Source organism: Microbispora sp. ZYX-F-249 (assembly GCF_039649665.1).
Classification (GTDB): Bacteria; Actinomycetota; Actinomycetes; order Streptosporangiales; family Streptosporangiaceae; genus Microbispora; species Microbispora maris.
The window spans coordinates 1-114,272 of sequence record NZ_JBDJAW010000014.1 but is presented as its reverse complement, the minus strand read 5'-3'; the positions used below and the strand labels follow the sequence as shown (position 1 = coordinate 114,272).

Annotated in this window: 107 protein-coding genes and 1 riboswitch (1 of these 108 running past the window's edge); of the genes, 72 read left to right on the top strand and 35 right to left on the bottom strand. The window is 72.5% G+C overall.

The window, feature by feature from the left end:
- Positions 1–1,350: the 5' portion of a glycoside hydrolase family 3 C-terminal domain-containing protein gene (locus AAH991_RS18650; protein ID WP_346227120.1), read on the bottom strand. 888 nt of this gene lie to the left of the window's left edge; only the first 1,350 of its 2,238 coding nucleotides appear in the window; its start codon is at positions 1,348–1,350; its stop codon lies off the left edge, out of view.
- A gap of 132 nt (positions 1,351–1,482) precedes the next feature.
- Positions 1,483–3,840: a beta-xylosidase/alpha-l-arabinosidase gene (locus tag AAH991_RS18645; RefSeq protein WP_346227119.1), complete on the bottom strand. Its 2,358-nt coding sequence runs from the start codon at positions 3,838–3,840 to the stop codon at positions 1,483–1,485.
- Positions 3,841–4,015: 175 nt separating this feature from the next.
- Between AAH991_RS18645 and AAH991_RS18640 the strand changes: the two genes are divergently transcribed.
- Together AAH991_RS18640 and AAH991_RS18635 are read left to right on the top strand one after the other, a co-directional pair.
- On the top strand, positions 4,016–5,059 hold the full coding sequence (locus AAH991_RS18640) for a LacI family DNA-binding transcriptional regulator (RefSeq protein WP_346227118.1): 1,044 nt from the start codon (positions 4,016–4,018) through the stop codon (positions 5,057–5,059).
- A gap of 270 nt (positions 5,060–5,329) precedes the next feature.
- Positions 5,330–6,589 (top strand): MFS transporter, encoded by a 1,260-nt coding sequence (locus AAH991_RS18635; protein WP_346227117.1) that lies wholly within the window; start codon positions 5,330–5,332, stop codon positions 6,587–6,589.
- Between the two features lie 6 nt (positions 6,590–6,595).
- Here AAH991_RS18635 and AAH991_RS18630 read toward each other — a convergent pair whose 3' ends face one another.
- Positions 6,596–7,231 carry a class I SAM-dependent methyltransferase gene (locus AAH991_RS18630; protein WP_346227116.1) on the bottom strand — a complete coding sequence of 212 codons (636 nt, stop codon included), beginning with the start codon at positions 7,229–7,231 and terminating at the stop codon, positions 6,596–6,598.
- A gap of 194 nt (positions 7,232–7,425) precedes the next feature.
- Between AAH991_RS18630 and AAH991_RS18625 the strand changes: the two genes are divergently transcribed.
- The 5 genes from AAH991_RS18625 (at position 7,426) to AAH991_RS18605 (ending at position 13,158) form a co-directional block, all read left to right on the top strand.
- Entirely contained in the window at positions 7,426–8,136 is a 711-nt protein-coding gene (locus tag AAH991_RS18625) for a peroxiredoxin (protein ID WP_346227115.1), read from the top strand.
- A gap of 83 nt (positions 8,137–8,219) precedes the next feature.
- Entirely contained in the window at positions 8,220–9,572 is a 1,353-nt protein-coding gene (locus AAH991_RS18620) for a D-arabinono-1,4-lactone oxidase (protein WP_346227114.1), read from the top strand.
- 63 nt (positions 9,573–9,635) lie between these two features.
- The gene (locus AAH991_RS18615; protein WP_346227113.1) at positions 9,636–11,411 is read left to right on the top strand and encodes a glycoside hydrolase family 15 protein; all 1,776 of its coding nucleotides are present in this window, start codon (positions 9,636–9,638) and stop codon (positions 11,409–11,411) included.
- A 138-nt stretch (positions 11,412–11,549) separates the two neighbouring features.
- Positions 11,550–12,020 carry an SPW repeat protein gene (locus AAH991_RS18610; RefSeq protein WP_346227112.1) on the top strand — a complete coding sequence of 157 codons (471 nt, stop codon included), beginning with the start codon at positions 11,550–11,552 and terminating at the stop codon, positions 12,018–12,020.
- 385 nt (positions 12,021–12,405) lie between these two features.
- Positions 12,406–13,158, top strand: coding sequence for a GNAT family N-acetyltransferase (locus tag AAH991_RS18605; protein ID WP_346227111.1), 753 nt, complete (start codon positions 12,406–12,408; stop codon positions 13,156–13,158).
- Positions 13,159–13,251: 93 nt separating this feature from the next.
- On the opposite strand, the gene AAH991_RS18600 is transcribed toward AAH991_RS18605, so the two are convergent.
- Positions 13,252–13,539, bottom strand: a complete 288-nt coding sequence (locus AAH991_RS18600; RefSeq protein ID WP_346227110.1) for a DUF6295 family protein — start codon at positions 13,537–13,539, stop codon at positions 13,252–13,254.
- 10 nt (positions 13,540–13,549) lie between these two features.
- Positions 13,550–14,293, bottom strand: coding sequence for a dienelactone hydrolase family protein (locus AAH991_RS18595; RefSeq protein WP_346227109.1), 744 nt, complete (start codon positions 14,291–14,293; stop codon positions 13,550–13,552).
- 354 nt (positions 14,294–14,647) lie between these two features.
- A riboswitch (cyclic di-AMP (ydaO/yuaA leader) is annotated at positions 14,648–14,790 on the top strand.
- 346 nt (positions 14,791–15,136) lie between these two features.
- Between AAH991_RS18595 and AAH991_RS18590 the strand changes: the two genes are divergently transcribed.
- Entirely contained in the window at positions 15,137–15,745 is a 609-nt protein-coding gene (locus AAH991_RS18590; protein WP_346227108.1) for a CHAP domain-containing protein, read from the top strand.
- Positions 15,746–15,781: 36 nt separating this feature from the next.
- Here the strand turns inward: AAH991_RS18590 and AAH991_RS18585 are convergent, their stop codons facing one another.
- Positions 15,782–16,384, bottom strand: a complete 603-nt coding sequence (locus AAH991_RS18585) for a DUF305 domain-containing protein (RefSeq protein ID WP_346227107.1) — start codon at positions 16,382–16,384, stop codon at positions 15,782–15,784.
- A gap of 200 nt (positions 16,385–16,584) precedes the next feature.
- On the bottom strand, positions 16,585–17,814 hold the full coding sequence (locus AAH991_RS18580) for an extracellular catalytic domain type 1 short-chain-length polyhydroxyalkanoate depolymerase (protein WP_346227106.1): 1,230 nt from the start codon (positions 17,812–17,814) through the stop codon (positions 16,585–16,587).
- 290 nt (positions 17,815–18,104) lie between these two features.
- Between AAH991_RS18580 and AAH991_RS18575 the strand changes: the two genes are divergently transcribed.
- The gene (locus AAH991_RS18575) at positions 18,105–18,902 is read left to right on the top strand and encodes an IclR family transcriptional regulator domain-containing protein (RefSeq protein WP_346227105.1); all 798 of its coding nucleotides are present in this window, start codon (positions 18,105–18,107) and stop codon (positions 18,900–18,902) included.
- A 38-nt stretch (positions 18,903–18,940) separates the two neighbouring features.
- Here the strand turns inward: AAH991_RS18575 and AAH991_RS18570 are convergent, their stop codons facing one another.
- The 6 genes from AAH991_RS18570 to AAH991_RS18545 all read right to left on the bottom strand — a co-directional run bounded on the left by AAH991_RS18570 (position 18,941) and on the right by AAH991_RS18545 (position 23,976).
- The gene (locus AAH991_RS18570; protein ID WP_346227200.1) at positions 18,941–19,585 is read right to left on the bottom strand and encodes a DNA alkylation repair protein; all 645 of its coding nucleotides are present in this window, start codon (positions 19,583–19,585) and stop codon (positions 18,941–18,943) included.
- 62 nt (positions 19,586–19,647) lie between these two features.
- Positions 19,648–20,613 carry a quinone oxidoreductase family protein gene (locus tag AAH991_RS18565; protein ID WP_346227104.1) on the bottom strand — a complete coding sequence of 322 codons (966 nt, stop codon included), beginning with the start codon at positions 20,611–20,613 and terminating at the stop codon, positions 19,648–19,650.
- A gap of 130 nt (positions 20,614–20,743) precedes the next feature.
- Positions 20,744–21,103 (bottom strand): hypothetical protein, encoded by a 360-nt coding sequence (locus AAH991_RS18560; RefSeq protein WP_346227103.1) that lies wholly within the window; start codon positions 21,101–21,103, stop codon positions 20,744–20,746.
- A complete protein-coding gene (locus AAH991_RS18555) occupies positions 21,100–21,963 on the bottom strand; it encodes a DODA-type extradiol aromatic ring-opening family dioxygenase (RefSeq protein WP_142562453.1) in 864 nt (287 codons plus the stop codon). Before AAH991_RS18555 ends, AAH991_RS18560 begins: the two co-directional genes overlap by 4 nt.
- Positions 21,964–21,980: 17 nt before the next feature.
- Positions 21,981–22,802, bottom strand: coding sequence for a citryl-CoA lyase (locus tag AAH991_RS18550; RefSeq protein WP_346227102.1), 822 nt, complete (start codon positions 22,800–22,802; stop codon positions 21,981–21,983).
- The gene (locus tag AAH991_RS18545; RefSeq protein ID WP_346227101.1) at positions 22,795–23,976 is read right to left on the bottom strand and encodes a CaiB/BaiF CoA transferase family protein; all 1,182 of its coding nucleotides are present in this window, start codon (positions 23,974–23,976) and stop codon (positions 22,795–22,797) included. Before AAH991_RS18545 ends, AAH991_RS18550 begins: the two co-directional genes overlap by 8 nt.
- A 419-nt stretch (positions 23,977–24,395) precedes the next feature.
- On the opposite strand from AAH991_RS18545, the gene AAH991_RS18540 reads away from it, so the two are divergent.
- Both AAH991_RS18540 and AAH991_RS18535 read left to right on the top strand, forming a co-directional pair.
- The gene (locus tag AAH991_RS18540; protein ID WP_346227100.1) at positions 24,396–25,844 is read left to right on the top strand and encodes an amidohydrolase family protein; all 1,449 of its coding nucleotides are present in this window, start codon (positions 24,396–24,398) and stop codon (positions 25,842–25,844) included.
- Between the two features lie 157 nt (positions 25,845–26,001).
- Positions 26,002–26,607: a hypothetical protein gene (locus AAH991_RS18535; protein WP_346227099.1), complete on the top strand. Its 606-nt coding sequence runs from the start codon at positions 26,002–26,004 to the stop codon at positions 26,605–26,607.
- Between the two features lie 85 nt (positions 26,608–26,692).
- Here the strand turns inward: AAH991_RS18535 and AAH991_RS18530 are convergent, their stop codons facing one another.
- Complete coding sequence (locus AAH991_RS18530; RefSeq protein WP_346227098.1) at positions 26,693–27,196, bottom strand: MarR family winged helix-turn-helix transcriptional regulator; 504 nt, start codon at positions 27,194–27,196, stop codon at positions 26,693–26,695.
- 179 nt (positions 27,197–27,375) lie between these two features.
- On the bottom strand, positions 27,376–27,783 hold the full coding sequence (locus AAH991_RS18525) for a four-helix bundle copper-binding protein (protein ID WP_346227097.1): 408 nt from the start codon (positions 27,781–27,783) through the stop codon (positions 27,376–27,378).
- Between the two features lie 240 nt (positions 27,784–28,023).
- Between AAH991_RS18525 and AAH991_RS18520 the strand changes: the two genes are divergently transcribed.
- Entirely contained in the window at positions 28,024–28,203 is a 180-nt protein-coding gene (locus tag AAH991_RS18520; RefSeq protein WP_193207189.1) for a DUF4236 domain-containing protein, read from the top strand.
- Between the two features lie 155 nt (positions 28,204–28,358).
- Here AAH991_RS18520 and AAH991_RS18515 read toward each other — a convergent pair whose 3' ends face one another.
- Positions 28,359–28,586, bottom strand: a complete 228-nt coding sequence (locus AAH991_RS18515) for a hypervirulence associated TUDOR domain-containing protein (RefSeq protein ID WP_346227096.1) — start codon at positions 28,584–28,586, stop codon at positions 28,359–28,361.
- Positions 28,587–28,762: 176 nt separating this feature from the next.
- Here AAH991_RS18515 and AAH991_RS18510 point away from each other — a divergent pair, with 176 nt between their 5' ends.
- The 4 genes from AAH991_RS18510 (at position 28,763) to AAH991_RS18495 (ending at position 31,779) form a co-directional block, all read left to right on the top strand.
- Positions 28,763–28,987 (top strand): type II toxin-antitoxin system HicB family antitoxin, encoded by a 225-nt coding sequence (locus AAH991_RS18510; RefSeq protein ID WP_346227095.1) that lies wholly within the window; start codon positions 28,763–28,765, stop codon positions 28,985–28,987.
- Between the two features lie 191 nt (positions 28,988–29,178).
- Positions 29,179–29,769 carry a hypothetical protein gene (locus AAH991_RS18505; protein WP_346227094.1) on the top strand — a complete coding sequence of 197 codons (591 nt, stop codon included), beginning with the start codon at positions 29,179–29,181 and terminating at the stop codon, positions 29,767–29,769.
- Between the two features lie 258 nt (positions 29,770–30,027).
- Positions 30,028–30,690 carry a fasciclin domain-containing protein gene (locus AAH991_RS18500; RefSeq protein ID WP_346227093.1) on the top strand — a complete coding sequence of 221 codons (663 nt, stop codon included), beginning with the start codon at positions 30,028–30,030 and terminating at the stop codon, positions 30,688–30,690.
- Between the two features lie 360 nt (positions 30,691–31,050).
- Positions 31,051–31,779 carry a hypothetical protein gene (locus tag AAH991_RS18495; protein WP_346227092.1) on the top strand — a complete coding sequence of 243 codons (729 nt, stop codon included), beginning with the start codon at positions 31,051–31,053 and terminating at the stop codon, positions 31,777–31,779.
- Between the two features lie 65 nt (positions 31,780–31,844).
- Here AAH991_RS18495 and AAH991_RS18490 read toward each other — a convergent pair whose 3' ends face one another.
- The gene (locus AAH991_RS18490; protein WP_346227091.1) at positions 31,845–32,045 is read right to left on the bottom strand and encodes a transposase; all 201 of its coding nucleotides are present in this window, start codon (positions 32,043–32,045) and stop codon (positions 31,845–31,847) included.
- 166 nt (positions 32,046–32,211) lie between these two features.
- On the opposite strand from AAH991_RS18490, the gene AAH991_RS18485 reads away from it, so the two are divergent.
- From AAH991_RS18485 to AAH991_RS18455, 7 genes are all read left to right on the top strand, one after another.
- Positions 32,212–34,368: an amylo-alpha-1,6-glucosidase gene (locus AAH991_RS18485; protein ID WP_346227090.1), complete on the top strand. Its 2,157-nt coding sequence runs from the start codon at positions 32,212–32,214 to the stop codon at positions 34,366–34,368.
- 50 nt (positions 34,369–34,418) lie between these two features.
- Entirely contained in the window at positions 34,419–34,928 is a 510-nt protein-coding gene (locus AAH991_RS18480; RefSeq protein ID WP_346227089.1) for a DUF6157 family protein, read from the top strand.
- A gap of 148 nt (positions 34,929–35,076) precedes the next feature.
- Positions 35,077–35,757, top strand: a complete 681-nt coding sequence (locus tag AAH991_RS18475) for a dienelactone hydrolase family protein (RefSeq protein WP_346227088.1) — start codon at positions 35,077–35,079, stop codon at positions 35,755–35,757.
- Between the two features lie 24 nt (positions 35,758–35,781).
- Entirely contained in the window at positions 35,782–36,759 is a 978-nt protein-coding gene (locus AAH991_RS18470) for an aldo/keto reductase (RefSeq protein WP_346227087.1), read from the top strand.
- Positions 36,760–36,848: 89 nt separating this feature from the next.
- A complete protein-coding gene (locus tag AAH991_RS18465; protein WP_346227086.1) occupies positions 36,849–37,844 on the top strand; it encodes a carotenoid biosynthesis protein in 996 nt (331 codons plus the stop codon).
- On the top strand, positions 37,832–39,376 hold the full coding sequence (locus AAH991_RS18460; RefSeq protein WP_346227085.1) for a phytoene desaturase family protein: 1,545 nt from the start codon (positions 37,832–37,834) through the stop codon (positions 39,374–39,376). Before AAH991_RS18465 ends, AAH991_RS18460 begins: the two co-directional genes overlap by 13 nt.
- Positions 39,373–40,686 carry a glycosyltransferase family 2 protein gene (locus AAH991_RS18455; RefSeq protein WP_346227084.1) on the top strand — a complete coding sequence of 438 codons (1,314 nt, stop codon included), beginning with the start codon at positions 39,373–39,375 and terminating at the stop codon, positions 40,684–40,686. The genes AAH991_RS18460 and AAH991_RS18455 overlap by 4 nt, the downstream gene beginning before the upstream one ends.
- Here AAH991_RS18455 and AAH991_RS18450 read toward each other — a convergent pair.
- Positions 40,637–41,251 carry a glycerol-3-phosphate acyltransferase gene (locus AAH991_RS18450; RefSeq protein WP_346227083.1) on the bottom strand — a complete coding sequence of 205 codons (615 nt, stop codon included), beginning with the start codon at positions 41,249–41,251 and terminating at the stop codon, positions 40,637–40,639. The genes AAH991_RS18455 and AAH991_RS18450 overlap by 50 nt on opposite strands.
- Between AAH991_RS18450 and AAH991_RS18445 the strand changes: the two genes are divergently transcribed.
- Positions 41,208–41,960, top strand: a complete 753-nt coding sequence (locus AAH991_RS18445; protein ID WP_346227082.1) for a spheroidene monooxygenase — start codon at positions 41,208–41,210, stop codon at positions 41,958–41,960. The two genes, AAH991_RS18450 and AAH991_RS18445, sit on opposite strands and share 44 nt — an antisense overlap.
- Positions 41,961–41,989: 29 nt before the next feature.
- Here the strand turns inward: AAH991_RS18445 and plsX are convergent, their stop codons facing one another.
- From plsX to AAH991_RS18425, 4 genes are read right to left on the bottom strand one after another with little or no spacing between them, the layout of a single operon-like run.
- Complete coding sequence (gene plsX / locus AAH991_RS18440; protein ID WP_346227081.1) at positions 41,990–42,961, bottom strand: phosphate acyltransferase PlsX; 972 nt, start codon at positions 42,959–42,961, stop codon at positions 41,990–41,992.
- Positions 42,961–43,881 carry a phytoene/squalene synthase family protein gene (locus AAH991_RS18435; protein ID WP_346227080.1) on the bottom strand — a complete coding sequence of 307 codons (921 nt, stop codon included), beginning with the start codon at positions 43,879–43,881 and terminating at the stop codon, positions 42,961–42,963. Before AAH991_RS18435 ends, plsX begins: the two co-directional genes overlap by 1 nt.
- Positions 43,878–45,434 carry a phytoene desaturase family protein gene (locus AAH991_RS18430; protein ID WP_346227079.1) on the bottom strand — a complete coding sequence of 519 codons (1,557 nt, stop codon included), beginning with the start codon at positions 45,432–45,434 and terminating at the stop codon, positions 43,878–43,880. The genes AAH991_RS18435 and AAH991_RS18430 overlap by 4 nt, the downstream gene beginning before the upstream one ends.
- Positions 45,431–46,708, bottom strand: a complete 1,278-nt coding sequence (locus tag AAH991_RS18425) for a polyprenyl synthetase family protein (protein WP_346227078.1) — start codon at positions 46,706–46,708, stop codon at positions 45,431–45,433. The genes AAH991_RS18430 and AAH991_RS18425 overlap by 4 nt, the downstream gene beginning before the upstream one ends.
- A gap of 310 nt (positions 46,709–47,018) precedes the next feature.
- On the opposite strand from AAH991_RS18425, the gene AAH991_RS18420 reads away from it, so the two are divergent.
- The 4 genes from AAH991_RS18420 (at position 47,019) to AAH991_RS18405 (ending at position 50,182) form a co-directional block, all read left to right on the top strand.
- Positions 47,019–48,056: a MerR family transcriptional regulator gene (locus AAH991_RS18420; protein WP_346227077.1), complete on the top strand. Its 1,038-nt coding sequence runs from the start codon at positions 47,019–47,021 to the stop codon at positions 48,054–48,056.
- Between the two features lie 113 nt (positions 48,057–48,169).
- Positions 48,170–48,691, top strand: coding sequence for an RNA polymerase sigma factor (locus tag AAH991_RS18415; RefSeq protein WP_346227076.1), 522 nt, complete (start codon positions 48,170–48,172; stop codon positions 48,689–48,691).
- Positions 48,692–48,693: 2 nt separating this feature from the next.
- The gene (locus tag AAH991_RS18410) at positions 48,694–49,674 is read left to right on the top strand and encodes a YbgA family protein (protein WP_346227075.1); all 981 of its coding nucleotides are present in this window, start codon (positions 48,694–48,696) and stop codon (positions 49,672–49,674) included.
- A 28-nt stretch (positions 49,675–49,702) separates the two neighbouring features.
- A complete protein-coding gene (locus AAH991_RS18405) occupies positions 49,703–50,182 on the top strand; it encodes a TspO/MBR family protein (protein WP_346227074.1) in 480 nt (159 codons plus the stop codon).
- Between the two features lie 3 nt (positions 50,183–50,185).
- On the opposite strand, the gene AAH991_RS18400 is transcribed toward AAH991_RS18405, so the two are convergent.
- On the bottom strand, positions 50,186–50,671 hold the full coding sequence (locus tag AAH991_RS18400) for a pyridoxal phosphate-dependent aminotransferase family protein (protein ID WP_346227073.1): 486 nt from the start codon (positions 50,669–50,671) through the stop codon (positions 50,186–50,188).
- Between the two features lie 163 nt (positions 50,672–50,834).
- On the opposite strand from AAH991_RS18400, the gene AAH991_RS18395 reads away from it, so the two are divergent.
- The gene (locus AAH991_RS18395) at positions 50,835–51,344 is read left to right on the top strand and encodes a hypothetical protein (RefSeq protein WP_346227072.1); all 510 of its coding nucleotides are present in this window, start codon (positions 50,835–50,837) and stop codon (positions 51,342–51,344) included.
- A gap of 162 nt (positions 51,345–51,506) precedes the next feature.
- Here the strand turns inward: AAH991_RS18395 and AAH991_RS18390 are convergent, their stop codons facing one another.
- Together AAH991_RS18390 and AAH991_RS18385 are read right to left on the bottom strand one after the other, a co-directional pair.
- Positions 51,507–51,698: a hypothetical protein gene (locus AAH991_RS18390; RefSeq protein WP_346227071.1), complete on the bottom strand. Its 192-nt coding sequence runs from the start codon at positions 51,696–51,698 to the stop codon at positions 51,507–51,509.
- Positions 51,699–52,010: 312 nt separating this feature from the next.
- Positions 52,011–52,514, bottom strand: coding sequence for a MarR family winged helix-turn-helix transcriptional regulator (locus tag AAH991_RS18385; protein ID WP_346227070.1), 504 nt, complete (start codon positions 52,512–52,514; stop codon positions 52,011–52,013).
- Positions 52,515–52,599: 85 nt separating this feature from the next.
- Between AAH991_RS18385 and AAH991_RS18380 the strand changes: the two genes are divergently transcribed.
- On the top strand, positions 52,600–54,900 hold the full coding sequence (locus tag AAH991_RS18380; protein ID WP_346227069.1) for a phosphoketolase family protein: 2,301 nt from the start codon (positions 52,600–52,602) through the stop codon (positions 54,898–54,900).
- 183 nt (positions 54,901–55,083) lie between these two features.
- A complete protein-coding gene (gene thrS / locus AAH991_RS18375) occupies positions 55,084–57,060 on the top strand; it encodes a threonine--tRNA ligase (RefSeq protein WP_346227068.1) in 1,977 nt (658 codons plus the stop codon).
- A 95-nt stretch (positions 57,061–57,155) separates the two neighbouring features.
- Here the strand turns inward: thrS and AAH991_RS18370 are convergent, their stop codons facing one another.
- Both AAH991_RS18370 and AAH991_RS18365 read right to left on the bottom strand, forming a co-directional pair.
- Positions 57,156–57,509, bottom strand: a complete 354-nt coding sequence (locus AAH991_RS18370; protein WP_346227067.1) for a VOC family protein — start codon at positions 57,507–57,509, stop codon at positions 57,156–57,158.
- A gap of 116 nt (positions 57,510–57,625) precedes the next feature.
- Positions 57,626–58,141, bottom strand: a complete 516-nt coding sequence (locus tag AAH991_RS18365) for an Asp23/Gls24 family envelope stress response protein (RefSeq protein WP_346227066.1) — start codon at positions 58,139–58,141, stop codon at positions 57,626–57,628.
- Between the two features lie 270 nt (positions 58,142–58,411).
- Between AAH991_RS18365 and AAH991_RS18360 the strand changes: the two genes are divergently transcribed.
- The gene (locus AAH991_RS18360; RefSeq protein ID WP_346227065.1) at positions 58,412–58,963 is read left to right on the top strand and encodes an HIT family protein; all 552 of its coding nucleotides are present in this window, start codon (positions 58,412–58,414) and stop codon (positions 58,961–58,963) included.
- Positions 58,964–59,020: 57 nt separating this feature from the next.
- Here the strand turns inward: AAH991_RS18360 and AAH991_RS18355 are convergent, their stop codons facing one another.
- Positions 59,021–61,123, bottom strand: coding sequence for a hypothetical protein (locus AAH991_RS18355; protein WP_346227064.1), 2,103 nt, complete (start codon positions 61,121–61,123; stop codon positions 59,021–59,023).
- Between the two features lie 91 nt (positions 61,124–61,214).
- On the opposite strand from AAH991_RS18355, the gene AAH991_RS18350 reads away from it, so the two are divergent.
- The gene (locus AAH991_RS18350) at positions 61,215–61,466 is read left to right on the top strand and encodes a TfoX/Sxy family protein (protein ID WP_346227063.1); all 252 of its coding nucleotides are present in this window, start codon (positions 61,215–61,217) and stop codon (positions 61,464–61,466) included.
- 18 nt (positions 61,467–61,484) lie between these two features.
- Here AAH991_RS18350 and AAH991_RS18345 read toward each other — a convergent pair whose 3' ends face one another.
- Positions 61,485–63,089 carry a glycoside hydrolase family 10-like protein gene (locus AAH991_RS18345; protein WP_346227062.1) on the bottom strand — a complete coding sequence of 535 codons (1,605 nt, stop codon included), beginning with the start codon at positions 63,087–63,089 and terminating at the stop codon, positions 61,485–61,487.
- A gap of 255 nt (positions 63,090–63,344) precedes the next feature.
- Positions 63,345–65,477 carry an elongation factor G-like protein EF-G2 gene (locus tag AAH991_RS18340; RefSeq protein ID WP_346227061.1) on the bottom strand — a complete coding sequence of 711 codons (2,133 nt, stop codon included), beginning with the start codon at positions 65,475–65,477 and terminating at the stop codon, positions 63,345–63,347.
- Positions 65,478–65,729: 252 nt separating this feature from the next.
- Here AAH991_RS18340 and pgsA point away from each other — a divergent pair, with 252 nt between their 5' ends.
- From pgsA to AAH991_RS18245, 19 genes are all read left to right on the top strand, one after another.
- Positions 65,730–66,335, top strand: coding sequence for a phosphatidylinositol phosphate synthase (pgsA, locus tag AAH991_RS18335; protein ID WP_346227199.1), 606 nt, complete (start codon positions 65,730–65,732; stop codon positions 66,333–66,335).
- A complete protein-coding gene (locus AAH991_RS18330; RefSeq protein WP_346227060.1) occupies positions 66,332–67,351 on the top strand; it encodes a phosphatidylinositol mannoside acyltransferase in 1,020 nt (339 codons plus the stop codon). Before pgsA ends, AAH991_RS18330 begins: the two co-directional genes overlap by 4 nt.
- Entirely contained in the window at positions 67,348–68,481 is a 1,134-nt protein-coding gene (locus tag AAH991_RS18325) for a glycosyltransferase family 4 protein (protein WP_346227059.1), read from the top strand. The genes AAH991_RS18330 and AAH991_RS18325 overlap by 4 nt, the downstream gene beginning before the upstream one ends.
- Entirely contained in the window at positions 68,478–69,017 is a 540-nt protein-coding gene (locus tag AAH991_RS18320; protein WP_346227058.1) for a hypothetical protein, read from the top strand. The genes AAH991_RS18325 and AAH991_RS18320 overlap by 4 nt, the downstream gene beginning before the upstream one ends.
- A 132-nt stretch (positions 69,018–69,149) precedes the next feature.
- Positions 69,150–70,151 (top strand): DUF3048 domain-containing protein, encoded by a 1,002-nt coding sequence (locus AAH991_RS18315; RefSeq protein WP_346227057.1) that lies wholly within the window; start codon positions 69,150–69,152, stop codon positions 70,149–70,151.
- A 107-nt stretch (positions 70,152–70,258) separates the two neighbouring features.
- A complete protein-coding gene (pdxS, locus tag AAH991_RS18310) occupies positions 70,259–71,173 on the top strand; it encodes a pyridoxal 5'-phosphate synthase lyase subunit PdxS (RefSeq protein WP_346227056.1) in 915 nt (304 codons plus the stop codon).
- 203 nt (positions 71,174–71,376) lie between these two features.
- A complete protein-coding gene (locus AAH991_RS18305; RefSeq protein WP_346227055.1) occupies positions 71,377–73,065 on the top strand; it encodes an alkaline phosphatase D family protein in 1,689 nt (562 codons plus the stop codon).
- A gap of 87 nt (positions 73,066–73,152) precedes the next feature.
- The gene (locus tag AAH991_RS18300) at positions 73,153–73,584 is read left to right on the top strand and encodes a MarR family winged helix-turn-helix transcriptional regulator (protein ID WP_346227054.1); all 432 of its coding nucleotides are present in this window, start codon (positions 73,153–73,155) and stop codon (positions 73,582–73,584) included.
- Positions 73,585–73,650: 66 nt separating this feature from the next.
- Entirely contained in the window at positions 73,651–74,241 is a 591-nt protein-coding gene (gene pdxT / locus AAH991_RS18295; RefSeq protein WP_346227053.1) for a pyridoxal 5'-phosphate synthase glutaminase subunit PdxT, read from the top strand.
- A gap of 3 nt (positions 74,242–74,244) precedes the next feature.
- Complete coding sequence (locus AAH991_RS18290; RefSeq protein ID WP_182905953.1) at positions 74,245–74,997, top strand: YebC/PmpR family DNA-binding transcriptional regulator; 753 nt, start codon at positions 74,245–74,247, stop codon at positions 74,995–74,997.
- 70 nt (positions 74,998–75,067) lie between these two features.
- The gene (locus tag AAH991_RS18285; protein ID WP_346227052.1) at positions 75,068–76,231 is read left to right on the top strand and encodes a GNAT family N-acetyltransferase; all 1,164 of its coding nucleotides are present in this window, start codon (positions 75,068–75,070) and stop codon (positions 76,229–76,231) included.
- A gap of 124 nt (positions 76,232–76,355) precedes the next feature.
- Complete coding sequence (gene ruvC, locus AAH991_RS18280) at positions 76,356–76,976, top strand: crossover junction endodeoxyribonuclease RuvC (RefSeq protein WP_346227198.1); 621 nt, start codon at positions 76,356–76,358, stop codon at positions 76,974–76,976.
- Complete coding sequence (ruvA, locus tag AAH991_RS18275; RefSeq protein WP_346227051.1) at positions 76,973–77,593, top strand: Holliday junction branch migration protein RuvA; 621 nt, start codon at positions 76,973–76,975, stop codon at positions 77,591–77,593. The genes ruvC and ruvA overlap by 4 nt, the downstream gene beginning before the upstream one ends.
- Positions 77,594–77,669: 76 nt before the next feature.
- Positions 77,670–78,719 carry a Holliday junction branch migration DNA helicase RuvB gene (gene ruvB, locus AAH991_RS18270; RefSeq protein WP_346227050.1) on the top strand — a complete coding sequence of 350 codons (1,050 nt, stop codon included), beginning with the start codon at positions 77,670–77,672 and terminating at the stop codon, positions 78,717–78,719.
- Between the two features lie 297 nt (positions 78,720–79,016).
- Complete coding sequence (yajC, locus tag AAH991_RS18265) at positions 79,017–79,373, top strand: preprotein translocase subunit YajC (RefSeq protein ID WP_346227049.1); 357 nt, start codon at positions 79,017–79,019, stop codon at positions 79,371–79,373.
- 98 nt (positions 79,374–79,471) lie between these two features.
- Entirely contained in the window at positions 79,472–81,202 is a 1,731-nt protein-coding gene (gene secD / locus AAH991_RS18260) for a protein translocase subunit SecD (RefSeq protein ID WP_346227048.1), read from the top strand.
- Positions 81,202–82,248, top strand: coding sequence for a protein translocase subunit SecF (secF, locus tag AAH991_RS18255; RefSeq protein WP_346227047.1), 1,047 nt, complete (start codon positions 81,202–81,204; stop codon positions 82,246–82,248). The genes secD and secF overlap by 1 nt, the downstream gene beginning before the upstream one ends.
- Positions 82,249–82,341: 93 nt before the next feature.
- Positions 82,342–82,848 (top strand): adenine phosphoribosyltransferase, encoded by a 507-nt coding sequence (locus tag AAH991_RS18250; protein WP_346227046.1) that lies wholly within the window; start codon positions 82,342–82,344, stop codon positions 82,846–82,848.
- Positions 82,849–83,122: 274 nt separating this feature from the next.
- Positions 83,123–85,303, top strand: coding sequence for a RelA/SpoT family protein (locus AAH991_RS18245; RefSeq protein ID WP_346227197.1), 2,181 nt, complete (start codon positions 83,123–83,125; stop codon positions 85,301–85,303).
- A 315-nt stretch (positions 85,304–85,618) separates the two neighbouring features.
- Here AAH991_RS18245 and AAH991_RS18240 read toward each other — a convergent pair whose 3' ends face one another.
- Both AAH991_RS18240 and AAH991_RS18235 read right to left on the bottom strand, forming a co-directional pair.
- Positions 85,619–86,848, bottom strand: a complete 1,230-nt coding sequence (locus tag AAH991_RS18240; RefSeq protein ID WP_346227045.1) for a DUF349 domain-containing protein — start codon at positions 86,846–86,848, stop codon at positions 85,619–85,621.
- 59 nt (positions 86,849–86,907) lie between these two features.
- A complete protein-coding gene (locus AAH991_RS18235) occupies positions 86,908–87,756 on the bottom strand; it encodes a peptidylprolyl isomerase (protein ID WP_346227044.1) in 849 nt (282 codons plus the stop codon).
- A 269-nt stretch (positions 87,757–88,025) separates the two neighbouring features.
- On the opposite strand from AAH991_RS18235, the gene AAH991_RS18230 reads away from it, so the two are divergent.
- The 3 genes from AAH991_RS18230 to aspS are packed head-to-tail and all read left to right on the top strand — an operon-like array spanning position 88,026 to position 91,734.
- Positions 88,026–88,709, top strand: a complete 684-nt coding sequence (locus tag AAH991_RS18230) for an MBL fold metallo-hydrolase (protein WP_346227043.1) — start codon at positions 88,026–88,028, stop codon at positions 88,707–88,709.
- Positions 88,709–89,965: a histidine--tRNA ligase gene (hisS, locus tag AAH991_RS18225; protein ID WP_346227042.1), complete on the top strand. Its 1,257-nt coding sequence runs from the start codon at positions 88,709–88,711 to the stop codon at positions 89,963–89,965. The genes AAH991_RS18230 and hisS overlap by 1 nt, the downstream gene beginning before the upstream one ends.
- Positions 89,962–91,734, top strand: coding sequence for an aspartate--tRNA ligase (aspS, locus tag AAH991_RS18220; RefSeq protein ID WP_346227041.1), 1,773 nt, complete (start codon positions 89,962–89,964; stop codon positions 91,732–91,734). Before hisS ends, aspS begins: the two co-directional genes overlap by 4 nt.
- Before the next feature lie 68 nt (positions 91,735–91,802).
- Here aspS and AAH991_RS18215 read toward each other — a convergent pair whose 3' ends face one another.
- The gene (locus tag AAH991_RS18215; protein ID WP_346227040.1) at positions 91,803–92,720 is read right to left on the bottom strand and encodes a peptidylprolyl isomerase; all 918 of its coding nucleotides are present in this window, start codon (positions 92,718–92,720) and stop codon (positions 91,803–91,805) included.
- Between the two features lie 224 nt (positions 92,721–92,944).
- Between AAH991_RS18215 and AAH991_RS18210 the strand changes: the two genes are divergently transcribed.
- The 17 genes from AAH991_RS18210 to AAH991_RS18130 all read left to right on the top strand — a co-directional run bounded on the left by AAH991_RS18210 (position 92,945) and on the right by AAH991_RS18130 (position 110,020).
- A complete protein-coding gene (locus AAH991_RS18210) occupies positions 92,945–93,412 on the top strand; it encodes a hypothetical protein (protein WP_346227039.1) in 468 nt (155 codons plus the stop codon).
- Positions 93,413–93,428: 16 nt separating this feature from the next.
- On the top strand, positions 93,429–94,757 hold the full coding sequence (locus AAH991_RS18205) for a replication-associated recombination protein A (RefSeq protein ID WP_346227038.1): 1,329 nt from the start codon (positions 93,429–93,431) through the stop codon (positions 94,755–94,757).
- A 254-nt stretch (positions 94,758–95,011) separates the two neighbouring features.
- On the top strand, positions 95,012–95,494 hold the full coding sequence (locus AAH991_RS18200) for a DUF948 domain-containing protein (RefSeq protein WP_346227037.1): 483 nt from the start codon (positions 95,012–95,014) through the stop codon (positions 95,492–95,494).
- Positions 95,491–95,760, top strand: a complete 270-nt coding sequence (locus AAH991_RS18195; RefSeq protein ID WP_346227036.1) for a hypothetical protein — start codon at positions 95,491–95,493, stop codon at positions 95,758–95,760. The genes AAH991_RS18200 and AAH991_RS18195 overlap by 4 nt, the downstream gene beginning before the upstream one ends.
- Before the next feature lies 1 nt (position 95,761).
- Complete coding sequence (alaS, locus tag AAH991_RS18190; protein WP_346227035.1) at positions 95,762–98,434, top strand: alanine--tRNA ligase; 2,673 nt, start codon at positions 95,762–95,764, stop codon at positions 98,432–98,434.
- 7 nt (positions 98,435–98,441) lie between these two features.
- Positions 98,442–98,945, top strand: coding sequence for a Holliday junction resolvase RuvX (ruvX, locus tag AAH991_RS18185; RefSeq protein WP_346227034.1), 504 nt, complete (start codon positions 98,442–98,444; stop codon positions 98,943–98,945).
- Positions 98,942–99,976 (top strand): endolytic transglycosylase MltG, encoded by a 1,035-nt coding sequence (mltG, locus tag AAH991_RS18180; protein ID WP_346227033.1) that lies wholly within the window; start codon positions 98,942–98,944, stop codon positions 99,974–99,976. The genes ruvX and mltG (AAH991_RS18180) overlap by 4 nt, the downstream gene beginning before the upstream one ends.
- Before the next feature lie 201 nt (positions 99,977–100,177).
- Positions 100,178–101,332: an endolytic transglycosylase MltG gene (mltG, locus tag AAH991_RS18175; RefSeq protein ID WP_346227032.1), complete on the top strand. Its 1,155-nt coding sequence runs from the start codon at positions 100,178–100,180 to the stop codon at positions 101,330–101,332.
- Entirely contained in the window at positions 101,329–102,183 is an 855-nt protein-coding gene (locus AAH991_RS18170) for a shikimate dehydrogenase (protein WP_346227031.1), read from the top strand. Before mltG (AAH991_RS18175) ends, AAH991_RS18170 begins: the two co-directional genes overlap by 4 nt.
- 203 nt (positions 102,184–102,386) lie before the next feature.
- Complete coding sequence (gene infC, locus AAH991_RS18165) at positions 102,387–103,043, top strand: translation initiation factor IF-3 (RefSeq protein WP_428833998.1); 657 nt, start codon at positions 102,387–102,389, stop codon at positions 103,041–103,043.
- 141 nt (positions 103,044–103,184) lie between these two features.
- Positions 103,185–103,379: a 50S ribosomal protein L35 gene (gene rpmI, locus AAH991_RS18160; protein ID WP_030504936.1), complete on the top strand. Its 195-nt coding sequence runs from the start codon at positions 103,185–103,187 to the stop codon at positions 103,377–103,379.
- Between the two features lie 22 nt (positions 103,380–103,401).
- Positions 103,402–103,782, top strand: a complete 381-nt coding sequence (gene rplT, locus AAH991_RS18155) for a 50S ribosomal protein L20 (RefSeq protein ID WP_169983106.1) — start codon at positions 103,402–103,404, stop codon at positions 103,780–103,782.
- A gap of 69 nt (positions 103,783–103,851) precedes the next feature.
- On the top strand, positions 103,852–104,685 hold the full coding sequence (locus tag AAH991_RS18150) for a TrmH family RNA methyltransferase (RefSeq protein ID WP_346227030.1): 834 nt from the start codon (positions 103,852–103,854) through the stop codon (positions 104,683–104,685).
- A gap of 96 nt (positions 104,686–104,781) precedes the next feature.
- The gene (locus tag AAH991_RS18145; RefSeq protein WP_346227029.1) at positions 104,782–105,876 is read left to right on the top strand and encodes a sensor histidine kinase; all 1,095 of its coding nucleotides are present in this window, start codon (positions 104,782–104,784) and stop codon (positions 105,874–105,876) included.
- A 110-nt stretch (positions 105,877–105,986) separates the two neighbouring features.
- Complete coding sequence (pheS, locus tag AAH991_RS18140) at positions 105,987–107,087, top strand: phenylalanine--tRNA ligase subunit alpha (RefSeq protein WP_346227028.1); 1,101 nt, start codon at positions 105,987–105,989, stop codon at positions 107,085–107,087.
- Positions 107,087–109,657 carry a phenylalanine--tRNA ligase subunit beta gene (locus tag AAH991_RS18135; protein ID WP_346227027.1) on the top strand — a complete coding sequence of 857 codons (2,571 nt, stop codon included), beginning with the start codon at positions 107,087–107,089 and terminating at the stop codon, positions 109,655–109,657. Before pheS ends, AAH991_RS18135 begins: the two co-directional genes overlap by 1 nt.
- Positions 109,658–109,774: 117 nt before the next feature.
- Positions 109,775–110,020, top strand: coding sequence for a hypothetical protein (locus tag AAH991_RS18130; RefSeq protein WP_169983101.1), 246 nt, complete (start codon positions 109,775–109,777; stop codon positions 110,018–110,020).
- Positions 110,021–110,025: 5 nt separating this feature from the next.
- Here the strand turns inward: AAH991_RS18130 and AAH991_RS18125 are convergent, their stop codons facing one another.
- The gene (locus tag AAH991_RS18125; protein WP_346227026.1) at positions 110,026–113,208 is read right to left on the bottom strand and encodes a penicillin acylase family protein; all 3,183 of its coding nucleotides are present in this window, start codon (positions 113,206–113,208) and stop codon (positions 110,026–110,028) included.
- 652 nt (positions 113,209–113,860) lie between these two features.
- A partial coding sequence (locus AAH991_RS18120) for an RICIN domain-containing protein (protein WP_346227025.1) occupies positions 113,861–114,272 on the bottom strand: 412 nt, incomplete at its 5' end.

Sequence of the window (114,272 nt, the reverse complement as noted above, 5' to 3'; positions counted from 1 at the left end):
GCCGTTGGACAGGACGACCACCGTACGGCGGGCCGCGGCGGCGACGGCGCGGATCAGCTCGACCTGGACGGCGGGCAGGTCGATGGTCTCCCGGTCGAACCCCTCGGACTCCTCCCGCTCGCTCAGACCGGCGAAGACGACGGCGACGTCGGCGGCCGCCGCGGCCTCGGCAGCCGCCTCGCGGAGCTCCCGGCCGTCGCCCGTTCCGTCCAGCGAGAACCCCTGGGCGTAGGCGGCGTCCGGGGCGTGGGCGCGGATCGCGTCGAGCGCCGCGTCGACCCGCGTCGCGTTGATGTGGGAGCTGCCGCCGCCCTGGAACCGGGGCCTGACCGCGAACTCGCCGATCACGGCGACGCGGGCGCCCGCCGGGAGGGGGAGCACGTCGTTGTCGTTCTTGAGCAGCACGGCGCACTCGGCGGCGAGCTCACGCGCGAGCGCGTGGTGGGCGTCGGCGTCGAACGCGCCGGACACGCCGCTGTGGCGTGCGGTGAGAGCGGCGACGCGGCGCACGCTCGCGTCCACGACGGCCTCGTCGAGCTCGCCCGCGCGGACGGCCTCAACGACGCGCCGGTCGCCCGCGCCGCCGGTGCCCGGCATCTCCAGATCGAGGCCGGCGGCCAGCGCGGCGACCCGGTCCTGCACGGCGCCCCAGTCGGAGACGACGACGCCGGTGAAGCCCCACTCGCGGCGCAGGACATCGGTGAGCAGCCACCGGTTCTGCGAGGCGTAGACCCCGTTGACGCGGTTGTAGGAGCACATGACGGTGGCGGGCCTGGCCTCGGTGACCACCCGCTCGAACGCGGGGAAGTAGATCTCACGCAGGGTGCGCTCGTCCACGTCGGCGCTGACCCGCATGCGCTCGGTCTCCTGGTTGTTGGCGGCGAAGTGCTTGACCGACGCGCCCGGCCCCTCGGCCTGCAGCGCGGCGACGTGCGCCGCCCCCAGGACGCCCGACAGCAGGGGGTCCTCGGAGTAGTACTCGAAGTTGCGCCCGCACAGCGGCGAGCGCTTGATGTTCACGCCGGGGCCCAGTACGACGGCCACGCCGAGGGCCCGGCCCTCCCGGCCGACCGCCGCGCCGATCCGGGCGGCCACCTCGGGATCCCAGCTCGACCCGACCGCGACGGCGGGCGGGAAGCAGGTGGCGGGCAGGCTGTCGTTGATGCCGAGATGGTCGGAGCCGCCGGCCTCCCGGCGGACGCCGTGCGGCCCGTCGCACAGGGCGATGGAGGGGATCCCCGCCTGATCCAGCGGCTTGGTGGTCCAGAAGTCCCGGCCCGACAGCAGTGCGGCCTTCTGCTCAAGCGTGAGCGCGTCCAGTGCGAGCGCGTCGAGGTCGGTCCGGGCCAACGGGGAGGCTCCTTCCACGGGGGTGCTTCATATCGTCTTACACAGAAGGAGCAGCGGCGCGCTCCGGGCAGGGGAAGCCGCGGGCGGACTGGCAGGCGGACGGCGTGGCCGCCCGCCTGCCGCCCGTCACGGTCAGGAGGCCGGTTCGGGCGTCCGCGCGTGCGTGGTGAGCCGCCGGGCCCGGCCGAGCACGGCGGTGTCGCCGGTCAGCAGGATCTCGGCGCGCAGCGGGCGGTCGGCGGCGGACGGGCCGGCGGTGAGCGCGATCACTCCGGGTTCGACGATCCGGCGCAGGTCGGGGCCGGTGTAGGAGAAGGCGTCGGCCGGCACGTCGAAGACCACCTCGCGGGTCTCGCCGGGCGCGAGCGGCACCCGGGCGAAGCCCACGAGCTGCGCGACGGGACGGGCCACCAGCGCCACCGGGTCGGAGGCGTACAGCTGCACGACCTCCTCCGCCGCCCGGGAACCGGTGTTGGTGACGGTCACCCGCGCCTCGAGCATGCCGTCCGTGGGGCACCGCTCCACGGACGTCGTCAGCGCGTCGTACCGGACCGTCGTGTACGACAGGCCGTGGCCGAAGGGGAAGGCCGGGGTCGGGTCGGACACGGAGATGCCGTCCGTGCGCAGTCCCAGGGGCGGCTGCAGATACGTGGAGGGGTTGACGAACGGGGAGCCGGGGATCTGGACGGGCAGGCGGCCCGAGGGCTCGACCCGGCCGCTGAGCACCCCCGCGATCGCCGCGCCTCCCTCCACGCCCGGCAGGAACGCCTGGAGCGCGGCGGCGGCCCGGCCGGCGTAGGTGCCCACCGCGTACGGCCGGCCGGACACCACGACCAGCACGGTCGGCGTGCCGGCGGCCAGGACCGCCTCGACCAGCTCCGGCTGAACCCCGGGCAGGGCGAGGTGGGCGGCGTCGCAGCCCTCGCCGGAGGTGCCGTTGCCGAACAGCCCGGCCCGGTCGCCGACGAACAGCAGCACGAGGTCGGAGTCCGCGGCCAGCGCGGCGGCCTCGGCGATGCCCGAGGTGTCGTCGCCCGACACGTCCGTGCCCCGCGCGAACCGCAGGTCGGCGGAGGGGAACTCGGCCCGCAGGCCGTCGAGGACGGGGGCGATGGGCAGGCCCATGCCGTGGTCGGGGAAGCGGTCGAGCACGTGGTTGGGGAAGGCGTAGCAGCCGAGCAGGGTCTGCGGGTCGTCGGCGCACGGGCCGACGACCGCGATCCGGGCGGGCGTCCCGGCGGCCAGCGGCAGCACGCCGGCGGCATTGCTGAGCAGCACGACGGACCGCTCGGCGACCGTGCGGGCCAGGTCGCGGTTGCGGGGGCCGTCCAGGTCGACGTCGCCGGCGCCCTCGGGCACGAGCGGCCCGCCGTCCAGCAGGCCCAGCTCGATCTTCTGCACCAGCACCCGGCGGACCGCCTCGTCGACCAGCGACTCCGCCACGTGGCCCGCCCGCACCTGCTCGACCAGGCGCTCGCCGTAGCCGACCGTCTCCGGCAGCTCCACGTCGATGCCCGCGCGCAGCGCGATGGCGCCGGCGTGCGCCTCGTCCTCGGCGACGTGGTGGTTCATGGCGAGGAACGGCACCGCCCAGTAGTCGGCCACGACGGTGCCGTCGAAGCCCCACTGGTCGCGCAGCACGCGCCGCAGCAGGTCGGCGTTGGCGGCGACGGGGACGCCGTCGACGTCGGTGTAGGAGTTCATGACCGACCGGGCGCCGCCCTCGCGGATCGCCGTCTCGAACGGCGGGAGGATGACGTCGGCCATCTCCCGGGGGCCGATGCTGACCGGCGCGTGGTTGCGGCCCGCCCGGGAGGCGGCGTAGCCGGCGAAGTGCTTGAGCGTCGCGATGATCCCGGCCTTCTCGAGGCCGCGCACGTACGCCGCGCCGATCTGGCCGACGACGTAGGGGTCCTCGCCGAGCGTCTCCTCGACCCGGCCCCACCGGTAGTCGCGCACCACGTCGAGGACGGGGGACAGGCCCTGGTGGACGCCGACGGCCCGCAGGTCGTCCCCGATGGCCCGGGCCATCCGCTCCACGAGGGCGGGGTCGAAGGTCGCGGCCCAGGCCAGCGGCGTGGGATAGGCGGTCGCGCCGTACGTTGCGAACCCGGTCAGGCACTCCTCGTGCGCGATCGCGGGGATGCCGAACCGGTTGGCCGCCACCACCTGCTCCTGCAGCGAGCGCAGCCCGGCCGCGCCCTCGGCCGGGCTCACCGGCGCCGTGCCGTACACGCGGGTCAGGTGACCGACTCCGCCGCGGATCCGGTCGTCGAGGTCGGCGCCGTCCTTCATGAACAGGTCCTGCAACGGGGCGACGTTGCCCGACGCCGCCTCGGATCCGGCGGTCGAGATGTCGACCCAGACCGAACCGAGCTGGGCGACCTTCTCCTCCAGCGTCATCTCGGCCAGCAGCGCCTCCACGCGCTCGTCGAGAGGCCGCTCGGCGTCCCGCCAGGGCGCGATGCCCGGCGCGTCTACGAATGTCATGACATCCCTTGCTCGTCGGTCCACCGCGTGGGGCCGGGAGACCGAAAGTTTCCAGATTAGGACCGATAGTTTATGTGGACTCTAGGTCGATGCGCTCGAGCCCGTCAAGGAATCGGACGTGAGATATCCGAAACATTCGGGTGAGTGACCGAAAATGTAGCGCTAAACTGCGGCCATGACGACGACCAGGGAGCCGACACCTCCGGAACGCACCCCCTCCCGGCCGCTGACCATCGCCCAGATCGCCGAGCTGGCGGGGGTGTCCCCCGCGACCGTCTCCAAGGTCGTCAACGGCAGGTCCGAGGTCGCCCCCGAGACCCGCGCCCTGGTCGAGGACCTGATCCGCGCGCACGGATACCGCCGGCAGAAGAAGCGCCCCACGGCGGCGCCCCTGGTCGAACTCGTCTTCCACGAGCTGGAGGGCGCGTACGCGATGGAGGTCATCAAGGGGGTCGAGCAGGTCGCGCGCGAGCACGACCTGGCGGTGGTGGTCTCCGAGCTGCAGGAGCACCAGCCTCCCGCCAGGGGCTGGATCGAGGGCGTCATCGGCCGCCGCCCCTGCGGCGTGATCGTGGTCTTCTCCGGCCTCACCGGGGCCCAGCGCGAGCAGCTCAGGACGCGCGACATCCCCCTGGTGCTGGTCGATCCCACCGGCGACCCCGGGCACGAGCTGCCCTCGGTGGGGGCCGGCAACTGGAGCGGCGGGCTGTCGGCCGCGCGGCACCTGCTGGAGCTGGGGCACCGGCGCATCGCCCTCATCACCGGCCCCGCCCACGCCCTGTCCAGCCGCGCGCGGCTCGACGGGTTCCGCGCGGCGATGGACGCCGCGGGCGTGCCGACGGACCCGGCGCTCGTCCGGCAGGGCGACTTCAGCGTGGAGGACGGCCTCGCGCACGCCCGTTCCCTGCTCGCCATGCCCCGGCCCCCGACCGCCGTGTTCGCCTTCAACGACGCCCAGGCCATGGGCGTGTACCAGGCGGCCCACGAGCTGGGGGTGCGCATCCCGGGCGACCTGAGCGTGGTGGGCTTCGACGACGTGCCGATGGCGCAGTGGCTCATCCCCGCGCTGACCACGGTGCGCCAGCCGCTCACCGAGATGGCCGCCGCCGCCACGACCATGGTCGTCGCCCTCGCGCGCGGGGAGACCCCGCCGCAGAGCCGCCTGGAACTCACCACCAGCCTCGTCGTGCGGGGCAGCACCGCGCCGCTCGCCGCCTGAAGTTTCGGATGGCCGATGGAAATTTCGGCCACGGCCGGACCGCACGGTCGCGAACGGGTCGGCGCGGAACCTTACGGGCGCCCGTGCCCACGACTCCGCGCTCACCGGGCTGGATGCGGCCGTATATCGGCGTTCTCGCCGAAAGTTTCAGCCTCGCGTCCCCGGCCGCCCGCGCCCGGGTAGGAGCGGCCCCCGCCTCCCGCGGGTCGCGCCCATGGCCGGAGTAAAGTACGCGAAATGTTCGATATGCCCAGATCGGTGAGGTAGCGGGTGGCGGGGGTACAGGCAGTCCTGAGGCGCGTCACCCTCGACACCCGCCCGCTGAGCATTCCCGCGTACCGGCGGCTGCTGGTGGGGCAGGGCGTCTCGTTCATCGGCTTCCAGCTCACCTCCGTGGCGGTGAGCGGGCAGGTGTACAGCCTCACCGGCTCGTCCCTGTGGGTGGGCCTGCTCGGGCCCGTCAGCCTCGTCCCGCTGGTCGTCTTCGGCCTGTGGGGCGGCGCGGTCGCCGACGCGGTGGACCGCCGCCGGCTCCTGCTGGCCGGTTCGGTGGTGGCCTGGCTGTCCACCGCCGCCCTGCTGGTGCACGCCTGGTCGGGGATCGGCAGCGTCCACCTCATCCTCGCCGTCATCGCCCTGCAGTCGATCGGCTTCGCCGTGACCTCGGCGACGCGCGGGGCGATCATCCCCCGCATCGTGCCCACCGAGCGGGTCCCCGCGGCCAACACGCTGAACTTCCTCGTCAGCAGCATCGGCACGGTGGTCGGGCCGCTGCTGGCCGGCGTCGTGCTCGCCAAGGGCGGCTACGCCACGGCGTACCTCATCGACGCCGTCCTTTTCGGCGCCGGCTTCTACGCGGCCGTACGGCTGCCGGCGCTGGCGCCCGTCGGCGAGATCTCCCGGCCGGGCCTGAGGTCGGTCGTCGACGGGCTCGCGTACGTGGTGAGCAGGCCCGTCGTGCTCATGTCGTTCGTGGTGGACATCATCGCCATGGCGTTCGCGATGCCGAGGGCGCTGTTTCCGGAGTTGACGGCGGAGCGGTTCGGCGGGTCTCCGGTGGCCTTCGGCTGGCTGTCGGCGAGCATCGCCATCGGCGCGGTCGTCGCCGGGGTGTTCTCCGGCTGGGTCGGCCGGGTGCGCCGGCAGGGGGTGGCGCTCACGCTCGTGATCGCCACGTGGGGCGTCACCGTGGCCGCGGCGGCGCTGGCGCAGCCCCTGTGGCTGGTCGTGGCGCTGCTGGCGATCGGCGGCGCGACCGACCTCGCCTCCGCCGTGTGGCGGCAGACGATCCTGCAGACCTACGCGCCCGACGAGATGCGCGGGCGCCTGCAGGGGGTGTTCATGGTCGTCGTCGCGGGCGGGCCCCGCCTGGGCGACCTGCGGGCGGGCGCCACCGCGGACGCCTTCGGGCTCGTGCCCTCCTGGGCGGGCGGCGGCCTGGTGTGCGCCGTGCTCGTCCTGGTGGCCGGCTTCGCCGTGCCCGCCTTCCGCCGGTACGACGCCCTCGCGAGCCGCCCGGACTCCCGCTGAGCGAGATCACCGCCGGGCCTCGCCCCGTACGCAGAAGGAGATGGGGCTGCGGACGCCTCCGGGGAAGACGAAGCGCTCCAGCGGCCCGACGGTGAAGCCGGCCGCCTCGACGGCCGCCACGCTGTCGCGGCCGGTGTGGCAGCCGCCGGTCAGGCACGGCCACACGGTCGCGTCCAGCAGGTCCTGCGCCCTGGCCCAGCCGCCGGGGGCGGCGCGGACGTGTTCGAGGAAGCGAAGCCGCCCCTCCGGGGCCAGCACGCGGCGGATCTCCCGCAGCCCGGCCACCGGATCGGGCAGCGAGCACAGCACGAACGACACGACCGCCGCGTCGAACTCGCCGCTCGCGGCGGGCAGCCGGTCGGCCAGGCCGCCGACGACCTCGATCCGCACCGGTGACCGGCGGGCGGCGTCGAGCGCGGCCGCGCGCAGCCGCGGTTCGGGCTCGACGGCCAGCACACCCGCGACGGACGGCGGATAGCAGGAGAAGTTGAGCCCGTTGCCCGCGCCGACCTCGATCACCCGGCCCGACAGCCCGTCCACCAGCGCCTCGCGCTGCGCGGCCATGCCGTGGCGGTCGAGCACCCCGCTGAACCACGTGTAGAAGCGGGCGAACAACGGATGGCTGACCTCGGTGACCGGCATGACGTCCCCCTTCCCGTCCCTCCTTCATTCCCCGCCGCCCGGCGGAGCGGCATTACCGAATCGGGGCGATCCGGGCCGTGGTCGCGACCGGTCCTCGTGGGTACGGGCCCCGATGGACGACGCGGTGCATGACGCGGTGGGTGACGCGGTGCATGACGCGATGGCACGCCGCGGCGCGCGGAAAGGAAGCGACCATGACCTCTGCCGTGACCCCTGCGGCGACCCCGGCCGCGACCCCTGCGGTGACCCCCGGGACGGAACCCGCCACCCGCCTGCCGCTCATCGGCGACCGGGCGCCGGACTTCGAGGCCGAGAGCACGCACGGGCCGGTCCGGCTCGCCGACTACGCCGGGCGCTGGCTCGTGCTGTTCAGCCATCCGGCCGACTTCACCCCGGTGTGCACCACGGAGTTCGTCGCGTTCGCCGAGCTCGCGGGGGAGTTCGCCGCCCGCGGCGTCGCCCTGCTCGGCAACTCGGTCGACTCCGTGCACAGCCATCTCGCCTGGATCCGGGCGATCGAGGACAAGCTCGGTGTGAAGATCCCGTTCCCGATCATCGCCGACCTCGACACGCGGGTGTCCCGCGCGTACGGGATGCTGCACCCGAACGCGTCGGCGACGGCGGCGGTCCGCGCGGTGTTCGTGATCGACCCGGAGTCGGTGGTGCGCGCGATCCTCTACTACCCGATGAACGCGGGACGGATGGTCCCCGAGATCCTCAGGCTCGTGGACGCGCTGCGGACCGCCGACCGCGACGGCGTCTCCTGCCCGGCGAACTGGCGGCCGGGCGACGACGTGCTGCTGGGCGCGCCGAAGACCCAGGCGGAGGTGGAGGCCAGGATGGCCGACGAGCGGCTCAAGCTCGTCGACTGGTACCTCGCCGCCCTGCCCGGCCAGGGCGCCTGACCCGTACGCCCCGCCTCGTGACGCCGTGGGGAGAGGCGACCGCGCGCGCCATGGTCCGGTAGAACTCTTTTGTGACTCATACAGTGACAAACTGGGCGGGCAACATCACCTTCCGGGCCGAGGCGGTCGAGCGGCCCTCCTCCGTGGAGGAGGTGCGCGGCCTGGTGGCGCGCGGCGAGAAGATCCGCGTGCTGGGCAGCGGCCACTCCTTCAACCACATCGCCGACTCCCCGGGCCTGCTGGTCTCGCTGGACGCGCTGCCCCCGGAGATCGAGATCGACAGCGCGTCCTCGACGGTCCGGGTCGCCGCGAGCGTCCGCTACGGCGAGCTGGGCCGCCGCCTGCACGACAAGGGCTACGCCCTGCCCAACCTCGCGTCCCTGCCGCACATCTCGGTCGCGGGCTCCTGCGCGACCGGCACCCACGGCTCGGGCGACGCCAACGGCGGTCTCGCCACGTCCGTGCGCGCGATCGAGATGGTGACCGCGGACGGCGGCCTCGTCACGCTGGACCGCGACCCGGACGGCGACCGCTTCCCCGGGGCCGTCGTCGCGCTGGGCGCCCTCGGCGCCGTCGTCGCCATGACGCTGGACGTCGTGCCGTCGTTCGACGTCCGCCAGCGCGTGTACGAGGGCCTGCCGTCCGAGGTGCTGGACGAGCAGTTCGACGCCGTCATGTCCGGCGCGTACAGCGTCAGCCTGTTCACCGACTGGCGTACCTCTCGGATCAACCAGGTCTGGGTGAAGGAGCGGGCCGGCGCGGCCGGCGCGGATCCCGCCGAGGTGGCGGCGGTGAGCGGGCTCGCGGGGGACGCCGCCGCGGGCGGCCTGGAGGGGGCCACGGCCGCCGGAGGCCTCCACGGCGCAGAGCCGGGCGGCGGCTTCTTCGGGGCGACGCCGGCCGACGGCCCGAGGCACCCCGTGCCGGGCATGTCCGCGGTGCACTGCACGGCCCAGATGGGCGTCCCCGGCCCCTGGTTCGAGCGGCTGCCGCACTTCCGGCCCGACTTCACCCCCAGCAGCGGGGAGGAGCTCCAGGCGGAGTACATGGTGCCCCGGCGGCACGCGGCCGAGGCGTTCCGCGCCCTCGGCGAGATCCGCGACCGCATCGCCCCGGTGCTGCAGATCTCCGAGATCCGCACGATCGCCGCGGACGACCTGTGGCTGAGCCCGAGCCAGGGCCGTGACACGGTGGCCTTCCACTTCACCTGGATCAAGGACCCCGCTGCCGTGACGCCCGTGCTCACCGCGATCGAGGAGCGTCTCGCGCCGTTCGGCGCGCGGCCCCACTGGGGCAAGCTCTTCACCCTTCCGCCCGCCGTCGTACGGTCCCGCTACGAGCGCCTGGACGACTTCGCCGCGCTGGCGCGGCACTTCGACCCCCGGGGCGTGTTCGCCAACGAGTTCGTCGAGCGGTACGTCCTCGGCCGCGACTGACGCCCCTGCCGGATTCGGCCCGGCAAGGCCGGGTACGTCCTCACGGGATCACGAGGCAGGACGATGCGCATCGAGGACTACGCGCTCATCGGCGACATGCACACGGCCGCCCTGGTCGGACGCGACGGCTCGGTCGACTGGCTGTGCCTGCCGCGCTTCGATTCCGGATCCTGCTTCGCGGCGCTCCTTGGCGGCCACCCGGCGGGACGCTGGCTGCTTGCCCCCGCCGGGGGCGGGACGTGCACCGGGCGCCGCTACCGCGACGGCGCGCTGGTCCTGGAGACGACCTGGGACACGCCCGGCGGGTGTGTCCGGGTCGTCGACTTCATGCCGCCGCGCGGCGAGGCGCCCGACCTCGTGCGCGTGGTGGAGGGCGTGCGGGGCCGGGTGGAGATGCGCACGGAACTGCTGCTGCGCTTCGAATACGGGGCCGTGATCCCCTGGGTGCGGCACCGTGCGGGAGAGGTGGCGGTCATCGCCGGTCCCAACGCCGCCTGGCTCCAGTCGCCCGTCGAGCTCGCCCACGACTCCCGCCTCCGCGGGACGACGGCGTCCTTCTCCGTCACAGAGGGAGACCGGGTGCCGTTCGTGCTCACCTGGCAGCAGTCGTGGCGGGACCGGCCGCGGCGGCTGGAGGCGGCGGCGGAACTGGCCGCCACCGACAGGCTCTGGAGGCAGTGGCTCGGCGGCTGCCGCTATCAGGGGGAGTACGGCGAGGCCGTGGGCAGCAGCCTCCTCGCGCTCAAGGCCCTCACGTACGCCCCCACCGGCGGCCTCGTCGCGGCGCCGACGACGTCGCTGCCGGAGCGGATCGGGGGCTCGCGCAACTGGGACTACCGCTACAGCTGGCTGCGCGACGCCTCGTTCACTCTCCGGGCGCTGATGGACGCGGGGTACGCGAACGAGGCGACGGCCTGGCGTGACTGGCTGCTGCGGGCCGTCGCGGGGGACCCCGCCGACCTGCAGATCATGTACACGGTCGACGGCAGCAGGCACATGCCCGAGTGGACCCTCGACTGGCTGCCGGGATACGAGGGGTCGCGGCCGGTGCGGATCGGCAACGGCGCCTCCGGCCAGTTCCAGCTCGACGTGTACGGCGAGGTGATCGACTGCCTCTACCAGGCCAGGGAGGCGGGCCTGCGGCCGGACGAGGAGGCCTGGGAGCTGCAGTGCGCGCTCATGGACTATCTGGAGGGGGCGTGGCGTGAGCCCGACAACGGGCTCTGGGAGGTGCGCGGCCGGCGCCGCGACTTCGTCCACTCGAAGGTCTTCGCCTGGGTGGCGGCGGACCGGATGGTCCGCTCCGTCGAGAAGCAGGGCCTCGACGGCCCGGCCGGCCGCTGGCGCGCCCTCCGCGCCGAGATCCACCGGGAGGTGTGCGCGCGCGGCTACGACGCCGGCCGCAACACCTTCACCCAGTTCTACGGGTCGAAGGGCCTCGACGCCGCCCTGCTGCTCATTCCCCGGCTCGGCTTCCTGCCGGTGGACGACCCCCGCGTCGCGGGCACCGTGGACGCCGTGTGCCGCGAACTGACGGAGGACGGCCTCGTCCTGCGTTACCGGCCCGAGGCCGACGACGTGGACGGGCTGCCGGGCGGCGAGGGCGTCTTCGTCGCCTGCTCCTTCTGGCTCGCCCACGCGCTCGCCCTGCTCGGCCGCCGCGAACGGGCGCGGCGCCTGTTCGAGCGCCTGCTGTCCCTGCGCAACGACGTCGGCCTGCTGTCGGAGGAGTACGACCCCGGCCGCGGGCGACAGGTCGGGAACTTCCCCCAGGCCTACAGCCACGTCTCCGTCGTGAACGCGGCCCAGGCTCTGGCGGCGCCGGGTCCATCTGGCTGACAGATGGCGTCCATCTGTTTCCCGCGCGCCTCGCGACCTACCCCGTGCCACCTGCCGCGTTGCATGATGCAACTGAGGGCCGGCGGGTCGGGGGAAACCCGCGACCGCGGCCCTGCCGGGGGAAAGAGGTGACGCATCATGGTGCAACCAGGTCTGGCACGACGCCCGGACGCGACGGAGCTGCGCCAGACGTACGACCGCGCGGGCTCGACCGTTCCCGCGCAAATCATGGACGGAGTGACGCTCCTCGCCGGGCTCTATCTCGCCATCTCGCCGTGGGTCGTGGGCTTCGCCGGATTCGGCGGGCTGGCGATCAACAACCTGATCATCGGGCTGACGGTCGCGGCGCTCGCGCTGAGCTGCGCGTCGGCGTTCGGCCGCACGTACGGCGTGAGCTGGGTGCTGCCGGTGCTGGGCGTCTGGACGATCATCGCGCCGTGGGTGATCCGCGGCCAGCCGGCCACCACCGCGACCATCTGGGACAACGTCGTCACCGGGGCGATCATCTTCCTGTTCGGCCTCGGCGCGCTGGCGTTCGCCGCGAACTACCGGCAGCACGAGGGTGGCGGCCGGCGACGGGGGGTCGGCGCACCGGGCGGCCAGTGGTAGCCGCCGGCCGGGCCAGGCCGCGTACCCGGAGCTTCCGTCATCGGACCCGCGTACGCGTCCTGGCCGGCCGCACGAAAGGCGGCGGGATATAACCGGTTGCCGCCCGCGCGGACGCGTGGAAGAGTACGACCGCTTCACCGCACGCGAACAGACGAAGGACTGAGGCCATGGTTTCGGCGACCCGCAGCGGCCGCCGTCGGCACTGAGCGGTCCGCCACCCGGCGGCGCCGGCACAGGCAGTGCCAACACCGTTTCACGCGGCCCCACGCCGCGGTGCCCCGCGCACCGCCTGTGTCCCCGACGGGGACGGCCCCCGCGCGGCTCACCGCCCGCCCGACGTGGCGGGAGCGCGCTCCACTTCGTCATCTTCGTGAGGTCAATCACCGTGGACATCGATGTCCAGAGCTTTGCCGTGGCCAACCTTCGCCGCCGCCCCGAGGTCGTCGAGACCGGCGGTTTCGTCGCCGGGTTCGATCCCGGAACCCGCAGTCCGCACATCAACTACGCCACCCCCCTGCCCGGAGCCCGGCCGTCCGCGCGGGACGTCGCGGCGCTGGTCGCGGCGTTCCGCGAGCGCGGGCTGAGGCCCCGGCTCGAGTTCGCGCCGGACGCCGCGCCCGGTGTGGAGCCCGCGCTCACCCGGGCGGGCTTCGGCGTGGAGGCGGTGCACGACTACCTCGTCTGCACGCCGGAGACGCTGACGCCGCGGAGCGACGGCGGCCCCCTGGTGGAGACGCCGGTCGCGGACCACGACTACCTGTCGATCGACGCCGCCCTGTCCGAGGCGTTCGGCGCCGGGTTCACCGGCTCGCCGGAAGGCGCGGCCCGGCTGCGCCGCCTGCAGGAGAGCGGCGGGGCGGTGCGGTTCGTCCGGGCGCAGGACGGCGGCTGCGCCGGCGCGGCCACCTGCTCGGCCCCCGCCGTCGGCACGTCGGAACTCGCCGGTGTCGGCACGCGGCCGGCCTTCCGCGGCCGAGGCGTCGCCGCCGCGGTCACCGCCGCGCTGACCGCGGAGATGTTCGCCCGGGACGCGCGGTCGGTGTGGCTCGAGTACGGCGGCGAGGGGTCGCGGCGCGTCTACGAACGCGTCGGCTACCGGCCGTCGGGCACCCGCCTGTACATGTCGCTCGACGAGTGACCCGTCCGGCACGGCTCGCCGGCCGGTAATCGCCGGCCGGCGGCCCGCACGGCGGCGGGCCTCCGGGTCCGCCGCCGGTGGCGTACGACCCCGTCAGGCGGGTGCGGGCCCGCGGGCGGCCGAGGCGAGCCCGGGCGGCGCCGCGGCCAGGGCCTTGTGGATCGCCTCGACCAGGGCGAGCGCCGCCTCCTCGGTGAGCTCGATCGCGACCCGGGCCGACGGGCCCTCGGCCGGGTTGGTGAGGTCGATGTTCACCGTGTGTTCCCGGCAGGCATGGTAGGGATGGTCGACGTAGACCATGCCGTCGGTGACCGTGAACCAGCCCGACGCTCCCTTGGCGGCGCCGTCGATCCGGAACTTCTCGGTGAGATAGGTGCACATCTGGTCCTCCTCAGGCGGCGAGGTGGCGGCCGAAGAAACCGAAGACCTTCTTCCAGCCCTCCACCGCGGCGGCGGGACGGTAGTTCGGCCGGTCCACGGAGAAGAACGCGTGGCCGGCGTCCGGGAAGACGTGGAACTCGTGCTCCTTGCCGAGTCTCGTCAGCTCGGCGTCGAGCACCGCGACCTCGTCCGGCGAGGGGAAGCGGTCGTCCGCGCCGAAGAGCCCGAGCAGCGGGCAGGACAGGTCGGCGGCCCGGGAGATCAGCGGCTCGGCCCTGAGCGGGAAGTCGGCCGGCGGCGCGGTGACGACGAAGGCCCCGTAGCAGTCGACGGCCGCGTCGATCCGCAGCGAGCAGGCGGCCAGGAACGTCTGCCGGCCACCCGAGCAGTAGCCGATCACCCCGACCCTGCCGTTGGCGTGCTCCAGGCCCTTGAGGTAGGCCGCGGCGCCCGCGACGTCGCCGACGAGCTGCTCGTCCGGGACGCCTCCCTTGGCCCGGGCCGCCGCGGCCTGGTCGTCCGGGCTGACCCCGGCGCCCTCGCGGGAGTACAGGTTGGGGCAGATCGCGGCGTATCCGTGTGCGGCGAACCGGCGCACGATCTCCTTGGTGGCCTCGTCGTACCCGGGCAGGTGGTGGATCACCACAACCCCGCCGTGGGGGCCGGAGCCGAGCGGCCGGGCGGCGTACGCCTCGAGATCGGCGCCTTCGTGTCCGGTGACGGCGACCGTGCCGGCCCATATCGCGTCGTTCATCGGGAGTCCTTCCCCTGGATCAGGTCGGTGCGCGGCCGGCGGCGTGGCCGCGTCCGGAAGCCCAACGATAGTAGTTGCTTTTGCTAACTAAGTTTCGGGAGAGGCGATGCCGCCCCGCCGCGAGCGCGGCGGGGCTCGGGACCGCCGCCCGGGGAGGTGCCGCCCCGCCCGGCGCGGGTGCCGTAGGGCTGTGTGTCCTATCTCACCGAGGACGGGCCGCGACCGCGAGGACCAGCGGGAGTGTCGCGCGGCGGCGGCCCGAATGGGGCCGTTTGCCGGTTTTTGGGCCGTGTCTTACTTGTTATCTACTATGCTTCCCGTGTCGCGCCGGTGTGCGGTCCTCAACCCGAGGACGACCGGCGACCGCCGAATCCCGGACGTCATCCATCCCGGGAACCGGGGACCCATGTCTCTTGGGGTGAATCCGGACCATCCGGTAGGGCTACTCCTGGCCCGAACCCGTCAGCTAACCCGGTAGGCGGCCAAGGAGAGGAGAGCGCGTGGAGTGTCGGCTCCACCTGCCGATCCGGTCCGCGTCGCATCGACGGACCGCTTGCCCGCCCTGGAACGTCTCCAGGCTTCCGGGGTGACGGCGCGCCCGTGACGGGCTGCCGCATCTCCCATTTCTGATTCCGCCCCGCCGGGCCGTGCCCTCGTACGGCCATGCCGTCGTGCCGTCACGCCAGGTGGGCCGGTTCGTCACGTCTCGAAGCGCGCCATGAGGAGCCTCCGATTTCCAGCGATCCCATAGCTCGACAGCTGCTCGACGCCGTCCGCCCGGAACTGGGCTACCGCGAACGAGCGGGAAAACATACGAAGTTCGGCGAATGGTACGCCGACAACGTGGCCAAGGACCCCGACTTCAAGACCGCCCCCTGGTGCGACATGTTCGTCTCCTGGGCGGCGAACCGGGCCGGGGTTCAGGACCACGTCGGCGAGTTCGCGCTGACCACGCGGCACGCCAAGTGGTTCAAGAAGAAGCACGCCTGGAGCGACAAGCCCGAGCCGGGCGCCGTGGTCTTCTTCGACTGGTCGGGAAGCAAGAACGTCCGCGACATCGACCACGTCGGCGTGGTCGAGAAGGTCGTGGGCGGGAAGGTGCACACGATCGAGGGCAACGTCGACGGCGTCTGGCTGAAGCGTAAGGTGCGCGACAAGAACAAGATCGTCGGGTACGGCCTGCCCCGCAAGGTCAAGGCGACGCCCAAGGTGACGGTGACGGTTCAGCCCGTGGCCGCGGTGAACGCCGGAGTCCAGGGTCCGGCCGGGCCCACCACCAGGAACATGGCGGCGCAACAGGGGCACTCTCCCGACGTCGTGTGGTCGCCCGGCGACGCCGTCCTGCCGGCCGGTCTGCTCTTCGCGGTGGTCTCCACCGCCGTGACCGGGCTCCGGTCCAGGGCCGTGGCGGCGCCCTCCGGCGGACGGCACCGCAGGCGCCGCACCCGCTGACCTCCGCGAGCCCGCGTCCCGAACGGCCGTGGCCGCTCACTGCTCCAGGAGGCGCTTCATCTCCTTGATCTCGGCCGACTGGCCGGAGACGACGGACGCCGCCATCCGCCGGGCCGGCTCGTAGGCTCCTGCGCGCAGTTCGTCCCGCGCCATGGTCACGGCGCCCTCGTGGTGCCGGATCATCATCGTGAGGAAGGCCCGGTCGAAGGCCCGCCCGGACAGTCCTTCGAGGCGCCGCATCTCCTCGGGGGACATCATGCCGGGCATGGGGTGGTGAGCCGGCGCGGCGCTCTCATCGGGCGTCCGTTCGCCCCAGGCGGTGAGCCAGCCGCTCATCGTCCGGATCTCGGCAGCCTGGGCGGCCTCGATCCGCTCGGCGAGCCGCCTGACCCGGGTGTCGTCCGCCCGGCTGCCGGCCAGCTTCGACATCTCCACCGCCTGGCGATGATGCGGGATCATCATCCGGGCGAACATGACGTCCTGCTCGTTGTGGTCGGCCGCCGGCGTCGTCACGGCCGGGGCGGTGGGCAGCGCGGCGGGCAGGGCCGGCGTGCCGGCGAAGGCGGCGGCTCCGTGCCCGCCCGTGCCGCTCAGCAGACCGGCCGCCAGCAGGGCCGAGGGCAGGACGTGTCCCCTCATCGCAACCACCTCCGTATTCGTCCGGACACGGTGACCGGGCCGGAACGGAGCGGCGGCCCGGCACGCGAATCCCCACCGGACCGCATGCGACGCCCCCGCCCGTGGTGTGCCCCGGGAGACGTGCCCGGCCGGATGCCGGTCATGCCTCCCACGGCCTTCCGCCGGCCGGGCCGCCGCGGGTCACCTGGGAAGGCGGCGGGTCAGCACTGGCCGTCGGCGAGAATCCAGTGGTCCGGGCCGGTCTGCCGGAGCGCGTGGACGGTGAACGTGTTCCACAGCCCCATCGCGTCGTTCGACCCCTTCGCGTAGGTGTACCCGCCGGACTGGTACGCCCGTCCCGCCGTGGTGTGGCCGTAGTTGCTCGCCCGTACGCACGTCCCCGGCGGCGTGCCGCCGGGCGAGGGACTGGGACTGGGGCTGGGCGTGAAGGTGGGGCTGGGCTGGGCGCCGCCGTCCAGACCGAAGAACCGGGCGTCGTGGTAGGCCGAGCAGATCGTGTCGAGGAAGTACGCCGCGGTGGCGCCGCACTGGTCGGGGGCGCCGCCGGGATCGACCGGGAGGCCGTGCCCCATGCCGGCGATCTCGTAGAGGCGGACGTCGTCGTCGCCGTACACGGTGAGCGTGGTGCCGCCGGTGAGCGACCGTGTGGCGGTGGGGGCCGGGGAGACGCCCCGCACGTTCGTCCACTGGTCGCGCAACTGCCTCCCGTTGGCGGGGACGACCGTGTAGTCCGACTGGCCCTGCCAGACGGCCACCCGGGGATACGGCCCCGCGTAGCCGGGATAGGCGTTCCGGACCAGGTCACCCCACTGCTGCGGGGTCCTGCTCGCCGGGCCGTACTGGCAGCCGGACGCCTCGGTCAGGCTGCTCGCGCAGCGGTAGGCGAGACCGGCCGCGATCGATCCGGCGGCGAAGACGTCCGGATAGGTCGCCAGCATGACGGCCGACATCGCCCCGCCGGCCGACAGTCCGGACACGTAGACCCGTGCGGGGTCGGTCCCGTAGGCGGCGACCGCGTACGCCACCATGGCGCGGATGGACGCGGCCTCGCCCTGCCCCCTGGTGGTGTCTCCGGTCTGGAACCAGTTGAAGCAGCCCGACGCGTTGTTGGCGCTGCTCGTCTGCGGCAGCACGAGGGCGAAGCCCCACCGGTCGGCGTACTCACGCCAGCCCGAGTCGGCGAAGTAGCCGCTCGCGTTCTGGGTGCAGCCGTGCAGGAGCACGACGAGCGGCCGGCCGACGGGCAGGCCGTCCGGGCGGTAGGCGTACATCGCGAGGTTGCCGGGATTGCCGCCGAACGACGTGACCTGGGCCGGCGACGCGGCCCGTGCGGGCGGGGCGCCCGGGCCGAGCAGGCCGGCCAGGACGAGAAGGAGGACGGCGACGACGGCGACCGCTTGCGGCGGCCGGACGGGGAGGGGGGTGACCATGGCGGCTCCTCGGAAGACCGGGCTCACCGAGCCTTTCCGGGCACGATAGATCGCCGGTAACCGTCCGGACATGGTCGCCGGACACACTTTTCGCCGCACTGTCATGGCGTCCGCCGTCCACGCGGACACAGGTCCGCTGAGCGGTCATGTCAGAGGCCTCCGCTGGCGACCGTCACGTCGCGGCGGACTGATCCAGGGCATCCCGGACTGTTGCTCGCGCCGTCAGGCGGACAGCGACGGGCGGGCAGGGTCTAAAGTTGACTCGGCGAGTTCGAGCGGAAGAGGCGTTCATGGCACGAGGCGACACCGGACCTGACTTCATCGAGGCGCTGGCGCGCGGCCTCGATGTCATCAGGGCGTTCCGGCCGGGGCGTCCGGTCATGTCCCTGACCGAGGTGGCGGCCGCGACCGGCCTGGCCCGGCCGACCGCGCGGCGCATCCTGCTCACGCTGCAGGAGCTGGGGTACGCCCGGCCGGAGCAGGGCGGCTTCGCCCTCACCCCGCGGGTGCTCGAGCTCGGCGTCTCCTACGTCCGCTCGACGGGACTGTGGGAGGTCGCCCGGCCGCATCTGGAACGGCTGGTCGCCCAGACCAACGAGTCGTCGTCGATCGCCCAGCTCGACGGGTCCGACATCGTGTACGTCGCCCGGGTGGCCGTACCGAAGATCGTCGCCCTCTCGGTGCAGATCGGGACGCGGTTCCCGGCGCTGCAGACGTCCCTCGGCAAGGTGCTGCTCGCCGCGCTGCCGCCGGACGAGCTGGAGCGGGTGCTGGCCGAGCCGAGCCGGTCGGGCATCGAGCCGCGGTGGCGGCCCGGCCGGCAGGAGCGCGACGCGATGCTGCGCGAGGTGCGGGCGAAGGGCTGGGCGCTGACCGACGAGCAGCTCGCCCTCGGGATCCGTTCGGTGGCCGCGCCGCTGCGCGACGGCTCGGGGAAGGTCATCGCGGCGGTCAACGTCAACAGCCACGCCGCCGAGACCTCGCTGGACAAGCTCACCGGGGAGCACCTGCCCCTGCTGCTCACGACGGCCGGGGCGATCAGCGCCGACTGGGCGCTCTACGAGTCGGTCCCGCAGATCACGGCCTAGCCGAGGGAGCCCCGGCACGGGCGCGAGTGCGAACCTTCCTACGCGTCGTGCTGCCGGCGCACCATCTCGGCGATCCAGACGGGCGCGAACGGAGATGTGCAGCCCGGCGACGTCGGGTAGTCCTTGAGCACCTCCAGGCGCTCACCGATGCCGATCGCACGGGCGCGGTGCCCCGCGTGCTCGATCCCGATCTGGGCCAGGCAGTGGTTCATCGCCCATTGCAGGCGATCCGGCGCGTTCTTCATCTCCGCCTCGATGACGTCGAGCAGCCCCGCGAGGTCGAGGCCCTCGGGCTTGTTCGCCACGCGTTCCGTGGTCAGCGCCCAGCCCGCACTCGCGACCACCGGATCCGGATCGGCGGACCAGGCCAGGCGCAGCTGTTCGGCATGCGGGCTCTTCTTCACCACGTAGTTCACGAGCCAGTCATGCACCTTTGGAGTACGCGCCTCGCGCAGCATGGCGTCCAGCTCGTCACGCCCGAACGCCTTCGGCCGGCAGATCAGGATCGCCAGCAGCCGCGCCGCGCTGTCGCCGGTCTCCCAGAGCCGGCGCGCGAGTTCGTGCTGCGTCTTCAGCCGTTTCGCGAGCGCACGCAGCTTGCCGAGGTTCACACCGTGATCGTCGCCGTGTCTCTCGTTCACCTCGCGGGCCTTCGGGTCCTCGAGCCCGGCCAGCTCGGTCATCACCTCGGCCACCGCCGTCTCGGTCACTTCGGCCTCCTGTCCGTCGCGTGCGGGATCGGCCCTCAGCGAGCCGCCCCGGGGATGAGGACGATTCTGCCGGAGGCGGCGCCGGCGGCCTGGCGCTCCCAGGCGGCCGCGGCCTCCTCCAGCGGGACGCGCTCGTGGGCGACGGACAGCCGCCCGGCCACGGCCTGCTCGGCCACGAACACGATGGAGGCGGCCCGCTGCTCCGGGGTCAGCTCGTTGTTGGTGTATCCCAGCAGCCGCAGCGACCTGCCGCGCAGCGTGGAGGAGTCGATCGGGCAGGTCTCGTCCGCCGAGGAGCCGAGGTTGACCCACCGGCCGCCGGGGCGCAGGGCGCGGGCCGCGGCGGCCGCGGGCGCGCCGAAGAGCGGGTCGAGCACGAGGTCGGCGGGCCCGTCGCACGCCTCGGCGAAGCGGGCCGCCAGCGTGGCGACGTCACCGGTGTCGAGCGCCACCACGGCGTCCGCACCCGCCTGCCGGGCGCGTTCCGCGGCGGCGGGGGAGCGGGCGCCCGCCACGATCCCGCGGGCGCCGGCGATGCGCGCGATCCGTACGGCGGCCTGCCCGACCACGCCGCCCGCGCCGAGCACCACGACCTGCTCGCCGGGGGCGAGCTCGCCGCGCCAGGTGAGCGCCATGTGCGCGGCGACGGCCGAGAGCCCGAGCGCGGCGACCGCGACCGGATCGGCCCCTGCGGGCAGTTCGACGAGGTCGCGGGCGGGCACGGCCGCCACCTGCGCCATGCTGCCGTCGCCGGGCGCCATCCCGGCCGAGGTCGCGAACCACACCGGCCGCCCGTCCGCGGTTCCGGCCCCCTGCACCCCCGGCACGTACGGCGTGCGCGGCCGGCCGAAGTAGGACGTGCCGCTCGCGCAGAGCAGGTCGAGCGGCGTGATCGGTGCCGCGCCGACCTCGACCAGCGTCTCGCCGGGCCCGGCGGCGGGCACGGGCAGGTCGGCCACCAGCGGCGGCCTGCCGGGTTCCACGATCTGTGCCGCTCGCATGTTCCACCTTCCGGCTGAAGCGACGTTCCGCTGAAGCTCATGGTCATCGGCGAGAGCCGCCGGGCACGCCCCGCACGGCGTGCCCGGCGCCTCGCCGCCCCGGCCCGCTCTCGACGGCGGGCAGGTCCGATCAGGTCGCGATGTCCGGGTACGGCAGGGTCATGTGGGCCAGCCGCCGGGCGTACTCGGTCTGGAAGCCCATCGGCTCGTGGTCGCGCTCGAACATCGCGATGAACAGCGTGAGCGTGAGGAACGGGTGCGCGCCCAGCTCGAACAGCTTCGGGTAGTCGTGGCCGGCCAGGGCCTCGCGCTCGGCGTCCTCGAAGCGCAGCCAGGTGGACGCCTCCCCGCCGTGGCAGCTCAGCAGGCGGTTGGCGTACTCGGCCTCCCACCACTCCACCGTGCCCCGGGGGTCCTCGCGGTAGCGCTCGACCAGGTCCGGATCGCGGTCGACGGTGAACAGGAACTTGTTCAGCAGGTACTTGCTCACGCCACGCCTCCGTTGGGGTACCAGGTGAAGTAGGCCTCCATGGTGTGGAACAGGTCGTAGGTGTCGACGTAGTCGGCCTTGGCGCCCTCGCCGGCCACGCCCATCATCAGCATGAAGTCCATGAAGCCGTGCGTGGCGTTGCCGGGCAGGTGGAGGCTGTCGAGGGTGACCTCCGACAGGCACCCCTCGATGTCGCCCGAGGAGATCCACTCGACCGCCTTGCGGTCGAACTCGGGGTCGGGCCCGTGCGGGCCGAACTGGCGCGGCCCGCCGAGCTCCAGCGACAGGTGCCCGGTGCCGATCACCGCCACCCGCTTGTCGGCCGGCCACGACTCCACCAGCTCCCGGATCGTACGGCCGAGCTGCACGAACCGCTTCGGCCGCGGCAGCGGCGGGGCGAAGATGTTGGTGTAGATCGGCACGATCGGCAGGTCGTTCTGCGGCCGCAGCGTGATGATCGGGCAGGTGATCGAATGGTCGATCCGCAGCTCGTTCGAGAAGGCCAGGTCGAAGCCCGCGTCCAGGCCCTCCCGCAGGATGTACGCCGACAGGTCCTCCTGGCCCGTGAAGAACATCCGGGGCAGGCCGAACTCGCGTTCCTCGTTGTACCAGTTCGCGTCGTAGAACGGCGCCTTGCCGACGAGGAACTGCGGCATGTTGTCGAGCCAGAGCTGGTGGAAGTGGTCGGAGCCGACCATGACCAGCACGTCGGGCCGCGCCTTCGTCAGCGTCTCCCGGAACGCCTCGACCTTGCGCACCCACTCGTCGGCGAAGGGCGGGCGGTCCTCGCCGGTGGCCGTGCTGGCGCGGTAGTAGAACGGGTGATGGGTGGACGCGATCACCGCGACCAGTTCAGCCATGCGAACCTCCAGTGGCGTCAGGGGGTGTAGGGCTCGGGGTCGACGGACCGGTTGTTGAGGTCCACCGACAGGAAGATCTCGTTCGCCACCGGGCGGCGCAGCTCCTCGGCGAGCTGCCCGATCAGGCCGGCCGTACGGGCGAGCAGGGCGAAGCCGCGCAGCAGTTCGAGCGGCAGGCCGAGGTCGGCCAGCGCGGCGCCGCAGACGCCGGCGCCGTTGAGCGGGAGCGTCTTGCCCAGCACCTGCGGATGCACGCGGCCGATCGCGGCGAACAGCGACAGATGCGGCCCGAAGAGGTTCTCCTCGGCGGCGATCTCCATCAGCCGGGGCGTGCGCGGGTCGCCCTCCTTGTGCACGTGGTGGCCGAGGCCGGGGATGAACCGCCTCGCCTGCCGCCTGGCCCGCACGGTCTCCAGGGCGAGGGCGTCCCAGCCGTCGTCGCCGGTGGGCAGCGGGCCGTCGTGCGCCGCCAGCACCTCGTGCAGGAACCGGCCGCAGTCCTCGGTGACGCCGAGGAAGCGCGACCCGCCGCCGAGCAGCCCGGCCGCGAGCGCGCCCTGGATCGAGTCGGGCGCGGACAGGTACGTCAGCCGGGTGACGATCGCGGTCGGGGTGAACCCGTGGTCGGCCAGCGCGGCGAGCACGGCCTCGAACACGCGGGTCTCGCCCGGCGTGGGCCTGCGCTGGGCGGCGAGCCAGAACGCGAGCTCGCCGAACCCGACCTTGCCCATCACGTCCTCGGCCAGGTCGCGGCCGAGGAGCGTGATCGACTTCAGCGAGGACGCCCCCAACGCGGTGGGGTACGACGGCCGCTCGGTCGTCTCGGGCCGGTCAGACATCGTGGTCCTCCTCCTGCGTCAGCCACTTGCGCAGCTCGTCACCGTGCTCGTCCAGCTCGGGCGGCGGCAGCCGGTAGGCGGCGGGGGTCGCGGAGAACCGGATCGGGTGGCGGGTGGTCGGCACCGCACGGTCGCCCTCGCCCACCTCCACGACCGGGTCGAGCCCGAAGCGCTCGGCCATGGCGAACCCGCCGTCGATGGTGTTGATCGGACCGCACGGCACCCCCGCCGCGACCAGCAGCTCGAACCACTCCAGCGCGCCGCGCGTGGCGAGCCTCTCGACCAGGATGGGCCGCAGCTCCTCGCGGCGCGCGGTCCGGCCGGCGTTGCGCGCGAAGCGCGGGTCGTCGGCGATCTCCGGGATGCCGAGCACCTCGCACAGCTTGCGGAACTGGCCGTCGTTGCCGGCCGCCACGATGAGGTCGTTGTCGGCGGTGGGCAGCGGCTCGTAGGGGAACACGCTCGGGTGGGCGTTGCCCATGCGGTAGGGGACGACACCGCCGGCGACGTACGCGGAGCTGTGGTTGACCAGGCCGGTCAGCGCCGAGGACAGCAGGTTGACCTCGACGTGCTGGCCCCGCCCGGTCGCGTCGCGGTGGCGCAGGGCGGCGAGGACGCCGATGGCGGCGTGGTTGCCCGCCATCACGTCGAAGACCGAGATCCCGGCGCGGTACGCCGGCCCGTCCGGGTCGCCGGTGAGGCTCATCAGCCCCGACATGGCCTGCACCATGAGGTCGTAGCCGGGCACGTCGCGGCCCGCGCCTGAGCCGAACCCGCTGATCGAGGCGTACACGACGCCGGGGTTGGCCGCGCTGACCGAGGCGTAGTCGAGGCCGTACTTGGCGAGCCCGCCGGGCTTGAAGTTCTCCACCAGCACGTCGGCGCGCCGGGCCAGCTCCCGGGCCACCCGGGCGTCCTCCTCGTCACGCAGGTCGAGCGCGATCGAGCGCTTGCCCCGGTTGACCCCCAGGTAGTAGGTCGACACGTCGCCGCGTACGGGCGGCATCCAGGTGCGGGTGTCGTCTCCCTTGGGTCCTTCGACCTTGACGACCTCGGCGCCCAGGTCGGCCAGCAGCATGGTGGCGTACGGCCCGGCCAGGACCCGGGAGAAGTCGGCCACCAGCACGCCGGACAGCGGCCCGCCTCCCCGCTCGGGCGCGGTGTCGTCTGTCATCCGGCTCCCCTCCTTGCTGTGACTGTCGTGTCCGCTGAACGGACAACGGTCCGTGACGCCGATTCTGGCACAGGCGTCTGTCTGGTCAAACGGGGTGGCGGCTGCTTCATCGCAGGATGAGGTGCAAAACGCATGGTTGACAGCGGGGACGGTGCTCGGGAAAGTAACAGCGGATGCAGCACTGACCGTATGGCGGACAACTGTTCGGCGGATGCGGGCGTGCTCGGCCATTGTGAGGGAGAGGAAGCCGAGCCGGGCACCGGGGCGGGCCGTGAGCGGACCCGCGCTGTGCGAGGCGAGGCGGACTCGACCAATGTGAGGGAGAGGAAGCCGAGCCGGGCACCGGGGCGGGCCGTGAGCGGACCCGCGCTGTGCGAGGCGAGGCGGACTCGACCAATGTGAGGGTGAGGAGTTCGACGATGAACGAGCCGACCGATTTCGGGCCGGACCGGCCCGTGCTGCTGCGCGGCGGGACGGTGCTGCCGATGGACGACGGGCACAGTGTGCTGCCGGGCACCGACGTCCTCGTCGTGGGGGACCGGATCGCGGAGGTGGGGCCGGACCTGCCCGCACCGGACGGCGCCGTGGTCGTCGACGCCACCGGCGGCATCGTCATGCCCGGCATGATCGACACGCACCGGCACATGTGGCAGACGGCCATGCGCGGCTACGGCGCCGACTGGACGCTGACGCAGTACTTCGTCTGGTACTACCTGGAGTACGGCAAGCTGTGGCGGCCGGAGGACGTGCACGCCGGCAACCTGCTGGCCGCGATCGAGGCGATCGACGCCGGCGTCACGACGGTCGTGGACTGGTCGCACGGGCTGCGGACCGTCGACCACGCAGACGCGGCCGTCGACGCCCTGCGGGCGGTGCCCGGCCGGTTCGTGCTGGCCTACGGCAACATCCAGGCGCCGCCGGCCGAGTGGACCGGCGCGCCGGAGTTCCGCGACTTCGTGAACCGCCGCATCACGGGCGACGACCTGCTGGGCTTCCAGATCGCCTTCGACGTCACCGGCGACCCGGCCTTCCCCGAGAAGCCGGCCTTCGAGGTGGCCCGCGACCTCGGCGTCCCCGTCACGACGCACGCGGGCGTGTGGGGCGCGACCAGCGACGACGGCATCCGGCTCATGTACGAGCACGGCTTCATGACGCCCGGGACGGTCTACGTCCACGCCGCCTCGCTGTCGGCGGACTCCTATCACCGCATCGCCGCCACCGGCGGTTCGATCTCGGTCTCCACCGAGAGCGAGCAGAGCGCGGGCCAGGGCTACCCGCCCACCTGGGCCATCCGCGCGCACGACATCCCGGTCTCGCTCTCGATGGACACCAGCGTCTGGTGGAGCGGCGACCTGTTCTCGGCGATGCGCACCACGCTCGGCGCCGACCGCTCCCGGGAGCACATGGAGGCGCACGCCAAGGGGGAGACGGTCACCCACTGCAGCCTGCGCGCCGATCAGGTGGTGGACTGGGCGACGCGCGGCGGGGCCCGCGCGATCGGCCGCGCCGACGACCTCGGCCGCATCGAGGCGGGCCGGAAGGCCGACATCGTGCTCATCAAGAACGACGCGTCGCCCGTGTCGTTCCCGCTGCTCAACCCGTACGGGCACGTCGCGTTCCAGGCGCAGCGCGGCGACGTGCACACGGTCCTCGTGAACGGCCGGGTGGTCAAGCACGAGCACCGCCTGGTCGGCGTGGACCTCGCCGGGGCCCGGCGCGAGGTGGAGCGGACCGTCGAGTACCTGCGCTCGACGCTGGGCGAGGAGGCATGGGAGAAGGGGATGAACCCGGACATCCCCGAGACGAAGATCCTCGACAACCCCTACACGTACACCGACTACCAGAGTGCGGCGACGCACAGCCGCTGACCTGGTACGCAGCGCGATCGGACCGGGGGAAACCCTGGGAGATTCATGATTGTTTGCGGTTATTTGTGAGATTAGCTCACCGGTGGGGTTAGTGTGGGCAGCCACCCGCGGAAGCCGTGGAGCTTTCCCCCGTAACGACCGCTGGGAGTTGTCTCACATGCAAGGGCGCGTCCCGTCGCAGACGAGCCAGGACGATCATTTCCGGCAGGAGATCCTCTCCAGCCGGGATGAGCCGCCGGCCACGACCAAGAACAGGAAGCCTCTCGTCATCGCCGCCGCGGCGCTGGTCGCCGTACTGGCCGCCGGGGGAGCGGGCTACGCGCTGCGCGACGGCTCGGGCCCGGCGGACCCGCCCGCCGCGGGCGGCGTGCAACAGTCGGCCCCCGCCCAGGACGGCGGCTCCGCCGGGGACGGCGCCGGCGACCAGGCCGGGGCGGAGGGCGGACAGGACTCGCAGGGCTCGGCGGATCAGGGCTCTGGGGACCAGAGCTCGGGAGGCCAGGGCGCGGCCGGGTCCGGCGGAGACGGTGCGGGTGGCGGCCAGGCGCCCGCCGGAGGCGGCGCGGACACCGCGGCCGGGTCCTCGGGCGGCGGCTCCTCCTCCGGACGGCAGGGCTCCGGCACGGACCGGGCCGGGACCGGTTCGTCCAAGACGGGCGGCGCCTCGAAGGGCGGTTCGAGCCAGGACCAGGGCGACGTGCCCGCGGGCGCCGACGGAGCCCCCGGGCTCATCCCCGGTGCCTGCTCCGACTCCGGCTGCTGACCCCCTGCCGGCCTGCCTCGTGACGGGGTCGCTCCCGCAGGCGGCCCCGTGAGCGTGCCGGGGACCGGGCGGCCGCGCGGTGTGGTCAGGAGGCCGGGCCGGGCCAGCCCAGCGGGAAGGCGATGCGGGCGGGCGGTTCGCCCGCCGCCTCGTTGAACTCCCGCATGGCGACGATGAGGGCCTGCCGCCGGGACGCCGGCAGCCGCGTGAGGATCGCGGCGATCTCCTCCTTGCGCCGGGCGGTGACCTCGTCCACGATGCGCCGTCCGTTGTCGGTCAGCCGCAGCAGGGTCTCCCGCCGGTTGTGCGGATTGACCTCACGCTCCAGCAGGCCGGCGACGGCGAGCCGGTCGGCCATGCGCATGGCGGTCGACGGGTTCACGCCGAGCTTCTCGGCCAGCGTCACCAGCTTGGTCTCCCCCTGCCCGACCACCAGCAACATACGGAACTGCGGCAGGGTGACGCGGTCCTCCGCGGCGGCGAGGGACCGCGCGGAGACCGCGACGAGCACGCGCGAGGCGGTGAGCACGGCGACGGTGACGGCCTCCAGGTCGTCACCGGTGGGCTCCTCGTCCGCTTCCTTTGCCATAGGCACCGTTTTTACACGCTCGCTCGCACCGTCACGTCATTGCACCCTGCAAACAAGCGGCCTCGCGGCCGCGGTGCGATGCCGCGGGCCTGGCGGCCGCGATGCGAACAAACGGCCTGCCGGCCGCGGTGGATGCCGCAGGCGTGCCCGGCGCGGTGCGACGCGTGCGCAGCCGTGGGTCAGCCGAGCGAGGCCAGCAGCTCGTTGCAGGCCTGGGCGCAGCGGCGGCACGCCTCGGCGCACACCCGGCAGTGCTCGTGCACGTGTGCGTGCTGACCGCACTCGTCGCCGCAGCTGCGGCACGCCTGCGCGCACGCCTCCAACTGCGCGCGGGTCAGGTTCGCGTCGTAACCGGTGTGCCGCGACAGCACCCGCCCCGTCGTCGCGCAGATGTCGGCGCAGTCGAGGTTGGTGCGGATGCAGCGGACCAGTTCCGCCACCGCGTGCTCGCTCAGGCAGGCGTCAGCGCAGGCCGTGCAGGTCTGCGCGCAGTCGAAGCAGGCCTCGATGCACTTCGCCAGCACCTGCCTGTCCACGCCGCCGAGGTCGGCGGGGTAGGTCTCCAGCATCACTCCGGCGTGTCCCATGGCATCGCTCCTTCCGGTCTCGGACGGGCGGTTCCGCGAGGCGGCGGGAACCCCGGCCGGTACGGCCGGGCCCGTCGAGCCCCGGCGCCCGGCCGGCTGTCCGATCGGGGGTCGTGACGGCCGAAAAGCTCGTCCAGCTCTGGGCCATACCCGTCGGCAGGGACGTAAACGGAGAAGATCCCGTGTGCTGATCGTCTCGCGGGGTAGTCGTGGGAGCACTGGAAATCATGGAGGGACACCATGGGCTGGAGCTATCGAAAATCGATCAAGATGGGACCGTTCAGGCTCAACCTCTCCCGCGGCGGCGTCGGGCACAGCTTCGGCGGACGCGCCTTCCGCGTCACGAAGACGGCGGACGGGCGCCGTACCCTCACCGTGAACCTGCCCGGCGGCTTCCACTGGAGGAAGACGCTCAACTAGCCCTGGGCGGCCGGCGCCTCGGGCGCGACCCCCGGCGCGCGCCGTGGGCCCGGGCTTCTCGGGCGCCTCTTCGGCCGCGGCTCCGGATGCCCGATGCGGCGCCGGCGACCGCCCGGCAGGACGGGGCCGCCATCCGGCGCTCGGCGGGCGGCACGTCACTCCTTGGGATGCAGGGCCGACGGCTTGTGCACCGCGGCCCCGCCGCTCTTCTCGCTGCGTACGAGGAACTGCGGGTCCTCGGGCGAGGCGGCCACGGTGCGCCCCGCCTCCTCGGTGCGCTCGGTGATCTTCTTTTCGACCTTGCCGGTCGCGGTGCCGCCGTGGCTCTTCCAGGAGACCTCGTCGCCCACCGACGGCTCCTCCTTCTTGTCTTTCTCACTCATACGCCCGGCCCTACCCGGGGAGACGGGCCGTCCTCCCGGCGTCGCGCCCGAACGGCTCTTATTTCGGCAAAGCTCCCCTGTGAACCGCCCCGCGAGCGGCAGCCGGTGCGGGAGATCTCCGATTTGTTGCCTTCGCGACGGGATTGCCCCGGCGCACTCCCGTGCACGGTGGGAGCATGGGGCGGACCGTGCGGCTGACCGCGACCGTCACTCCCGGGGACGGTGGCCTGTACTGCGCGCGGTGCGTCCAGGTCGAGGTGGCGTGCGAAGGGCACACGGTCGACGAGGCGCTGGATCGGCTCCGCCGCGCCCTGGAACATCACTTCGAGCATCGGCCGGTGCCCCACCCGTCCCCGCGCCCGCCGATCGTGGTGCCGATCGAGGTCAGGCTGCCGGACTGAGCCTGCCGCGCTCCTCGGGACCCCCGCGCTTCAGGCCCGGCGCGGCGTGCGCTTGCGGGTGCGATGGGATCTTTGCGGGTGAAGCTCCCGATCATCATGCTTGACCGGACATTGGTCGTCGGATGCGTGATCACTCCCCGGTGCGGCGCTTACCGTCGTGCTCGTACCATCCATGACCTCGGGGGAGTCTCATGCCTCTCTGCACAGCCGCTGTGCTGGCCGCCGCCCTGCTGTCGGGGCCGGCCGCCGTGCCGCCGGACCCGGCCCCGCCCGGAACGAGGGCCACCACGGACAAGAACAACGCCACGACGCCGTCCACGGGCCGGCCGCAACCCACGTCGCTGCCCGGCATGGCGCCCCAGGCCGGGGAGTTTCCGTTCCCCATCCCCCAGGCGCCGCCATGGATGGCTCCCAGCGGGACGGACGGCGGGCGGAACGACAAGGGCAGCGCTCCCGAATCGCCGGCCGCTTCGAGCGCGACCGGAGCCTCCGGCACGGACGCCGGAAGTCCCGCCCAGACGTCGGGCGACAGGGCGGCCGGAGGGGAGAACGCGACCAAGTTCGTTCCGGTGATCGATCCCAAGACGCGCGACGTCTTCATCCAGCCCGTCCTCGCTTCCGGCGAGGCGCCGAAGCCGTTCACCTTCCGCCCCGTGCAGGGGGTCCAGACGACCAGGGCCTACCCGCAGTCGAGGGGACAGCAGAAGACGGCGCAGCAGAAGGCGCCGCGCCAGAAGACGGCCAACCGCCCCGGCCGGCACCATTCGCCGCGCGGCTGGTGAGCCCGCCCCGGACGGCCTGACGGAAGAGGCCCGTGTGAGCGGCCCGTCTGATCGGCCCGCCACACCGGCGCTGCGCCGGTGTGGCGGGCTCTTCCGGTGTCGCCGTCCGCGGGGGTCGGTAGGCGCGGGCGGTCGTGCGGGTGGCACGCCGCGCACCGCGTCCGGTCCCGGGACCGATCGGTGCGTTCGCTCCGTGTCTCGTCACGCACCCGACCCGCCACCCAGCAACGACCTTTCCACGACTAAGGAAGCACGATCATGAATACCCGTCTGCTCGCCCTTGCCGCCCTGACCGCGGCGCTCTCGATGTCCGCGGCCTGCGGAAGTCAGGGCGACAACACCGCGGCTCCGGTCGCGGCCAACGAGACCGCCACGGACATGACCACCGAGACCCCCAGCCCGGAGGCGAGTGAGAGCGTCAGCCCGAGCCCGTCGGCGTCGCCGGCGGTCTCCGGGACGCCCGTCGGCGCGGGCTGCTCCTCGCTGCCGGCCTCGGGCAAGGGCAGCCCCGCCGAACTGGCCAAGGTGCCGGTCGGCACCGCGCTCGCCGACGTCCCGTCGCTGTCCACGCTGGCGCGCGTGGTGAAGAAGGCCGGACTGGCCGAGACGCTCAACTCCGCCCAGGACATCACGGTGTTCGCGCCCACGAACGAAGCGTTCAGCAAGATCCCCAAGAGCCAGCTCGACCAGATGATGTCGAACCGCAAGTCGCTCAGGGGCCTGCTGGCCTATCACGTGGTGAAGGGACGCAAGACGCCGGCGGACATGCACGGCCAGCTCACCTCCCTCGAGGGCCGCAAGCTCACGGTCTCCGGGTCCGACTCCAACCTCAAGGTCAACGACGCCGCGGTGTCCTGCGGGAACATCGCGACGAGCAACGCCACCGTCTACACGGTCGACAAGGTCCTCATGCCGAGGTGACCGTACGTCGCTCCGCGACGCTCTTGTGGGGGTGAGCCGCACCGCGGCTCACCCCCGTTCCATTTCACGGGGCCGATTCTGCCGCCTCGCCGGGGGGAGGCGGTTCGCCTGCGGATTCCGCGAATTCCGGCGGCCGCGCGACGGACATACAGTCTTATTTCACGTTTTATCGTGGACGGCTATTGTGATCCGGATCGGCGTGTTTTCGTAGCCGGCGGACAGTGCGTGACCTGCGGTCTATGTCCTGAAGCGGCTGATCCTCTTATTTGACCGGACACTGAGCATCGGGTCCGTGATCGCCCGGCATCGTGCGCTTACCTTCGTTCTTGTACCGTCCACCAGATTTCGGGGGAAATTCTCATGCCTCTATGTACTGCAGTACTCGCCGCCGCTCTTCTTTCGGGCCCCGCGGGTGCGCCCGGCGACCCGGCACCGCTGTCCGCCAAGGAGCCGTTGTCGCCCGGCAAGCAGATCGCCGCGCTGGCGATGAGCCACCCGGAGGAGCCCGACTTCGTCGCCTCGAAGACGCTGGACATCCTGGACAAGGGCGCGAAGGTCGGCCCGTTCATGCCGGCCGACGACCAGACCGAGAACCGGGCGAACGGCCCGGCGGCGAACGGCCGTCCCGCCAACCGGCCGGCGGCCGGTGAGCAGGCGAACGGCGGCGCGGGCGCCGGCGGCCAGCGCGGCGACGGCCCGACCGGGGCCGGTCCGAACATTCCGATGATCACCCGGACGGGCGACCAGGCGAACGGCACGCAGCCGGCCAACGGCTCCATGTTCACGATGCCCGCCACCGGCAAGAGCAACAACGGCGGCGGGGCGCCTCAGGACGTCTTCCTGCACCCCACGTCCAATCAGCCCACGTACACCAAGATGTCCGGCAACGACTTCACCCGTAAGCCGTCGAGCCGGAAGACCGACGACGAGGACGCCGGCGCCTGGGTGCGCGAGATGCAGGGCTGGGGCATGCAGAAGCCGGGCAAGGCGAAGGCCGCCAAGCCCCAGGCCAAGCCCAAGGCCCAGGCCAAGGCCCAGTCCAAGGCGCCCATCTCCGACGACTTCTGGAACATGCCGGGCTGGGACTGAGCGCCCGCGCCGTCGTGAGGCGGGGCGGTGACACGACGGAGGGGTGAGCCGGACCGGCTCACCCCTCAACCGTGTGCGCGGGCCCTGGCGGCGCGGCGCAGGTCGACGACCTCCACCAGATCCGCGAGATCGAGGTGGGCCGCCACCTCCTCGACGGAGGCGCAGTAGCCCACGTGATAGCCCAGGTGACGGACGCGCAGCAGCCGGCGGCCCTCGATGACGACCAGGTCCACCTCGTGCCCTTCCGGACTCACCCACGTGCGCACGGGGGGAAGGGTAGGCAACGCCGGGTCATGGGCCGGTAAAGCCGCCCCGGTCCAGCCACCGTGCCGTCCAATACGGACATAAGACTCAAAGTGCGGCGAAAGCGGCCAGGGTCTCCGGGTATGAGGGCAACCGTCGGGGATCGGGGACGGGGCCGGGGTGATCGGCATGACGAGCGGGTGGACGTTCGAGGGACAGCCCAGCGCCATCGGCGGGGGCGCCATGACGCTCGTGGCCGGGGGATCGTTCTGCGTATCGGCCCGCAACGGCGACATCCTGCCCGGGTCGGCGCAGGGGATCTACTACGCCGACACCCGGCTGCTGTCCCAGTGGGAGCTGCGCGTCGACGACGGCCCGGTCGAGGAGCTCCAGGTCCTCGCGGGCGAGCCGTACCACGCGACCTTCGTCGGCCGGGCGGCGCCCCGCCCGGGGCAGGCGGAGAGCACGCTGCTGGTCGTGCGCGACCGGTACGTCGGCGGCGGGCTGTCGGAGGAGATCACCATCCGCAACATGTCCCACGAGCCGGCCGGCTGCATGGTGACCCTGCACGTCGGCTCCGACGTGTGCGACCTGTTCGAGGTGAAGACCCACCGGGTGCACTGGGTGGCCGACGTGACGACCGCGGCGGAGGAGCGGTCGCTGCGCATGTTCTCGATCAGCAAGGGCCGGGGGGTGCGGGTGGCGGCCAAGGCCGACGGCACCCCGATCCTGCCGGTGGTCAACCCGCGCCTGCTGGTCTTCCGCGCGGTGGTGCCGCCGCGCGGCGAGTGGACGGCCGACGTCCAGGTCAACCCGATCATCGAGGGGGCCGAGACCGAGCCGTGGTATTCGGGGAAGCGGCTGTCGCCCGCGCTGGCGGAGCGGGCGGGCCGGTTGTTCGAGTGGCGCAGGCGCCTGCCCGAGGTGACGACGACCAACGTCTCCCTGGCGGGGATTTTGCGCCAGGCCTTCGACGACCTCGGCGCGCTGCGGCTGTTCGACCCCGAGCATCCCGAGCTGCCGCCCACCGTCGCCGCCGGGGCGCCCTGGTTCATGACGCTGTTCGGCCGTGACTCCTTGCTGACCTCGTGGCTGGCCCTGCCGCTCGACCCCGACCTGGCGTACGGCACGCTGTGCCGGCTGGCCGATCTGCAGGGCACCAAGGTCGACCAGCTGAGCGAGGAGGAGCCGGGGAAGATCATGCACGAGCTGAGGTACGGCGCCCGGCAGGACGACACGACGACCGGCGGGCGCGCCTACTACGGCTCGGTGGACGCGAGCCCGCTGTTCGTGATCCTCCTCGGCGAGCTGCGCCGATGGGGCCTGCACCGGGAGTCGATCGAGCGGCTGCTCCCGCACGCCGACGCCGCGCTGGAGTGGATCGAGCGGTACGGCATGCGGGACGGGTTCCTGTGGTACCGGCGCAAGACCGACCAGGGCCTGCTCAACCAGGGCTGGAAGGACTCCTTCGACGGCATCAACTACGCGGACGGCGTGATCGCCCGGCCGCCCGTCGCCCTGGCGGAGGCGCAGGGCTACGTCTACGCCGCCTACGTCGCCCGCCACTACTTCGCCCGTGAGGCGGGCGACACCGAGACCGAGCGGCGCTACCGGGACCGGGCCGCCGAGCTGCGCGCCCGGTTCAACGAGCGGTTCTGGCTGCCCGACCGCGGTTACTTCGCCGTCGGGCTCGACCACGAGGGCCGCCCGATCGACGCCCTCGCCTCCAACATGGGGCACTGCCTGTGGTCGGGCATCGTCGACCGCGACAAGGCGGCGGCCGTGGCCGCGCATCTGTTGTCACCGCGGATGTTCACCGGCTTCGGCGTCCGCACCCTCGCCTCCGACATGGGCGCCTACAACCCGATGAGCTACCACAACGGCTCCGTCTGGCCGCACGACAGCGCGCTCACCGCGGCCGGGCTCATGCGCTACGGCTTCGTGGAGGAGGCCCAGCGCATCGCCATGGGGCTGCTCGACGCCGCCCGCGCCTTCGGCGACCGGCTGCCGGAGCTGTTCTGCGGGTTCGACCGGGGGGAGTTCGACGTGCCGGTGCCGTACCCGACCTCGTGCTCGCCGCAGGCGTGGGCCTCGGCCACCCCGGTCCAGCTCGTACGGCTCCTGCTGCGCATCGACCCGTGGGTGCCGAGCGGCAAGGTGTGGATCGCGCCGGTGCTGCCGGAGGGGTTCGGGGACCTGCGCATCTCCGGCATGCCGCTGGCGGGCACGCGGGTGGACCTGGAGGCCCGGGAGGGCAGCGGCGCGGTGCGGGTGTGCGGCCTGCCCGAGGGGGTGCGCCTCATCCCGGAGCCGCGCCCGCCGTCGAGATCCGGCGCGCGCTCCTGACCCCGGCCGTCCCCGGGCCGGCCGCCGGTCGAGCGGGGCATAGTGGAGCCATGGCCGAGGATCTCAACTACTACTCGACGCTCATCGCGGTCGCCGAGGACTGCCCGGTGGACGCCGCGGAGGTGCCCAAGCCCAGGGGCGGCAGACCGACCGTCGCCGTCCTGCAGTACGAACTGATCTCCGGCGCGCCGTACGGCCTGACGCAGGAGGACGTGCTGTTCGAGACCTGGCTGCGCCGGCAGGACCCGCCGCCGCGGGACCTGTCGCAACAGCGGCGCGCGGAGCTCAGGAAGGAGTTCTTCTCCCGCTCCCAGGCCTGCCTGCGGGCCTCGCCCCTGCCCAAGAAGTACGGCTGGGGGCTGCTGTTCGACCGGGACGGCCGGATCGCGCTGTGCCCGATGGAGTCGGAGGAGTACCGGCGCCTGGTGGAGGGTCGGGCCGGCGGCCCGGGCGACAGTGGCCCGGGAGAGACGGGCCCGGGGGACAGCGGCCCGGGGGACAGCGGCCCGGGTGACGGCGGCGTGCGCGTGCTCAAGGCGTTGCGCTCGCGCCGCTCCTGACGCCGCCCGCTCCCCTCGGGCGGATCGCGCGGTTTGCCGGGACCGGCCAGGGGTACGCCCGGTTGTTCCACGGAGGCCGGCCGAGGCCGGCGGAGTTCCATGGAGCTCAGCGGAGCTCAGCCGGGCGCGGCCGGGGAGGGCGGGCGTCATGAGCGGAGTCGGACTCAGCGTGCGGATCCCCGTCGGCGGGGTCGTGCTCGACGCGGACGTCGTGGTTCCCGGGGAGGCCAGGGGGGCGGTGCTGTTCGCCCACGGCAGTGGCAGCGGCCGGCACAGCCCGCGCAACCGCTACGTCGCGGGGGAGCTGCAGCGGGCCGGGCTGGCCACCGTCCTGGCCGACCTGCTCACGATGGAGGAGGAGCGCGCCGACGCCGTCACCGGTCACCTGCGCTTCGACATCGGCCTGCTCGCGGAACGGGTGGGCGGGCTGGCCGACCGGCTGCCCGGGGGCGAGGCCGCCGGTGGCCTGCCCGGTGGCCTGCCCGTCGGGCTGTTCGGCGCGAGCACGGGCGCCGCCGCCGCGCTCGTCGCCGCGGCGGCGCGGCCCGGCGGCGTCGGGGCGGTGGTGTCCAGGGGCGGCAGGCCCGACCTCGCGGGGGACGCGCTCCGCTCGGTGCGCCAGCCGACGCTGCTGATCGTGGGGGAGCGCGACTCCGTCGTGCTCGACCTCAACAGGACGGCGATGCGGGCGATCACCGCGCCGGTGGAGCTGGAGATCGTGCCCCGGGCCACGCATCTGTTCGAGGAGCCGGGCGCCCTGGAGACGGTGGCGCGGCTCGCCCGCGACTGGTTCCTGCGCTACCTGGCGGGTGGAGCACCCCCCGCCTGAGCTGCCCCGCTACGATCTGACCTCATGGAACAGCGCGTGTTGGGCAGGACGGGCAGGCAGGTTGGCGTCGTCGGGCTGGGAGCCTGGCAGCTCGGGGCCGACTGGGGCGAGGTGAGCGAGGCGGACGCCATGGCCACGCTCGACGCCGCGGTCGACGCCGGGACCACCTTCATCGACACGGCCGACGTGTACGGCGACGGCCGCAGCGAGAAGATCATCGGAAAGCTGCTGAAGGAGCGCCCCGGCCTGACCGTGGCCACGAAGATGGGCCGCAGGGTGCAGCAGACGCCCGACGTCTACACCCTCGACAATTTCCGCGCCTGGACCGACCGATCCCGCGCCAACCTGGGCGTCGACACGCTCGACCTGGTGCAGCTCCACTGCCCGCCGAGCGCCGTCTTCGACACCGACGAGGTCTTCGACGCGCTCGACACGCTGGTCTCCGAGGGCCGCGTCGCCGCGTACGGCGTGAGCGTGGAGACGGTGTCCGAGGCGCTGACCGCGATCGCGCGGCCCGGCGTGGCCACCGTGCAGATCATCCTCAACGCCTTCCGGCTGAAGCCGCTGGACGAGGTTCTGCCCGCCGCGGAGAAGGCCGGTGTGGGCATCATCGCCCGGGTTCCGCTCGCCAGCGGCCTGCTGTCGGGCAGGTACGGCCCGCAGACGGTCTTCGCCGAGGACGACCACCGCAACTTCAACCGTCAGGGCGAGGCGTTCGACGTCGGCGAGACCTTCTCCGGCGTCGAGTACGGCGTCGGCCTCCAGGCGGTCGACCGGCTGCGCGACCTGGTGCCCGAGGGCATGACGATGGCGCAGTTCGCGCTGCGCTGGATCATCGACCAGCCCGGGGTCAGCGTCGTGATCCCCGGCGCCCGCAACCCGAACCAGGCCGAGGCCAACGCGGCGGCGGCGCGGTTCCCCGCTCTGCCGGCCGAGACGCACGACGCGGTCCGCGGGATCTACGACGACCTGATCCGTCCGCAGGTGCACCACCGCTGGTGACCCCGCCGTCACGGCGTGCCCGCGGCCGATGAGCCGCCCCGCGTGGGCCGGGGGCATCCGATCGGGGGGATCGGCTCGAATCACCCTGTGTGGAGACGTGGGATGCCACAGAGAAGAGGGCGGCCGAGGATGACGGCACGCCCGCCGGGCGGCGCGGATCACGCCGGCCGCGCCTGACGGGGCCGTGGCCGGCCCGGCCGCCGGGCGGGACACGGCCGAACAGTGCCGGCACGGTCGGCACGGTCGGCATGGCCGGTGTGGCCCGCATGGTCCGCATGGTCCGGCTGGTCCGCATGGTCCCCACGGGCGCTGTGGCGCGGGTGCCCGGCATGGTCCGCGCGGCCGGTCTGGTCCGGGTGGCCGGTGTGCTCGCGCTGGCCGCGATGACGGCCGCCCAGATCGCGACGGGGCTGCGGCCCCACGACCTGCGCCTCACCACCGTGGTCGTGGTCCTGCTCGCGGTGAGCGCGCTCGCCTTCGCGGCGGCGGCGTACGGCCCGGGCAGGGCGGCGGGCGCGTTCGCGGCGGCGGTGGCGGCGGGTTTCGCCGCCGAGTGGGCCGGCACCAGGACCGGCCTGCCCTTCGGCGACTACCGCTACACCGACGCCCTGTGGCCGCGGCCCGGGGGCGTCCCGTTGATCGTCGCCCTCGCGTGGGGCGGCATGGGCCTGGCCGCCCACGCCGTCGCCCGCCGCGTGGCGCCGCGCGGCCGGCTGATCCCGATCCTCGCCGGCGCACTGGCGCTCACCGCCTGGGACCTGTTCCTCGACCCGCAGATGCTCCGCCTCGGGCTGTGGGTCTGGGCGGAGCCCGGGCCGTACCGCGGGGTGCCGCTCGGCAACTTCGCCGGGTGGCTGCTGGTCTCCCTCCTGGTCATGACGCTCGTCGACCGCCTCACGGGCCGTACGGACGGCGGCCGGGCGGGGGCCACCGGGCTGGTCGCCCTCTACACGGTCATGGCGGCGATGGAGACCGTCGGCTTCGCCGTTGTCTTCCGGCCGCCCGACCCGTTCGTGGCCGCCGCCGGAGGGCTCGCGATGGGCACGTTCGCCCTGCTCGCCTGGGGGCGCGCATGGCGGAGGTGATCGTGGTCGGGGGCGGCGTCGGCGGCATGGCGGCCGCCCTGCTGCTCGCGCGGGACGGGCACGAGGTGCGCGTCTACGAGCGGCTGCCCCGTCTGGGCGGCAAGCTGGCCGAGCACAGGCGGGACGGCTTCACGTTCTCGATCGGCCCCTCGCTGCTCACGCTGCCCGGCCTCTTCCTGGACCTCGGCGTCCCGCTCGACCTGCTCGAACTCGACGAGCTGTGCCGCTACCACTGGCCGGACGGCTCGGCGCTGTCCACCTACCGCGACCCGGAGCGTACGGCGGAGGCGGTGGACCGGCTCGCGCCGGGCGAGGGCCGCCACTGGCGGGCCTACCACCGCTGGGCCGGGCGCTGCCTGGACGCCTCGATGCGCACCTTCTTCGCCGGACCGCTGTCCGGGCCCGTCGTCGAGCCGCCGATCCCGTGGTCCGGCCGGCGTGCCGCCGAGATCACGGGCGGACGGCCGGACGCCGGGTGGCGCGGCCCCGTCGCGCGGCCCCGGCCGGGCGACCTGCTCGCGGTCGCGCCCGGCCGCACCCTGGACGCGCTGGCCGCCCGGTTCTTCCGGGACGCCCGCCTGCGTCAGTACGTCGGCCGCTACGCCACCTACGCCGGGTCGAGCCCCTACCGCGCGCCCGCCGCCCTGGGCTGCGTCCCCGCCATCGAGCACGGAGACGGCGGGTGGTACGTGCGGGGCGGGCTGCCCCGGCTCGCCGACGCGCTGGCCGCGTCGCTCGACAAGGCGGGCGTCGAGGTCCGTCTGGAGACCGAGATCACCGAACTGATCGCGGGCCCGGGGCGGGTCGGCGGCGTCCGCACGGCCCGGGGCGAGGCGGTCCGGGCCGACATCGTGATCGTCAACGCCGACGCGGCGGCGCTGTACGGGCGGCTCCTGCCCGACCGTGCCCGGCTCCGCCGGATCGCCGGGCTGGGGCTGTCGTCGTCCGCCTTCCTGCTGCTCGCCGCCGTGGAGGGGCGGACCGAGGGCATGCCGCACCACTCGGTCGTGTTCTCCGCCGACTACCGGCGCGAGTTCGGCGACATCTTCGACCGGCGGCGGCCGCCGGAGGACCCCACGGTCTACATCGCCCGCCCCGTGGTGGACGACCCCACCCAGGCTCCCGCGGGCGCGGAGAGCTGGAGCATGCTGGTGAACGTCCCCGCCGGCGACCCCGCGCGCTGGCCGATGCCGCCCGAGGCGTACGCGGAGCTCGTCCTCGGCCGCCTGGCGAGCAGGGGCCACGACCTGTCCGGACGGCTGCGCTTCCTCGACCTGCTGACCCCGGCCGACCTGCGCGACCGGTACGGCGCGTGGGGCGGGGCGATCTACGGCGGCGCCTACGGCGGCCCGCTCGCCCCCTTCCGCCGCCCCGGCAACCGGGGGCCGCTGCGCGGGCTGTACCTCGTCGGCGGGTCCGCGCATCCGGGAGGCGGGCTGCCGCTGGTGGCGATGGGCGGCCGGATCGTGGCCGCGCTGGTGCGCCGCGACTTCCCCCGCTCCGCCCGTCGCCAGGGAAAGGCACACCCGTGAGAACCGGCGCGGCCGGGACGGCAGGGCGCCCTGGGGCCGGACGAGCCGGGACCGGCGCGCGGGTGCTCGCCGCCGCCCAGGCGGCGGCGGCCCTCGTCGTGCTGGTGCGCCTCGCGCGCGGCCGGCGGCGGCTCCCTCCGCTCGCCGCGCCCCTGCCGGGCCCGCCCCCCGGCGCCGGCGGCCGGGCGACCGGGCCGGGCGGCGGTGCGGCCGGAGGCGGCGCCTCGGCGGCCCGCGCCGGCCGTGGCGTGGCCCCCGATGGGGGACGTCCGGGCATCTCGGTGGTCATCCCGGCCAGGGACGAGGAGCGCAGGCTCGGGCCCTGCCTGCGGGCGGTGCTGGCCGACCCCGCCGTCGCCGAGGTCATCGTGGTGGACGACGAGTCCTCGGACGGCACCGCGCGGCTCGCCGCCGCGTACGGCGCGACGGTGGTGCGCGGACGCCCGCTGCCGGACGGCTGGGTGGGCAAGCAGTGGGCGCTGCACCAGGGGCTGTCGCGGGCGCGCGGCGAGATCGTGGTCACTTTGGACGCCGACACGCGGCCCCGGCCGGGCCTGTTCGGCGCACTCGCCGCCGCCCTCCGTGACCACGACCTGGTCAGCGCGGGCCCCCGTTTCGTCTGCGACGGGTTCGCCGAGCAGGCGCTGCACGCGTCGTTCCTCGCCACGCTGGTCTACCGGTTCGGCCCCATCGGTCCCCCCGCGCCGCCGCCGCCCCACCGGGTGGTGGCCAACGGCCAGTGCCTGGCCTTCCGGCGGGAGGCGATGCGGCGGGCCGACGGCTTCGCCCGGGTGCGGGGGCACATGACCGACGACGTCGCCCTCGCCAGGGCCCTCGCCGCCGGCGGCTGGAGGGTCGGCTTCCTCGACGCGGGGGGACTGCTGGAGGTCGACATGCACGAGTCGGCGGCCGGGGTGTGGCGGGAGTGGGGGCGCTCGCTGCCGCTGCGCGACGTCACCCGCCCCGCGTGGCAGGCGGCCGACCTCGCCGTCGTCTGGCTCGCCGCCGCGTTGCCGGCGCTCCGCCTGGCCGCCGGGCGGCCGACCCGGCTCGACCTGGCGCTGCTCGCCGTACGGGTGCTGCTCGCCACCGCGCTGCGGCGCAGCTACGCCCGGCCCGGCGCGGGCGTGGCGCTGTCGTTCCTGCTCGACCCGGCCACGGCCGTACGGCTGACGCAGGCGACGCTGCGGCCCGTCAGGACCTGGCGGAGCCGCGCCTACCCCGTCTTCCCCGCCGGTGGCGCGGCGGAGACGGGTGCCGTCAGGCGCGGCGCGCGGCCAGCGCCGCCTGCCCGAAGCGCAGCCCGATGAGGCACATGAGCGCGCCGGTCGCGGCGACGTGGCCGATCGGCGCGAACGGCAGTTGCAGCAGCGGGATCGCGAACACCCCGGCCCGGGCCCCGGCCGCGAACGACCGGGTGAGCAGGAAGACCACCCCGAGAACGGCGAGCGCGAGCCCGAACGCGGGCGGGCAGATCACCGCGACGCCGCCGGCGAAGGTCAGCACCGACCGCCCGCCGCGGAACCCGGCGAAGACCGGCCAGGCGTGCCCGATCATCGCCGCGCCCACCGCCAGGTACGCCGCGGGGACGCTCGGGCCCGCGACCACCCCCGGCCCGGTGGTGTGGGCGCCGCCGGCCAGCAGGCCGAGCAGCCCGGCGAGCACGCCCTTGGCCATGTCCCCGGCGAAGACCGGCGCGGCCGTCCGGCCGCCGAGCCGTTCGCGCACGTTCCAGAAGCCGGGGTTGCGGTCGCCGATCTCCCGGGGATCGACGCCCCGCCGCCCCGCGACCAGCACCGCGACCGGAACCGAGCCGAGAAGGTAGCCGCCGATGAGCGCCACCAGCAGGGGGACGAGCGGCGGGAGCGTCGTCACGTTCCACCTCCAGCGATACGCGGACCGGGGGGCCATGCGTCACATGGCCTTCGACCGCCCGGTGCTCCGCCGCACCGGGGGGCTGCTGTTCTGGCGGCTGCTCGGCTCGGGCCGGGGGGCGTCGATGACCCTCGGCGCCGACCTGCGCCGCTGGGCGCTGCTCGCCGTCTGGCGGGACGAGCGGGCGTTCGAGGAGTTCCTGGCACGCTCGCCGATCCCCGCCAGGTGGCGGCGCGAGGCCGTCGAGGCCTGGCACGTACGGCTCGCGCCGATCGCCTCGCGCGGGCGCTGGAACGGGGCCGAGCCGTTCACACCCGTGCCCGGGCGCGCGAGGTCGCAGGCCACGGCGGGGCCGCAGGACGGGCCCGTGGCGGTGCTGACCCGGGCGTCGATCCGGCCGTCGCGACTGGTCGCGTTCTACCGCTCCGTGCCCGCCGTCGAGGGATTGCTGCGGGCCCAGGAGGGCTGCCTCGCCTCCGTCGGGCTGGGGGAGTGGCCGCTGGCCCGGCAGGCCACCTTCTCCCTGTGGCGCGACGCCGCCGCCGTCCGCGCGTTCGCCTACGCCGGGCGGGCGCACCGTGAGGTCGTCGAACGGGTCCGCGCCCACGACTGGTACTCCGAGGAGCTGTTCGCCCGGTTCATTCCCTACGCGAGCGTGGGCGCCTGGGACGGCGCCGATCCCCTCGCGGGTCGGCGAGCCGATCCCTGAACCGCCGGGACGCCCGGCCTCGCGGGAGATCACGGCGCGGGCTGGACGGCGAGCCGGTCGCCGAGCCGGGCGACGACCTCGCCCTCGGCGAGGTCGCGCGCCACCACGCAGGCCCGGGCGACGGTCCCGGCCCGGGAGTTGCCGTGCGCCACGACGACGGTGCGGGTGAGCCCGAGGAGGGCCGCGCCGCCGTGCGTCTCGGGATCGTAGCGGGCCGCCACCCGGCCGAGGCCGGCCGGAGCGGCCACGCCCTCCGCCGCCGCGAGGGCGAGCGTGGCGCGCACGGTCCCCTCCACGTTCTTCAGCACGACGTTGCCGGTGAACCCGTCGGTCACGATCACGTCGACGACCCCGGTGAGCACGTCGCCGCCCTCCACGTTGCCGTGGAAACGCAGCGGCAGGCCGCGCAGCAGGGTCTCGGCCCGGCGGGTCAGCCGGTTCCCCTTGCCGGGCTCCGCGCCGATCGACAGCAACCCGACGCGAGGGTCGGCCACGCCCAGCACGAGCTGCGCGTACGACGCCCCGAGCAGCGCGAACTGGGCGATCATCTCGGGCATCGGGTCCACGGTCGCGCCGGCGTCGATCAGCACGGTGACCCCGCCCGCCGTGGTCGGCAGCGCCACGGCCAGCGCGGGGCGCAGCACGGCGGGCGCGGTGCCGAGCCGGTCGGCCGCGCAGGCGACCACGGCCCCGGTGGACCCCGCCGACACGAAGGCCCCGCCGGCTCCCTCCCGCAGGAGGTCGAAGCCGACGGACATGCTGGAGCGGACCATGCGGACCGCACCCGCGCCCCGCTCGGTCATCGGCACGACGTCGGCGGCGTGCGCGACGTCGATCTCGCCCGCCGCCCCGAGCCGGGCCAGTTCCCCGCGCACGACCCCGGCCCGGCCGACGAGGACGACCGGCACGCCGTGATCCCGCCACGCCTCGACCGCCCCCCGGACGACCTCCGCGGGCCCGTGGTCGCCGCCCATGGCGTCCACGACGACCGGGCGGGACATCACGCCACCTCCACCCGGCGTTCGGCGCGGGCGGCGGCCCGCGCGGCGAACAGGTGCCGGGCGAAGATCGCGAGCCTGCGCCGCCGGGAGACCCTGGCCCGCCTCGCCAGCACGTCGTGCCCGGCCGCCCCGATCTCGTCCAGGATGCCGCCGTACAGCTCGTACGCCGCCCTGATGCAGGGGCGGGACGACGGCGCGAGCAGCGCGATCCCGTCACGGGCCCGCCGGTAGTGGTCGCGGGCGCGGTCGCACTCGTAGGCCACCAGCTCCCGCACGGCCGGCGCGGCGGACGGCGCGGCCAGGTCGGCCTCCGTCACGCCGAACTTGTCGAGGTCGGCGAGCGGCAGGTAGACGCGGCCCCGCGTCAGGTCCTCGCGCACGTCGCGGATGAAGTTGGTGAGCTGGAAGGCCAGCCCGAGCTGGCGGGCGGGCTCGCGGGCCCGCCCCTCCTCGCCCGGCAGGGCCTCCAGCACCGGCAGCATCATCGTCCCGATGACCGCCGCCGATCCTTCCATGTATCCCAGCAGGTCGTCGTAGGTCGCGTACCGGTCCACGGTGAGGTCGGCGCGCATGGACGCGAGGAACGCCCGCACGTCGGCGTGGTCGATCCCGAACGCCCGCACCGTGTGCGTGAAGGCGGGGAGCACCGGATCGCGGACGTGTTCGCCGTCCAGCGCGGCGGCGAGCCGGGAGGACAGGCGCTCCAGCGCCGCGGACCGGTCGCCGGTCACCGCGAACGAGTCCACGATCTCGTCGGCGTAACGGGCGAAGCCGTACAACGCGTGGACGTGCGGCCGTTTCCAGGCGGGCAGCAGGCGGGTGGCCAGGTAGTACGAGCGGCCGTAGCTCGCGTGCAGCCTGCGGCACCGCTCGTAGCCGGCCGTCAGCGTCGCGGCCGGCGCCTGTGGTGGCGCGCTCATGGGGTGCTCTCCAGGATGCGCTCGGCGGCCAGGCGGCCGGAGATCAGCACGGGCGGCACCCCGACGCCGGGCGCCGTGTACATGCCCGCGAAGTGGAGGCCGGGGACCCGCCGGGCCTGGCCGGACGGACGGAACCACGCAGTCTGGGTGAAACGGGCGTCGAGCGCGAAGGGCGTGCCGGCCGAGTGGCCGCGCCGCCGCCAGGCGGGGGGATCGAACACCAGCCGGGGCGTGCCGGACAGGTCGCCGTACCCGAGGCCGGCGAGCCGGTCCAGCATGCGCTCCATGAGGCGGGGGGTGAGCGCCGTCCAGTCGGCTTCGCCGCGCGTGTTGGGGGCGGGCTCCAGCACGCTGAGCACGGCGGGCCGGTGGTTGTGAGGCCCGTGGCTGCCGGACCCGTGGTTGTCAGGTCCGTGGTTGTCAGGCCCGTGGTTGTCAGGCCCGTGGTTGTCAGGCCCGTGGTTGTCAGGACAGGTCACGAGCAGGCTCGGGTCCGGCTGCGGCCTGCCCGCCTCCAGCTCCGCGAACGTCGTCTCCCACGCACGCCCGAAGTGCAGGGTGTGGTGGGCCTGGTCGTCCGGGCGCCGGTCCAGTGCGAAGTGCGCCACCAGGCACGAGGGGGACAGCCGCGGCCGGCGCAGCCGCCAGTCGGCCGCCTCCTCGGGCAGCAGGCCGTCGCCGTCCCGCCGCCCGTGGGCCCGGAGCAGGTCGCAGGCCACCACGGCGTGCCGGGCCGCCAGCCGCTCCCCGGTGTCGAGGCGGACGGCGACCACCCCCGCCCCGTCGGTCTCGATCCGCGTGGCCCGCACGCCGTAGCGGAAGACGGCGCCGGCCTTCTCGGCGGCGGCGGCCATGGCCCGCGGGACGGCGTGCATGCCGCCCTCGCGGGGGAAGTAGACCCCGCCGACCGTGTCCATGTGGGCGATCACGGCGTACACGCCGAGGGCGCGGCGCGGCGACAGGCCGACGTACAGCGCCTGGAACGTGTGCGCCCTGATCAGCCGCTCGTCGGTGAGGTGGCGCCGTACGAGCCCGTCCAGCCGGCGGAAGCCGCCGAGCGCGGCCAGCCGCACCAGCGCGTACGGCCGGGCCAGCGCGCGCAGCCGGGTCATGTCGCGGTCGATGAACGCGCTCCACTCGGCCTCGAACATCTCGCCCAGCAACTGCCGGAACCGCCGGTAGCGCACGGCCTCGGCGGGCCCGCACAGCGCCCGCACGCGCTCGGCCATCGCGTCGGCCCCCGCCACCACGTCCAGCCGCGACCCGTCGTGAAAGGTCAGCCGGTAGTACGGATCGAGCCGGCGCAGCGGCAGCCAGCGCTCCAGGTCCTGCCCGGCGGCGGCGAAGGTGTCGGCCAGCACCCCCGGCATGGTCAGCACCGAGGGCCCGGTGTCGACGCGGTGGGAGCCCAGGGCCGCCGTGCCGCAGCATCCGCCCGGCACGTCGGCGGCTTCCACGACCGTCACCTCGCGGCCCGCCCCGGCCAGGCGCATCGCGGCGGCCAGGCCGCCCAGCCCGGCGCCGACGACCACGATCGGCCCGCCCGCGGTCACCGGCGGGCTCCGCCGGCCGAGGGCTCCGCGGAGCCTGCCAGGGGAGCGGGGCCCGGCCGGGCGCGGCCGGTGGGGGCGGCGGGGCCCGTGGGATCGGGATCGGGGTCGGTGAGGCGGCGGGCGAGGTCGAGCAGGGCCGCTCGGGCGTCCGCGGGCATGTCCGCAGCGGACAGCGCCCCGGCCGCGGCCTCGGTGAGGTCGCCGATGCGCCGCTCGACCGTCTCCAGCGCGCCGGTCGCGACGATCATCTCCCGGACCGCCGCCACGAGATCCGGCCGCGCCCCGCCCGGCCCCGGCAGCGCGTCCAGCAGCGCCGCGCCCGGGCCGTCCGCCCGTTCGCGTGCCAGCGTCAGCAGGTAGGTCCGCTTGCCCTGCAGCAGGTCGGCCCCGGCGGGCTTGCCGGTCCGCGCCGGGTCGCCGAAGACGCCGAGGACGTCGTCGCGGAGCTGGAAGGCCTCGCCCAGCGGCAGCGCGTACGCGCTGAGGACCCGGCGCAGCCCGGGCTCGCCCCCGGCGATGGCGTGGCCGAGGTGCAGCGGCCGCTCGACCGTGTATTTGCCCGACTTGTACGTCGAGATCAACAGGGCCTCCCGGCGGCCGCCTCCGCCCCGGGCGGCGCAGGTCAGGTCGAGGTACTGCCCCGCGGCGAGTTCCACGCGCAGCTGGGTGAGGACCTCCAGGGCGTCGGCCAGCCTGCGGCGGTCGGCCAGCAGCGCGGAGTCGGCCCAGGTGAAGGCCAGCATGCCGAGCAGCACGGCGGCCGACTCCCCGAACCGCCGCGACGACCCGGCCCAGCCGCGCTCCCGATGCCGCTCGGCGAGCGCCACGTGGGCGGTGACGTGGCCGCGCCGCAGCGGCGACTCGTCCATCACGTCGTCGAGGATCAGCGCGCACGCGTGGAGGAGCTCGATCGAGCAGCCCGCCGCCAGCACGGCGTCGAGGTCGTCGGGGGAGCCGCCGCAGGCCCGGTGGCCCCAGTACACGAAAGCCGGCCGAAGCCGCCTGCCGCCGCGCGCGACGAAGCCGGCGAGGTGGCGCCGCAGCGTCTCCCGATCCTCGGCCCCGAGGAAGGACAGCCGGTCCATCTCACGCCGGAGCAGCTCGTCCAGGGACCGGTCGAACAGGTCCCGGTCGAACAGGTCCCGATCGGCAAGGGGGCGGTCGATCACGCCGGCCCCGGGCAGGGCGTCGTCGGGCGGGCCGGGCGGGCGGCGATCGGACGGCTCCCGCGTCTCCTCCCCGACGCCGCCGGTCTCGCGGGTCAACGTCACCATGCGCAGTGCTCCTTCGATCGGTACGGTGATCGGCGGCGCCGTCAGTAGAGTTTTCGCGCCCGCCCGCTCCGGCGGTTGCATCCGCACCGGGCTCCCCCGCCGAAACAAGGCCAGGGGGCGGCCGAAAGGGGCGGAGGCGGCCACGGGGACCGTGCGCGTGCGCCCCCGGCGCGCCTGCCCGGCCCCGGTCGTGCCGGTGCTCGCGAGGCGCGCGCCGCGGGCTGAGAGGCTGGTCCGCGGGGACGCGGACCGGCGGCCGGAGCACGGCGAGCGGACGGGACGACCGGCCGGACGGACACGGGGTGAGCGGGTGGCAGACGAGGACGCACCGGGGGCCGGCGAGAACACGGCCGCCGAGGAGGAGCCGGGCTACGGCATCGGGGCCGTCTCCCGGCGGCTCGGCGTGCCCGCGTCCACGCTGCGCACGTGGAACCTCAGGTACGGCATCGGCCCGAGCAGGCGCAGCCCCGGCGGGCACCGCCGTTACGACGACGCGGACCTGCGCCGCCTGGAGGAGATGAACCGGATGATCCGGGCCGGGATGCCGCCGGCCGACGCCGCCAGGCAGGCGCTGCGGCCGAGGTCCGCGCCGGGAGAGCGGGCGGCGCCCGCGGCGGGGCCGGTCCCGGAGTCCTCCGTGCCCGCCAAGCCGCCGCCGGTGCCTTCCGAGTCGCATGAGCCCCCCGGGCCGGCCGAGCCGCGCGTGCCGCCCGCGCCCGCCGTACGGCAGGCCGCGGAACCCGGGTTGCTGTCGGCGGTGATGCTGGCCCGCGCGGTGACGGCGCTGGACGCCCCGACCGTGACCGCGGGACTGGACGCGGCGCTGACCACGCACGGCGTGGTGTGGACGTGGGAGCGGCTCGTGCTGCCGGTGTTCGCGGCCGTCAGTCGCAGGCAGCAGGACACGTGTGCCGGGATCGACGTCGAGCACTTGTTCTCGGAGCGGCTGCAGGTCGCGCTCGCGCGGTTCGCCGCCCGGGCGCCCGCGCCCGTGCATCCCCGTCCGGTCCTGCTGGCCGCCGCCGAGGAGGAGCAGCACGCGCTGCCGGTCCACGCCCTGGCCGCCGCGCTCGGCGCGCTCGGGGTGGAGACCCGCGTGCTCGGAGCGCGCACGCCGTACCGGGCGCTGGCGGACGCGATGCGCCGTCTCGGCCCCGCGGCGGTGTTCGTGTGGTCGCAGATGCGGGACACCGGCGATCCGGCGCCGCTGGCCGGTCTGCCGCGGCTCCGCCCCGCCTGCCGCGTCGTGGCCGGCGGCCCCGGGTGGGCGGACGACCTGCCCGCGGAGGTCGTCCGGGTGTCGACGTTTCGCGACGCCATCTCGGCGGTAATGACCACTCTGCGGTGAATTCGCGCCCTTTGGCGCTTTTTGAATCCAGCCTTCGACCCCCATGGTTGCCCTCTCCAGTCGCGGGCAGTTATGAATAGATTTTGAATAAGTTTTCGCGTCAAGGGGGGCCGATGGAGGAGACGCTGGAGTTCCGCCTCGCCGCGGGAGACGCGGGCGCCCTGGGGGAGTGCTACCGCGCCCACTCGCCGGCTGTGCGCTCCTACCTGCGCAGACTCGTGCCGCCACAGGATGTGGAGGACGTCCTGCAGGTCGTCTTCACCGAGGTGTGGCGCTTCCGGCACCGCTTCGACCCGGGCCGCAGCCTGTCGGCCTGGCTGTTCGGCATCGCCCGCAACCGCGCGGTGGACCACCTGCGGGCGCGCACGCCCGCGACGGTGCCGCTCGAAGCGGTGCCCGACCCGGCGGGGCGCGACGGCCGGCTGGACGGCGACGAGTTCGCCGACCGCGACCGCGTCCGGCGCGCGCTGGCCGCCCTGCCCCAGGTGCAGCGCCAGGCGATCGAGCTGGCGTACTACGCGGACCTGACCCAGCGGGAGATCGCCGAGCACCTGCGCGTCCCGCTCGGCACGGTCAAGGCGCGTACGGCGCGCGGCCTGCATCGCCTGTCCACGCTGCTGCGGACGGCGGCCTGATCATGGCACCGGTGGAGCTGATCAGGCCCAGAGTGGCCGTGTCGAGCTGCCTGCTCGGCGCTCCCGTGCGGTTCGACGGCGGTCACAGCCGTGACCGGTTCCTCACGGACGAACTGTCCGAGCACGTGGACTGGGTGCCGGTCTGCCCCGAGATCGAGATCGGCCTCGGCGCCCCGCGTCAGACGCTCCGTCTGGAGCGCTCCGCCGACGGCCCCCGGCTGGTGACCCGCCGGACGCGCGAGGACCTGACCGCCCCGATGACCGCCCTCGCCGCCGAGCGCGCGGCCGCTCTGGCGGACGTCGACGGGTACGTGTTCAAGTCGAGAAGCCCGAGTTGCGGGCTCCACGGGATCCCCGTGTACGCGGGAGAGAGCGGGCCGGCCGACCGGCGCGGCAGGGGGATCTTCGCCGCCGCGCTCGCCGCCGCCCGGCCGGAGCTGGCGGTCGAGGACGAGGGCCGGCTGCACGACGCCGTGCTGCGCGAGGCGTTCGTCGAGCGGATCTTCGCCTCGGCCCGCCTGCGGGCCCTGCTGGCCGGCGACTGGCGCCCCCGTGACCTGGTCGCCTTCCATGCCCGGCACAAGATGCAGATCCTCGCCCACTCGCCCGCGGCGTACCGGGAGATCGGGCGGCTCGTGGCGGCGGCGGGCGAGCGGGCCGGGACCGCGCCGGCCAGGGACGTGCTGGCGAGGGAGTACGAACGGGCGTTCCGGGCGGCCCTCGCCACCAGTGCCACGGTCGGGCGCCACGTCAACGTCCTGCACCACTGCCTCGGCATGATCGGCAGGGAGCTCGACCCGGTGCGCCGGGCCGACCTGGCCGAGGTGATCGCGTCGTACCGGGCCCGCAGGGTCGCCCTGACGGTGCCGCTCGCCCTGCTCCGGCACCACGCGAGGGGCGCGGGGGTCGGCTACGTCCGCGACCAGACCTACCTGTCCCCGTATCCCGACGCGCTGCGCCTGCGCAACCACGTCCCCGCATGAACGCGCCCCCCGGGGCAGGAGAAGACCCATGGGATCCACATCGACGAAGACGCTGCTGCGCACGTCCCTCGCCGTGACCGCCGCCGCGACGGTCGGCGGCCTGTCCACCGACGCGCGCTCCGGCTGGTACCGCCGGCTGCGCAAGCCCTCCTGGCAGCCGCCGCCGCAGACGTTCGGGCTGGTCTGGACGCCGTTGTACGCGGCGATCGCCTACGCGTCCGCCCGCGCGCTGTCCCGGGCCGACGACGGCTCCCGGCCGGCCCTGCGGCGGGCGCTCGCCGTGAACCTGGCGCTCAACACGGCCTGGCCGCCGCTGTTCTTCAAGGCGCGCAACCCCCGCCTCGCGCTCGCGGAGATCCTCGCGCTCAACGTGTCGAACGCGCTGCTGACCCGCCGCCTCCTGCGCGAGGACCGCACGGCCGGGCTCCTGCTGCTGCCGTACGCCGGGTGGACGGCCTTCGCCACCGCGCTCAACGCCGCCATCGCCCGGCGCAACCCGAAGGCCTGAGGGTCAGCCGATGGCGCGGCGGAAACGCTCGCCGAGTCCGGCCAGCCGTTCGACCGGCTCGTCGGCGAACACGAGCCACAGGTAGTGCGCCCCCGACGGGCCCCAGCCGTCCATGGGCGTGGCGGCGACCCCGCCCCGCTCGAACAGCAGCCGGGACAGCTCGGCGGGTGTGAGCTTGAGCGGGCGGGTGTCCACCAGGGCGGACCAGCCGCCGTGCGGCGGGACGACCGGATAACCGGCCAGTTCGCGGAAAGCGGCGTCGCGGCGGCCCGCCCACACCGCGGTGGCCGCCGCGGCCAGTTCCACCGGGTCGATGAGGTCTACGCGATCGAGGTGGCCGCGAACGGACAGGCGCCGCGGGCCCACCTGCCCGGAGCCGAGGAATGCCTGGTTCTCACGGGCGGCCGGATTACGGCCGGCCCCGCCGACGCGCGCGCGGCTGAGGCGTTCGCTCGCATCCGTTACCGACCGCTTGCCGGAAATCCACATTTCCTATTCCATCAGGAAATTCAACTGTGAATTGTTGTGTTAGCTCTCCGCTTTGTGATCTATATCACAATAAATTGTCTTTAGGCTGAGTTATGTTCGAACGGTGCGAAGGTGGGCTTGAGTCGTGAGGCCCTATTGAATCGCCTATAACAGGAGGTGGCACGTGCGTGAATCGCGCAGAATCGCCCTGGCTTCGTTCCTCGGCGCCGCGGCTGCCGCGACAGCACTGATCTCGCCCTCTGCGGCCTTGGCCGCCGGCCCCGCGCCGATCCCGCCGTCGGCCGACACCTCGGCGCTCAGTCCCCAGCAGCTCGAGCTCCTCCAGTCGGGCTCGCCGAAGACGATCGCGGTGGACCCGCGGACCGCCAAGGTGCTGTCGGTGACCGAAGGCGGCATGGTCACGCCGATGATCAGCCAGAACAACATCTGCAACTCCGGGGACTTCTGCTACTACTCCGGTCAGGTTCCATACGCGAACCAGGGGTTCTACGGCAGCGCGGGCACGAAGACCGGTAGCTGGCCCTATCGCTCCGCCTTCAACACCGGCAACTACACGGGCAGGGGCTGTTGGACCTACCAGGGAGCGTCGCCCTGCAGCGGTCCATGGAGCCCCAACACCTACATCACCTTCAGCGGCGCCCGCGTCACGGGCACCAGCGTCACCCTTTACTGAGCCGACCGGGCGGCCCATAATCGCGACCGGGTGAAATCGCCGGTCCTCTGCGGAACAAGAAGGGCGGGGAAGGCTGCCTTCCCCGCCCTTCGCTGCGTTCGCGTCGGCTTATCGGCCGTCGGAGTCATCGTGAGAATACGACCGGAATTCTCGGCAGGAGAATCACTCGTTTCCGGACACCGACCGCATCTCGCCGGTGCGCGGATCCAGATTCACCGTCTTCCGGCCCACCGTGGCGCTGTTCCCCTTCGACACCGACAGCACCCGCCCGGTGGCGGGATCCAGCGCCACGGTCTTCGGCGCGCCGGACCGCAGGAGTTCCCTCTCCTGACTGCCGAGCGCCGAGGTGTCCACGGACGGAGCCGGCGACGGGCCGGCAGCGCTGACGATGGACGCCGAAGCCAGGGCCGTTGCGACAGCAGTCGCACCGACGGCCGAAGCCAGAGCGAGACGTCGCGTTCTGGGCACGGACAACCTCCGAGGATCGCTGGGACGTATAGGGACGGACGTGCCGGGACGTACCCGCCGGCCGCGTGACCATAGCCTGACACGTCCGGACCGTGAGGGCCCGCGAGACCGGCGGTCCGGGCGGTCCGAGTGCCGTCACCGACGTGTCCGGGGCGGGCGGGCCGCCCGGGCGGGACCGAGACCCCCGTCAGGGGGCGTTCACTGGGCGGCGGCGTCGAATTCCCGGGGATGCTCGGCCTCGTCGGCCCGGTTCTCGAAGGCCGCGAGGATCGTGTCGAGGATCTCCCGGAACTGCCGCACCTGACCGGGGGTGAGGGGGTCGAACAGCACCCGCCGGACCTCTTCCACGTGGCCCGGCGCCGCCTTCACGATCGCGGCGAAGCCCTCGTCGGTGAGCTCGGCGACGGTCGTGCGCCGGTCCTCCGGCCGTTTGAGCCTCCGCACCCAGCCCTTCTCCTCCAGCCGGGAGACGGCGTGGGACAGGCGGCTGACCGAATACTGGAGCATGGCGGACAGCTCCGTCATCGTCATGGTCCGCCCGGGCGACTCGGAGAGGACCACCAGGATCATGTAGTAGGCGTGCGGCATGCTCGAGTCGCGCTGCAACTGCCGTTCGAGAGCCTCCTGGAGGAGCTGGCTCGTCCGCAGGTAGGCGCGCCAGGTGCGCTGCTCCTCCTCGTCGAGCCATCGGGTGCCGGGCATGGCGCCAAGACTACCGCCGTGAGCAGCTTGATCTTGGGGCGAAAGACCCTGGTTCGGTCGCCGCCGTTGGGAAAGTGTCATGGGCATGAACGCATACGGGAACATCGACGCCTACTGGCGGGCCGCGAACTATCTGTCCGTCGGCCAGATCTATCTGATGGACAACCCGCTGCTGACCGAGCCGCTCAAGCCCGAGCACGTCAAGCCGCGGCTGCTCGGCCACTGGGGGACGACCCCCGGGCTCAACTTCTGCTTCGCCCACCTCAACCGGATCATCCGGGCGCGGAGCCAGGACATGATCTACATCGCCGGCCCCGGCCACGGCGGCCCGGCGGCCGTCGCCCACGCGTGGCTCGAAGGCGCCTACACCGAGCGCTACCCTCACATCACCCGCGACGCCGAGGGCATGCGCCGGCTCTTCCGGCAGTTCTCCTTCCCCGGCGGCATCCCCAGCCATGTCGCCCCCGAGACTCCGGGCTCCATCCACGAGGGCGGCGAGCTCGGCTACGCCCTCTCCCACGCGTACGGCGCGGCGTTCGACAACCCCGGCCTGGTCGTGGCCTGCGTCGTCGGAGACGGCGAGGCCGAGACCGGCCCGCTCGCCACCGCATGGCACTCCAACAAGTTCCTCAACCGGGACACCGACGGGGTGGTCCTGCCGATCCTGCATCTCAACGGATACAAGATCGCCAACCCGACCGTGCTGGCCAGGATTCCCGAGGAGGAGCTGATCAAGCTCTTCGAGGGGTACGGCTACCGCCCGCACATCGTCTCCGGCCACGAACCGGCCGAGATGCACGAGCTGATGGCCGGCACCCTCGACACGGTCTTCGACCAGATGACCGACGGCGGCCCGCTGCCGATGATCATCCTGCGTACGCCGAAGGGCTGGACCGGGCCGCGCGAGGTCGACGGGCTCCCGGTCGAGGGCACCTGGCGGGCCCACCAGGTGCCGCTGACCGACGTACGGGACCGGTCGGACCGGCTGGCGGCCCTGGAGGAGTGGATGCGCTCCTACCGGCCGGAGGAGCTGTTCGACGCCGACGGACGGCCGGTCGAGACGATCACGCGGACCGTCCCGGACGGGCCGCTGCGGATGAGCGCCAGCCCGCACGCCAACGGCGGGGAACTGCTGCGCCCGCTGGTGCTGCCCGACTTCCGTGACTACGCGGTCGAGGTCAAGGCACCGGCGTCGGACTCCAGCGAGCCGACCCGCGTCCTCGGGGCGTTCCTGCGCGACGTCATCGCCGCCAACCCCTCGAACTTCCGGTTGCTCGGCCCGGACGAGACCGCCTCCAACCGCCTGTCGGCCGTCTTCGAGACGACCGGCAAGGAGTGGGAGGCCGCCCTGCTGCCGACCGACGAGAACCTCGGCCCCCGGGGCAGGGTCATGGAGGTGCTCAGCGAGCACCAGTGCCAGGGCTGGCTGGAGGGCTACCTGCTGACCGGCCGTCACGGGCTGTTCAACTGCTACGAGGCCTTCATCCACATCGTCGACGCGATGTTCAACCAGCACGCCAAGTGGCTGGAGTCCTCCCGCAAGATCCCCTGGCGGCGGCCGGTCGCCTCGCTGAACTACCTGCTGTCGTCCCATGTGTGGCGTCAGGACCACAACGGCTTCAGCCACCAGGACCCCGGCTTCCTCGACGTCGTCGTCAACAAGAAGGCCGAGGTCGTGCGCGTCTACCTGCCGCCGGACGCCAACACCCTGCTGTCGGTCGCCGACCACTGCCTGCGCTCGCGCGACTACGTCAACGTCGTCGTGGCGGGCAAGCAGCCCGTGCTCGACCTGATGAGCATGGACGAGGCGGTCGTCCACTGCACCCGCGGACTCGGCATCCTCGACTGGGCCTCCACCGACGAGGGCGCCGACCCCGACGTCGTGCTCGCCTGCGCCGGCGACGTGCCCACGCTGGAGACCCTGGCCGCCGCCGCACTGCTCCGCGAGCACCTGCCCGAGCTGCGGATCCGGGTGATCAACGTGGTCGACCTCATGCGGCTGCAGCCGGCCTCCGAGCACCCGCACGGCCTGCCCGACGCCGAGTTCGACGCGCTGTTCACCACGGACCGGCCGATCATCTTCAACTTCCACGGCTACCCGTGGCTGATCCACCGCCTGACCTACCGGCGCACGGGGCACGAGAACATCCACGTGCGCGGTTACAAGGAGGAGGGCACCACGACCACGCCGTTCGACATGGCGATGCTCAACGACATCGACCGCTTCCACCTGGTGATGGACGTGATCGACCGGGTGCCCGGCCTGGGCAGCAGCGCCGCCCACCTGCGCCAGCGCATGGCCGACGCCCGGCTGCGCGCCCGCGCCCACACCCGCGAGTACGGCGAGGACCCCGCCGAGATCCGCGACTGGACGTGGCCGTACTGACTCCCCGGACCCGGCGAATCCCGGTCCCTCTCGTCGGGAGGCCGGGACGCGGGCGGGCGGGCGCGGCGCATCCCCGCCATTCGGGGGCGGCGGCACCGGTAGCATCGGAGACGACCGGAGCCGCCGCCCCGCGTGCGCGCGGCCCCCGAGATCCGCGCATCGAACCTGTCCTAAGGAGCCACCGTGTCCGCCGCCCTTGAGATACGCATCACCCTCGCCGGAGCCGAGCGCGTGGTGGCGGCGGGTACGACGGCCGGGGAGGCGCTCGGCGCCGACGGCAGGTCGGTGATCGCCGCCCGGATCAACGGCGACCTGCGCGACCTGGCCGCCGAGGTCGCCGAGGGCGACGTGGTCGAGCCCGTCGCGATCGACAGCGCCGACGGCCGGGCCATCCTGCGCCACTCCACCGCGCACGTCATGGCCCAGGCCGTGCAGGAGATCTTCCCCGAGGCCAAGCTCGGCATCGGCCCGCCGGTCGAGAACGGCTTTTACTACGACTTCGACGTCCGCGAGCCGTTCACCCCCGACGACCTCAAGCGCATCGAGAAGCGCATGCGCGAGATCGTCAAGCAGGGACAGACCTTCCGCCGCCGCCCGGTCGGCGACGACGAGGCCCGCGAGGAGCTCGCGGCCGAGCCGTACAAGCTGGAGCTCATCGGGCTCAAGGGCGGCGCGGCCGAGGCGGCCGACGGCGCGAACGTCGAGGTGGGCGGTGGCCAGCTCACCATCTACGACAACCTCGACCCCAAGTCGGGCGAGCTGTGCTGGAAGGACCTGTGCCGGGGGCCCCACCTGCCGACCACCCGCGTCATCCCCGCCTTCAAGCTCATGCGGTCCGGCGGCGCCTACTGGCGGGGCAGCGAGAAGAACCCGCAGCTCCAGCGCATCTACGGCACCGCCTGGGAGTCCCGCGAGAAGCAGGACGAGTATCTCAAGTTCCTGGAGGAGGCCGAGAAGCGCGACCACCGCAAGCTCGGCGCCGAGCTCGACCTGTTCTCCTTCCCGGACGAGCTGGGCTCCGGCCTGCCGGTGTTCCACCCCAAGGGCGGCGTGATCCGCCGGGTGATGGAGGACTACTCGCGCCGCAGGCACGAGGAGGCGGGCTACTCCTTCGTCAACACCCCGCACATCACCAAGGAGAATCTGTACAAAATCTCCGGTCACCTCGACTGGTACGCCGACGGCATGTTCCCTCCGATGGAGCTGGAGGGCGCGCGCTACTACCTCAAGCCGATGAACTGCCCGATGCACAACCTGATCTTCAGGTCGCGCGGGCGGTCCTACCGTGAGCTGCCGCTGCGGCTGTTCGAGTTCGGCACCGTGTATCGGTATGAGAAGTCGGGCGTGGTGCACGGCCTCACCCGCGTACGCGGGCTGACCCAGGACGACGCGCACATCTACTGCACTCAGGAGCAGATGCGCGACGAACTCAAGTCGCTGCTGCGGTTCGTGCTCGACCTGCTGCGCGACTACGGCCTCGACGACTTCTACCTGGAGCTTTCCACGAAGGACCCGGAGAAGTACGTCGGCTCCGACGAGGTGTGGGAGCAAGCCACCGAGACCCTGCGGGAGGTCGCCGAGTCCGAGAACCTGAAGCTGGTTCTCGACCCCGGCGGCGCGGCCTTCTACGGCCCGAAGATCTCGGTGCAGGCGCGGGACGCCATCGGCCGCACCTGGCAGATGTCGACCATCCAGCTCGACTTCAACCTGCCCGAGCTGTTCGAGCTGGAATACCAGGCTGCGGACGGCACCAGGAAGCGGCCCGTCAAGATCCACCGGGCGCTGTTCGGGTCGATCGAGCGGTTCTTCGGCGTGCTGGTCGAGCACTACGCGGGCGCCTTCCCTCCGTGGCTGGCCCCCGTGCAGGTGGTCGGCATCCCGATCGCCGACGCCCACGTGCCCTACCTGCAGGACGTCGCCAAGCGGCTGCGTGAGCACGGCATCCGGGTCGAGGTCGACGAGAGCGACGACCGTATGCAGAAGAAGATCCGCAACGCGCAGAAGGCCAAGGTGCCGTACATGCTGCTGGCCGGCGACGACGACATCGCGGCGGGGGCGGTGTCCTTCCGCTACCGCAACGGCGAGCAGAAGAACGGCGTGCCGATCGACCAGGCGATCAACGAGATCGTCGACGCCGTCCGCCGCCGCATCCAGGTCTGACGGCCGGAAGACAGCAGATCGGGCGTCCCCTCCGGGGCGCCCGATTTGTCCAGGACCAAGTGAGCCACCTCGTCACCGTCCGCGTGACGACACCGTCAGGCGGGCTGCCACAGCTCGATCCGATTGCCCTCGGGATCGGTGACCCAGCCGAATCGACCGACGCCCTCCATGTCCTGCGTCTCCGCGGCCACGTCCGCGCCCTTGGCGCGAAGTTGCGCGAGCATCGCCTCCAGGTCGCGGACCCGGAAGTTGATCATGACCTGCTGGGTGCGGGACCCGAAGTAGCCGGTTTCGGACTCGAACGTCGCGAACACCGTGAACCCGGCATCCTGCCGCCATAAGCCGTTCTCATCGGCGTCCAGGCCGAGACAGTCGCGGTACCAGGCGCCCAGGGCCACCGGGTCGGCAGCCCGCATGAAATATCCGCCGATTCCAAGCACACGTTCCATGCCCGCCATCCTGCCAGGACAATGATCGCGCCGATCGGCGGTCGCGACGACTGGCAGGGTCGGTACGCGGGATGTCCCGACGCCGCGAGCTCTCCCGAGCGAGCGAACGGGCCGGATCAGGCGGCCGGGGCGTCCTCGGCGGGGGAGCCCTGACCGGGGAGGCGGACGTCGTCGACGGTCACGTTGACCTCGACCACGCGCATGCCGAGCATGCGGCTCACCGCCCGGGCGACGTTGACCTTGACCTCGGTGGCGACGTCCATCACCACATGGCCGTACACGATGACGATGGTCACGTCGACGGAGACCTGCTGATCCTGGATTTTCGCCTGCACGCCCTGCGTCGCCCGTTTGGTCCCCACGCCGATGCGGTCGCGCACGGATTCAAAGGCGCGCTCGAGGTCGCCCCCCAGGTCGGCGACGCCGGGGATCTCCAGGGCGGCCAGCGCGGCGACCTTCTCCACGACCTCGTCGGCGACCTTGATGCGGCCCTTGAGGACGTCCACCGCCGGAGCGTCGGGCCGGAGTGTCACCGCGAGCGGCTCGGGCTCCGCCGGGTCACCGGGGCCTGTCTCCGCGTACGCGTCGACCTGCTCTTCCATCCGCTCCTCGACGGCGGCGGCCTCGCTCATGTGACGGCTCCATAAGGGTGGGGGGCGTCCGGCAGGTGCATTCTGCCCGACGACCGGACGGGCCGTCCGGCGTCCGCGCATATCGGCATGGGCAACGGGCTCCCGCCGGCGGGAGCGTGTCTGCGCCGCTCCCGGTCAACCCGGCGGGCGGGCAGAGATCCCCGGGGTCATATGCTGCTGCCGTGCCGTCGCTGTGCCGTCGCCGTGCCGTCGTGCGGGCGGGAGCGGCGGCGACCAGGCACAGGGGACGGACCGGAGGGAAGCGCGACCGTGGATTCAGAGCCGATCGAGCAGGCCGGCGCCGGGGTTCCCGACAGTTTCCAGCGCCTGTGGACCCCGCACCGGATGGCCTACATCAAGGGCGAGAACAAGCCCAGCGGGTCAGGGGTGGACGACGGCTGCCCGTTCTGCGAGATCCCCAAGCTGTCCGACGAGGACGGGCTGATCGTGGCGCGGGGATCGGCCGTGTTCGCCGTGCTCAACCTCTACCCGTACAACTCGGGGCACCTCATGGTCTGCCCCTACCGCCACGTGTCGGACTACGCCGACCTCGACGGACCGGAGACGGCCGAGCTGGCCGAGTTCACCAAGCGCGCGACGCAGGCGCTGCGCAAGGCGAGCGGGGCGCAGGGCTTCAACGTCGGCATGAACCTGGGCGGCGTGGCGGGCGCGGGCATCGCCGCCCACCTCCACCAGCACGTCGTGCCCCGGTGGGGCGGCGACACCAACTTCATGCCGGTGGTCGGGCGCACCAAGGTGCTGCCGCAGCTGCTGCGCGACACCCGGGACCTGCTCGCCGACGCCTGGCCCGCCTCCTCCTGACCGGTCTGTGCGCCGCGCGAAGACCGGCCGGCGCCGCCAACCCCGGGCGGCGGCCGGTCAGGCCGCCGGGGCCGGCTCGCCGTGCTGCAGGGCGCGAACGCCCGCGCTGAGGACGAGCGGCACGGCCAGGGCGAGGGCCATGGACAGCACCGCGGCCCCCGAGTCGTTGACGAGCATGCCGACCAGCCCGCTGACGAGCGCGCCGAGCAGGCCCGCCCTCAGCATGGGCGCCCGTTCGAACGCGATCGGCAGGACCCCGGCGCTCGCCGCCCCCGGCCGCAGCAGCGCGAAGACGAGGAACGCGAACGCCGCGATCACCACGGGCATCAGGTTCGGGCTGAGCAACGTGGACAGCATCGCGCCGAGCTTGCGGGAGATCACCGGCAGGAACGTGCCGTCGGCCACCTGCCCCACGAAACGGCCGAGGTGGGTCTGGCTGGCCGGGGGACGCAGGTGGTCGAGATAGGCGATGGCCATCACCAGCACGCCGCCCGCGGCGCAGAAGGCGCCCAGCTTCACGATCGACACCCGCCTGCCCGCCACGATCAGCGCGGTGACCGCGATGCCCGGCACGAAGGCGATGACGCCGCCGAAGTCGCTGCCCACGCCCGGCCAGCCGTCGAGCAGCATCGCGAAGGCCCCGAGCGCGGCGACCAGGGCCACCGCGACGCCCTTGCGGCCGGCCCTGACCAGCCGGTCGGCGGCGGCCGTGGTGACGAGCAGCACGGCCGTGGCGAGCAGCGCGAAGGGGATGTTCCCCAGGCCGTAGTAGCGGGCGCCGACCACGCCCGTGTAGCCCATCAGGCTGTTGAGCTGCAGCGGGGTGCCGGTCAGCAGGTCGCACAGCAGCACGGCCGAGGTCACCGCGGCGATCACGGTCAGCGGCCCGAGCACGCCGCGCCGCCACGGCCCCGCGAGTGCCGTCACGGTGAGCGCCGCCGCGATCACCGCGATCGAGGCGAAGAGCGTCAGCGCCGGCTGTGCCGCACGGGCCCACGGCGTGAGGTTGACGAGGTAGGTCGAGACGGGGATCGCGGCGAGCGCCACGGCGGCGGCCCGTACGGCGGGCAGTCCGTCGCGGCGGCGCAGCAGCACGAACGCGATGACGTAGAAGAGCACCTGGAGCACGGCGAGCGTGGTGAAGAAGACGCCGGTCATGTCGCGGATCGTCTGACCGGCCACGTCGGCGGTGCGCAGGGCCGCGACGCGCTCGTCCGGGGTCGCGCCGGCCGCGTGGGTCTCGACCGGCACGCCGACGACGTTCGCGGGAGCGGCCACCCCGGCCCTCGCCAGGATCGTGGCGGTGAGATCGGGAAGGATGATCATGTCGTCCCGGTGCGTGGAGCGGGCGCCGAGTGTGCCCGCCGTCCCACCGTCGTGGAGCATCGCGACCCTGAGATGGGGGACCGAGCCGTGGTCGGAGAGCCCGGCGACCAGCACCGTCGCCGGTCCGAGCCGTGGCAGGAACGACCCGAGCCTCGCGTCGGCCGCCCGCGCCGCGGCCCGCCGCGCGGCGGCGGGCAGGAGTTCGGGCACGTCGGTCAGCCGGTCGCCGGAGACGTAGGGCGCGACGAGGTCGGGGATCTCCACGGCGACCACGTCGCCGCCCGGCCACTGCGTGACCTCGGCGGGCGAGGCGGCGTAGACGTCCACCCGGCCCTCGCGGTCGGCCAGCGCGAGCGCGGCTCCCGGGCCGACGGCCATCGTCGTGCGCCCGGCCGCGTGCAGGGCCTGCCCGAGCGTGCCCGCGTCGCGCTGCCCCCGCGCCTCCCACAGCCAGGAGAACTCGGGGATCGCCGCCCCCGCGCCGTCCGCCTCGGGCGTGGGCGCCATGCCGCACCCGCCGCCCACCGCCGACCGCACCCCGGCCGAGACCGTGAGCCAGGCGTCGTACGGGCAGGTGTCCTTGCGCACGGCCCGCACCGACAGCGAGCCGAGGGCCGAGTCGCCGGCGAGCCGCCAGAGGTTCGGCGTGTCGTCGGGGGTGACGTCGCTCCACATCAGCCCGGGGATCCCGACGAGCACCACCCGCTCCCCGGCCGCCGTCCCGCTCTCGCCCGGCCCGGCCGTGACTCCCGCGGACGCCGCCGGGGCGAGGGCCGTGACCGACACGCCGAACACGACGGCGACGAGCGCGCGCTGCACCCACGTGCCTCTCACCGGTGACCCCCAGCCCCGCACATGATCTTGGGAAAACTCGCGACCACGCTACCGGACCCGTTGACGCCCGCGCAGCCCGCACAATGAACGAATGAGGCTGGAGGACATGCGCAATCTGGGACCGAAGAGCGGGGAGTGGCTCGGGCGGGTGGGCATCGAGAACCCGGAGCGGCTCGCCGAGCTCGGCGCGGTGGAGGCCCACCGGCGGCTCAGGGACGCCGGCATCCCCGGACTGTCGCTGAACGCGCTGTGGGCCATGGAGGGCGCGCTCGAGGACCTCGACTGGCGGCTCATCCCCGCCGAGCGCAAGCGGGAGCTCCTGGCCGAGCTCGACGAGGGATGAACGACCTCCGGCCCGGGGTCAGCCCGCCCGGGTCGCCGGGCTCTCGTTGCCGAGGCGGTCGACGGTCGTGACGTAGTAGGCGCCGGAGCCGGCGGCGGCGTACGACGGGGCGCCGGAGGCCGGCACGACCGCCACCAGGTTGCGCGCGTCCGCCGTCGCGCAGGAGGCGTCCTTGTCCGCCACCCGGTAGACGCCGTACGCCTGCGCGCCCGGCTGGGGCTGCCAGGTCAAGGTCCCGCCGGAGGCCTTCACCGCGCGCGGGGCGACGGGCGGCGTGGCGCTCGCCCGGAGCACCGGCGGCAGCGCCGGGCGGGCGTAGTGGCTCTTCACGATACGGTCGAGCACGCCGAGCGGGTTCTTCGCCAGCTGCGCGGCGCTGAAGTAGACGTCGCCCGAGATCTCGGGATACTTGCGGTTCAGCGTGAGGTGGGCGGGCAGCTCGCCCGCCTTGGTCCAGGCGGGGGTGTCTGCGGCCCCGACCCGGTAGAGGGCCTGCCCGATGTAGAGGTCGACGGCGGTGCCCTTCACCGCGTCGGCCCACCACTTGGCGAGCACGGTGTAGTCGGCCGCGGCGAACCCGCGGGGCCAGTAGAGCTGGGGCATCACGTAGTCGACCGAGCCCGCCTTGATCCACGCCCTGGCGTCCGCGTAGATCGAGTCGTAGGCCGACATGCCCTTGGTGGCCGAGCCCGCCGGGTCCTCGGTCTTGTTGCGCCAGATGCCGAACGGGCTGATCCCGAAGACGGTGTGCGGTTTGGCCGAATGGACGGCCTGCGAGACCTCGGCGACGAGCTGGTTCACGTTGCGCCGCCGCCAGTCGGCCAGCGTCAGGCCCTTGCCGTACTTCTTGTACGCGGCCTGGTCGGCGAACCGCGTGCCCTGCCCGGGGTAGGGGTAGAAGTAGTCGTCGAAGTGGACGCCGTCGACGTCGTAGCGCTTGACGACGTCGGTCACGACCTTGGTCACCCAGCCGCGCACCTGCGGCAGGCCGGGGTTGTAGTACAGCTTGCCCTCGTGCCTGACGGTCCAGTCGGGGTGGAGCCGCGCCGGGTGCCCGGCGGGCAGCTTCGAGGAGGCGGAGTCGGCCGCCCGGTAGGGGTTGAACCACGCGTGGAACTGCAGGCCGCGCTTGTGGGCCTCGTCGACCAGGAACGGCAGCGGGTCCCAGCCGGGGTCCCGGCCCGCCGTGCCGGTGAGCCACTGGGACCACGGCTCCAGGGACGAGCGGTAGATCGCGTCCGAGGCGGGCCGGACCTGGAAGAACACCGAGTTCAGACGCCGTTTTACGGCGTTGTCGAGGATTTTTACGTATTCGGCCTTCTGCCGGTCGGGCGGCAGTCCCGGCTTCGACGGCCAATCGAGATTGTGCACGGTCGCGATCCAGACGCCGCGCAGCTGGCGCTTGGGATATTTCACGTTGACGGCGCAGGTGTCGGCCGCCGTGAGCGTCTCCGCCCTGACCTGCTGCCGCTGCGCCTTCGGGGCCGCCGTGCGGCCGGCCTTCCCGGCGGCGACCTTCTCGGCCTGGGCGCCGGGGCCGAAGGTGTAGGCGGCTCCGACCGCGACTGCCGCGATGACGGTGGTCGCGATCAACGGACGGATGACCTGTCCCCGCTCGGTCACGTGGCTACCCCTCCGATTTGCCAGTAAGTCCGGCCATAAGTCTTACACCGGCAAAAGAATGGTTTAGCCAGAAAAACGAAATGAACTTGTGATGCGTGTGTGACGCGGGGCACCTATCGGGGCTCCCCGGACGGCGCGAAAACGAAACCCGGCCCTTCGAAAAGGGCCGGGTGAGCTGCGCGGACGCGGCGGGACCCCGGCGGCGGGGAGGCGGGCCGCCGGGGTCCCGGCCGGGCAGCGTCTGTCGGGCACTCCCTACTGCTCGCCCGCCGCGGCCACCTTGCCGGCCAGGTGCGCGGGCAGGGGCTCGTACCGCAGGAAGGTACGGGTGAACGTGCCCGCCCCGTGGGACAGCGAGCGCAGGTCGATCGCGTACCGCGTGATCTCCAGTTGCGGCACCTCGGCGCGCACCAGCGTGCGGCCGGTGCCGACCGGTTCGGTGCCGAGCACCCTGCCACGGCGGGAGGACAGGTCGGACATCACGGCTCCGACGTAGTCGTCCGCGACGAGGACGGCCACCTCGTCCACCGGTTCGAGCAGGTGCGTCGCCACCTTGGACGCGGCGTCCTTGAGCGCGAGCTGACCGGCGATCTGGAAGGCCATGTCGGACGAGTCGACCGAGTGGGCCTTGCCGTCGTAGAGCGTGACGCGGACGTCGACCATCGGATAGCCGGCGACGACCCCGCGTTCCATCTGCGCCCGCACGCCCTTCTCCACGGACGGGATGAACTGCCTCGGGACGACCCCGCCCACGATCTTGTCGACGAACTCGAACCCGCCGCCCGACGGCAGCGGCTCGACCTCGATGTGGCAGATCGCGTACTGGCCGTGGCCGCCGGTCTGCTTGACGTTGCGCCCCAGGCCCTGCGCCTTGCCGGCGAAGGTCTCCCGCAGCGGCACCCGCAGGTCGATCTTCTCGACCTCGACCCCGTGCCGCTTGGCCAGGCGGTCGAGCAGGACGTCGGCGTGCGCCTCGCCCATGCACCACAGCACGAGCTGGCGGGTCTCGGCGTTGTTCTCCAGCCGCAGGGTCGGGTCCTCCGCGACCAGGCGGCTCAGGGCCTGGCTGAGCTTGTCCTCGTCGGCCTTCGACCTGGCGCTGATCGCCACCGGCAGGAGCGGTTCCGGCATGGTCCACGCCTCGACCAGCAGCGGGTCGTCCTTGTCGGAGAGCGTGTCGCCCGTCTCGGTCCGCGACAGCTTGGCGACCGCGCAGATGTCCCCGGCGACGCACTTGCCCATGGTCCGCTGGACCTTGCCCAACGGCGACGACAGCGTGCCCACCCGTTCGTCGACGTCGTGGTCCTCGTGTCCCCGTTCCGCCAGGCCGTGGCCGGAGACGTGCACCGTCATGTCCGGCCGCAGGGTGCCGGAGAAGACCCGGACCAGGCTGATCCGCCCGACGTAGGGGTCGCTCGTGGTCTTCACGACCTCGGCCACGAGCGGGCCGTCCGGGTCGGCGGTGATCTCCCTGCACGGCTTGCCGTCGATCCCGGTGATCTTCGGCAGCGGGTGCTCCAGGGGCGACGGGAAGCCCTGGGTGACGATCTCCAGGAGCTCCAGCATGCCGACCCCGGGAGCCGTCGCGAGGACCGGGTAGAAGCCGGCCCGGGCGACCGCCTTCTCCAGGTCGTCGATCAGCACCTTGGTGTCGATCGTCTCGCCGGAGAGATAGCGGTCCATGAGGGTCTCGTCCTCGCTCTCCTGGATGATCCCCTCGATGAGGTCGCCGCGGTACTGCTCGATGAGCGCGAGCTGGTCGGCGTCCGGCTCCCGCTCGGTCCGGCGGCCGCCGCCGTAGTCGAACAGCCGCTGCGAGAGCAGCCCGAGCAGCCCGGTGCCGTCCACCGGCAGATAGAGCGGCGCGACGCCGTCGCCGAACGCGTCCTGGCAGGTGGCGAGGACCTCGTCGAAGTTGGCGCGCTGATGGTCGATCTTGGTGATGACCACGGCGCGGGGCATCCCGACGAGCGCGCACTCCTCCCAGAGCATGCGCGTCAGCCCGTCCACGCCGTCGGCGGCCGAGACGACGAACAGCGCCGCGTCGGCCGCGCGCAGCCCGGCCCGCAGGTCGCCGACGAAGTCGGCGTACCCGGGGGTGTCCAGGAAGTTGATTTTGATGCCGTTGTAGACGACGGGAGCGACCGACAGGTTCACCGAGCGCTGCTGGCGCACCTCCACCTCGTCGAAGTCGCTGACCGTGGTGCCGTCCTCGACCCGGCCGGAACGCTGGATGGTGCCCGTCTCCGCGAGCAGCGCCTCGACCAGTGTGGTCTTCCCGGCCCCGGAATGGCCGACCAGCACGACATTGCGCACCATGTCCGGCCGATCGGCCGCGGGTGCCCTGCCCGCGGCCCCTGTTGTCGCGCCGGTTGATCTTTCGGCCACATCGCCTCCCGAATCTCGGAGCGGTCGGGATGGGCGCGTGGCACGCACCCCGCGCCGGCCGCTCGTGCCGTCGCTTTCCGCGCCCGGGGGCCCGCCCTTCTCCGAAACCGCACGAAGATCTCCGTGACACCTCCGCGCGGCCCTGCGGGCGCGTGCTCTTCACCCTTTACCCATGTGGCGCATATCACAAGACTTTTCGGCCAATGTGCTTGCGAGGTGCGACAGCCCTGGATGGCCTACGATCGGACGGCGATGTTGAACATCCTGCGCCCCGCCGTCACCCGAGTCATGACCCCCCTGGGGCGAGCCCTCGCCCGATGGGGGATCTCGCCCGACGTGATCACGACGATCGGTACGCTCGGAGTGGTGGCCTCGGCCCTCGTCTTCTACCCGCCCGGGCATCTGTTCGCGGGAACGCTCGTCATCACGTTCTTCGTGCTCGCCGACCTCCTGGACGGCGTGCTGGCCCGCATGACGGGCAAGGGGAGCACGTGGGGCGCCTTCCTCGACTCCACGCTCGACCGTCTCGGCGACGCCTCGATCTTCTCGGGGCTGATCCTCTACTTCGTCCTCAAGGACGAGCCCGAGATCGTCCTCGCGGCAGTCGCGCTCTTCTGCCTCGTCGCGGGAGCATTGGTCTCCTACGCCAAGGCCAGGGCCGAGGGTCTCGGCATGACCGCGAACGTCGGCATCGCCGAACGGGGGGAGCGTCTCGTGGTCGTGCTCGTCGCGGCCGGGCTTTCCGGCCTCGGCGTGCCGTACGTCCTGGCGGCCGGGCTCTGGCTGCTCGCCGCCGCCAGCGCCGTCACGGTGGTCCAGCGGATGGTGCACGTCTACAGACAGGCGGTGGTCGAATGAAGGGCACGGCCGGCCCACCCCGGGGGCGGTCCGGAAGACCCGGTGCGGCGCCGGACGGCCCGTCCCCCGCACGGCCCGCGCGCCCCGGCGCGGCGCCGCTCGCCGACCGGCTGGTCGCGGCCGCCTACACCGCCGGCTGGGCCGTGGTCCGCTACGTGCCGGGACGGCTGGCCGCCTGGTTCTTCCGGGTCCTCGCCGACTGGTTGTGGCACAGGCGGGGCAAGTCCGTACGCCGCCTGGAGGCCAATCTGGCCCGCGTCGTCGGCGGCGACCCCGGCGATCCGGCCGTGCGCGACCTGAGCCGGGCCGGGATGCGCTCCTACTTCCGGTACTGGATGGAGTCGTTCCGCTTCACCGCCTACACCCGCGAGCGCATCCTCGACGGCACCCGGACCACCGGGGGCGAGCACATCTTCGACAACCTCGCCCGGGGCAGGGGAGTGGTGGTCGCGCTGCCCCACATGGGCAACTACGACCTGGCCGGGGCCTGGCTGGTGCACATGGGCCACCCCTTCACCACCGTCGCCGAGCGGCTGAAGCCGGAGTCGCTGTTCGAGCGCTTCGTGGCCTACCGCGAGCGGCTCGGCATGGAGGTGCTGCCGCTGACGGCCAAGGGCGGCGGCAGCGCGATGGCGTTCGGCACGCTGGCCAAGCGGCTGCGCGCGGGCAGGCCGGTGTGCCTGCCCGCCGAGCGCGACCTGACCGCCTCCGGCGTCGAGGTCGAGTTCTTCGGCGCCAGGACGCGCATGGTCGCCGGGCCCGCGCTGCTGGCGATCCAGACGGGCGCCGCGCTGCTGCCCGCCGTGCTGTGGTTCGAGGGGAACGGCTGGGGCATCCGGATCCACGAGGAGATCCCCGTGCCGTCCGAGGGGACGCGGCAGGAGAAGGTCGGGGTGATGACCCAGGCCGTTGCGGCGGTGTTCGAGAAGGGCATCGCCGAGCACCCGGAGGACTGGCACATGCTCCAGCGCCTGTGGCTCGACGACCTGGAGCCGCGCGCCGGGGCCGGGTCGTGAACGTCGGCATCGTCTGCCCGTACACCTGGGAGGTCCCCGGGGGCGTGCAGGCGCACATCAGGGACCTCGCCGAGGCGCTCATCGAGGACGGGCACAAGGTGTCGGTCATCGCCCCCGCCGCCGACGACGCCGAGCTGCCGCCGTACGTGACCCCGGCGGGCCGCGCGGTGCCCGTGCCGTACAACGGGTCGGTCGCCCGCCTGGCGTTCGGCTTCCTGTCGGCGAACCGGGTGCGCAAGTGGATCAGGGAGGGCGGGTTCGACGTGCTGCACGTGCACGAGCCCGCCGTGCCGTCACTCGGCGTGCTGGCCTGCTGGGTGGCCCGCGGACCGATCGTGGCGACGTTTCACGCCTCCTACGAGAGGTCGCGGGCGATGTCCGTGGCCGCGCCGATGCTGCAGAGCGCGCTGGAGAAGATCACGGGCAGGATCGCGGTCTCCGACGCCGCCCGCAAGACGCTGGTGGAACACCTCGGCGGCGACGCGGTGCTGATCCCGAACGGGGTCACGGTGCGCAGGTACGCCGAGGGCGAGCCGCTGCCGGGCTGGGGCCCGGACGGCGGCGTGATCGGCTTCCTCGGGCGGATGGACGAGCCGCGCAAGGGCCTGGCCGTGCTGCTGGAGGCGTTCGCGCTGCTCGCGCCCGAACGGCCGGGGCTGCGGCTGCTGATCGCCGGGCCCGGCGACCCCGACGACGTGCTCGACCGGGTGCCGGCGCCGTACCGGGACAGGGTCGGGCTGCTCGGCATGGTCAGCGAGGCCGACAAGGTGCGCGCCTACCACTCCGTGGACGTCTTCTGCGCGCCCAACCTCGGCGGCGAGAGCTTCGGCATCGTGCTCACCGAGGCCATGTCGGCGGGGGCGCCGATCCTCGCCAGCGACATCCCGGCCTTCCGGCGCGTGCTGGGCGACGGCCAGGCCGGGGCGCTGTTCACGACCGGGGACCCGGCCGCCCTGGCACAGGAGGCCGCCCGGCTGCTCGACGACCCCGGGCGCCGCGCGAAGCTCTCCGACGAGGCCCGCCAGGCCGTGTGGAAGTACGACTGGTCGACGGTCGCGCGCGAGGTCGTGCGCGTCTACGAGACCGTCACGCACGCCAGCGCCGGAGTCGTGGAGGACGCGCTGCCGTGACGACCACCGTCATCCTCGTGGCGGCCGTGGTCGTCGTGCTGTTCGCCGTCTACGTCTCCTGGCGGGCCGGGCGGCTCGACCGCCTCCACATCCGACTGGAGACCGCGCAGGCCGCGCTCGACGCCGCGCTGCTGCGCCGCGCCGCGGTCTGCCTGGAGCTCGCCGGCTCGCGCATCCTCGACCCCGCCACCTCGCTGGTGCTCGCCGCGGCCGCCCACGAGGCGCGTACGGCGGGGCCGGACGAGCGCGAGCACGCCGAGAGCGACCTGTCGAGGACGCTGCGGGCGGTGGTCGACCAGGAGCGGTTCAGGGAGAAGCTGGCCGAGCATCCCGCGGGGACGGCGCTGCTGGAGGAGTTGGACACGGCGGTCGCCAAGGTCGTCTACTCGCGCCGGTTCTACAACAACGCCGCCGGCGTCACGCGTACGGCGCAGCGGCGCTGGCTGGCCCGCACGCTGCGCCTGGCCGGGCACACCGACCCGCCCCGGTACTTCGACATCGACGACGAACCGCCCGAAGCCCTCGCTACTGGATAGTCACTTTTTGTCGGGCATTTCGGGCCGATCCCGGTAAGCTCATGCCGTTTCATTGCCATGCTGGTCAACGGGTCCGCGTGGGCCAGGTCCGTCGTGCCTGGTGACGGGGCTTCCACCGGGAGGAGCGGTACGGTGCGGGCAGGGATCGGCTTCACGCTGGCCATGGCGGTCATCCTGACCGGAACCGCGTGTTCCGGCGACGACAAGCCGGCCGCGCAGTCCGAGGGGGCGAGCCCGCTGGCGTCCCCGTCGCCGACGCCGCCTCCCGAGCACCCGTTCACCGGCCGCCCGGTCGCCTCCCGCAGGCCCGTCCTCGCGGTGAAGATCGAGAACACTCACGCGGGCAAGCCGCAGATGGGCGTGCGCAGCGCCGACATCGTCTACGTCGAGCAGGTCGAGGGCGGGCTCACCCGGCTCATGGCGATCTTCTCCTCGAAGCTGCCCGCGCAGGTGGGGCCGGTCCGCAGCGCCCGCATCTCCGACCTGCACATCCTCCCGATGTTCGGCAAGCCCGCCCTGGCCTACTCCGGGGTGCAGACGAAGATGATCCCCTTCGTCCAGAAGGCCTCGCTGTTCGACGTGTCCGACAGCAGCGTCCCCGGCGCGTACACCCGCGCCCAGGGCCGCGTCGCGCCGTACAACCTGGTCGGCAGCCCCAGGAAGCTGCTCGCCAAGGCGCCGCGGGCGAGCAGGGCGAAGGACATCGGGTTCGTCTTCTCCGACGAGCCGCCCGCCGGGGGCACGCCGCAGAAGAGCGTCAGCGTGCGCTATCCGGCGGCCCGCTTCACGTTCACCTGGTCGGCGGCGCAGAAGCGCTGGCTGGTCACCCAGGACGGCGAGAAGGACATGGCCGCCGAGGGCGGCCAGCAGGGCGCCCCCACGATCGTCATCCAGTGGGTGAAGACCGACCGCTCGGAGTTCCACGACTTCACCGGCAGCTACACCCCGCTCGTGCACACGGTGGGCAAGGGCACCGGCGTCGTGCTCAGGGACGGCCAGGCCTACCGGGTGAAGTGGTCGCGCCCCTCGGAGAAGGAGGGCACCACCTTCACCATGGCCGACGGCACGCCCATGCCGTTCGCCCGCGGCCAGGTCTGGGTCGTGCTCGCCTCGCGCAAGCCCGTCGCGCCGTGATGGACAAAAGACGTGATCGACTCCGCCATGTGGGAGCGTCGGGTGCGGGATCGGCCAGCACCTACCATGGAGAGGAATCCGTAGGCCCGCCGTCGTGAGGTAGCACCGTGTCCAGCAGCACCCCCGAAGTCAACGAGACCACCGCCGTCGGCACCGCCCGCGTGAAGCGCGGCATGGCCGAGATGCTCAAGGGCGGTGTCATCATGGACGTCGTCACCCCGGAGCAGGCCAAGATCGCCGAGGACGCCGGAGCCGTCGCCGTCATGGCGCTCGAGCGCGTTCCCGCCGACATCCGCGCCCAGGGCGGCGTGTCCCGGATGAGCGACCCCGACATGATCGAGGGCATCATCGGCGCCGTGTCCATCCCCGTGATGGCCAAGGCCAGGATCGGCCACTTCGTCGAGGCCCAGGTGCTCCAGGCGCTCGGCGTCGACTACATCGACGAGTCCGAGGTCCTGACCCCGGCCGACTACGCCAACCACATCGACAAGTGGCAGTTCACCGTCCCCTTCGTGTGCGGGGCCACCAACCTCGGCGAGGCGCTGCGCCGCATCACCGAGGGCGCCGCGATGATCCGCTCGAAGGGCGAGGCCGGCACCGGCGACGTCTCCAACGCCACCACCCACATGCGCAAGATCCGGGGCGAGCTCAAGCGCCTCACCTCGCTGCCCGAGGACGAGCTGTACGTCGCGGCCAAGGAGCTGCAGGCGCCGTACGAGCTGGTGGCCGAGGTCGCCAAGACCGGCAAGCTGCCGGTGGTGCTGTTCACCGCGGGCGGCATCGCCACTCCGGCCGACGCCGCGATGATGATGCAGCTCGGCGCCGAGGGCGTGTTCGTCGGCTCGGGCATCTTCAAGTCCGGCGACCCCGCCAAGCGCGCCGCCGCCATCGTCAAGGCCACCACGTTCTACGACGACCCCGACGTGATCGCCAAGGTCTCGCGCGGCCTCGGCGAGCCCATGGTCGGCATCAACGTCGACGACATCCCGGTGCCGCACCGCCTCGCCGAGCGCGGCTGGTAGACAGCCCGCGCGGCACACAGAGGAGACACGCCCGGCCGGTACATCCCGGCCGGGCGTTCTTGCGTCTGCGCATCGGATGTCGAGATGACCGTGCGGTGATGTCGCCTTTCGGGTGACCGATATCGTTCCGCCGCTCTTTACTCTCCGGTCACGATCGATCGTCAGGCTGCGGGCGTCCCCACTGATCGTCACAGGGAGCCCAGTTGCCCGGCCTCGATCGTCGTTCCTTCCTCGTCACCGGAATCGCCGCCGGCGCCGTCGCCGCGATCCCCGCGGCCGCCTCGGCGGCCCCCACGCCCGCGCCCGAGACCGCGGGCGAACTCGCCTCCCGCGGCCTGCGCTGCGATCCGTTCACGCTCGGGGTGGCCTCGGGCGACCCCGACCACACCGGCTTCGTGATCTGGACCCGCCTCGCCCCGCAGCCGCTCGCCGAGGACGGGCTCGGCGGCATGCCGAATCGCGCGTTCACCGTGCAGTGGCAGGTCTACGCCGACGAGAGCTGCCGCCGCGTGGTGCGGGCGGGCGTGGCCGAGGCGAGCCCGGAATGGGGGCACAGCGTCCACGTCGAGGTGGACCACCTGCGGCCCGGCAGGGAGTACTGGTACCGCTTCCGCGTCGGGCCGTACCTCTCACCGGCGGGCAGGGCCCTGACCGCGCCGGAGCCGCTGTCGTTCGGCGGCCCGCTGACGATGGCCTTCGTGTCCTGCGCGCAGTACGAGCACGGCTACTTCACCTCCTACCGCCGGCTCGCCGAGGACCACCCGGACCTGGTCCTCCACCTGGGCGACTACCAGTACGAGTACACCAGGAACACCTACGTCGCCCCCGGCGGCAACGTGCGCGACCACGAAGGGCCGGAGACGATGACGCTGGCGAACTACCGCCAGCGGCACGCGCAGTACAAGACCGACCCCGACCTGCAGGCCGCGCACGCCGGCGCGCCGTGGCTGGTCGTCTTCGACGACCACGAGGTGGACAACAACTGGGCCGACGAGATGCCGGAGCGCCCGGAGGAGCAGCCCACCTTCCTCGAGCGCAGGGCCGCCGCCTTCCGCGCCTACTACGAGAACATGCCGCTGCGCCGCACCTCCGTGCCGCGCGGCATCGACATGCAGCTCTACCGGCGTGTCCGGTGGGGGGCGATGGCGAACTTCCACATGCTCGACACGCGGCAGTTCCGCGACGACCAGGGCTGCGGCGACGGCTACAAGGACTGCCCGGAGGCGGCCGACCCGGCCCGCTCGATCATGGGCTTCGAACAGGAGGCGTGGCTGCTCGACGGCTTCCGGCGATCGCGGGCGCGCTGGGACGTCATCGGCCAGCAGGTCTTCTTCGCCCAGCGCGACAACAACGCCGGGCCTGCGAAGATCACCAGCCAGGACGCCTGGGACGGTTACGTCGCCTCGCGGCAGCGCGTCACCCGCGGCTGGATCGACGCCGGCGTGCGCAACCCCGTCGTGCTCACCGGAGACGTGCACGCGCACTGGGCCAGTGACCTGAAGCTGGACTACGACGACCCGACCGGCCCCACGGTCGGCTCCGAGCTGGTGACGACCTCCATCAGCACCACCGGCGACGGGGCCGACTCCGACCCGGCGGCGCACCCCTTTCTGAAGATCAACCCCCACCTGAAGTTCTACAACAACCAGCGCGGCTACGTCCTGACGAAGATCGACAGGGACGCGATGACCGCCGACTTCCGGGTGGTGCCCGTCGTCTCGGCCCCCGGCTCGGAGGTGCGCACCCGGGCGACGTTCGTGATCGAGGACAGGGTGCCCGGCGTGCAGCAGACGTACCTGCGCCCGCTCGACCCCTCGATCGCGGCGCGGCGGGAGATGACGGCCGAGGACATGGTGGAGGCGACGGTGCGGCAGGAGACCGAGCGCCCCTGACGACACGCCCCGGCGGGCGGCGACCCCTTCCGGGGGGCGCCGCCCGCTTCGTCTGTTCCGCCCCGGCCACCGTTATCGTGACCAGCTATGACGACCGACGACACCGGGCGGCTCGCCGAGGCCCTGTCACGCGAGCTGCGCCACATCGTGATGCTGCTCCGCCGTACGACGGCGGGGCAGCCGGTCACCAGCCAGCAGTACTCCGTGCTCGGTTCCCTGGAGGCCGGCGCGCGCCGGATGACCGAGCTGGCCGAGGAGCACGGCGTGCAGCTCCCGACGATGAGCGTGCAGGTCAACCGCCTCGAGGAGGCCGGCCTGGTCGCGCGGGGCACCGACGCCTCCGACGCGCGGGTGCGCACCGTCGAGCTGACCGGCGAGGGCCGCGACCGCCTCCGGGCCGTACGGCAGTCGCGGGTCGCCTACCTGTCCGGACGGCTGGACACACTGACCCCCGAGGAGCGCTCGGCCATCGCCCGCGCCCTTCCCGCCCTGGCCAAGCTGGGCCGGGGGACCGTCTGATTTATCGTTTTGGGCGCGCAAGACCGTGGCCATACCCTGAACAGGGTCACCACAGGAAGGGAAACCGTGAGGTCCGCACCCAAGATCGGCGTGCTCGCCCTGCAGGGCGACGTGCGCGAGCACATCCGCGCGCTGGAGGAGTCGGGCGCGACCGCCGTGCCGGTGCGCAGGCAGGAGGAGCTCGCCGCGGTGGACGCGCTGGTCGTCCCGGGCGGGGAGTCGACCACGATCTGGAAGCTCGCCACCGCCTTCGAGCTGCTCGAACCCCTGCGGTCGCGGATCAAGGAGGGCATGCCCGCCTACGGCTCGTGCGCCGGCATGATCATGCTGGCCGACCGCATCCGGGGCGGCATCGAGGGCCAGGAGACGCTGGGCGGCATCGACATGGTGGTCCGCCGCAACGCCTTCGGCCGCCAGGTCGACTCGTTCGAGGCCGATCTCGACTTCGCCGGGCGCGGGGAGATCAGGGCCGTCTTCATCCGCGCGCCCTGGGTCGAGTCCGTGGGGCCCGACGTGGAGGTGCTGGGCCGCACCGAAGCTGGGGATAGGATCGTCGCGGTCCGACAGGGACCGTTGCTCGCGACGTCCTTCCATCCGGAGCTGACCGGCGACGCGCGGGTGCACTCGTATTTTGTCGAAATGGTGAGGGAGCTCTAGGCGATGTCCGGCCACTCCAAATGGGCGACGACGAAGCACAAGAAGGCGGCGCTGGACTCCAAGCGCGGCAAGCTTTTCGCCAAGCTCATCAAGAACATCGAGGTCGCGGCCAGGACCGGCGGGCCCGACCCGGACGGCAACCCCACGCTGTTCGACGCCATCACCAAGGCCAGGAAGAACTCGGTCCCGATCGACAACATCGAGCGGGCCCGCAAGCGCGGCGGCGGCCTCGAGGCCGGCGGCGCCGACTGGCAGACGATCATGTACGAGGGCTACGCCCCGGGCGGCGTCGCGGTCCTCATCGAGTGCCTCACCGACAACCGCAACCGCGCGGCGTCCGAGGTGCGCGTGGCGCTGACCCGCAACGGCGGCTCGCTCGCCGACCCCGGCTCGGTGTCGTACATGTTCAACCGCAAGGGCGTCGTGATCGTCCCCAAGGGGTCGCTGACCGAGGACGACGTGCTCATGGCCGTCCTCGACGCGGGTGCCGAGGAGGTCAACGACCTCGGCGACAACTTCGAGGTGGTCTGCGAGGCCTCCGACCTCATCCCGGTGCGCAAGGCGCTGCAGGACGCGGGGATCGACTACGAGTCGGCCGAGATGAGCTTCGTCCCCACGCTCAACGTCCCCCTCGACGAGGACGGCGCCCGCAAGGTCTTCAAGCTCATCGACGCGCTCGAGGACAGCGACGACGTGCAGAACGTCTGGGCGAACTTCGACGTGAGCGACGAGGTCATGGAGAAGGTCGAGGCCTGACGCCGAAGTCGGGCAGAGGGGCGGAAAACCGGTGGCAACGGCCACCGGCGCCCGCATAGCTTGGCCTGCTGTGGAAATCCGTCATCTTACGAGCGACGACCTGGACGCCGTCCTCGACTCCCGCAGACGCGCCTTCGGCCCGTTGTCCGGCGACGGCGCGCAGACGTGGCGCAAGCTCGTCTCCCCGATGCTGCCCGAGGGCCGCTACCTGGGCGCCTTCGACGGCGCCCGCCTGGTGGGCACGGCCAGGATCAACCCGTATGTCCAGTGGTGGCACGGCCGCCCGCAGTCGATGGGCGGCGTGGCGGGCGTGACGGTGGCGCCGGAGGACCGCGGCAGGGGCGTGGGCCGGACGCTCATGGACGCGGTGATCGAGCGCTGCGCGCAGCTCGGCCACGCGGTCTCCGCGCTGTACCCGGCCACCACGCCGCTGTACCGGAGCGCGGGCTACGAGCACGCCGGCGTGCTCCAGCGGATCACCCTGCCCGCGGAGGCGCTGCGGACGGTGGGCGACCCCGGAGGCGCGGTCAAGCTGCGCCGGATGGGCCCGGCCGACGCGGCCGATCTCGTGGCCCTGATCGGCAGGGTGCACGCCGCCACGCGCGCGAGCGGGCCGCTGTCCTTCGACGAGCGGACCTGGCGGCTGTGGCTCGAGGACGACGACGACTTCTGCTACCTGGCCGAGGACGGGTTCGTCGTCTACCGGTGGAGCGACGGGGACATCGAGGTCGACAACCTGCTCGCCGGGTCGGAGGCGACGGCCCGGGCCCTGTGGTCGATGGTCGGCAGCGCGTCGTCGGTCGCGAAGTCGGTGACCGCCTGCGTCGACCCGGCCGACCCGGTGCTCTGGATGCTGCGGGAGCGGTCGAAGGACGAGGTCGCCCAGACCCGGTGGATGTTCCGGCTGATCGACCTGCCCGCGGCGGTCGGGGGGCGCGGTTTCCCCGCCGGGGTGTCCGCCGAGATCCCCGTCGAGGTGACCGACTCCCGGCGCCCCGGCAACACGGGCGCCTGGCTGCTGCGGGTGGACGGCGGCTCCGGCTCCGCGACGCGCCGGGACGCCGTGCCCGGGGAGAGCACCCGGCTCACGATCGGCGGCATGTCCGCGCTGTTCGCCGGCGTCTCCACGGCCACGCTCCGCCGCGCCGGCCTGCTGACCGGCGGCTCTCCCGAGGCCGACGACGCGCTGGACGCCGCCTTCGGCTGCGCCGCGTACATGATCGACTACTTCTGACGCACCCGCGCCGCCGCTGATCGCGATAGAGTGACCGGCCGAACAGGTGTTCGGCGCAGTGGCGGTGAGGTGCGGTGGCTGCGCCGGCCGGGATCAGGGAGGCGTGCCGGTGCGGTTGCCCCAGATGCGGGTGATGGGCGTGGACCCGGGGCTGACGCGGTGCGGTCTCGGCGCCGTGGAGGGCCGTCCGGGCGCGCCGCTGAGCCTGCTGTCGGTGGGGGTGGTCCGCACCCCGCCCGACGACGACATCGGGTCCCGGCTGGTCGTCATCGAGGCGGAGATCGAGCGCTGGCTCGACGAGATCAGACCGGACGCGGTCGCCGTCGAGCGGGTCTTCGCCCAGCACAACGTCCGCACGGTCATGGGGACGGCCCAGGCGTCGGCCGTCGCGATCGTCTGCGCGGCCCGGCGAGGGCTGCCGGTCGCGCTGCACACGCCGAGCGAGGTCAAGGCCGCCATCACGGGTAACGGCAACGCCGACAAGAAGCAGGTCGGCACGATGGTCACCCGGCTGCTGCGGCTCGACGCCATGCCCAAGCCGGCGGACGCCGCCGACGCGCTCGCCCTGGCCATCTGCCACGTCTGGCGCGGCGGCGTGCAGCACCGCCTGGCCGACGCCCTGGCCAAAGCCCGTCACGGCGGTGCGGGCGCCGCCGGCACTACTGGCCCTGGGGGCTCTGGTAGGACTGGGACGCCCGGCGGAGTCGCGGCCGGGCGTACGGACCGGGGAGGGAGCACGCGGTGATCGCATCCGTTGCGGGCCAGGTGGCGGCGATCGGGGCCGACAGCGCCGTGGTCGAGGTGGGCGGCGTCGGGATGCTCGTGCACTGCACTCCGGGGACCCTGGCCGGGCTGCGCGTCGGCGAGCCCGCCCGGTTGTCCACCTCGCTCGTCGTCCGCGAGGACTCGCTCACGTTGTACGGCTTCGCCTCCGACGACGAGCGCACGGTCTTCGAACTGCTCCAGACGGCCAGTGGGGTCGGGCCGCGCCTGGCCCTGGCCATGCTCGCGGTCCACGCGCCCAACGCCCTGCGCGTCGCGGTGGCGAGCGCCGACATCAAGGCCCTGACGATGGTGCCGGGCATCGGCCAGAAGGGCGCGCAGCGCATCGTGCTCGAACTCAAGGACAAGCTCGGCGCGCCGGCCGGAGCCGTCGACGCCGCGCTGAACGGCTCGGCCGCCGCGCCGGCCTGGCGCGACCAGGTCCACTCCGGGCTGGTGGGGCTCGGCTACTCCTCCCGCGACGCCGACGATGCGGTGGCGGCGGTGACCGCGGAGGCCGAGGCGGAGGTCGCGGCCGGCCGCGCCCCGCAGGTGGCCGTGCTGCTGAAGTCCGCGCTGCGCGCGCTGAGCGTGCGATGACCGTGTGACGGGCTGATGGTTCGATGAAATTTTCACCGGGAAGCGGACTCCCGGCAGGCCGAGCGGATGGTGTCGAGTGAGCTTCGAGCGGGATCTCGTGTCGCCCGAACCGGAGGGCGACGAGCGGGCGATCGAGGCCGCGCTGCGTCCCCGGCGTCTGGAGGAGTTCATCGGGCAGGGCCGGGTGCGCGAGCAGCTCTCGCTGGTGCTGGAGAGCGCCCTGCGCCGCAACCGCCCGCCCGACCACGTCCTGATGAGCGGGGGGCCCGGGCTCGGCAAGACGACGCTCGCCATGATCATCGCCTCCGAGCTGGGCGCGCCGCTGCGGATGACCTCGGGTCCGGCGCTGGAGCGCGCGGGCGACCTCGCCGCGATCCTGTCCACGCTGACCGAGGGCGAGGTCCTGTTCATCGACGAGATCCACCGCATGGCCCGCCCGGCGGGGGAGATGCTCTACCTGGCCATGGAGGACTTCCGGGTCGACATCGTGGTCGGCAAGGGCCCCGGCGCCACCTCGATCCCTCTCGACATCGCCCCGTTCACGCTGGTCGGGGCCACCACGCGGGCGGGGCTGCTGCCCGCGCCGCTGCGCGACAGGTTCGGCTTCACCGCGCACATGGACTTCTACGAGGTGGCCGAGCTCGAGCAGGTGCTGCGGCGCTCGGCGCGCCTGCTGTCGGTGGATCTGCCGGACGAGGGCGCCCACGAGATCGCCCGCCGGTCACGCGGCACGCCCCGGATCGCCAACCGCCTGCTGCGGCGGGTGCGCGACTTCGCCGAGGTGCGCGCCGAAGGCGTGATCACCAGGGACGTCGCGGCGGCGGCGCTCAACCTGTACGAGGTCGACGCCGAGGGGCTGGACCGGCTCGACCGGGCCGTGCTCGACGCGTTGCTGCGCAAGTTCGGCGGCGGCCCGGTGGGCCTGTCGACGCTCGCGGTGGCCGTGGGGGAGGAGCCGGAGACCGTCGAGGTCGTGGCGGAGCCCTTCCTGGTGCGGCAGGGACTGCTGGCCCGCACTCCGCGGGGTCGCGTCGCCACCGCCGCGGCCTGGGCACACCTCGGCCTGACTCCGCCCCCCGACGCCGTGGGCGCGGTCGCCGCGCCCACGCTCTTCGACGACAAGTGAGCGCGACTCCGCCGACGCCGACGCCGACGCCGACGCCGACGCCGACGGACGCGGACGCGGCGGCTGGAAGCGGAAAGCGGGGCAAAGAGGTAACAGACCGATTGCGAAGCCCATGAAACGGGAACTTTCCTGCCCGCCGGGCCGTGGGTTCGTTGCCGGGCTTCCGCGGGCTCGCATACACTGCGTGGCTTGACTGGCCGTTCTTGCGACACGAGCAGCGTCGCGGTGGCCCGCGTGTGAAGCGCACAAGACCTCCGGCGCCAGGCCGGTTCATCACGTTACGGAAGGGTGGCCCCCGTGGGTAACAACCCGCTTGGGACGTTCCTGCCACTGATCTTGCTGGTAGTGGTTTTCTACTTCCTCCTGATCCGCCCGCAGCGCAAGCGGCAGCAGGAGCAGATCCAGATGCAGAACTCCCTCACCCCGGGCGTCCGGGTCATGACCACGACCGGCCTGTTCGCGACGGTCGTCGCCCTCGAGGACGACGACGTCGTGCTGGAGCTGGCCCCCGGCGTCGAGACCCGCTGGGTCAAGGCGGCGATCGGCCGGGTGCTCACTCCTGTCGACGAGGTGACGAGCGGGGAGGCCGAGGGGACCGTGGCGGAAAGTTCCGACACGGGGAACGGTGACGACACGAGCACCAAGCAGTCCTGAGTAGGCTGATCACAACTTTTCGACGAAAGAACTGACCTCCAGTGGCCCCACCGACAAGTAGCCAGAGCAAGCCTGGACGCACACTCCTGCTGCTCTTCGTGCTCATCCTCGTCATGGGCGCGACGGTCGCCCTCCAGAAGGCGTTCGTCCCCAAGTTCGGCCTCGACCTCGCGGGCGGCACCACGGTGACGCTCTCGCCGGTCCTGGCGAACGGGAAGGCGCCGTCGCAGGAGAGCCTCGACCGAGCCGTGACGATCATCCGGCAGCGCGTCAACGGCACCGGCATCTCCGACGCCCAGGTCGCGAAGGCGAACGACAACATCGTGATCCAGATCCCGGGCGCGGGCCGGGACGAGGCGTTGCGGCTGGTGTCGACCACCGCGGAGCTGCGCATGCGGCAGGTGCTCGCGGTGGCCGCCGCCACGAACCAGCCGGCCGAGGTGCCCACGGCGGCGCCCACGCCGAGCTCGTCGGCGGCGGCGACGCCCGCGGCCACTGCGAGTGAGTCGACGCCCGCCAGGCAGAGCGCGGCTCCCAGCGGGAACGCCTCTCCGGCGGGCCGCGCCCTGTCGAAGGCGCTGACCGCGCCGTCCCCGGACCCGAGCACCTCGACGAGGGCCACGACCCATCGCAGGGCCGGCGCGGGGGCCGCCCGGGCCAAGGCCTCGCCCTCGCCCTCGGCCGCTGCGAGCCCGTCGCCGACGGCCGCTCCGGACGACGCCGGCGACCCACTTGCCGGTCAGGACACCAGCGGCATCGACCCGGCGCTGCTCGACGAGTTCCGCAAGATCGACTGCACCGCGAAGAACCGCGGCCAGGGCGCCCTCGACGACCCGAACAAGCAGATCGTCGCCTGCAGCGACGACGGTACGGCCCGGTACATCCTGGACAAGGCCGCGGTGCAGGGCACCGAGATCAGCGGCGCGCAGGCGGGCACCGACCCCACCACCGGTGAGTGGATCGTCCAGGTCGACTTCAAGTCGAGGGGCGCGACGCTGTTCGCCGACATCACCCGGCGCATCACCAGCCTGCCCGCCCCGCGCAACCAGCTCGCCAACGTGCTGGACGGCGTCGTCATCGTCGCTCCGACGATCGAGGAGGCCATCCCCGGCGGCAGCGCCCGCATCTCCGGCAGCTTCACCCAGAAGACCGCGACCGAACTGGCCGACCAGCTCAAGTACGGCGCGCTGCCGCTGAAGTTCCAGCAGAGCTCGGTCGTCTCGGTCTCCTCGACCCTCGGCCAGGACCAGCTCAGGGGCGGCCTCATCGCCGGCGCGCTCGGTCTGATCGTCGTCGTGTTCTACCTGCTGCTCTACTACCGCGGTCTGGGGCTCATCGGCATGGCCAGCCTGGCCGTGGCCACCGTGTTCACCTACCTGACGGTGGACGTGCTCAGCCACAACGCCGGCTTCCGGCTCTCGCTGCCGCACATCATCGGTCTGGTGGTCTCGATCGGCATCACCGCGGACTCGTTCATCGTCTACTTCGAACGGATTCGCGACGAGATCAAGGAGGGCCGCCGCACGCTGCGCTCGGCGGTGGAGGTGGCCTGGCGGCGCGCCCGGCGGACCATCCTGGTCGCCGACGCCGTCATGTTCATCGCCGCGGTGGTGCTCTACTTCCTCGCGGTCGGCGACGTGGCCGGCTTCGCGTTCGCGATGGGCCTGACCACGCTCATCGACATCGTGGTGGTGTTCCTGTTCACCAAGCCGCTGATGTCCCTCGTGGCGCGGTTGCGGTTCTTCTCGAAGGGCCACAAGCTGTCCGGACTCGACGCGGAGCGCATGGGCCGCACCAGCCCCGCCGAGCAGACCCTGCAGGAGGCGTGATGCCGGGAGTGATCAGCCGCCTCTACCGCGGCGACATCAACATCGACTTCGTCGGCAAGCGCAAGGTCTGGTACGGCCTGTCGGTGTTCCTGCTGGCCGTCTCCATCCTGGGCCTGGTGCTGAACGGGCTGAACCTGGGCGTGGAGTTCCGCGGCGGCTCTGTCTTCGACTTCACGCGCACGCCCGGCTCCAGCATCGAGCAGGTCCGCGAGACCGTCGCGGACGCCGGAGTCCACCAGGTCATCGTGCAGCAGGCCGGCCCGAACTGGCGGGTCACCACCGAGAGCCTCCAGGGCGAGGAGGTGACCAAGGTCCAGCAGACGGTGGCCAAGAAGTACGGCATCACGGAGGACGAGGTCAGCTCGCAGGTCATCGGCGCGACCTGGGGTGGCGAGGTCTCCCAGAAGGCCTGGATCGGCCTCGCGGTCTTCATGATCGCGATCATGCTGTACCTGTCGGTGGCCTTCGAGTGGCGGATGGCCCTCGCGGCGATCGTCGCCCTCGTCCACGACCTCGTGATCACCGCGGGCGTCTACGCCTGGTCGGGCTTCGAGGTCACCCCGGCGACCATGCTCGGCTTCCTCACGATCCTCGGCTACTCGCTGTACGACGCGGTCGTGGTCTTCGACATGATCAAGGAGGTCACCGGCAAGCTCGGCACGAGCGCGAAGATGACCTACACGCAGGCCGCCAACAACGCGCTCAGCCACACGCTGATCCGGTCGCTGAACACTTCGCTGGTGGCGATCCTTCCGGTGGCGGCGATCCTGTTCATCGGCACCACGCTGCTCGGCGCCGGCACGCTGAAGGACCTGTCGCTGGCCCTGTTCGTCGGCATGGTCGTCGGCACCTACTCGTCCCTGTGCGTGGCGACGCCGATCCTGGTCACGCTCAAGGAGCGGGAGCCTAAGTGGCAGGCGCTGGCCCAGCGGGTGCACGCCAAGGAGGCCGCCGCCGCCAAGGCCGCCCGTACGGCCAAGGAGCCCGTCTCCGCCGGCTCGCAGAACGTCACCGCGCAGGCCACGGACAAGCGCAAGAAGCGCTGACCACGCTCGCCGCAGACGCCCCCGGAACCCGCCAGGTCCCGGGGGCGTCCTCGTGTTCTCCGGGCCCGCCCGAGGCCCGCTAGGGTGAGCGTCGTGACTGACTGGACGGCTCTCATCAGGGATGTCCCCGACTACCCCAAGCCGGGCATCCTCTTCAAGGACATCACCCCGCTCCTGGCGGACCACGGCGCCTTCACCCAGGTCGTGGGCGAACTCGGGGACGGCCTGGAGTTCGACAAGGTGGTCGGCATCGAGGCCCGGGGCTTCATCCTGGCCGCGCCGGTGGCCTACCGCAGCGGCGCGGGGTTCGTCCCAGTGCGCAAAAAGGGCAAATTGCCCGCCGACACGTACGAGGCGTCCTATGATCTCGAGTACGGCTCCGCGACGATCGAGGTGCACGCCGACGCCTTCGACCCCGGCGACCGTGTCCTGATCGTGGACGACGTCCTCGCCACGGGCGGCACGGCCCGGGCGGCCGTGGAGCTGGTCAGGAGGACGGGCGCGGAGGTCGTGGCCGTCTCCTTCCTGATGGAGCTGTCCTTCCTCTCCGGCCGTGACCGGCTGCCGGGCCTGGACGTCCGTACCCTGCTCACCGTCTGAGCCGAGCCGCCGCCGGGGGGCATCCGGCCGAGAGTGCTGTGGCAGCACGGATACACTGTGGAATCTGGACTCGACGTGAGGAGTCTGTGTGCCCCGTGATGTGGTCGTGCCCGGCAGCGCGCGGGTCGATCGCGGAGTGATCTCCCGCGACGCCCCCGAGCCCGTCGCCGATGTGCCCCCTGACGCGGCGCGCGACCCGGCGGAGAGCCCGGAGGACAGGCCGGCTACGGCCACGCGACGAAGGCTCGCCCGGTTCGGGGGGCAGTGGGGTGCTATGAATCCGGTGTTGGAACCGCTCTTCAAGACGGTCCGTGCCACCCATCCCAAGGCCGACCTGCGGCTGATCGAGCGGGCGTACGACGTCGCGGCCTATCATCACCGCGACCAGAAGCGCAAGAGCGGCGACCCCTACATCACCCACCCGCTCGCGGTGGCGACGATCCTGGCGGAGCTGGGCACCGACGACGAGACGCTGTGCGCCGCCCTGCTGCACGACACCGTCGAGGACACCGCCTACAGCCTCGACGAGTTACGAGCCGACTTCGGCGACAACATCGCGTTGCTCGTCGACGGCGTGACCAAGCTCGACAAGGTGAAGTTCGGCGACGCGGCGCAGGCCGAGACCGTGCGCAAGATGGTCGTCGCGATGTCGCGCGACATCCGCGTGCTGGTGATCAAGCTGGCCGATCGGCTGCACAACATGCGGACCATGCGCTACATGCCCGAGCACAAGCGCCAGCAGAAGTCCCGGGAGACGCTGGAGATCTTCGCGCCGCTGGCCCACCGGCTCGGCATGAACACCATCAAGTGGGAGCTGGAGGACCTCGCGTTCGCCATGCTCTACCCCAAGCGGTACGACGAGATCGCCCGGATGGTGTCGGAGCGCGCGCCCCGCCGCGACCTGTTCCTGCACGAGGTTATCGAGAAGGTCTCCGCCGACCTGCGCGAGGCGAAGATCAAGGCGACCGTCCGCGGCCGGCCCAAGCACTACTACTCGATCTACCAGAAGATGATCGCCAAGGGCGTCGCCTTCGACGACATCTACGACCTGGTGGGCATCCGCGTCCTGGTCGACACGGTCCGCGACTGCTACGCCGCGCTCGGAACGATCCACGCCCAGTGGAAGCCGGTGCCGGGGCGGTTCAAGGACTACATCGCCATGCCCAAGTTCAACATGTACCAGTCGCTCCACACGACGGTCATGGGACCCGAGGGCAAGGCCATCGAGCTGCAGATCCGCACGCGGGCGATGCACAACCGCGCCGAGTACGGCGTGGCCGCGCACTGGAAGTACAAAGAGGAGATGACCGGGGCGGGCCCCGGCAAGGTCAAGCAGGTCAACGACATGGCCTGGCTCCGCCAGCTGCTCGACTGGCAGAAGGAGACCTCCGACCCCGGGGAGTTCCTGGAGTCGCTGCGCTTCGACCTGTCGGTGTCGGAGGTGTTCGTCTTCACCCCGCGCGGCCAGGTGATCGCCCTGCCCGAGGGCGCCACCCCGGTCGACTTCGCGTACGCCGTGCACACCGAGGTCGGTCACCGATGTATCGGCGCGCGGGTGAACGGCAGGCTGGTGCCGCTGGAGTCCCGCCTGGGCAACGGCGACACCGTCGAGATCTTCACGTCGAAGTCCCCGGACGCGGGCCCGTCGAGGGACTGGCTCAAGTTCGTGAAGAGCGGCCGGGCCCGCAACAAGATCCGCCAGTGGTTCACCAAGGAGCGCCGCGAGACCGCCATCGAGGCGGGCAAGGAGGCGATCGGGCGGGCCATGCGCAAGCAGGGCCTGCCGCTGCAGCGGCTGATGTCCGGCGAGGCGCTGCTGGCCCTGGCCAGGGACCTGCGCTACGCGGACGTGTCCGCGCTGTACGCGGCCGTCGGCGAGGGGCACATCACGGCCCAGGCGGTGGTGGACAAGCTCGTACAGGCCCTGGGCGGGGTCGAGGGGGCCGAGGAGGACATCGCCGAGGCCCAGGTCCCGACGCGGCTCAAAGGCCGTCTGAGGGCCAACTCGAACGCCGGTGTCATGGTCGCGGGCGACCCCGACGTGTGGGTCCGTCTGTCGCGTTGCTGCACCCCGGTGCCGGGGGACGAGATCGTCGGGTTCGTCACGCGGGGGCACGGCGTCTCCGTGCACCGCACCAACTGCCCCAACGTGGAGCAGCTCAGCGCCCACCCCGACCGGCTGGTGGAGGTCGCCTGGTCGCCGGGGGACGACTCGGTCTTCCTCGTCGCCATCCAGGTGGAGGCGCTCGACCGGCCCCGGCTGCTGTCGGACGTCACGCGGACCCTGTCCGACCAGCACGTGAACATCCTGTCGGCGTCGGTGACGACCAGCCGCGACCGGGTGGCGATCAGCAAGTTCACGTTCGAGATGGGCGACCCGAAGCACCTCGGCCACGTGCTCAAGGCGGTGCGCAACGTCGCGGGCGTCTACGACGTCTACCGCGTGACCAGCTGACCCTCCTCCAGAGGGCGTGATCTTGTAGTTTGTCGCAGGGATGGCGCGCGACGTGCGCGGACGCACTCCGTGATCTTGCACGGAACGTGTTCACGGCATGAACGAGCTGCGGACACGCTGTCCGTGATCATGCAATCGTCTCGCGCGTATCCGGGCGTCCTGACCTCATTGCATGATCACGGATGCTGTTCACCCAGGTTAAGGCGAGACGGGCCGAACTCCTGCATGATCACGGACGGTATCTGCCCAGCTCGGCCCCCCGGCGTGCGACAAACTACAAGATCACGCCGAGGGGGGAGCGGGGAGGGAGGATGGTCAGGAGAACTCGGCGAGCGTGCGCTCGGCCTCCTGGAGCCAGGAGCGGCGGGCGGCCAGGGCCTCCTCCGCCTCCTTGACGTCCTTGTCCCGTCCCGCCGCCTGGGCCTTGGCCAGCCGGGTCTCCAGCTGGCCGATGGACCGCAGGAGCTGGTTGACCGTGTCCTGGGCGCGGGCCCTGGCCTCGGGGTTCGAGCGCTTCCACTCGGCCTCCTCGGCCCTGCGGACCGCGTCGTCGACCTTGCGCAGCCCGCCCTCCAGGCGGTCGCGCTGGTCACGCGGCACCGGGCCGGCGGCCTCCCAGCGCTCCAGCAGGCTCCGCAGCGCCGTGCGCGCGGCACGGGCGTCGGTGACCGGCAGCAGCTTCTCGGCCTCGGCCAGCAGGGTCTCCTTCACCTCCGCGTTGGCGGCGAAGGAGGCGTCCCGCTCGGCGAAGACCGCCGAGCGGGCCTGGAAGAACTGGTCCTGGGCGGCCTTGAAGCGCGCCCACAGCTCGTCCTCGACCTCGCGGGAGGCGCGGCCGGCGGCCTTCCACTCGCGCATCAGCTCGCGGTAGGCCGCAGCGGTGGCGTTCCAGTCCGTCGAGTCCGCCAGCGCCTCCGCCTCGCCCACGATGCGCTCCTTGGTGCCGCGCACCGCGTCACGCTGCTGGTCGAGCGAGGAGAAGTACGCCTTGCGGCGCTTGGCGAAGGCCGTACGCGCCGTGGACAGCCTCTTCCACAGCGTCGCCTCGGTGGCCCGGTCGACCCGCTCGGCGGCCTTCCACTCCTCGACGAGCTGCCGCAGCCGCTCGCCGCCGGACTTCCAGTGCGTCGTCTCCTCGGCGATCCGCTCGGCCTCGGCGACGATGCGCTCCTTCACCTCGCGCGCGTGCGCCCGGGCCTGGTCGCGGGCGGCACGCTGCTCCTCGCGCCGCTTGCCGACCAGCTCGCTCAGCGCCGTCAGCCGGTCCTGCAGCGAGCCGAGGTCGCCGACCGCGTGGGCATCGGTCACCGACTCCCGCAGCTTGGCGATGTTCGCCTCCGCCTGGGCCGGCGCGAGGTCGGTCCCGCGCACCCGCTGCTCCAGGAGCTGCACCTGGCCCGCCAGCTCGTCGAACTTCCGGCGGTAGTAGGCCAGCGCCTCCTCCGGCTCGCCGGCCTGCCAGGACCCGACGGCCCGTTCTCCCTCAGCCGTACGCACGTAGACGGTGCCGTCCTCGTCTACCCGGCCCCACGGGTCGGTGCTCACCGTGTCCTCCCGCACTTGAATCAGCCTCCAGGGCTCAGTGTGCCCTTGGTTGTATTACGTCAGCTCTTGCTGGTGATTGTCACGTCTTTGATGACCACGGGCTGCTTCGGGGCACCAGTGCCGTCCCCGCCGGCGCTGGCGATGACGCCCTTCTTGGCGACCTTGTCCAGGATTTCGAGTCCTTTGGTCACCGTACCGAAAGGCGTGTAGTCGGGCGTCAGCCCGGTCTCCCCGAACACGATGAAGAACTGGCTCCCGTTCGTGTTCGGGCCGCTGTTGGCCATCGCGAGCACGCCCCGCGTGTACTTCGCGCCCGCCAGGTTCTCGTTGACGAACCGGTAGCCCGGCCCGCCCTGGCCGTCGGTGGGGTTCTCGCCGTCGGCCTTGGCCAGCGGGTCGCCGCACTGCAGGATCGGGAAGTCCGTGCCCATCCGGTGGCACTTCGTGTCGTCGAAGTAGTCCTTGGAGGCCAGGAACTTGAACGAGTTGACCGTGCAGGGCGCCTTCTCGCTGTCCAGCCGCGCGACGATGTCGCCGAGGTTGGTCTTGATGGTCATGGTCGCCGGGGCGGTGCTCACCTTCTCCGGCGGCATGCCGACGTTCTTGACCTGACCGCTGCCCTCGTCGGCCACGTAGCCGCAGGTGCCCTTCGCCGGGTCGTACGGCTTGGGGTCGGCCACTGCGGGCTTGATGCTCGCCGACGGCTTCGCCGACGCCGTGGCGTCGTCGTCGCCGCGGCTGAGCAGGGTCGTGGCCGTCACGACGCCGCCGATCACCACCACCACGGCCGCGGTGGTGCCGATGACGGCGTTGCGCCGCACCTTCTGCTCGCGTTCCGCGCGTGCCTGCAGTTGCCGCTGGTAGTGCTCCCGGGCCAGCTGCTTCTGCCGGTCCTTGCCGGTGACCACTTCGACCTCCCGACTCGTCCTGTTTCCCATGGTCGTACGCCCGGACGCGATCTCGCCGGCGCGTGCCCGCCACGCCCGGGAGGTGCTCCGGGAATGACGGCCCGTTCTATAGCATCCGGCTCGACTGCTCCAAGAATGACTATTGAGGTGGGCGAATCGTATCGGCTGACGGGTATTGGTTCGCAGCCTGCCGACCCGCACCGGTACCCTTCGGTTACATTCGCTCGCGCAATCCTTGATTGATCCGTAGAGACGCAGAGGCCGCTTCCGTGCTCGTCGCCGGGTTTCCCGCAGGGTCGTTCCAGACCAACTGTTACGTCGTCGCTCCCGCAGCAGGCGAGGAGTGTGTAATCGTCGACCCAGGTCAGGACGCCGTGGAGGATCTCGACGCGCTGCTGCGCGAGCACCGGCTGAAGCCGGTCGCGGTGCTGCTCACCCACGGCCACATCGACCACGTGTGGTCGGTGGCGCCGGTGTGCGGCGCCCGCGACGTGCCCGCGTGGATCCATCCCGAGGACCGCGACCTGCTGTCGGATCCGGCGAAGGGGTTCCCGCCGCAGACGGGCCAGGCGTTCGGCGGGCTGAAACTTTCCGAGCCCGACGACGTGCGGGAGCTGGCCGACGGGGCCGTGCTGTCGCTGGCGGGGCTGGAGCTCACGGTCGAGCACAGGCCCGGCCATACCAGGGGGTCGGTGACGTTCCGGACGCCCGTCGAGGACTCCGAGGTCCTGTTCGCGGGCGACCTGCTGTTCGCCGGCTCCATCGGCCGTACCGACCTGCCCGGCGGCGACTACGCCGCCATGCTGCGCAGCCTCGCCAAGACGCTGACGCTGCCGGACGAGACCACGGTCCTGCCCGGCCACGGACCTCAGACGACCATCGGCCGCGAGCGCGCGACCAACCCCTTCCTCAGGGACGTCGCGCCGCACGCAGGCCCGACCAGGGGATTGTGATGACCTTTCAGGCGCCCAAGGGCACCTTCGACTGGATGCCCCCGCGTTCGGAGTGGGCTCTCGCCGTTCGGGACGCCCTGGCCGCGCCGGCCCGCCGCGCCGGCTACGGCTACATCGAGACGCCGGCCTTCGAGGACACGGCGCTGTTCTCCCGCGGCGTCGGCGAGTCGACCGACATCGTGACCAAGGAGATGTACACGTTCACGAGCCGGGGCGGGCAGTCGCTGACGCTGCGCCCGGAGGGCACCGCGAGCGTGATGCGGGCCGTGCTCGAACACGGCCTGTACGGCGGCCCGCTGCCGATCAAGCTCTGGTACTCGGGCAGCTACTTCCGCTACGAGCGGGCCCAGGCGGGCCGCTACCGCCACTTCTCGCAGGTGGGCGCCGAGGCCCTGGGGGCCGAGGACCCCGCTCTCGACGCCGAGCTCATCGTCCTCGCCATGGACGGCTACGCCTCGCTGGGCCTGCGCGGGGTCCGGCTGCTGCTGAACTCGCTCGGCTGCAAGGAGTGCCGGCCGGCCTACCGCGCCGCGCTCCAGGACTTCCTGCGCGGCCTTGACCTCGACGAGGCCACCCGCAACCGGATCGAGATCAACCCGCTGCGCGTGCTCGACGACAAGCGTCCCGAGGTGCGCGCGCAGCTGGACGGCGCGCCGCTGGTCACCGACCACCTGTGCGGGGCCTGCAAGGCCTACCACGAGGAGGTCAGGGGCCTGCTGACGGCCGCCGGCGTGGCGTACGAGGACGACCCCCGGCTCGTGCGCGGCCTCGACTACTACACGCGCACGACCTTCGAGTTCCTGCACGACGGCCTGGGCGCCCAGTCGGCGGTCGGCGGGGGAGGGCGCTACGACGGGCTGAGCGAGCAGATCGGCGGCCCGGCGCTGCCCAGCGTGGGCTGGGCCCTCGGGGTGGACCGCACGGTGCTCGCGATGGAGGCCGAGGGCCTGCTCGCCGAGCGGCCCCGCGGCGTCGAGGTGTTCGCCGTACCGCTCGGCGAGGAGGCCAGGCGGCGGGTGTTCCCGCTCGTGAGCGAGCTGCGCCGGGCCGGTCTCGCCGTCGACATGGCCTTCGGCGGCCGTGGCGTCAAGGGCGCGATGAAGGCCGCCGACCGCAGCGGCGCGCGGTACGCGCTCATCCTCGGCGACCGAGATATCGAGGCGGGCGCCGTGCAAGTGAAGGACCTGACCACAGCCGACCAGACCGCGGTTCCGCTCGCGGAGGTCGTCGAGTTCTTGAAGGGGAAACTCTCGTGATCCGCACCCACGAGGCAGGCACGCTCCGCAAGGAGCACGCGGGCCAGAAGGTGACGCTCGCCGGATGGGTGGCGCGCCGGCGCGACCACGGCGGCGTGGTCTTCATCGACCTGCGCGACGCCTCCGGCTCGGCCCAGGTGGTCTTCCGCGAGGAGGACCACGCCCACGACCTGCGCGCGGAGTACTGCGTCAAGGTCACCGGCGAGGTACGCCGGCGCCCGGCCGGCAACGAGAACCCCGATCTGCCCACGGGCGAGATCGAGGTCGTCGCCTCCGAGGTGGAGGTGCTGAGCGAGTCGGCCCCGCTGCCGTTCCCGATCGAGGGCAGCTCGGGTGTGTCGGAGGAGGCGCGGCTGAAGTACCGCTACCTCGACATCCGCCGCCAGAAGATCGCCGACGCCCTGCGCATCCGCTCGCAGGCGACCTACCTCGCCAACGAGGTCATGCGCGAGCGCGGGTTCGTCTACGTCGAGACCCCGAACCTGACCCGTTCGACGCCTGAGGGCGCCCGCGACTTCCTGGTGCCCGTACGGCTCCAGCCGGGCAACTGGTACGCGCTGCCGCAGTCGCCGCAGCTGTTCAAGCAGCTGCTCATGGTCTCCGGCCTGGAGCGTTACTACCAGCTCGCCCGCTGCTTCCGCGACGAGGACCTGCGGGCGGACCGGCAGCCCGAGTTCACCCAGATCGACATCGAGATGTCGTTCGTGGACCAGGACGACGTCATCGAGCTCGGCGAGGCGCTCATCGGGCGGATCTGGAAGGAGACGATCGGCTACGAGCTGCCGACGCCGCTGCCCCGGATGACGTACGCCGAGGCGATGGCGCGCTACGGCTCGGACAAGCCGGACCTGCGCTTCGGCGTCGAGCTGACCGACCTCACGGACTACTTCTCCGGCACCTCGTTCCGCGTCTTCCAGGCGCCGTACGTGGGCGCGGTCGTCATGCCGGGCGGCGCTTCGCAGACCCGCAAGGAGCTCGACGCCTGGCAGGAGTGGGCCAAGTCGCGCGGCGCCCGCGGCCTGGCGTACGTGCTGGTCCAGGAGGACGGCACGCTGGGCGGCCCGGTGGCCAAGAACCTGTCGGAGACCGAGCTGGCCGGCCTCCCCGGAAAGACAGGCGCCAAGCCCGGCGACGCGATCTTCTTCGCGGCCGGCGCGCGCGCGGCCTCCCGCGACCTGCTCGGCGCGGCCCGCCTCGAGATCGGCCGCCGCTGCGACCTCATCGACGAGTCGCAGTGGTCGTTCCTGTGGATCGTCGACGCCCCCATGTTCGAGGAGGACGGCGAGGGCGGCTGGACCCCGGTCCACCACCCGTTCACCTCTCCCAAGCCGGAGTGGGCCGACAACTTCCAGGACAACCCCGGCGAGGCCCTGGCGTACGCCTACGACATGGTCTGCAACGGCATGGAGATCGGTGGCGGCTCGATCCGTATCCACCGCGCGGAGATGCAGCAGCGCGTGTTCGACGTGCTCGGCATCTCCAAGGAGGAGGCCGAGAGCAAGTTCGGCTGGCTGCTGGAGGCGTTCAAGTACGGCCCGCCGCCGCACGGGGGCATCGCCTACGGCTGGGACCGCGTCTGCATGCTGCTCGCGGGCGGCGAGTCGATCCGGGACGTGATCGCGTTCCCGAAGACGGCGTCCGGCTACGACCCGCTTTCCGGGGCGCCCACCCCGATCAGCCCGGACCAGCGCAAGGAGGCCGGCGTGGACGCCACGCCCAAGGCCGACAAGGGAGAGTCCGACAAGCCCGAATCCGCGCCCGCGCAGTAGAACGGCGGTAGAACGCGAGACGGCCCCCGCGACACCGGTCGCGGGGGCCGTCCTGTGTCCGGGACCGGTCAGACGATGGCCACGTCCTTGATCACGACCTTCTTCTTCGGGGCGTTGGAGCCCTCGCCCCGCACGTCGGCGGTGGGGTCGCCGTTGAACGGGATGATCCCGCCCCTGGCGATCTTGTCGATCACGTTCATGCCCTTGCTCACCACACCGATCATGGTGAACGCGCCGCCCGCGGCGGTCAGCTGGCTGTTCTCGTCGCTGAAGGAGATGAAGAACTGGCTGCCGTTGGAGTTGGCGTCCTCCGTGGCCTGTGCCAGCCCGACGGTCCCCCGGACGAGCGGCATGCCGCCGAGGTTCTCGTCGTCGAACAGGTAGCCGGGGCCGCCCGAGCCGTCCTCCTTGCGCTTGCCGTCGCCCGTGGCCAGGGGGTCGCCGCACTGCAGCATGCCCAGGCCCACGGTCTCCACCGTCGCGAGGCGGTGGCAGACGGTGTTGTCGTAGAAGTTCTTACTCGCCAGGAACGCGAGCGAGTTCACCGCGCACGGCACGTCCTTGGTGGCCAGGTCGATGACGATCTCGCCCTGGTTGGTCGTGATGATCATCTGCTTGGCCAGGATGACCCTCCTGGTCAGCTTGCTCGGCGGCATCCCCACGGACTTCGACGGGCTGCCCGAGTCGTCCTTGCGGTAGGTGCAGGAGATCTGACGCAGGTCGGTGGGCTTGGCCGTCGGCGCGTCCGGCGCCAGCGTGGTCTCGGTCACGGTGGGGGCGTCTGAGGGGGCCGCAGAAGAGCTGGCCGAGGCCGTGGCCTTGGCCTCGTTGGCCGTGCCGTCACTGCAGGCCACCAGGCCGCCCGCCAGCGCGAGGAGCCCGAGCCCGGCACCGAGGGTGCTCCCCAGGCGGCGACGTGCAGTGGTCGCGCGCCCGGCCGTGCTCACGCGCGAAGCCGGTTGCTTCTGCCGATCAGTGTCGGTCACCGCTATGCCTTCCCTTTTCCCATTTATTACGACTGGTCCGCCACTCTATCTGTGATCCCGTCGGCTTCGTGTAAAGCACGCGTCCCTTGGGTATCACCATGGTTTGCGCCGGCTGCGCTCATCTTGCTCTCAGATCTCCCTGGGAACCTCCTGACGATCGAATCCGTATATCGGGAGCGGCTCGCGATCCGCGCCCCCGGCTGCCGTCACAGGAGCGATGCACGATGTTCGACCAGGTCTTCGGACTGCCTGCCCATGCTCTGATCGTCCACGCGGCGGTGATCTTCGCACCGCTGCTCGCGGCGTTGTCCATCGCGTACGCCGTGCTGCCCCGCCTGCGGCACAAGCTCGACTGGGCCCTGGTGGCGGCCGCCGTGGTGGCCCTCGGCGCGGTGTTCGCGGCCGAGGAGAGCGGGGAGGCGCTGGAGCACCGGATGTTCCAGGGCCGGCCCTCTCCGGCGATCGGGGTCCACAGCGGGCTCGCCGAGGTCCTCGTCCCGGTGACCGCGCTCCTGACCGTCGTGTCCCTGGTGATGGTGTGGCTCACCCGGGCCCGCCGCGCCCCGCAGGGCGCCGGATCGCGGGCGGGCCTCATGGTCGTGTCGGCCGCCGCCGTGATCCTCGCCGTGGTCGTCGGCTTCTACGCCGTACGGACCGGGCACACGGGCGCGACGGCCGTGTGGGGCGGCTGACGGTAGTGTCGGCGACGTGGAGAGCTTGTTCGATTCGGCCGCGGAGGAGGCGCACCGGGGCCAGGAGCCGCTGGCCGTGCGCATGCGGCCGCGCTCGCTGGAGGAGGTGATCGGCCAGCGGCACCTGCTGGGACCCGGCACGCCGCTGCGCCGTCTCGTGGAGAGCGACGCCCCGATGTCGCTGTTCCTGTGGGGCCCCCCGGGCACCGGGAAGACCACGCTGGCGTACGTCGTGGCGGGCGCCACCAAGCGGAGGTTCGTCGAGATCTCGGCCGTCTCCGCCGGGGTCAAGGACGTGCGCGCCGCCATCGACCAGGCGCGCCGCGAACTCGGCATGTCCGGCAGGCAGACCGTGCTGTTCGTGGACGAGGTCCACCGGTTCAACAAGGCGCAGCAGGACGCGCTGCTGCCCGCCGTGGAGAACCGCTGGGTCACCTTCATCGGCGCGACGACCGAGAACCCGTTCTTCTCCGTCATCTCCCCGCTGCTGTCCCGCTCGCTGCTGCTCACGCTCGAGCCGCTGGCCGAAGACGACGTCCGCGCCGTCCTGGAGCGCGCGGTGGCCGACGAGCGCGGCCTCGGCGGGCGCGTCACGCTGCACCCCGACGCCCTCGACCAGCTCGTACGGCTGGCCGGCGGCGACGCGCGGCGCTCGCTGACCTACCTGGAGGCGGCCGCGATGCTGACCGACGGGGCCATCGAGGGCATGGCCGAGGTCACCGTCGAGGTCGTGGAGAAGGCCGTCGACAAGGCGGCCGTGCGCTACGACCGGCAGGGCGACCAGCACTACGACGTGGTCAGCGCGTTCATCAAGAGCATGCGGGGCTCGGACGCCGACGCGGCGCTGCACTACCTGGCCCGCATGGTGGAGGCGGGGGAGGACCCGCGGTTCATCGCCCGCCGGATCGTGATCTTCGCCAGTGAGGACGTGGGCATGGCCGACCCCACGTGCCTGCAGGTCGCGGTGGCCGCCGCGCAGGCCGTGGAGTTCATCGGCCTGCCCGAGGGCAGGATCAACCTCGCCCAGGCCGTCATCCACTGCGCGCTCGCGCCCAAGTCGAACGCGGTCGTGAAGGCGATCGGCGCGGCCTCCGACGACGTGCGCCGGGGGATGGTGGGGCGCGTCCCCGGCCACCTGCGCGACGCCCACTACGCGGGCGCGAAGAAGCTGGGCCACGGCAAGGGCTACCAGTACCCGCACGACTTCGAGCACGGCCTCGTCCGCCAGGACTACGCGCCGGAGGAGCTGAGGGAGCGCCGCTACTACGAGCCGACCACGCACGGCGCGGAGGCGCGGTTCGCCGAGCGCTGGGCGAAGATCCGCAGCTTCCTGCGCGGAGGCTGATCCCCGCCGGTGCGTGCCGCGGCACGCCCCCGTGTGCGTGGTGCGGAGTACCCCCGTGTGCGTGGTGCGGAGTACCCCCGTGTGCGTGGTGCGGAGTACCCCGTGTGCGTGGTGCGGAGTACCCCGTGTGCGTGGTGCGGAGCGCTCTGTGTGCGTGGTGCGGAGCGCTCTGTGTGTGTGGTGCGGAACGGCGGGCAGGTCGTTCGCGATAAGGTCTTGCCATTCCAGCTCCGTTGATCTAGGGAGATCGGCACATGCTTACCGCGGGAGAGCTGGCGGGCCTCGTGGTCGCCATTTTCTGGGTGATCCTGGTCTGCTTCATGGTCGTCGTGCTGGTCAGGCTGGCCAGACTGCTGACCGAGACCCGCAAGTCGGTGGCCGAGCTGAGCGACCGCATCGCCCCGCTGCTCGACGACATGAGCCAGACGGTCTCCGAGGCCAACCGGCGGCTGGTGGCGGCCGAGGAGATCACGGACAACATGCGGGACGTCAGCGGCAACATGGTGCGGATCACCGGGGTGGCGTCCACGCTGTTCGCCGGTCCGGTGCTCAAGTTCTCCGCCTTCCGCGACGGCTTCCGCCTGGCGCTGGCCCGGCGCGGCGCCCGCAGGGTCCCGGCCCGCAGGGTCGCCCGCGGCGGCCCCCGGACCGGCCCTCACATCGGGGACAGGATCAGCGAGCGGCACGCCGCCGAGCGTGCCGCCGAGCGGCGGGCGATCGGGAGGGGACGCGGATGATCCGGCGGCTCTTCTACATGTCCCTGGGCGCGTTTCTCACGGTCTGGACGATGCGTAAGCTGCAGTCATTGCGGCCCGACCACGTGGCCAGGCGCACCGCCGATCGCGCGGTGACCCTCGCCGACCAGGTCAGGGACTTCGCCGGCGAGGTGCGCCGCCTGTCGGCGAGCAGGGAAACCGAGTTGCGTGCCGAGTTCGGACTCGACACGGTTGATGGAACCACCACAGGCAAGAACAGAATCTACGACGTAAAGGACGGCCGCTGAAATGGAGTCGGCAGAGATCGCGCGCCGCTTCCTGCGCTTCTTCGAGGAGCGCGGGCACACAGTCGTGCCCTCGGCCAGCCTGGTCGCCGAGGACCCGACACTGCTTCTGGTGAACGCGGGGATGGTCCCGTTCAAGCCCTACTTCCTGGCGCAGCAGACGCCGCCGTACCGGCGGGCGACCAGCGCGCAGAAGGTCATGCGGACCCTCGACATCGACGAGGTCGGCAAGACCACCCGGCACGCCAGCTTCTTCCAGATGCTCGGCAACTTCTCCTTCGGCGACTACTTCAAGGAGCAGGCGATCCCGTTCGCCTGGGAGCTGCTGACGCGGCCCGAGTCCGAAGGCGGCTTCGGCTTCCCGGAGGACCGCCTGTGGGCGACCGTCTACCTGGACGACGACGAGGCCCAGGACATCTGGCACCGCAAGGTGGGGCTGCCGCTCGACCGCATCCAGCGCCGTGATCTGGCCGACAACTACTGGCACATGGGCGTCCCCGGGCCGGGCGGCCCCTGCTCGGAGATCTACTACGACCGCGGCCCGGAGTACGGCCGCGACGGCGGGCCGGTCGCCGACGAGAACCGCTTCCTCGAGGTGTGGAACCTCGTGTTCATGCAGTTCCAGCTCAGCAAGGTCCGCAGCAAGATCGACTTCGACGTGGCGGGCGAGCTGCCGGCCAAGAACATCGACACCGGCATGGGCCTGGAGCGCATGGCGGCCATCCTGCAGGGCGTCGACAACATCTACGAGATCGACACGACGTACAAGATCCTCGACACGGCGGCCGAGCTGACCCGGTCGCGCTACGGGCGTGACAAGCGCGCGGACGTGTCGCTGCGGGTGATCGCCGACCACATGCGGGCGGGCGTCATGCTCGTCGGCGACGGCGTGCTCCCGTCCAACGAGGGCCGCGGCTACGTGCTGCGCCGCATGCTGCGCCGCGCGATCCGCAACCTCCGTCTGCTCGGCGCGGGCGAGGAGCGGCACATGCACGCGCTCACCGCCGTGACCATCGACGTGATGGGCCAGCAGTACCCCGAGCTCAGGGCCGACGCCGCCAACATCCACACGGTCATCGACGCCGAGGAGGCGTCGTTCATCGGCACGCTCCGCACCGGAACGGCGATCTTCGACGTCGCGGTGGAGGAGAGCAAGCGCAAGGGCGCCTCGACGCTCAGCGGCGACCAGGCGTTCCAGCTCCACGACACCTACGGCTTCCCGATCGACCTCACCCTGGAGATGGCGGCCGAGCAGGGCCTCCAGGTGGACGAGGAGGGCTTCCGCCGGCTCATGAAGGAGCAGCGGGACCGCGCCAAGGCCGACGCCGCGGCGAAGAAGACCGGCAACGCCGACATCTCGGTGTTCACCGGCATCCTGGAGAAGGCCGGGAAGGTCGACTTCCTCGGATACGACCACACCACCGCCGAGGGGTCCGTCATCGGCCTGCTCGTCGACGGCGCGTCCGTCCCGGCGGCCGGCGCGGGGACCACGCTGGAGGTCGTGCTCGACCGCACCCCGTTCTACGCAGAGGGCGGTGGTCAGCTCTCCGACCAGGGCGTGATCCGCACCGGCGGCGCGGAGATCGACATCGTGGACGTCCAGTCGCCGGTGCCCGGCCTGGTCGTGCACCGCGGCAAGGTGCGCGTCGGCGAGGTGCGCGTCGGCGACCAGGCGCAGGCCGACATCGACCTGGAGCGGCGCCGCGCGATCTCCCGCAGCCACACCGCGACGCACCTGGTGCACCGCGGGTTCCGCAACGCGCTCGGCGAGTCGGCGGCCCAGGCGGGCTCGGAGAACTCCCCGGGGCGCTTCCGCTTCGACTTCACCGCGGCCGGGGCCGTCTCCCCGTCGATGCTGCGCGACGTCGAGGACGAGGTGAACGCCGTCCTGATCAACGACCTCAAGGTCAACGCCTTCTACACCAGCCAGGCGCAGGCCCGCGCGATGGGCGCGCTCGCGCTGTTCGGTGAGAAGTACGGCGACGAGGTGCGGGTGGTCGAGGTCGGCGACTACTCCCGGGAGCTGTGCGGCGGCACGCACGTGGCCAGCTCCGGCCAGCTCGGCCTGGTGAAGGTGCTGGGCGAGTCGTCCATCGGCGCGGGCGTGCGCCGCGTGGAGGCGCTCGTCGGTCTCGACGCGTTCCGGTTCCTGGCCCGCGAGAGCGTGCTGGTCGCCCAGCTCAGCGAGCAGCTGAAGACTCGCCGCGAGGAGCTGCCCGAGCGGATCGAGGGCATCGTCACCCGGCTGCGGACGGCGGAGAAGGAGCTGGAGAAGCTGCGCTCGGCCCAGGTGCTCGCGGTGGCCGGCGAGCTCGCCGCGCAGGCCCGCGAGATCCAGGGCGTCTCCGTGGTGACGCACCGCGCGCCTGATGGCACCACCCCGGACGACCTGCGTAAACTCGCCCTCGATGTGCGCGGCAGGTTCCCTGGCGACCGCGCCGCGGTCGTCGTCGTCTCCGGCGTCCCCTCCGACCGGCCGGTCGTCGTCGCCGCGGTCAACGAGGCGGGACGCGAGCGCGGCCTGAAGGCGGGCCGGCTCGTCGGCGTCGCCGCCAAGGCACTCGGGGGTGGCGGTGGCGGCAAGGACGACGTGGCCCAGGGCGGCGGCACGCGGCCCGAGGCGATCGGCGACGCGCTTCGCGCGGTCGAGGAGGCCATCTCCTCCGCGGTGGCGTGAGCGGCCGATGAGGCACGGCGTCAGGATCGGGGTCGACGTCGGCTCCGTCCGCATCGGCGTGGCCCGCAGCGACCCTTCGGGTCTGCTGGCCACGCCGGTGGAGACCGTACGGCGCGGCCGGGGCGACCTGGCGAGGATCGCCGAGATCGCCGCCGAGCACGAGGCGATCGAGATCGTGGTCGGCCTGCCCACGTCGTTGTCGGGCAGGGAGAGCCACGCCGCCGAGGCGGCACGGGCCTTCGCCACGCGGCTGGCCGACCGGATGGCTCCGGTCCCGATCCGGCTGGTGGACGAACGGCTCACCACGGTCAGCGCCCAGCAGGGCCTGCGTTCCAGCGGCGTGAAGGCCCGCAACCAGCGCGACGTGATCGACCAGGCGGCGGCCGTCGTGCTGCTGCAGGCCGCGCTCGACGGTGAGCGGGCCACCGGCAATCCCCCCGGCAGACCCCTCGAACCACCGCGGCCCGGCACCGGGCTTGGTGAGGAAGCGAGCGGCGGGACCGCACGGTGAGGCGGACCCCGGCCGTCGTGGCCGGGGCGCTCGCCCTGGTCGCGGCGGCGGTGGCGTACGGCGTGCACGAGGTCGTCGGGCAGCCCGACAAGGCCCCCGACTACTCCGGCGGCGGGTCGGGGACGGTCACGGTCGAGATCACGCCGGGCACGAGCGCCGGAGAGATAGGCAAGACGCTGGAGAGCGCCGGCGTGGTGGCCAGCGCCCAGTCGTTCATCGAGCAGGTGATCACGCGCTCCAAGGAGAGCAGCCTGCGGCCGGGCCGCTACGTCCTGCGGCGCCGCATGGCCGCCGCCGACGCCCTCGACCTGCTGCTCGCGCCCGCCAGCAAGGTCGTGCGCAAGGTCACCGTGCCCGAGGGGCTGCGCACGAGAGAGGTGCTCCGCACCCTCGCGGACGGGACCGGCATCCCGCTGAAGGACTTCACCGAGGCCGCCGCCGACCCCGGGCGGCTGCGCCTGCCCGCGTACGCCGAGGGGACGGCCGAGGGCTTCCTGTTCCCCGCCACGTACGAGATCGAGCCGGGCATGACCGCCGTCGACATGCTCAGGAAGATGGTGGCCCGGTTCCGCGTCGCCGCGCGGAAGGTGAGGCTGGAGGAGCTGGCGCCGCGCGTGCGGCTCACGCCCAAGCAGGCGGTGACGGTGGCGAGCATCATCCAGGCCGAGGGCGGCGTCCCCGCCGACTACCCCAAGATCGCCAGAGTGGTGTACAACCGTCTCGCGCGCGGAGCGAAGCTGGAGATGGACAGCACGGTCAACTACGCGCTGGACCGCCACACGCTCAAGGTCAGCAACGAGGACACGCGGGTCGACTCGCCGTACAACACCTACGCGCGGCCGGGGCTGCCGCCGGGACCCATCGGCAACCCGGGAGAGAGCGCGCTCGTCGCCGCGCTCCATCCCGCCGAGGGCACGTGGTACTGGTTCGTGACCACTGATCCTCGTCGTAAAATCACCAAATTCACTGACAAAGAGGCGGAGTTCAGGAAATATCGGGAGGAGCTGAACAGGTATCTCGGGACGAACTGATCGCCTCCCGGGGCATCCGCGCGGCGCCGGCCCGCGGGGGTTCCGGAGCGCGCCCGGTGCGTCCGCACCGGCCCCGCCGCCCCCGGGCGGGGCTCCATATATCGGGAACGCCCCCCGCGGAACCCCCTGTCCCGAACCCCCTCGGTTTGGCACACTCGCTTGACGGGAGGCCTCTCGTACCGAGAGATTGGCCAGCGCACTATGAATGATCTGGACATGGACTTCCTGCTCGGCGCCGAGGACGACGACGGTTCTCCCCGGCGCCGGCCCTCTGGCAGCCGTACCCAGCAGCGGCGCAGCCGCAGACGCCGCAAGAAGCAGCGGCGCAAGGGCAGGGTCGCGACGCTGTTCGCCGTTGTGATCATCGTCGGCGTTCTCGGCGGCCTCGGCTACTTCGGATTCACCTGGGCGCGCGGCGTGATGATCCCCAAGGACTACACCGGGGAGGGGCGCGGGGAGGTCGTCGTCGAGATCGAGGAGGGCGCGAGCGCCACCGACGTCGCCCAGATGCTGGAGGACGAGGGCGTCGTGGCCAGCGCGCGGGCGTTCGTCAACGCCATCGGCGCCGCCGGGAAGAGCTCCTCGCTCCAGCCGGGCCAGTACGAGATGCGCAAGGGCATGTCCGCCGAGTCCGCGCTCGCCCTGCTCGACCCCAAGAACCGGATGCTCAACCGGCTGACGATCCGCGAGGGGCTGCGGCTGAGCAAGATCTACGAGGAGCTGTCCACCGCCACGGGCAAGCCGGTCGAGGAGTTCAAGAAGGCCGCGCGCGCCGACATCGGGCTCCCCGCGTACGCCAAGGGCCGTCTGGAGGGCTACGCGTTCCCGGCCACGTACGAGATCAGCAGCAAGCTCACCCCGCAGCAGATCCTCACCAAGATGGTCGACCGGTTCAACCAGACCGCGGACCGGGTGGACCTGGAGGGGCAGGCGAAGCAGCTGGGCTTCACCGCCAGGCAGATCATCATCATCGCCAGCATCGTGCAGGCGGAGTCCGGCAGCGCCGAGGACATGCCGAAGGTCGCCCGGGTCATCTACAACCGGCTGAGCTCCAACCCCCAGATGAAGCTGGGCATGGACAGCACGGTCATGTACGGCCTGAACAAGTACGGCATCGCGGCCTCGCACGCCGACCTGGAGAGCACCTCGCGGTACAACACCTACAAGTACTTCGGCCTGCCGCCCGGCCCGATCGCCAACCCCGGCGACCACGCGATCGAGGCCGCCCTGCACCCGGCGGACGGCAACTGGCTGTACTTCGTGACGGTCGACCCCAAGCGGGGCATCACCAAGTTCACCGACAAGGAGTCGGAGTTCTGGAAGCTGCGCGACGAGTTCAACCGGAACAACAAATGACCGAACCCGGCCGGGGGAACGGCCGCCGGGCCGCGGTCCTCGGTTCCCCGATCGCCCACTCGCTGTCCCCGGTCCTGCACCGGGCGGCGTACGCGGAGATGGGCCTGGACGACTGGCGCTACGACGCGATCGAGTGCGCCGAGGACGGGCTCGCCGGCCTGATGGCCGGCCTGGGCCCCGAGTGGGCCGGGCTGTCGCTCACGATGCCGCTCAAGCGCGCCGTGCTCCCGCTGCTGGACACCGTCTCCGACCTCGCGCTGGCCGTCGGGGGAGCCAACACGGTGGTCTTCGGCGAGGACGGCGCGCGGCACGGTGAGAACACCGACGTCCACGGCATCGTGCGGGCGCTCGCGGAGGCGGGTGTGCCCGCACCGGCCTCCGCGGTGGTCCTCGGCGGCGGCGCCACGGCGGCCTCGGCCGTCGCCGCCCTGCGGGAGACGGGGCTCGCTGAGGTCACGCTCGTCGTGCGCGACCCGGCCCGCGCGGGGGAGACCCTCCGGGTCGCCGAGCGCCTCGGCACGACGGTGACCGTGCGGTCCTTCGACGACTTCGACGCCGCGGCCGATCTGATCGTCTCCACGCTGCCGTCCGGCGCGGCCGACGCGCTGGCCGAGCGGGTCGCGGCGCGCCTGCCCGAGAAGGCGGCGGTCTTCGACGTCGTCTACGCGCCCTGGCCGACCGCGCTGGCCGCGGCCGTACGCGCGCGCGGGCGCGCCGTGGTCGGGGGCTTCCCCATGCTGCTGCACCAGGCGGTGCGGCAGGTCGAGCTGATGACCGGGCGCGCGGACGTGCCGGTGGAGGCGATGCGCGCCGCCGGCGAGGCCGAGATCGCACGCCGGGCGGCCTCCTGAGCTGCGTCGCGCCCGGGCAGGAATACGTCGAGAGACATTCGGGTTTGTGGTAGCGTAGGAACTCGATCGGTCCGGCATGAGCTGGACGCGCAAGCGGAGGTCCTCCTCCCACCTGCTCCGCCGAAAGGCGGACGGGTTCAGGATCACACCGGAGTTTTCGGCAGGAGAGCTCAGTGACCCCGCATGCGTGACGTGCGGGGTTTTTGTTTGCCCCGCGCGGTCGAGACAAGCGGAAGTCTTTTGGAGGTCCCATCAGCACCGAGCCCCGCATCAACGACCGTATTCGTGTGCCCGAGGTGCGCCTCGTCGGCCCGAACGGCGAACAGGTCGGCATCGTCTCCATCGGCGACGCGCTGAAGCTGGCCCAGGAGAGCGATCTCGACCTGGTGGAGGTCGCGGCCACGGCCCGCCCGCCCGTCTGCAAGCTCATGGACTACGGCAAGTTCAAGTACGAGTCGGCCATGAAGGCGCGTGAGGCCCGCCGTAACCAGGCGCACACGATCATCAAGGAGATCAAGCTCCGGCCGAAGATCGACCCGCACGACTACGAGACCAAGAAGGGTCACGTCGTGCGCTTCCTGAAGGCGGGAGACAAGGTCAAGGTCACGATCATGTTCCGGGGCCGCGAGCAGTCCCGGCCCGAGCTGGGCTTCCGGCTCCTGCAGCGCCTCGCCGAGGACGTCACCGACCTGGGGTTCGTCGAGTCGCAGCCGAAGCAGGACGGTCGCAACATGATCATGGTGATCGGGCCGCACAAGAAGAAGGCCGAGGCGAAGGCCGAGAAGGCCGCCGCCAAGGCCCGCGGCACCGACCAGCCGGAGGCGGAGCCCGCCGAAGAGCAGGCCGCGCAGCCGCAGTGACACCCGCCTGAACCACCGGGCGGGGCGCCGCAGACGTACACGGAAACCGAGACCGGGGCGGTCTCGCGGAGTAAGGCAGGCCGCCGGCCCGGGTCACCGGCCCGGGCCGTCGGCACGGACGAAAGAGGAGAGACGGCTGAGATGCCGAAGATGAAGACGCACAGCGGTGCGAAGAAGCGGTTCCGGCTCACCGGATCCGGCAAGGTTGTCCGCCGCCGCGCCAACCGGCAGCACCTGTTCGAGCACAAGCCGTCCACTCGCACGCGCCGTCTCGAGGGCGTCGTCGTCATGTCCGACGCCGACACCAAGAAGATCAAGAAGCTGCTCGCGAAGTAACGACCCGGGGAGATAGAACAACATGGCACGCGTGAAGCGGGCGCTCAACGCCAAGAAGAAGCGCCGGGTCGTCCTCGAGCGGGCGAGCGGTTACCGGGGGCAGCGGTCGCGCCTCTACCGCAAGGCCAAGGAGCAGATGCTCCACTCGATGACCTATGCGTACCGGGACCGCAAGGACAAGAAGGGCACGTTCCGCCGGCTGTGGATCCAGCGGATCAACGCCGCGGCCCGGGCCAACGGCATCACCTACAACCGGTTCATCCAGGGCCTGCGCCTGGCCGGCATCGAGGTGGACCGCAAGATCCTCGCGGACCTCGCGGTGAACGACGCCCAGACCTTCGCCACGCTGGTCGAGTCCGCCAAGAAGGCGCTCCCGTCCGACGTGAACGCGCCGGTCGCCTGACACCTGCTTCGACGAGGGCCCGCCGCCTGCGGCGGGCCCTCGTCCACGTCGAGGGGGGAATGAGCGGGCATGGCGGAGCTCACCAACATCAAGTCGCCGCGCGTCAAGGCGGCCCGCAGGCTGACCAAGCGCGCGTTCCGGGATCGTGACCGGGCGTTCCTGGCGGAGGGGCCGCAGGCCGTCCGCGAGGCTCTCGCGATCAAGGACGTCACGATCGAGCTGTTCACGACGGTCGAGGCGGAGACGCGGCACGCGGACATCGTGGCCGACGCCCTGGCGGCGGGCGTCCCCGTCCACCGCGCGAGCGGCGAGGTCATGTCGGAGCTGACCCAGACCGTCACCCCGCAGGGCCTGCTGGCCGTGTGCCGCTTCGTGCACGTCCCGCTGTCCGAGGCGGTGCCGCGCGGGGCGCGGCTGGTGGCGATCCTCGCCCACGTGCGCGATCCCGGCAACGCCGGCACGGTCCTGCGTACGGCCGACGCGGCGGGCGCCGACTCGGTGGTGTTCACCGACGCGTCGGTGGATCCGTACAACGGCAAGTGCGTGCGGGCCAGCGCGGGAAGCCTGTTCCATCTGCCGGTCGTGACCGGCACTTCCGTCGCGGACGCCGTACGGCACGCCAAAGAGGCGGGGCTGCGCGTGCTCGCGGCCGACGGCGCGGGCACCCGGACGCTCGACGAGGTCGCCCTCGACGCGCCCACCGCCTGGCTGTTCGGCAACGAGGCGTGGGGACTGCCGCCCGAGCTCCTCGCGCTGGCCGACGAGGTCGTCCGCGTCCCCATTTACGGACGGGCGGAAAGCCTCAATCTCGCCACCGCCGCGGCGGTCTGCCTGTACGCCTCCGCACGCGTTCAGCGGCAGACCTTACATTCCGTGGAAGATCCCACTACCCCCGCCTCCTGAGGCTGCTGCCGAGCCCGGGAAACCCGCTATTGTCGGCGAAGGAGTCGCGCAGAACCCGGCGGCGCGCGCAGTTCCGGAGCTCGAGGAGGCGGTCTCGTGCGAGGTGACGACACCCCCGGCGGCGCCCTTGAGGGGGACCCCGGAGGGCGGGCGCACATCGACGCCGACGACCTTCCCGACGGCCTCGTCGCCACCGACGCCGACGGCGTGATCCTCGTGGTCAACCGGGCCGCCGAGTGGCTCACCGGCGTGACCCGCGAGGCGGCCGTGGGCAGGCTCATCGGCGACGTGCTGCCGCTGCGCGACCAGGACGGCCGTGACTGGTGGAAGTGGCTCGACCCGCAGGGCGGGCTGTCCACGCGCAGCCGCCAGCCGGAACGGCCGCTGCACCTGCCCGGCCGCCAGGAGATGCTCGTCGCCGCGCGCTTCGTCCGCACCCCGCGCCGCGGCGGGCGGGTCGCACGCGTGGTCATCACGCTGCGCGACGCCTCGGCGCGCGCCCGGATCGAGCGCAGCCGGGCCGATCTCGTCTCGACCGTGGCCCACGAGCTGCGCTCGCCGCTGACCAGCGTCAAGGGGTTCACCGCGACGCTGCTCGCCAAGTGGGACCGCTTCACCGACGCCCAGAAGCGCGTGATGCTGGAGACCGTCAACGCGGACGCCGACCGGGTGACGCGGCTGATCACCGAGCTGCTCGACGTCTCGCGCATCGAGTCGGGCAGGGTGGAGATCCACCGCCAGATCGTGGACGTGCCGACCCGGGCCCGCAGGATCATCGCGGGCCGGGTGGCGGCGGGGGAGCCGGAGGACCGCTTCCGGCTGGAGGTTCTCGGCGAGCTGCCCGAGATGTGGCTCGACCAGGACAAGATTGACCAGGTTCTCGCGAACCTGGTGGAAAACGCGGTGCGCCACGGACGCGGTACGGTGACCATAGTGGTGGAGCCGGTCGAATGGGGAGTGGCGGTGTCGGTGCGGGACCAGGGTGAGGGCGTGGCGCCCGAGCTGGTCGGCCGTGTCTTCCGCCAGTTCTGGCGGGGCAACGGCCGTCGCCGCGGGGGGACCGGCCTCGGCCTGTTCATCGTCAAGGGCCTCATCGAGGCCCACGGCGGCACGATCAGCGTGCAGCGCGCGCCCGGCGGCGGCGCGGAGTTCCGATTTACGTTGCCCACCGGCACCCCTGACTTCGCCTGAGCCTTTTCCACAGGCTCCCCACGCGGAGGACGGCCCGGTGGGCTGATCGGACTAGACTCGTTGCCGCTGAGCGCAGGGCGCTCGCAGGCCCCTGGATACGGAGCTCTCTCTTGTCGAACACCTATGACCCGGTCGAGGTGACGCCGCTGCACGCCGACGAGGTCGCGCGGGCTCAGGCCGACGCCCTCGCCGCCATCGCCGCGGCGCACGACCTCGACGATCTGAAGCAGGCCAGGCTCGCGCACGTGGGCGACCGCTCGCCGATCGCGCTGGCCAACCGTGAGATCGGCGCACTGCCGCCCGCCGCCCGCGCCGAGGCGGGCAAGCGGATCGGCGCCGCGCGCAAGGCCATCGGCGAAGCCCTCGCCGCCCGCCAGGCCGAGCTGGAGGCCGAGCGGGACGCGCGGGTCCTCATCGAGGAGACCGTCGACGTCACGCTGCCCTGGGACCGCGCGCCGCGCGGCGCCCGGCACCCGCTGACCACCCTCCAGGAGCGCATCGCCGACGCCTTCGTCGCGATGGGCTACGAGGTGGCCGAGGGGCCCGAGCTCGAAGGCGAGTGGTTCAACTTCGACGCGCTGAACATCGCCACCGACCACCCGGCGAGGTCCGACCACGACACGTTCTTCGTGGAGAGCGTCGAGTCGGGGAAGGTGCTGCGCACGCAGACGTCGCCGGTGCAGATCAGGGCACTGCTGTCGCGCCCGCTGCCCGTGTACGTCGTGTCGCCGGGCAAGACCTTCCGCACCGACGAGCTCGACGCCACGCACACACCGGTCTTCCACCAGGTCGAGGGCCTGGCGGTGGACAAGGGGCTGACGATGGCGCACCTGAAGGGCACGCTCGACCGGTTCGCCGAGGTGATGTTCGGCGCGGGGATCACCACCCGCTTCCGGCCGCACTACTTCCCGTTCACCGAGCCGTCCGCCGAGCTCGACCTGCGCTGCTTCGTCTGCCGGGGCTCGTCGGCGGTGCCGGGCAACCCGCCCTGCCGCACCTGTAAGTCGGAGGGCTGGATCGAGTGGGGCGGCTGCGGCATGGTCAACCCGCGCGTGCTGATCGCCTGCGGCGTCGACCCCGCCGTCTACTCGGGATTCGCCTTCGGCATGGGCGTGGAGCGGACGCTGATGTTCCGCCACAACGCCGAGGACATGCGTGACATGGTCGAGGGCGACATCCGGTTCACCCTGCCGTTCGGGATGGAGGTCTGATGAAGGTCCCGCTTTCATGGCTGCGGGAGTACGTCGATCTCCCCGCGGTCACCGCCCAGGAGGTGGCCGACCGGCTCACCGCCGCCGGCCTCAAGCTGGAGGCCATCCACTCGCACGGCCACGAGATCAAGAACGTCGTGGTCGGCCGGGTCCTCGAGATCGAGGAGCTGACCGGATTCAAGAAGCCGATCCGGCACTGCAAGGTCGAGGTGGGGGAGGCGGCGCCGCGCGAGATCGTGTGCGGCGCGACGAACTTCTCCGAGGGCGCCGTGGTGCCGGTCGCGCTGCCCGGCGCGGTGCTCCCCGGCGGCTTCGAGATCGGCTCCCGCAAGACCTACGGGCGCCTGTCCGACGGCATGATCTGCTCGGAGGCCGAGCTCGGCATCGCCGAGTCCTCCCCGGGCATCCTGCTGCTGCCGCAGGACACCCCGATCGGCGCGGACGTGGTCGAGCTGCTCGGCCTGCGTGACGACGTGCTCGAACTCGAGGTCGCCACCGACCGCGGATACGCCCTGTCGATCCGCGGCGTCGCGCGTGAGGCGGCCATCGCGTTCGGCGTGCCGTTCCGCGACCCCGCCGCGGTCGAGGCACCGGCGGACGGCGGCGAGTCCTGGCCGGCGGCGATCGCCGACCCGACCGCCTGCGACCGGTTCGTGCTGCGCTCGGTCACCGGGTTCGACCCGGCCGCCGAGTCCCCGCTGTGGATGCGGGTGCGGCTGGCCCGCGCCGGCATGCGCTCGGTCTCGCTGGCCGTCGACGTCACCAACTACGTGATGCTGGAGCTCGGCCAGCCCCTGCACGCCTTCGACCGGTCGCGCCTGTCCGGCCCGATCGTCGTACGGCGGGCCCGGCCGGGCGAGAAGCTCGAGACGCTCGACCACGTGGTGCGCACGCTCCACGAGGAGGACATCCTCATCACCGACGACTCGGGCCCGATCTCCATGGCGGGCACGATGGGCGGCCTGCACACGGAGATCTCCGACACCTCGACCGACATCGTCATCGAGGCGGCGCACTTCTCCGCCACCGGCATCGCCCGCGAGTCGCGGCGGCACAACCTGGTCAGCGAGGCGTCCAAGCGGTTCGAGCGCGGCGTCGACCGGGAGCTGCCGCTGGCCGCGTCGTGGCGGGCCGTCCGGCTCCTGGCCGAGCTGGGCGGGGCCGTCGCCGACCCGGGAGTGACCCACGCCCAGGCGGAGGTGTCCCCGGTTCGGATCACCATTCCGGTCGACCACCCCAGCCGCGTGGCGGGCGTGGCGTACGAGCGGGAGACCGTGATCCGCAGGCTGGAGCAGATCGGCTGCACGGTGACCGAGGGGGCCGCGCCCGCGGCCGCCACCGGGACCGGCGTCGCGGCCACCGGCGTGCTCGCCTCCGGCGACCTCGCCGGCCGGCTGGCCGTCCACGGCGACGACCTGATCACCGTCACGCCGCCGACGTGGCGCCCCGACCTGACCGACCCGAACGACCTCGCGGAGGAGGTCGTCCGGCTGGAGGGGTACGACCGCATCCCGTCGGTCCTGCCGCCCGCTCCCGCCGGCGGCGGGCTGACGGAGGAGCAGCGGCTGCGCCGCCGGGTGGGCCGGGCCCTGGCCCACGCGGGATACGTGGAGGTGCTCGCCTACCCGTTCATGGGGCCGCGCGACCTCGACAACCTGCTGCTGCCGGAGCAGGACCCCCGCAGGCGGGCGACCCGGCTGGTCAACCCGCTCAGCGAGGACGAGCCGTACATGCGGACGACGCTGCTGCCCGGGCTGCTGAAGACCCTGGTGCGCAACGTGGGCCGCGGCTTCGCCGACGCGGCGCTGTTCGAGTCCGGGCTGGTCTACCGGCCGGAGCCGGACGCCCCCGCCACGGCACCGGTCCTCGCGGTCGACCGCAGGCCCACCGAGGAGGAGCTCGCGGCGATCGAGACGGCGCTGCCGAGACAACCGCTCAGGGTGGCCGTGGTGCTCGCGGGAGAGTTCGAGCGCTCCGGCTGGTGGGGCCAGGGGCGGCAGGCGTCCTGGGCGGACGCAGTCGAGGCGGCCCGCACGGTCGCGCGGGCGGCGGGCGTGGAGCTCGGCGTCCGGGCCGACCGGCACGAGCCGTGGCACCCGGGGCGCTGCGCCGCGCTGACCGTGACCGACGTGGAGACCGGTGAGCAGGTTCTGGCCGGTCACGCCGGCGAGCTGCACCCCCGGGTCGTCGAGGCCTACGGGCTGCCGCCGCGCACCTGCGCGATGGAGCTGGAGCTGTCGCTGCTGGTCCCCGCCGGGCCGGTGGAGACGCCCGCGGTCTCGGCCTACCCGGTGGCGACGCAGGACGTCGCACTGACCGTCTCCACATCGGTCCCGGTCGCCGAGGTCGAGGCGGCCCTCCGGGAAGGCGCGGGCGAGCTGCTCGAGTCGATCAGGCTGTTCGACGTCTACACGGGCCCGCAGGTGGGCGAGGGGAACAAGTCCCTGGCCTACACGCTGCGGTTCCGGGCCTCCGACCGCACGCTCACGGCCGAGGAGACGACGGCGGCGAGGGACGCCGCCGTCGCCGTCGCCGCCCAGCGCACCGGAGCGCAGCTCCGCGGCGCCTGAGCACGATCCACCGGCGGGTGCCGGCGGCGGTGCGAACGCGCACCGGCCGGCACCCGCCGCCATGTCGCCCCCCGGCGCCATGGGCAGTCGGGGGAGCGAGCGATTTCCGGAGGAGCGGTGCGTCACCTGCTGGTGTTCCCCGAGCGGGACAGCGCGGAGGAGTCCGCCGAGGCCGTGGCCGAGCTGTTCCCGGCGCTGGGCGTGCCCACCGTCGTCCGTGAGCTGCTCGCCGGCGAGGACGACGCCGAGGACGCCCAGTGGGTGGTCGTGGTGGACGACCCGGACGGCGCCCTCGGCCCGGCCGGCCTCGCCCGGCTCGACGCCCTTGCCGAGGAGGGCGAGGGCTGGCGCGAGCCGGGCTGACCGTCCTATCTGCCGTACACCTCGAAGGAGTACAGCGAGTAGCCGTAGCCGGTGCCCCGCTTGACCCCCTGCATCCGCACGTGGCGCGCGGCGCCCGGCGCGAACGTGACGGTGTCCACGCCGCCGTCGCCCGTGGTCGTCTGCGCGACGGTGGTCCACGTCGTGCCGTCCGCCGAGGTCTGGATCCGGTACGACGAGGCGTACGCCGCCTCCCAGCGCAGGATCACCCGGCTCACGGTCTTCGCCGAGCCGAGATCGACCTGGATGTACTGGTTGTCGCTCCACGCGCTGGCCCACCGGCTGCCGGGGTCTCCGTCGACGGCCTTGGCCGGGCTGTAGGAACCCTGCGTGCTCGACGCGCTCGCCGTACGGCCCAGGGCGAGGTCGGTCACGTCGTCGCCGCGGTGCGCGGGGAACGAGACCACCTGCTGGTAGGTCGGCCGGTTCTGCCACGAGATCAGCGAGTGCTTGACCCCGCCGAGCGGGGACTGCCGGACGGCGTCGGCGCACCACTGGTCGCCCGCCGAGCAGGAGTCGTCACCCGGGTAGGTCGTCGCCGCCGGTTCGGCCAGCGCGGCCGCCAGGCTGTCCAACAGGACCGTACGGCAGGCCGCCACGGTGGCCCCGCAGTACGTCGCCGGCAGGGGAGCGGCCACCGGGTCGCCGAGCACGGCCCGGATGTCCTTGTCCACGTAGCCCCACCAGCCGTACTGGAACGACGAGCCCTTGTGGGCCTGTGCCTCGTTGGCCGAGCCGGGCAGCGAGGAGACGTCGCCCTGCTGGTGCCCGGAGGGCGACTCGTTGATCTGCAGCGCGTTGACCAGCGCCTGGTAGAGCCCGTCGCCCAGTCCGGGCCGGAACTGCGCCCGGACCAGCTTCGGCCACCACGCGTCGAAGATCCGGATGGCGTCGGCGTGCGCGTACGTCTTGCTGCCCTTCGAGGTCTCCTGCCGCTTGGCGCCGGCGGCGGCCCAGGCGGACAGCTTGGCGACGGCCGAGGCCAGAGCGGGATCGGAGATGGCGGCGCTGTTCACGACGCGCAGCAGCTTGGGCAGCACCTTCCATCCGCGCAGATCGGTCGTCGCGGCCGACGCCATGATCTTCACGACTCCGGCGCGGTCGAGGGTGCCCGAGGACAGGGCCGCTCTCACCGGCGCGTCGAGCAGGTCGCCCCGGTGGACCGCGCCGAAGCTGAAGTTGCCGTCCGACGCGCCGAAGTCCTTGGCCTGCTTGTTGTTCCAGCTCACGAAGTAGTCCTGGTTGACCGCCTGCGGATGCGCCGAGGGCGGGAGGTAGGACGCCGTGTTGGCCGCCGGGTCGAAGCCGCCCCACTCGTGCGCGGAGTCGCCGGCCATGGGCAGGTTCGGGTCGGACACCACCGACCGTACGGGGACGTTGCCGGACATGAAGTACGCCGCGTCGGCGGAGTTCACGTAGAACCAGTTGAACGCGAAGCCGATGGTGGAGGCCGAGTTGCGGAACGCGTCCGCCGACCCCATCTCGGCCGGGTCGTTGAACATCTGGAACCCGATCGCGGAGTCCGCCTCGTGCTGGTAGGTCGAGCGCAGCGTGGTGAACGCCGTCGGCACGCCGCCGACCGTGCCCCGCCAGGTCACCAGGCCATACTTGGTGCGCTTGACGACCAGGTCGTACGACCCGGCGGCGGTGGAGTCGGCCGTGTTGGGCTTCCAGGAGTTGGTCTTCTTCAGCGTCTCCATCGCGGTGCAGGCGCCGTGGTAGAGGTAGTGGTCCGACGAGACCGTGGGCGCGCCGCCGTTCGGGTCGCACAACGTCACCGCGTACGTGTCGGTGATGTCCTCGGCGGCTGAGGTGGCGCTCCAGGCGTAGTCGGTCCCGCGTCCGAGCAGCACGTAGAGGTTGAGCCCGGCGAACGCCGCGCCGCGTGCCCGGACGCCGGGGCCGGACAGCTCCTCCAGCATGAGCAGTTGCGGCGCGAAGTAGCCGGTCTGCGGGCCGAACACGGCGATCGGGTGACCGCCGGTCGCCTTTGCGGCCGAGACCACGATGGCGTTGGACATGCCCGGTTTGGAATTGTCGACCGTGAGCCCGGTGAGCGCGCTGACGGCCTGCGTGGTCGCGGAGGTGGCGGTGCCGGTCTCGTTGGCCGTGATGTCGACCGGCGCGGTCGTGCCGGCGTCGGGCAGCACCACTCCGGTCGCGCCGGACGGCGCCGCCCCGAAGGGGAAGCTCTGCCCGTCGTGCAGGGTCAGCACGGTCTCCGGGTCGTTCTGGGCGCGGAAGGCCGCCCACACCCTGTCCCCCTCGGCGGCGCCGTACTTCGCCCGCGCGGCCACGCGGACGAGGGCCGACTGCATCTCCGCGCCGCCGCCACCGCCGAACAGGCCGCCGATCACGCCGGAGATCGCGATCAGATCGGTCATCCGGAAGTCCTCCGGGCCACCCTTGTTCGTGATCGCGTCGAGATGGCCGGTCAGCACGTACTCGCCCGGGCAGTCGCGGTCGGCCATGCAGCGGTCGATGTACGCGTTGATCCCGGCGACGTAGTTCTGCACGTCCGCGTACAGCTGGGCGCCCCTGGGCCCGGCGGTCCGCAACCGGTCGATCTGCGCCTGGAGATCGGCCTCCGTGTAGGGGGAGTTGCGCCAGACGCTCTGCTCCAGCTCCCTGTTGCCGGCCGCGCCGCCGGCGAACGGCGTCAGCTCGCCCCTGCCGACGTGGCGCATGAGGTCCATCAGCCACAGGCGGTCCTGCGCGCCGGCGTATCCGGCGCCGAACATGGTGCCCTCCCGGGTGGTGCCGGTGATGTGCGGGACGCCGGTCGCCTTGTCGCGGACGATGGTGACGTCCGAGCGCGGGCGCTCTGTGCCGTCGACCTGGTTCGCCGGCACGCCGAAGCCGCTGTCGTTGAAGAACGCGGAGATCTGCTCGTCGGTGAGCCCGGTGTAGCCGGAGATGAGGTCGGCGTACCTGCCGAGCTGGTCCTTGCTGTGGGCGGGGTAGGTGCCGAGGGCCTGGTTGCCCAGGATGTCGACGAGGGTGGCGTTGCCGTTCTGGCCGGGCGGGAGGATGTCCGCGCACTGGCCCAGGCAGTAGTCGTCGGGCGGGTAATAGGGGGCGGCGGCGGCGGCCGGTGCCGCGGGCAGGCCGACGGCGACCAGGGCCAGCGCGGCGGCAGCGATGATCGCCCGTCGAAGGCGCGCGTGCATGGGGGATCTTCCCTTCGCGATGTCGGGGGGTGAAGGGACCGTGGCAGTGCTGGTCACGCGCGTGAATGTGAGCCAAGCTCAACTCCGGACGATACCCGCGGGTAACGGGAGGGGCAATGGTCACTTCGTGAACATCGTGCGCCCGTCTGATGCCCCCCGCCTCGTGGCCTGGCCGGGCTCGGGTAAGGAGATGAACTTCGGGCATTCGTCCTCCACGTTGGAGGAATTGAACGAGCTGAAGCCGGGCCAGATCGCCGGCGGATATCCGGGGGGACTCTCAGGAAGGGTCAGGTCGTGGATTACGCGAGAAGCATCTGCGGCTGACGCTGACGCCTGTGCCCTCCGGCCGTGCGACGACTTGGCCGCCGGGGGCTGACGGCTCGCGGGCGAAGCCCAAGGAGCGTCGATCTCCGTGAGGTCGATGTCCGCCTCGAACGGCACCGACGGCTTGAGCCGGCCGTGGTCGATCCGCGCCGAGGCCATGAAGGAGACCTGGACAGCGGGAAGGTGCGGCGCTCCCGGAGAGCGCCGCACCGTTCCTGGCGGTCAGCCCACGCGGCAGGAGACCGACGGCCAGGTCCATACGCCAATGGGGTGGCCGGATCGTGGCCCGCGGAGCGCCGAAGGTGATTCCGCGGGCCACGGGTGCGGGCTATCGGTTCCAGGTCCACTTCTGGTTGGTGCCGCCGTGGCAGGAGTAGAGCTGGAGCTGGGTGCCGTTGCCGGTGCCGGCGCCGACGGCGTCGAGGCACAGCCCGGACTGGACGCCCTGGATGCTGCCGTCGGAGTTGACGCGCCACTTCTGGTTGTCGCCGCCCCAGCAGCTGTAGATCTGGACCTTGGCGCCGTTGCCGGAGCCCGCCGCGTCCAGGCACTTGTTGCCGTACACCCGGATCTCACCGGCGGAGGTGGACGCCCAGGTCTGGTTGGTCTGGCCGTTGCAGTCCCACAGCTGCACCTGAGCGCCGTCCGAGGTGCTCGCGTTCGCCACGTCCAGGCATCGTCCGGAGGCGACACCCCTGATCTGCCCACTGCCGCCACCGGAAGTGGGAGTCGCGCTCGGA

Coding starts and splice junctions, on each gene's coding strand:
- AAH991_RS18245 (WP_346227197.1), top strand. CDS start 83,123: ATGAATCCGGTGTTGGAACCGCTCTTCAAGACGGTCCGTGCCACCCAT.
- AAH991_RS18365 (WP_346227066.1), bottom strand. CDS start 58,141: ATGAGCGAGGCCGCCGCCGTCGAGGAGCGGATGGAAGAGCAGGTCGAC.
- rplT (WP_169983106.1), top strand. CDS start 103,402: ATGGCACGCGTGAAGCGGGCGCTCAACGCCAAGAAGAAGCGCCGGGTC.
- AAH991_RS18580 (WP_346227106.1), bottom strand. CDS start 17,814: ATGGTCACCCCCCTCCCCGTCCGGCCGCCGCAAGCGGTCGCCGTCGTC.
- AAH991_RS18555 (WP_142562453.1), bottom strand. CDS start 21,963: ATGGCTGAACTGGTCGCGGTGATCGCGTCCACCCATCACCCGTTCTAC.
- AAH991_RS18575 (WP_346227105.1), top strand. CDS start 18,105: ATGGCACGAGGCGACACCGGACCTGACTTCATCGAGGCGCTGGCGCGC.
- AAH991_RS18505 (WP_346227094.1), top strand. CDS start 29,179: ATGCCTCTCTGCACAGCCGCTGTGCTGGCCGCCGCCCTGCTGTCGGGG.
- secF (WP_346227047.1), top strand. CDS start 81,202: ATGCCGGGAGTGATCAGCCGCCTCTACCGCGGCGACATCAACATCGAC.
- AAH991_RS18385 (WP_346227070.1), bottom strand. CDS start 52,514: ATGCCCGGCACCCGATGGCTCGACGAGGAGGAGCAGCGCACCTGGCGC.
- AAH991_RS18445 (WP_346227082.1), top strand. CDS start 41,208: ATGAGCGCCACCAGCAGGGGGACGAGCGGCGGGAGCGTCGTCACGTTC.
- AAH991_RS18615 (WP_346227113.1), top strand. CDS start 9,636: ATGCGCATCGAGGACTACGCGCTCATCGGCGACATGCACACGGCCGCC.
- ruvC (WP_346227198.1), top strand. CDS start 76,356: ATGCGGGTGATGGGCGTGGACCCGGGGCTGACGCGGTGCGGTCTCGGC.
- AAH991_RS18480 (WP_346227089.1), top strand. CDS start 34,419: ATGGCCGAGGATCTCAACTACTACTCGACGCTCATCGCGGTCGCCGAG.
- AAH991_RS18485 (WP_346227090.1), top strand. CDS start 32,212: ATGACGAGCGGGTGGACGTTCGAGGGACAGCCCAGCGCCATCGGCGGG.
- AAH991_RS18170 (WP_346227031.1), top strand. CDS start 101,329: ATGACCGAACCCGGCCGGGGGAACGGCCGCCGGGCCGCGGTCCTCGGT.
- AAH991_RS18400 (WP_346227073.1), bottom strand. CDS start 50,671: ATGTGGATTTCCGGCAAGCGGTCGGTAACGGATGCGAGCGAACGCCTC.
- AAH991_RS18125 (WP_346227026.1), bottom strand. CDS start 113,208: ATGCACGCGCGCCTTCGACGGGCGATCATCGCTGCCGCCGCGCTGGCC.
- AAH991_RS18645 (WP_346227119.1), bottom strand. CDS start 3,840: ATGACATTCGTAGACGCGCCGGGCATCGCGCCCTGGCGGGACGCCGAG.
- AAH991_RS18535 (WP_346227099.1), top strand. CDS start 26,002: ATGCAAGGGCGCGTCCCGTCGCAGACGAGCCAGGACGATCATTTCCGG.
- AAH991_RS18540 (WP_346227100.1), top strand. CDS start 24,396: ATGAACGAGCCGACCGATTTCGGGCCGGACCGGCCCGTGCTGCTGCGC.
- AAH991_RS18600 (WP_346227110.1), bottom strand. CDS start 13,539: ATGTGCACCTATCTCACCGAGAAGTTCCGGATCGACGGCGCCGCCAAG.
- AAH991_RS18300 (WP_346227054.1), top strand. CDS start 73,153: ATGACGACCGACGACACCGGGCGGCTCGCCGAGGCCCTGTCACGCGAG.
- AAH991_RS18405 (WP_346227074.1), top strand. CDS start 49,703: ATGGGATCCACATCGACGAAGACGCTGCTGCGCACGTCCCTCGCCGTG.
- AAH991_RS18475 (WP_346227088.1), top strand. CDS start 35,077: ATGAGCGGAGTCGGACTCAGCGTGCGGATCCCCGTCGGCGGGGTCGTG.
- AAH991_RS18530 (WP_346227098.1), bottom strand. CDS start 27,196: ATGGCAAAGGAAGCGGACGAGGAGCCCACCGGTGACGACCTGGAGGCC.
- AAH991_RS18200 (WP_346227037.1), top strand. CDS start 95,012: ATGCTTACCGCGGGAGAGCTGGCGGGCCTCGTGGTCGCCATTTTCTGG.
- AAH991_RS18330 (WP_346227060.1), top strand. CDS start 66,332: ATGAAGGGCACGGCCGGCCCACCCCGGGGGCGGTCCGGAAGACCCGGT.
- hisS (WP_346227042.1), top strand. CDS start 88,709: ATGACCTTTCAGGCGCCCAAGGGCACCTTCGACTGGATGCCCCCGCGT.
- AAH991_RS18625 (WP_346227115.1), top strand. CDS start 7,426: ATGACCTCTGCCGTGACCCCTGCGGCGACCCCGGCCGCGACCCCTGCG.
- AAH991_RS18610 (WP_346227112.1), top strand. CDS start 11,550: ATGGTGCAACCAGGTCTGGCACGACGCCCGGACGCGACGGAGCTGCGC.
- AAH991_RS18550 (WP_346227102.1), bottom strand. CDS start 22,802: ATGTCTGACCGGCCCGAGACGACCGAGCGGCCGTCGTACCCCACCGCG.
- AAH991_RS18380 (WP_346227069.1), top strand. CDS start 52,600: ATGAACGCATACGGGAACATCGACGCCTACTGGCGGGCCGCGAACTAT.
- AAH991_RS18290 (WP_182905953.1), top strand. CDS start 74,245: ATGTCCGGCCACTCCAAATGGGCGACGACGAAGCACAAGAAGGCGGCG.
- ruvX (WP_346227034.1), top strand. CDS start 98,442: ATGAGGCACGGCGTCAGGATCGGGGTCGACGTCGGCTCCGTCCGCATC.
- AAH991_RS18520 (WP_193207189.1), top strand. CDS start 28,024: ATGGGCTGGAGCTATCGAAAATCGATCAAGATGGGACCGTTCAGGCTC.
- AAH991_RS18585 (WP_346227107.1), bottom strand. CDS start 16,384: ATGAGGGGACACGTCCTGCCCTCGGCCCTGCTGGCGGCCGGTCTGCTG.
- AAH991_RS18565 (WP_346227104.1), bottom strand. CDS start 20,613: ATGCGAGCGGCACAGATCGTGGAACCCGGCAGGCCGCCGCTGGTGGCC.
- AAH991_RS18135 (WP_346227027.1), top strand. CDS start 107,087: ATGAAGGTCCCGCTTTCATGGCTGCGGGAGTACGTCGATCTCCCCGCG.
- AAH991_RS18425 (WP_346227078.1), bottom strand. CDS start 46,708: ATGGTGACGTTGACCCGCGAGACCGGCGGCGTCGGGGAGGAGACGCGG.
- AAH991_RS18525 (WP_346227097.1), bottom strand. CDS start 27,783: ATGGGACACGCCGGAGTGATGCTGGAGACCTACCCCGCCGACCTCGGC.
- AAH991_RS18415 (WP_346227076.1), top strand. CDS start 48,170: ATGGAGGAGACGCTGGAGTTCCGCCTCGCCGCGGGAGACGCGGGCGCC.
- AAH991_RS18545 (WP_346227101.1), bottom strand. CDS start 23,976: ATGACAGACGACACCGCGCCCGAGCGGGGAGGCGGGCCGCTGTCCGGC.
- plsX (WP_346227081.1), bottom strand. CDS start 42,961: ATGTCCCGCCCGGTCGTCGTGGACGCCATGGGCGGCGACCACGGGCCC.
- pgsA (WP_346227199.1), top strand. CDS start 65,730: ATGTTGAACATCCTGCGCCCCGCCGTCACCCGAGTCATGACCCCCCTG.
- AAH991_RS18210 (WP_346227039.1), top strand. CDS start 92,945: ATGTTCGACCAGGTCTTCGGACTGCCTGCCCATGCTCTGATCGTCCAC.
- AAH991_RS18595 (WP_346227109.1), bottom strand. CDS start 14,293: ATGAACGACGCGATATGGGCCGGCACGGTCGCCGTCACCGGACACGAA.
- AAH991_RS18640 (WP_346227118.1), top strand. CDS start 4,016: ATGACGACGACCAGGGAGCCGACACCTCCGGAACGCACCCCCTCCCGG.
- AAH991_RS18515 (WP_346227096.1), bottom strand. CDS start 28,586: ATGAGTGAGAAAGACAAGAAGGAGGAGCCGTCGGTGGGCGACGAGGTC.
- AAH991_RS18495 (WP_346227092.1), top strand. CDS start 31,051: ATGCCTCTATGTACTGCAGTACTCGCCGCCGCTCTTCTTTCGGGCCCC.
- AAH991_RS18460 (WP_346227085.1), top strand. CDS start 37,832: ATGGCGGAGGTGATCGTGGTCGGGGGCGGCGTCGGCGGCATGGCGGCC.
- alaS (WP_346227035.1), top strand. CDS start 95,762: ATGGAGTCGGCAGAGATCGCGCGCCGCTTCCTGCGCTTCTTCGAGGAG.
- AAH991_RS18195 (WP_346227036.1), top strand. CDS start 95,491: ATGATCCGGCGGCTCTTCTACATGTCCCTGGGCGCGTTTCTCACGGTC.
- AAH991_RS18500 (WP_346227093.1), top strand. CDS start 30,028: ATGAATACCCGTCTGCTCGCCCTTGCCGCCCTGACCGCGGCGCTCTCG.
- AAH991_RS18510 (WP_346227095.1), top strand. CDS start 28,763: ATGGGGCGGACCGTGCGGCTGACCGCGACCGTCACTCCCGGGGACGGT.
- AAH991_RS18470 (WP_346227087.1), top strand. CDS start 35,782: ATGGAACAGCGCGTGTTGGGCAGGACGGGCAGGCAGGTTGGCGTCGTC.
- AAH991_RS18630 (WP_346227116.1), bottom strand. CDS start 7,231: ATGCCGGTCACCGAGGTCAGCCATCCGTTGTTCGCCCGCTTCTACACG.
- AAH991_RS18410 (WP_346227075.1), top strand. CDS start 48,694: ATGGCACCGGTGGAGCTGATCAGGCCCAGAGTGGCCGTGTCGAGCTGC.
- AAH991_RS18350 (WP_346227063.1), top strand. CDS start 61,215: ATGAGGCTGGAGGACATGCGCAATCTGGGACCGAAGAGCGGGGAGTGG.
- AAH991_RS18570 (WP_346227200.1), bottom strand. CDS start 19,585: ATGACCGAGCTGGCCGGGCTCGAGGACCCGAAGGCCCGCGAGGTGAAC.
- rpmI (WP_030504936.1), top strand. CDS start 103,185: ATGCCGAAGATGAAGACGCACAGCGGTGCGAAGAAGCGGTTCCGGCTC.
- AAH991_RS18150 (WP_346227030.1), top strand. CDS start 103,852: ATGGCGGAGCTCACCAACATCAAGTCGCCGCGCGTCAAGGCGGCCCGC.
- AAH991_RS18370 (WP_346227067.1), bottom strand. CDS start 57,509: ATGGAACGTGTGCTTGGAATCGGCGGATATTTCATGCGGGCTGCCGAC.
- AAH991_RS18435 (WP_346227080.1), bottom strand. CDS start 43,881: ATGAGCGCGCCACCACAGGCGCCGGCCGCGACGCTGACGGCCGGCTAC.
- mltG (WP_346227032.1), top strand. CDS start 100,178: ATGAATGATCTGGACATGGACTTCCTGCTCGGCGCCGAGGACGACGAC.